Raw genomic sequence first — 113,322 nt, forward strand, 5'->3', positions numbered from 1 at the left:
GTCTCCTGATAATCGGCGAACTCCGGTGTCGGGCGCGCGATCATCGGCTCGGTCGCGTGCTCGAAGGCACGGAACACCGGGTCGGCGCCCTCGAAGTAGACGACCTCGAGTGGGTCCGGGTCGGGCACCTGCGGTCGATGCGGCCACTCCGCGATCAGCACAGAGGCCCGGCGCTCGCGATCGGTGTGCCGGACGTAGCTGAAGTCGACGTCGAAGTATTCGACGAGCTGTGCGAGTACCCGTTCGGTCGCCTCGGCCATGGTCGTGGCGTCGACACCCATCAGCTCGGAGGCGACCTGGGTCACCAATGAGTCGAGCGTCCGCCGAGGCACCTTGTCTCCGATCACGCTATCCACGGGTGTCCACGCCCGGCACCGGACGCCGCCTGCTCTTCGCCGGGGCTGCGGCCGGATCGCTCAGGCATTGCACCAACGCCATGGTCTCATGCTCAGGTACTTCGAGTAGATCCGAGAAACGAAGCGACGCCAGTGTATCCACGGTATAGGCGAAATTCGTGGCCGGTGCGCTGGGGAGTCGCGCTTTTCGGCTGCTGTGTGCACCCATCGGTCACCCCACCGTTCCCGGGTCGGCATCCCGCGCTGCGTGACCACGCTGCCCGACCCGCGTCGGCGAACCTTGCAATCCGTCGGCAACTGCCCGACCAGCTCGATTATCCCACCAGACCGGATCGACCCGAGGTCGATCTTGCCAATCGAGGCCCTGCGGGAAATGGCCTGCAATCGCCTCGCCGCTGCCACCAGCAACCCGGGTCCGCGCGTGCGCGGCGCTCGCCTCGACAGCCATACCGTTCCTACTCCGTTGCTCCGCATCCGCACGCGGTCATCGAACCGGGGTCGACATCTTCACCCGTAATGCTGCTTCTCGGACGAGTTTGCCTAGGGCAGTATCCGTCATCCGGCAAGAATTGACCAGATGTCTGGTTAATCTTCCGAAAACTGGGCGTCAGCCTGCAAATCACCCCTGGTCAGAACCCATACCACGATCGAGACGGATAGCGTGTCGACCGGTCGGTTCTAGCGTAGCTAATCTCTAGCTAGTTAGACCAGGATAGAGATGAACAACTCCACCGAATCGTGGCCCTGCCAGATCTCGATCTCTTCCCGGTAGGCGCGGGTGATCTCCGCCGAGGCCGTCGCGTCGTCGACCTGGGCCCACACATCCTCGACCGGGTCGTGGTAATCCCCGTTCGGCGCGAAGCGCGCGTATACCCCCTTCGGCACCCGGACCAGCACATCGCCGATCGGCACCGCCTCGGGTTCGCGGTAGTCGAAGCAGACCACGGCGTTGTAGTTGCCCGCCGGGTCCGGCACGTACACCGTGTACATCGGACGGTCGGCGCCCTTGCGGTCGCGCAGCCGGTCCTTGAGGAACTCGATCAGGTCGCTGTTGCTGACCTTGAAACTCGGGCGCACCCGCGGCACCACCAGGCCGCCATAGATCGCCTCGCCACGCACCGCGATCGCATAGGTCATGACCGCGCCTCACCTGAACACATAACCGCCTCGATCATCGCGCGTCGACCGCCAGGTACAGCTCGATCTTGTACGCGTGCGGGTAGCACTCGAAATCGCCGGTGTAGGTCCGTTTGATCTGGTTGTGTTCCTCGGCGTACGCGATCTGGGTCCACAGGTCGGTCATCACCTGCGGGAAGTTACCGACCGAGGAGAACCGTGCATAGGTGCCGCGCGGCAGCCTGGCCACCAGATGCCCACGGGTGACCTCGCCGAACGACGCGCACTGGTAGCCGACGATCTGGGTGTTGTAGGTGCCGAGCTCGCCGGTGTAATCGGTATAGGCGCTGGCCAGGGGCCCGCCGAGCTCTTGATGCAGCACGGCCGCCCAGGCGGCCTCGAGATCGTGGTCCCGCAGTTCTCCGAGCGCACGCTTGGGGCTGCGCACCGGCAATCCGGCAACCCACGTTTCGTCCCGCTCGACGATTTCAAACTGCATGGAAAGACTCTTTCGAGGTGAATCCGGGGGCGAGGCCCGCATCCGGTCGGTCAGAAAGGCCATGCTATCAACACAGACCGGGTGGTAACGATCACATGTCCGGGTCGTTATCCAGGCTCACCAGCCTGCTGAACTGGACAGATGACCTGACATGGTCGAATTCAGGACACGATTCGGCCTGGGCCGGTCGGCCGAAAAGCTACATCGCCGGCCTCGGTCAGGCGGGGACTCGGAACTCTTCGACAACTACGGTGGACGGTATGTCACGTGGCGAGCGCAAGTCTCGGTGCCGGTGCCCGGCGGTCATGCCCGCATGGCTGCGCGACGCCGCGACACGGCGGGTCCGATGAGCGAGACCTACCGCAGCATCGCCGAATTGGACGCCGCGGTCGCCGACTGTTTCGCCTGCCCGCGGCTGGTGGCCTGGCGCGAGCAGGTCGCGCGGACCAAACGCGCCGCATTCCGGGACGAAACCTATTGGGGCAGGCCCGTGCCCGGCTTCGGCCCGGACGATGCGCGGCTGCTGCTGGTCGGCCTCGCGCCCGCCGCGCACGGCGGCAACCGGACCGGGCGGATGTTCACCGGCGACCGCAGCGGCGACGTGCTGTTCGCGGCACTGCACGCGGTGGGCCTGGCCAGTCAGCCGACCGCGACCCACCGGGACGACGGCCTGCGCCTGTGCGGCGTCCGCGTCACCGCGCCCGTGCACTGCGCGCCGCCGGACAACAAGCCGACCCCGGACGAGCGCGACCGGTGCAGGCACTGGCTCGCCACCGAATTCGCTTTGCTCGCACCGACCGTCCGCGCCGTCGTCGTGCTCGGTGGGTTCGGCTGGCAAGCCCTGCTCCCCGTGCTGGCCGAGGCAGGCTGGGCCATCCCGCGCCCCCGCCCCAAATTCGGCCACGCCGCCCACTACCTCCTAACCCCCACCACCCCCACCCGCGCCCCCCTGCACCTCTTCGGCTGCTACCACGTCAGCCAGCAGAACACCTTCACCGGCCGCCTCACCCCCTCCATGCTCGAATCCGTCCTGACCACCGCCAAATCCGCCGCCAACCTCAAATAACCCCTCCGCGAAAGCCCATCGGCGATGCGGCGTGAACGGTGGGGCGGGGGTCTGTGGGGATGGGGTACGGTCCGGGAGTGACGGGTCGGGGTCTGGAAAACGTAGTAGCGCAGGGTGTGTCGGTGGGGCAGCGGGGTGCGGCGTTTGTCGATGTCGACGAGACGTTGGTGCGGGAGATCACCTTTTTGTCGCTGTTCGGTTTCGATGCCGAGCGGCGTGGTGAGCTCGACGGCCCTGCCACGCTTCGGGAGTTCTTCGCGCTGCGTGAGCGGGGCATGGGCCGCGCCGAATCGCATCGCTGGTTCTATCGGTTGTGGGCCGGACGTGCGGTCGCCGATGTCCAACGCGTCGGCCGAGAGTGGTTCGCCGCACGGCTCGCGACACCCGGGTTCTTCAATCCCGCGGTGCGGCAACGTCTTCAACAGCTCGCCGCCGCGGGCGCCCGAATCGTGCTGGTATCCGGCTCGTTCGACGCCGCCCTGCGCCCGATCGCGGACGAGATTCGCGCGGACGACATCCTGTGCACCGAGCTGGCGGTCGAGAACGGCTGCTACACCGGAGAAGTCAGCGCAACCATGGTTGGCGACGACAAGTCGGCCGCGCTGCGCGCCTATGCCGAGCGGACCGGGATCGACCTGTCCGCCTGCGCCGCCTTCGGCGACCACCATTCCGACACCGCGATGTTCGACCTGGTCGGCCACCCGGTCGTCGTCGGTGACCGGGACCGCGCGCTCGACGACTACCCCGCCGAACGACTGCCCGGCTGAACGGTTCTCGAAGGCGGGGGACTCGTTCCTGATGCGTGCTCCGCACGATCCGCGCGCCCGCAGCGGTGACCTCGACGAGGGTGGCCCGCCCGTCCGCCGGGTCCGGTGTGCGCCGCACCGGTCCGTCGCGCTCGAGCCGGTGCACGGGCTGGGTGATGGCGGGCTGGGTGATCTGCTCGGTCTCTTTCGACGCGGTCAGTCGCAGTGGCCCGTGGTGCGCCAGCGTGTGCAGCACCGACAGCGTGGTGAAGGTGTGCTTCTCCGCGGCGGGCAGCCGGATGGAGCGGCGGCCATATGCCGGAAGATAGCTGCGCTCTCCGCCCGCGTGGCAGAATTGACCGCACTATGACTGTCCTGACCAGCGCTGTTCCCGATCGACTACCGCGCGGCCCGCACCGGCTCAGCCGCGACGAGGTGACCACCTCGCAACGGGACCGGCTGTGCATCGCCGCACTGGAGGCGATCGCGGAGCAGGGCTACGGGCCGACGACGATCGCCGATATCGTGCGCCGCGCCAAGGTGGCCCGGCGCACGTTCTACGGACTGTTCGACAGCAAGGAGGAATGCTTCACCGCCGCATTCGATTTCGTGGTCGAGGTGGTGGAGCGCGAACTCGATCGGGTGGTCGCCGAGTCCGGCGCCCGCGGCTTCCGCGACCTGGTGCGCAGCACGCTGGCGGCCTACCTGGACTTCCTGGCGGCCGAGCCCGCGGCGGCTCGCGCGCTCCATGTCGAAACCCTCGCCGCGGGCCCGGGACTCACCGCACACCGGGCCCGCGTGCAACGGATGTTCGCCTACCGCATGCTCGCCGCGGCCCGGATCGGTGTGCGCGACGGCGAACTCGCGAAGGCACCCGACCCGCAGTTGGTCGATGTGCTGACCGGCGGCATCGACGACCGGGTGCGCGCCACCCTCATCGAGTCCGGCCCGCACGCACTGCCCGCACTGGCACCGGTCCTGAACCGAGCGGCCTCGGCACTGCTCGGCTCCGGCTGAGCCCGCTCACCAGCCGGTGTCACCCGCGACCGGAATGTTCACCCAGCTGGGCTGATTCGGGTCCAGCTCCAGATGCTGCGGCTTCAATTCGCTCTCGTTCAGCAAGGGGCGCAACGGAATACTGCTCGGGAAGTTGCCCGCGAACACGTCGACGCGCAGTCGATGGCCCGGCTGCAGCACACCGTCGGTGGCGAAGACACCGAGGTCGACCACGGTAGGCCGGCCGGGCACGAGCGGTTCGCGGCTGTCCAGGGTGAGGATCGGATACGGGTCGGTGTAGTCGCCGTTGGGCGCGCGCGTCGATTTGTCCTCGTCCACCGCGCGCAACGAGGCGGTGCGCTGGCCGGTGCTCCACACCGTCGAACGGCCGTCGGGCGCAACGTCGTTCACGGTCACCGTCCAGTAGCCGTCGGTGGCGTCGAGCACCGTGTTGAGGTGCACGGCGATCGGGCCGGAGATCTGCGTCGCCGCACGCACCGGCGCCGTCGTGAACGTGAGCGCGTTCGTCTCGCTGATCCTGGCGTCCTTCGTGCAGACGTCGAAGGCCGCGATGATGCCCGCCGTGCCGTGCGCCGCGTCGCGGGAGCACAGGGTGGACAGGCCAGGCGCGATGGTCACGCGCGCGGGTCCGCCGGGCGCGGCGGTGAGACTGCCGTCGTGGCCGCTGCCCGGCGCGGTGCCCGAGGGTGTCGCGTCCAGATACATACGGCGGTAGTCCATTCCGGGGCGCGGGAACGCCGGGGCCGTGGTCCAGCCGCCACCCTGTTGCCACAGGTGGACCTGCTCGTAACCGTCGATGCCGTTGTCGATCCCCTTGAGCCACTTGTCGAACCAGGCGCGCTGCAGCACGTCCAGCGCGGGCGGCGCGCCGGGAAGGCCGAGGCCTGCACCGGTGGTCACGTGATAGGTGTCCCCCATGACCAGCTTTTTCTGCTCGTCCGGCACGTTCACCGCGTTGAAGATGCGCGGCGAGGAGTAGGTGAAGATGTCGTGCCAGCCACCGTAGACGAAGGTCGGCACGGTGACCCGTTCCGGGTGCCCGACCCACGCGGTGCGCAGCGAACTGGTGTCGTCGAGGATCGCCTGCATCTCCGGCTTGATCTGATCGATGCTCGGCGTCCCCAGCGCCTCGATGATGATGTTGAAGAAGGTGAACGGGTCGCGCACGCGATCGGCCAGCCAGGTCCAGTCGAACTTGCCCCCGATGATGGACACCAGGTCGGGAATCAGCTTGGTGCCATCCACCGCGAGTAGCCATTCGGGGATGAACCCGATGCCGAGCGCGCCGCCCGGCGCCGCGACATCGCGGATCAGGTCGCTGCCAGGCACGATCGGGAAGATCGCCCGCAGGGCCGCGGGTTGCCGTTCGGCCGTGTGCAATTGGTTGATCGCGGAATACGAGATACCGCTCATGCCGACCTTGCCGTTGGACCACGGCTGCGCGGCCGCCCAGTCCACCACCTCGACGCCGTCCTGCTGCTCCCGCTCGCCGAAGACCTGCCACATGCCCTGGGAGAAGCCGGTGCCGCGCACGTCGACGACCACCTGGGCGTAGCCGCTCTGCACGAGCTTGCGATCGACGGCGAAGGTTCGCGCCGCGCCACCGGGCAGCGCCCGCATGAGATCGCTGATGCCGCTCATGCCGTAGGCCGAGAGGTCGAATCCCTGCAGAATGCGCAGCAGCGGTTCACCGAGCCCGGGCACCGCGAGGGCCGAATCCGCGATATTCGCAAGAAGTTTCGTATAGGGCGTGAGATTGACAATGGTCGGCATCGGTTCGGCGACCGGCTGCCCGGAGGCATCGGCGGGCCGGTACACATTGCCTTTCAACACCGTGCCGTCGCTCATGGTGATCGGCACGTCCCAGTCGATATAGACGTTCGGATATTGCTGCGGGCCTTGATGAGTCGCGGTGAATTGCGCGTCGAGCGAATCGTTGCCCGCGGCCGCCTGCCCGGAAGTGAGCGATACGGTCACGCCGGCGAGCACCGTGCCAGCGGTGACGATGGCGGCCAGCAACCTCATCGGACGTCGGCGTCTGATCATCCTTCGCGAACCCTCCCACAGTGGGGAACTACCTCGTTCCCCTCAACGAGGGGTTACAGTAACCTCCGTCACTGCGGCACACAATGGTGACCGGTAACACTTCTCGGCATGTGGACACCGAATCCTACGTTCAACCTGTCGGCGCCAATCCCGTACCCCGCGTCGGCTATTTCCGCATGCCGCCGCTCAGGGCGCCGGGAAATGGTCGGCGAGGAATGCGCCGAAGGTGTGCCTGGAAATCTGCGCGCCCCAGTCGCCCCAGGTGAAATCGAAGATGTGTTCGCCATAAGGCACTGCGATCAAACGATTCTCGACGCCGACCCGGCGCAACCGTTCGGCCAATTCGGCCGAACCCCGATACGGCGCAACATGATCCCTGGTGCCGTGCATGATCAGCGTCGGCGGCACGTTCGGCCGGACGTAGGTGGCGGGCGAGGCCGCCTTGTATCGCTGCGGGAACTGCTCGGGGCTGCCACCGAGGTAGTCCTCGAGGAAGGTGTGCATCCGCACGGGCAGCCCGCTGTCGCGCCACGCTTCCGCCAAATCGGGTATCGGATGGAAGACCGCGACCGCGGCGACCGACGTATCGGTCACCGCGCAACTCGGCGGCACCCGGTCGTCGGCGTAGGCGGCCATCAGCGCCAGGTTGCCGCCCGCCGAGCCGCCCGCGACCATGACGCGTCGCGGGTCGATCCCGTACGCCCGAGCCTGCTGCTTGACCCAGCCGACAGCGCACTTCACGTCCGCGGGCGCCTGGTTCCAGGTGGGCGGCGGCGCGAGCCGGTAGTCGATGGCGAAGACCGCATAGCCCTTGTCGTTCAGCCACTCGTGCCACTTGGGCGCCTCGCCGCGATCACCGTGCGCCCAGCCCCCGCCGTGCACCCAGACCACGGCGGGTCGCGGCCGCGACGGCGTCCCCGCGGGCAGCTTCACATCGAGCTTCAGTTCCTGGCCGTCGATGGTGTGGAAGACGGTGCTCAGCTCATCGACGGGCGCGCCGACATTCGACCCGCCGGTGAAGTACTCGCCGAACGACAGCCTCGCGTCGTGGCGCACGGCGGTGCCCCACGAGGCAGCCAGCGGGAATCCCGCGACGACCACGCCGAGCAGGCAGACCAGACCGGTCACCGCCGACGCCTGACGCACCCCGGTGCGCCCCTTCGGCGCGAAGGCGGCCAGCGACAGCACGAACCCGGCGACGCCCAGCGGAATCAGGTACAGCCCGTAATCGCTCACCACGTGCGTCAGTGCCACGAAGGGCGCGGGAATCCGCACGGCGAGGATCACGTACGCGAACAGCATCAGCACCGCGGCCACCACTGCGGCCAGCGCCGTCATGATCCACCGAATGACCATCCGATCATTAACCCACGACCGCCCGCACCAGCGGCGATGGCACGCCGACCATCGGATTACGGCAACCCCGGCTTACCGCGAAGAGCGGCCGAGCAAGCGCCGACCGCCCTGGCGAACGGCGCATCCACACCCGCGTCGGCGAGCCCGCGATTCCGTTGCCAAAATGCAGCCTTCCCCGTGTGGCGACGCGCCCGAGGTGCCGCAAGGATGTTGGTGTTCAACACGTTTCGCCCCACGAGGAGCTTTTTTCAGTGTCCCAGAGCAATCTCGAATTAGTCACCCAGGTGTACCACGCGTTCGGAGCGCGCGACTTTTCGGTCATCGAGCGACTTTTCGATCCGGATATCGAGATCAAGGAGGCCGCGCAACTGCCGTGGGGCGGCACGCATGTCGGTCACAACGGTGCCAATACCTATTTCGGGACGATGCTGGCGCACATCGACGCGAATGTCGTGCCGCAGAGCATCTTCGCCGCAGGTGACGACGTGGTCATGACAGGGCGCGGCATCGGGAAGACCACCGGGGGCGAGGTCGCGTTCGACGTGCCGAACATCCACGTGTGGCATCTGCGCGACGGTCGCGTCGTCGGCTTCGACAACTACGTCGACACCCCGGCCATGCTGGCCGCGCTCAACGGGGCGCCACACACCAACTAGATCGTGATCGACTCCGCCCGGGCCGTACCACCCGACGCGGCACCCGTGGCACGCTCCCGCCGATCCGGGGGCACCCACCGGCCGACGGTTCCTCGAGAAACCGTCGGCCGGTTCGCGTTTCACCGCAGGGAGCGGCGCTGGACAGGACTTAGGGCACAGGTAGCGGCGGCGCGGCCGGAAAGGTGACCGGCAGGGCCGTCACCGCCCGATGGAACGGACCGGGCCGCCAGACCAGATCGCCAGGACGCACCGCGAGACCGATCTCGGGCAAGGCGTCCAAGAGCTGGTCGATGGCATCCTGCGCGATCAGATAGGCCAGCGAACTGGCCGGGCACACGTGCGGTCCGGCGCCCCAGGCCAGATGGGATCGGTTGCCCGCGTATTGGTTCCCGGCGATCGCCGGATCGGTGTTGCACGCGGTCATGCTGATCACCACCGGCTGATGGGCGGGCAACCAGACGTCGTCGATCAGGATCGGCTGGCGCGGAAAGCTGATGCAGAAATTCGCCATCGGGGGATCGTTGAACAGCACCTCGTCCAACGCGTCCCGGGTGGACAGGCTGCCGCCGAGCACGCTGCCGCCGAAGCGCTCGTCGGTGAGAATCAGCAGCAGGGTGTTGACGATCAGATTCTGTTGCGGCTCGATGCCCGCGCCGTACAGCGTCGCCAGCTGGTGCACCATCTCGGTATCGGTCAGCTCGGCCGGATGGCGCAGCATTCGGGTGGTCACGTCGTCGCCGGGCGCCGTGCGTTTACGCTGCGCCAATTCCTGCAGCGCGGCGACGAGCATCTTGTTCCCCCGGTCGGCGTCGACCCCCTCGAAGATCGCCGCCATACCGGTCGCGGCCTGCTGCGCGATTTCGGCGGGACAGCCGAGCAGCGCGTTCAATACCGCGAACGCGAGCGGAAAAGCGTACTGGCGCACCAAGTCCGCCGACCCGTCCATGCAGAACTCGTTGATCAGCGGTATCGCGATCTCGGCCACCGTGTCGTGCAGGCCGTACTGATCAACCTTGTCCAGGCCCGCGAGATTCACCTGCCGATACCGCGCGTGTTCGGCGCCGGCGCTGCGCAGCGCGTTCGGCCGCCACTGCATCATCGGCAATACCGGGCAATCGGAGGCGACATTCTGCTGCCAGGCTCGCGGGTCGGCCGGAAAATGGTCCGGGTCGTTGAAGATCCGCACCGCGGTGTAATACCCGATCACCAAGGTGGCGGGTACCCCGGCGGCCAGCTCGACCGGCACCAGTGACCCGTACCGCTCGCGCATCCGCCGATAGGCGTCGTGCGGGTCGGCGGCGAACTCCGGTGAATACAACGACACCCGTGGGCCGTCGTGATCAATGGGGGAACCGTGCGGTGCGGGACCGGACCGGCTCTCTGCCGCGGGCGGGGGCAACGTCATTGCGCAGACTCCAGGCGTTCGTTCTACCAGCCTCGTGAGAGTAGGCAGCAAACTGTTCGGCTGTGTCGGAAACCGCCGACAAACGGCCGTGGGAAGCGTGAATCCGTTCCGGGCAGAAAGACATTGACGCACCGGCCGCCGGAGACATTTTCCGCCGCCACTCCGGCCGACATGTTTGCCACCGCCGCACCGCGATGGTTCTATTGGGCCGCGCCGAATGGTTGTGGCCCGACATCTGATGACGGACTTGGCATCGAGGCAGCCGATCTGCTGAGCAGACCTGTTGTGTCGGCGAAAGGAACCGTGCCTCGATGGCTACCCTTCGGTGTCGCTGGGGTGTTGCCGAACTCGCTGCGTGCCTCGCGGTGCTGCTCGCCGCCGCGCCGGCGGCCGCCGAAACCGACGCGGACTGGACCGTACCGCCCACCGGTGCGAACGACTGGTCCTGCGCGCCAGCGACGGCCTATCCGCAGCCCGTCCTGCTCGTGCACGGGACCTGGGACAACCAGAGCGCCTGGGACACCCTCGCCCCGCAGCTGAAAGCGCATGGCGTGTGCGTATTCTCGCTCAATTACGGGCACGCGCCGACCAGCATGCGCGGGTCGGTGCCCGGCGTGTTCGGCACCGCCGACATCCGGACCTCGGCCAAGGAGTTCGCCGCGTTCGTCGCCAAGGTGCGCGCCGCCACCGGCGCGGCGCGGGTGGATATCGTCGCCCACTCCCAGGGCGGCCCGCTGGTGCGGCAGTACCTTCGCTTCGACGGCGGCGCCGACCGCCTCGACCCGTCCCGCAACCTGGTCGACCACCTCGTCACCATCGCCGCCACCCACCACGGCACCACCGCGGACGGCCTCGGCTATCTCCTACCCACCGGCAGTGCCGCCGCGCTGTCGGACAGCATGATCGCCAGAGTGCTCGGCACCGCGGCGGCCCAGCAGCTGGCGACCAGCGAATTCCTGCGCACGCTCAACGCCGGGGGCGACACCGAACCGGGTATCCACTACACCGCGATCGCGACCCGGGTCGACCATGTGGTCACGCCGCCGGAAGCGACGTTTCTGCGCGCGGGGGTCGGCGCCACCGTCGACAATGTCTGGGTGCAGGACGTGTGCCCCACCGACACTTATCACCACGGCATTCTGCCGCACTCGCCCGCCGTCGCCTATTTGGTGCACAAAGCGCTCGGATTGCCGTTTTCCGCTGATCCGTGCCCGGTCGAACAATCGGAATAACGCCGTCCCGATCCCCCAATCCGAGGGGCGCAAACCAGACCGAGAACCCGGTTTGAACAGGCGAAACACCGTATGGACACGCCGAATGGGCGCGCGCATCATGATGCTACGTCCGGTGCCGTTTGTCGGGGGACCGTCAAAGGAAACCCGCACGGATTGGAAAGACCCATGTTCATCAGGACCCTGTCTATCAAGAAATTGGTGGCGACCGCGGTATTCGCCGTGGCGGCCACCGGAATCACCATGGCGACGGCACACGGCGAAGCCGAATTGGCCGATATCAGCGTCAGCGCCGTGGACGGCCCCATCGGCTACACGACCACCCTCGCGGCCGATCACTCCGCGGCCACGGTCACCCTGGCCTCCGGCCGGTTCGTCCTGACCCCGGACACGGTCCAGGTGGTCGCCGACGACGGCGCGGTGGTCGGCGCGATTCCGACCACATTGCGGGTGGATGTGGGTCGAACCCTTTCCGTCACACCGGCTTTGGCCAATGACACGACACTGACCCTGACTCCGGTCGGCGGACCGACGCCGGTCGCGGCCAGCTCGCATGACCTGCCGTTCATGCACACCGTCGGCGGCGGTGGCGCCATCCTGGCCGGCGCGGTCGTCGGCTGCGTGGTCGGCGTCCTGATCGGGATCTGGTTCTTCCTGGTCGGCGCGCTCTTCGGATGCGCCATCGGTGCCGCCATCGGCGGGTTCATCGGCGCGGTGTCGTAGCGGCCGTTCCCTGTCCCCGCTCAGCAGCCGGGTCCGGTACGCCGGACCCGGCTGCGCTACCCGCAGTACTCGCAGGCGCCGCTGGCCGGAAGCTGGATGAAGCACTGCGCGCAGACCGCGGGACGCGTCGGCTGCGGCTTGGCCTCGGCCTGCACGGCGGTGCTCACCGACCGCTTGCCCGCCACCTTCGGCGTCAGCGGCGGCACACCCATCTCCGCGGGCATGGCCGCGCCGTGGAATTCGTAGCACTGCCACCGGGCGTAGGCGGCGTGCGTCTCGAGATCGTTCGGGATCGGCAGACCCGCGAGTTCGAGCACGTACTTGTAGGTGTCGCCGACGGTGTGGTTGCGGCGCACGCACAGCGCGGTGAGCGGCGGCTCGCCCGCCTTGTGGCAGCGCCGGGCGATCTTGCGCAGGATCGCGTCCATCCACGTGCGGGTCGGCGCGGCGGTGTGCACACCCGAAGCCTCCTGCACCCGCTCGGCCAGCTCGTTCACCGTGATGAAATGCCCGTACCCCGTGGCGATTTCCGAAAGTTCCGCGTGCGCGGCCAAGGCCCACGCCACCGTCGCCTCACGCAACGACACCGCGGCGCCGTCACCCGCCCGCCATGCTCCCGCCGTCGTGGGTACCGAATTCCTGATCACCGGACCAAGTTATCGCGCCGCCCCCGGAACCGACGAATGGCCTGGCAGCGCGTCGCGCACGAGGTTGCGCGGGGATCGCCGGAGCGGTCTGGCTCACGCTCGGCGCCGATGTGTGATCACCGCCGTTTCCTGTGAGCCAGGCCGCTGCCGGCGGCTACGGCTCGGGCCGGTGCGCCCACTCCCGAATCGCGCCGTGCGGCCCGCATTGCCACCGCACCCGCGCCCGGTTGCTCGCCGCGCCGAATGCGCTTGTCCGCCATGGCAGAACGCACTACCGTGCCGATGTGGACCTCTTCTCCCACGCCTGGACGGCGTTGCGCTCGGCGGTCGCCGAGCTCCGAGACGAAGACTTCGCCGCACCATCCGGGTGCACCGGCTGGTTAGTGCGGGATCTGGTGTGCCACTTGATTATCGACGCGCAAGACGTCCTGATCACCCTGGTGACGCCCGCGGACGACGAGCCGACTCGCGACGCGGTGACCTACTGGGCCGTCGCCGAGACCCCACCGACCGGCGACGACCCGCTCGACGCGCTGATCGTCCGGTTGGCCGCCGCCTACGAGCAGCCCCAGCTGCTCTGGCTGCACCTCGACGACGTCGGCTCCGCCGCCGGTCGCGCCGCCGACCTCGCCGACCCGAACCAGCTGATCAGCACCCAGGGCCAGGTCCTGTCCACCGCCGACTACCTCGATGCCTACGTGCTCGAGTGGACCCTGCACCACCTCGACCTGGTCGCCCATCTCCCCGACGTCACACGGCCGCCCGAGGCGGGACTCGCCCGCACCCGCGCGCTGCTCGAGCAGATCGCGGGCGGTGCCTTCCCCGCCTCGTTCACCGATACCGACGCGCTGCTGATCGGGACCGGACGCCGCGCCGCGACCGAGGCCGAGCAGGCCGAACTCGGCGAGCTCGCCGCGAAGCTACCCCTCATCCTCGGGTAGCCGGCGCTCAGTACTGGTAACTCGGGAAGTCGATGTATCCCGCCGCAGAGTTCTGGTACCAGACGTCGCGATCGGCCACCCGCAACGGCACCCCGGTCCGGAAGCGTTCCACCAGATCGGGATTGGCGATGTAGGCGCGACCGTAGCCGATCAGGTCCGCGCCCTGCGCGAGCCAGTACTCCCCTGCGGCCTTATCGGAGGGCAGCGGCCCGATCTGCCCGCCGGGATTCAGGATGAACGCCGTCGGCCAGGCCTTGCGCAGCGCGACCAACACCTCCTCGTCGGCGGTGGCCAGCACATCGATGAAGGCGAGGTCGAGTCGGCCAGTTCGGCGAGCAACGCGCTGTACAGTCGCGGCACGTCGGCTTCGACGATGTCCCAGATCGTGCCACCCGGCGAGAGGCGGATGCCGACCCGATCGGCGCCGACCGCGTCCACCGTCGCCGCCACCGCCTCGACGGCGAATCGGATTCGGCCGCTGATGGATCCGCCGTAGGCGTCGGTGCGCTGGTTGACGTTGGTGGACAGGAACTGCTGGATCAGATATCCGTTCGCGCCGTGCAACTCGACACCGTCGAACCCAGCGTCGATCGCGCGCCGCGCGGCATCCGCGTAAACCTGTGCCTCACCGGCGATTTCGGTGAGCGAGAGCGCTCTGGGCGCCGCCGCGGGTTGCATACCGCTCGGGGCGAACACGTCGGCGCGCAACGGCACGGCCGAGGGGCCGACGGGCTGGAACCCCGCGATCTCCGGGTGCCCGACCCGGCCACCGTGCATGATCTGCGCGAAGATCCGACCGCCGTTGGCGTGCACGGCATCGGTCACCGGCCGCCACGACGCGGCCTGCGCATCGGCGACCAAGGTGGGGACACCGGGATTCGACTGGCCTTGCAGGCTCGGCGGAATCCCTTCCGAGACAATCAGTCCCGCCGTCGCCCGCTGCGCGTAGTAGGTCGCGTTGGCGGCGATCGCCATGCCGTCGGCCCCACCCCGCACCCGCGACATCGGCGCCATCACCATCCGATTCGGCAACCGCAGATTGCCGAGACGATAACTGTCGAACAAGCTGGTCACAGTGATTTCCTTTGCGGTAGTCGCGATTTCGAACCCCGCTGACTACGCTAAAAGCTGACGCTGACGTCAGAGGCAAGTCGACGTGAGCCAGATCACCGGGAGTGAACCATGCGGATAGGCCAACTCGCCGCCAGGACAGGGGTCAGCGTGCGGGCGCTGCGCTACTACGAGGAGCATCACCTACTCACCGCCGAGCGCACCCCCAGCGGACAGCGCGTCTACGGCGAGGCCGCGGTGCGCCGCGTCGAAATGATCCAGCGGCTCTACGGCGCCGGGCTGTCGAGCAAGTCGATCCGGTACATCATGCCGTGCATGGCTTCCGGGGACTCTTCCCCGGAACTCGTGGATTATCTTGTGGCCGAACGGGATCGGATCGACCGGCAGATCGTCGAGCTGCAACAGACCCGCGACGAACTCACCGTGTTCATCACCAACGCGGCCGAGTCGGCGGTCACCGGCATATCCTGCGCGCCCCAGTAGCGGTTTACCTGCCGTTCTCGAAGACCGTGCGATGGTGTCACGTCCGCGGGCGACCGACCCCGGAACGGACAAAAGCCCCGCACCCCAACGGGTGCGAGGCTTTCCTACCTGCGTAGATCAGATAGCGCGAACGTCCTGGGCCTGGGGGCCCTTCTGTCCCTGGCCGACCTCGAACTCCACGCGCTGTCCTTCTTCAAGGGACTTGAAGCCCGAGCCGGAAACAGCGGAGTAGTGCACGAACACGTCAGCGCCGCCACCGTCTTGCGCGATGAAGCCGAAGCCTTTTTCAGCGTTGAACCATTTCACAGTGCCTTGCGTCATTACTTTACTTCACACTTTTCTGTAGATGAGCCGAGCAAATCACTGCGATAAGCCTGGTCTCACCCGACAACCATCGCACGTCTTCCTGAGAAAATCCCAAATTGTGAGCCAGCCAACCCCCGGCCGCTGCCGGGCCCGAGGGCAAAACACCAGGTTGGAGTCGCGATCGAGGCCGTGATGCGGCAGGGTGATTCCACCATGACCGACTACGACGATCCCCCGCTGCCGAGCAGGTGGCGCCACGGCGCCCGGCTGGCACTGTGCGTCGCGTTCCTGCTCGGATTGTTCTATCTGGTCGCCATCGCCCGGGTCGTCGACGTCGCGGGCGTGCGCGACGCGATCGGTGCGACCGGCCCGGCCGCACCGCTGCTCTACGCCGCGGCGGCGGCACTGCTCGGCGCCGTCTTCGTGCCGGGACCCATTCTGGCCGCGGGTAGCGGGCTGCTGTTCGGTCCGGTGCTCGGCACCTTCGTCACGTTGGGCGCGGTGGTCGGCACGGCAACGACCGCGAGCTTTCTCGGCAGACGCGCGGGACGCGACAGCGCCCGCGCCCTGCTCGGTGCCGACCGCGCCGACCGCATCGACGCCGCCGTCGAGCGCGGTGGCCTCTGGGCGGTGGTCGGGCAGCGGTTCGTGCCGGGCATTTCGGATGCGCTGGCGTCGTATGTCTTCGGCGCGTTCGGAGTTCCGTTGTGGCAGATGGCCGTCGGCGCGTTCATCGGCTCGGCGCCGCGCGCCTTCGTCTACACCGCGCTCGGCGCGTCGATCGGCGATCTGTCGGCGCCCCTGGCCTACACCGCGATCGCGGTGTGGTGCGTGGTGGCCGTGCTCGGCGCCTTCGCCGCGCACCGCGGCTTGCGGACCTGGCGCGACCACAGCCGCGCCGGGGCGTCGGCGCGGGACGCGGCCGACGACACCGACCGGCCCGAGAGTCACTAACCGATCGGCAGCACGCTGAAGATGGGGTGATAGACCCAATCCAGGATGCGCTGCGCGTCGTCCTTCGCGGCGACGGCGCCGTAGGGCGAGCTGTGCAGAACCACGCCGATCAACGGTATTCCGGCCCGAACGGTGTGGAACAGCAAGCAGGTTCCCGCCGCGTTGGTGTATCCGGTCTTGATGCCCGAGGCCCCGGGATACTGCCCGAGCAGCAGGTTCGTGGTGTGCCAGACGTGCTCACGATTGCCCGGTCCCGCCGGGATGTGGTAGTCGGGCGTGCCGACGATGTCGCGCAGGACCGGCTGCCGGATCGTGCGCAGCCCGAGTGCGATCAGGTCCGCCGGAGTCGAGTAGGTGGCATCGTCCGTCGGCGTCGGCAAACCACTGGGGTCGGCGAAAAACGTTCCGGTCAAACCCATTTGCCGTGCGAGACCGTTCATCCGCGCCAGGAAGCCCGTTTGGCCGGGCCCGAAGGCCTCGGCGAGGGTGTAGGCAGCGTCGCAGCCCGACGGCAGCATCAGCGCGTAAAGCAGCTGACGCGCGGTGAGCACCTCGCCGGGGGCCAGGCCCGCGGTGCTGCCGTCGTGACGGATGCAGTAGGCGATGCTCTCCGCGGGCACGGCGACCGGCCGATCGAGGTCGCCGCTCTCGGCCACGACCAGCGCCGTCATCACCTTCGCGATACTGGCGATCGGGAGCGGGGTGTTCAGCCCGCGCGACCACAGCACCGTGCCGGTGAGCCCATCGGCCAGCGCGGCCCCGGACGCCTGCACACCGTCCGGCTCCGGCGTCGTCCAGGGCAACTGGCTTTGCGCGGGAGTGGCGGCGACTCCCTGCCCGACCGCGACGAGCAGCACACCGGCGAGAACCGCTTGCAACAGTCGGGCGAATATTCGCATGGGCTGCATTCTGCCGTTTCCCACCGACGACCAGCGGTATTTCCACGCGCGTCACCCGGGAGAAAGTTCGGCGACTCGGCCCCGCACGAAACAATTCGGCGATGAGCTATCCCTTGGCCGCCAAAGCGCCCGCGGTCACCTCCAAGGCCGACGCGGTGCATGCCACGACACCGATCGAGAGTTTGGCCTGCGGCGAGGTGCCCCGGGTGGTCAGCGCGCCGAAGGCATCCCATGCGTCGACGGCCGCGCTCGCCAACAGGCTTCTCGACAGCACGGAGGGGTCTGACCCGGCCGCCGACAATGTCACGGCGCCGATGAGGACCTCTCGGACGCCGAGCATCTTGTCGGTGACCCGCAATTCGGGAGTGTCACTTTTCGACCCGAAGGTGGTGGCATTGAGCAGTTTCGGAGTGAACATATATCCGACGCCCAGCAAAATTCGGGCTACGCTCAGCGCGGTGGACAATGGTCGAACCAACCTGTTCATATTCGCAATACTCCCCTTTCGGCGCATGTCGACGCCAGGACACGGGTATGACAATTCCGGCCAATCCACGTCCGGCACCAGGCCCAGGTCGGCCGTGAGGGCCGAGACCTGGTAGCCGTTCGAGCCGACCGCCGCGACTCGAGCGGGTGCTCGCCCAGACCGCGAGTGAAACCCACAGGCGGCACTGTCCTTACGCGCACCGGCTGACCTGCGGCGGCTACGGGGATCGGCGGTCGGCGCGGCACTTGTCGGTGCCGTCACATACCTTGAGCGCATCGTGATCGACCGGGAGGGAGAACGATGGCCTCGAATCCGAGTGCCACGCCGGCGCAGTCGGCTTGGGAAAACGCTTCTGTAGTGCGGGTTTTGCCCGCCGTGGCACCGCGCAAGCTGAACAAGGTGCCGTTCGTGGAGCTTGCCGACGGACGCCTGCAGGGCGTGGTGTCGAGCGGCTCCGACATCGCCCGCGTGTACGTGGCCTCGGTGACCGCGGTGACGCACGGGCTGAGCTGCAGCACCAACAACAACCGGCCGTGCGGCGGGCTGAACCAGGGGTGGACCTGCAAGCACCTGGATTCGCTCATCGATGAAGCGGTGCTCCAGTACGGACCGGATCGGGTGGCCCGATTCCTGCGCGTCGAGGTGCCTGATGGCGCTCGAATCACCAGCTGCCTCAACGGAACTCGCGATCCGGCTCCGGCCGCCGCGGTGTTCAGCCGGTTCCTGCGGCACCTGACCTACCTCGAGCTGCCGGGCAGCACGACGCCGATCCCGGAGCTGCACTGGTTCCCCGCGGGGGTGGGGCGCTGATGCAGCCGATCCAACTCGCCGCGCTGGCCGATGCGCCCACCGGCGTCACGGCGGCCATGGACGCGGTGCGCGGTTTCGACAACGCGCTGGTCAACGGCCTCGCGCGAGTCTCAGAGCCGCAGCACGCGGCACTGGCCGCACTCGCGACCGCGGTGGCGGGCTCCCCGCTGGCCGAGGCCGTCGCGACGGCAGTGACCAAGGTGAGCACGGGCGCACTCGGTTCCGAGGAACTCACCGCACTCGCCGCCGCCCGTGCCGCCCTGCTAGGCGCGGTGCACGACGCACTCGTCGAACAGGCCGATACGGCGCTGGGCCGCAACCGATTCGAGTGGACCGCCACGTCGGACGCCACGGCACCGAACCCGCTCGCGGTGGGCTCGCGCGCCTGGCTCGGCGAGCTGGCCATCGCGGGATGGCGCGGCGTGGACCACGATCTGGTGGCCGCCGCCGATCACACGGTGGCCGCGCTGCTGGCCGAGCCCGCGCTGCGCCGGCTCGCAATGCTGCTGGACGGCTTCGCCGCCGAACTCGGTGCCTGCGCCCCTGTCGCCACCATGGACCGGATACCCGCGCGCCGCTGGGCCGACCTGTGGACACGCGCACTGCTGCTCACCCGTCGCGTACCGGATTCCATTGCACCCGAGCAGATTTCGGGTCGCCTGCTACCCCTCGGCGTCGACGTGCACGAGCACGGCACCGCGGTGCAGGTCCAGCTGCACGGCGTCCTCGAACTCGCGGGCGCACCGTCACGCCGGGTCCGGGCATCGGTGGCGGCCGCCAAGGTGGACACCATTGTCGGACCGGCGGTGTGGCAGCTGCTGAGCTCCCACGCCCAGTTGTGCACCGCGCTCGCCGAGCAGCGCGCACTGGAGCTCACCGACATGCCCCTCACGGCTACCGGCGACCTGCTGTGGGACGACGACCGCGCGAAGGCCGGTGCGACGGCAGATCCGTTCGTCACCGCCACCGTTCAGTTGCCGCAGGCGCACGCGCCCGCGGTCGCACCGCTGGATCGCGACCCGGTGCACATCGCCGAGCCGGTCCTGCTCGAGGGCTACCGATTCCGCGATGACGCAATGGAATTGGGCGATCAGCTCATCCGGGTCGAGCTCGACGCGCTGCCTGCCGCGGGTCCGCTCACCGCGGCAGGCGTCACCGGCTCCGTCGCCACGATCGGCCTGCTGCGCTGGGATGCCGAGGGCTGGGCGGTACGACCGTTGGCGATTCGCCGCAAGGTCAAGAGCGCGCTCACCGCCCTGCACAACGGCGATTGGGCGCTCGGCCCGACCGACCCCAAAGTCGCCAAGGCACAGGCCAAGTCGGGCGACGCCGTCGCGGTGCTGCGGGAGCGGGCGGGACGGTTGCTGCGCCAATGACGACATCGCGAAGCGAACCGAATCATGAGACGCGGCGCCAGATCCTGTACTGGCGTCTGCTGGCCGGTGTCTTCAGCGCCGAGCAACAGCCGACCCTGGAGCAGGCGAGCGCGGGCATCGTCGACGACCTGGGACTGCCGCTCGCGGTGCTCGACCCGGGTATCTCCGTCGACAGTGTGGTGCAGCGCTATCCGGAGATGACGGCGGAGTTCGAGCGCCTCGACTTCACCGAGGACGCGGCGAGCACGAGCCCGGCCGACTCCGACGATCCACCGCCCATCGACGCGGCCGAAGTGCGGACCGCGGCACTGGTGTGCAAACTGCTGCTGAATGTGTTCGCCACCGGGTCCGGCCAGGTCAGCGCCACCCAGCTGGCGGGATGGCAGTCCGATGCCGACTGGCTGCGCCGCTGCCTGGGCGAAGAGCAGGCCGGTGCCGTGCACGGCGTGCTCACCGGCCTGGAGGGCGAACTGGTGTCTCGCATGCGATTGCGCGAGGTACTCGCCGACCCGCACCTGGCCGCCCAGCTCACGCCGAGCATGTCGCTCATCGAGCAACTGCTGCGCGACAAGCACAATCTGTCCGGTGTCGCGCTGGCCAATGCCAAGCGCCTCATCCGCCGCTACATCGACGAGGTCGCCGAGGTCCTGCGCACCCAGGTGCAGCAGACCAGCGTCGGCACCGTCGACCGCTCGATTCCGCCGAAGCGCATCCTGCGCAATCTCGACGTGGACCGGACCATCTGGAAGAACCTGCCCAACTGGAATCCCCAGGACGAGCGCCTCTACGTCGACCGGCTCTACTACCGCCAGACCGCCAAACGCACCGTCCCCGCCCGCATGATCGTGGTGGTGGACCAGTCCGGTTCCATGGTCGATTCCATGGTGAACTGCACCATCCTGGCGTCGATCTTCGCGGGGCTGCCGAAGGTGGACGTGCACCTCATCGCCTATGACACCCAGGCTTTGGACCTCACTCCGTGGGTGCACGATCCGTTCGAGGTGCTGTTGCGCACCAATCTCGGTGGCGGCAACGACGGACCGGTGGCCATGGCGATGGCCGAACCTAAGATCACCGATCCGAAAAACACCGTGCTGGTGTGGATTTCGGACTTCTACGAGTTCGACCGCTCGCAGCCGCTGTTCGAATCGATGGAGGCGGTACACCGCAGCGGGGTCAAACTCATCCCGGTCGGCTCGGTGAACAGCTCCGGCCACCAGAGCGTCAACCCGTGGTTCCGCGAACGGTTCAAAAAACTTGGTACCCCGGTGATTTCCGGACGCATCCAAAAGCTCGTACACGAACTCAAGAACTTTCTCGACTAGGAGACCCAGCATCATGAACGACGTTTTGCGCGCCCCCGCCGAGGTCAAGTACGCCGAGGAACTGGATTGGCTGGAGTCCATCGACGACGGTCCCAAGCCGTTCGCGTGGCGGCTGAGCCCGAAGATGGTGCGGCTGTTCATCCTCGGGTCCGAACGCGCCGACGGCCTGGATCGCGAGGTGGCCCAGAAGTGGTTCGGCGACCGCAGTTTCGTCGAGCGCAGCATCGTCACCCTGGCCTCGGACCGAGGGCTGCTGCTCATCGGCGATCCCGGCACCGGCAAGAGCTGGCTCGCCGAGTTGCTTGCCGCCGCCATCAGCCGCAATTCCACCCTCGTGGTGCAGGGCACCGCGGGCACCACCGAAGACCACATCAAATACTCGTGGAACATCTCCATGGTCATCGCCAAGGGGCAGTCGCGCGAGTCGATGATCCCGTCCCCGATCATGACCGCGATGGAACAGGGCGTGATCGGACGTTTCGAGGAGCTCACCCGCTCCACCAGCGACGTGCAGGACGCGTTGATCTCGATACTGTCGGAGAAATACGTCTCGATCCCCGAGCTCGACGACGACAACGTCGTGTTCGCACAGCCGGGCTTCTCCATCATCGCCACCGCCAACAGCCGCGATCGTGGCGTGAACGACCTGTCCTCCGCGCTCAAGCGCCGCTTCAACTTCGTCCGGATTCCGGTGGTGTCCAACAAGAAGAGCGAGGCGGAGATCGTGCGGTTCCGCACCACCGAGCTGCTGCGCCGCCACTCGATCGAGCTGGATCTGCCGCCGACGCTGCTCGACATCCTGTTGGAGAGCTTCGCCGATCTGCGCGCCGCCGCGGCCGCCGCCACCAGCGACGACGACAAACTCGAGTCCGCGCTGTCCACCGCCGAACAGATCGGCGTGCTCGAAGACGCCATCCTGCACAGCCAATTCTTCGGGGCGAAGGAACTGCGCGCGGAGACCCTCGCGGGCTCGCTCGTCGGCTCGCTGGCCCGGCGCACCCCCGAGGATCTGGCGATCCTCAACAAGTACCTGCACGGCGTGGTCGAGCCGCGCACCAAGGGCTCGAAGGGGAATGCCGCCTGGGGCGAATTCCTGGAAGGCGGCCGCGCGGCGATCGCGAGGCTGTCGTGACTGTCTCCGAAACCCATACCGCGACGAATACCTTTGCGGCACTGCGGGATCAATTGGCCGAGGCGGCCGTCGCCTTCGCGGGCGCGCCCGGGGCGGCGGGAGACATTCTGTCGGGCATGATCGACGATGTCGATCGCGCGCTGTCCGAGCGCTTGGAGATCTTCCCGGTCTGCCACCACTCGCCCGCCTCCGGACTGGCGATGGTGCGTCGGTTGCGCGAAAAGCAGCCACGCGTCATCTATCTGGAACTGTGCGAGGACATGCGGCCGCTGCTGGACGAGCTGCGCAACTGCCGACTCCCGGTTGCGTTGCAGGCCTTCGCCACCGACACCGCGGGGTTTCCGGCGCAATGGGCACCCCTGTCGGTGGTCGCGCCGATCACCGAGTCTTCGGCCGAATATCAGGCCATCGCTTACGCACTCGAAACTCCCGGCGTCGAATTGGTGTTGGTGGACCGTTCCACCGACCACGTGTTCCAGTGGGCGCCCGAGACCGAGCCCACACCGGCCGAGAGCGAACAGCCCGAAGAGGACGGCTTGCACGGCTCGGCGGTCGGCATCGAAATCGGTGATCTGCGACCACGTTTCGCCGAGCTGGAAGAGCACCTGCTGCACCACGGCAAGGTCCGGCACTGGTCCGAGTGGTGGGACCAGTACGTCGAACAGCCGCTCGCGGACGCCGACTACGACACCTACCGCCAGGTGATGGTCATGATCGGCAGCCTGTTCCGGCGGTTGCGCCGGGGCAGCACCGCCGAGGACGAGAACCGCGAACGGTACATGTGGACCCGCATGCGGGAGCACCTGGTCGCCAACGACATCGACCCGGCGCACGCGCTGCACGTGTGCGGTGCCGCCCATGCCGCCAGTCCGGTCGAGGAGTTCGGGCTCGCCGCACCGCGCACCGAATTCGAGATCCCCCCTCGCTCGGCCACCAAGTGGCACTACGGGCTGATCCCGTCCAGCCATTCGGCCATCGAGGCGCAGTTCGGGCTGGCCGGCGGCGCGGTATCGATCGCGGCGGCCACCTGGGCGAAGGGCCTGCGGCGTGGGGCATTGCAGTCGTTCCAGTTCGAAGGCCAACCCGGCACGAAGAAACGCGTCAAGAAGCCTTTGCTTCCAGCAACCTCCGAAACCGCGGTGGCGGACCAGCTTTCGGACTTCCTGTCGCGCCCGCCGGTCTTGGACCCGCTGGACGAGGCAGAACTGCTGGAATGGTCGGTGGATATCGTCCGGCTCGCTCGCCGCAACGGCTACCTGGCCAGCACCGCCGATGCCATCGCGGTGTTCGAGACCTCGATCCTGTTGGCGGGCTTGCGTAATCGGGCCAGGCCGACACCTTATGACTTCCAGGATGCGGCCGTCACCTGCATCGAGAAGGACCGGGTGCCGGGCCGCCGGGATGTGCGTCGGCTGTGCGAGATCCTGCTCGGCGGCGACCGCATCGGTCAGGTCGGTTACGCGGCGCTGCCGCCGCTGGCCCGCGACGTGCTCGACCGACTGGAACCCCTGGGCCTGGACCTGTCCAAGCGGACGCTGCAGCGCGCGCTGCTCGACCTGAAGTCGAGCCCGGACCTGCGGGCGTGCTCGGACCTGCTGTGGCTGCTGCGCAAGCTGCTTCCGCACGACGCCCTGCGCCCCATCATGGGCACACGCGAACTCGGCGCGACCTCGATCCAGGAGAGCTGGGACATCGGGCTCGGCAAGTACCAGCGCGCGCTGGTCGAGCTCGGCTACGAGGGCGTGAGCGTCGAGCAGGTGCTCGAACAGCGCCTGCGCCGCGCGGTCAGCGCCACGGACGCCACCGCCGCGGTCGCACTCGCCGCCGTCGAGGACGCGCTGGTCTATCTGGGCTCAGTGCGCCTCGCCGACGAACTCGGCCACCAGGCAGTCGAACTGCTCTCCGCCGAGCGCACAGTAGACGACGCACCTCACGTACTTCGCCATATCCGCCTGCTACTCAACTACTTCCGCTCCACCGAAGACGGCCTGCCCACCTGGTGCGAGCAGTTCGTCACCGCCGGATACGCCCACTACTGCACCCTGCTGCCCACCGCGTTCACCGCAGAAGAGACCGGCCCGGCCCAGGTGGCGGCCATGCTCGGCTTCCTGTTCGGCATGGAGAATCTGGCCCTGTCGCTGGGCTGTGACCACACCCAGCTGGAATTGGCCGTCCTGCAATCACATCCGGAGGCCCCCGCCAAGGTGGCTCTGCTGTGGGCGGCTCGCTTCCAACTCGGCCTGCTCACCATGGCCGAGCTGCGCTCCCGATGCGACGGCATGCTGGCCAATCCACTGCTGCTGCCGACGGTTCCGCAGTACGTCAGCGGTTTCGTCCAGGCCATCGATCCTGCTCCGGCTCTGAAGCCCTTTGTCGTCGAGCTGCTGTCGAAAGCCTTCGGCACCCTGCCCGACGCAGTCCTGCTGCCCTGGCTGCCGAAGCTCATCACCACGCTGAAAGATCAAGCAGGCGACCTGATCCCCGGCCTGATCAGCGAGGCAGGCCGCACCTTCCCCGGCTCCCTCCCCGCCGTCGACACCTTCGTCGCCCCGTGGTCACTCGAATCCCCTACCCCCACAACACCACTGGTGACAACGCCACAGGGCCCGATCAACGACCTACTCGCAACCCATCCCACAACCTGCGACGCGCTAGCCCATCTACTCGGCATAGCAGGCACTTGGCAGGACCTCCAACCTGCCGCCAGCCGCGAACTGACCGACCTGCTCAACCGTTTCCCCACCACGGCCGCCGCCCTGTCCACCCAACTGGGATAACCCCTTCCGTCCCTTTCCGCGGTCCCGCGCCCGCGGTAGCGCGGGAGGGGACGGGCCATACGCACCGGCATGCCGCGCTTCCCGTGCGCGATATGCGCGATCTCGTCGACTATCGGTCGGTTCTTGCTCTCTTGCCGTCAGGTCGTTGACCGCGGTCTTCACCGGCCGAAAGGATCGGGGTGGTGCGGCAAGCGGCACTCGTCCGCATCGCAACCACATGATCGGCCACCAGGAGGAGACCCATGACTGCCGCGCCCCACCCGGCCCGCGCCGCCGCCCAAGCCCTACACGCCGCCGTTCGAGCACGCGACAAGAACGCTTGGCTCGCTCTCTACGCCCCCGACGCCGTCATCGAAGACCCCGTCGGCCCCTCGCCTTTCGATCCGGAAGGCAATGGCCACCGCGGCCCCGCCGCCCGCTCCGCGTTCTGGGACAACGCCATCGCCCCCAACGACTCGATCGACTTCCTCTTCGAAGACTCCTTCGCCTGCGCCGACGAAGTCGCCTACACCGGCAGAGTCCGCAGCAGCAACAACGGCCAGATCCTCGACGCCGAAGGCGTCTTCATCTACAAGGTCGACGAGACCGGCAAGATCACCACCGTCCGCACCTTCTGGGAGTTCGACCGCACCATGCAAACGATGCGACCTGCCTGATCCCTCGTTCCTCACAGTCAGCCGAAGAAGTACCCCGCAGAGAGAAACTCCCCTGCCAGGGTGAAAGGCGGAGGTTGGCAGGGGAGTTCTGTTCAGTGGTGACGTGGAGCGGGCCCGACAGATACCAATTCCGGCATGTATCTCCGCCTGGACCCCGGTAGATGTCTGGTACTTGGAAGTGCGATCAGCTCAGTTGATGGCCCATTTGTATTCCTGGAGGGTGGGCTCACCGTTGGGTGGCTGCTGTAGCGAAACGGTGTTGACTATCGCGCACAACCACCATGTCGGATGCGGGCGAGGGTAGAGGGCGATCGAATTCAGTGGACCGCCGCCGCCCCAGTCCAGTTCCTGCCCGCCGCCGCAGGACCCGACACCTACCTGCGGATCGCGCGAAGGGTCGGCGATCAGACAGCGACCGGGGTGTGCGGCCAATTCGAATCGCGCCCAGCCGTCAGGTGTCATGATGGTGTTGAACACGCTCGAAAGGGCCGGGTCGCAGGTGGAATTCTCGAGCGCGTCAGCAAGCCACACCCGCGTCTCGTCGTAGTAGACGCAACGAGTACCGAACTGCACGCTCTGGTTCCGGAGCTGGATCTGCGACGGAAAGCCTGCCGCAAGCTTGTCGCCAGGAGCGGGCTGGGCAGCGGCCGTACCGGGAACTACGCACATCACGGCCAGCGCGAGCACCAGCCCGGCCAGGGATCTTCCCAGCGTGGCCACACCCTTGCGAAATGATTGATGCTTCATACGAAATACCTTCTTTCTCAATTAATCTGAATTACCCCGCCCCACCGGGCCAAATCTAGGTCGCCACCGTTCGCCCAGCAAGGAAGTCGTCGAGAGTTCGTGCATTCCGAGACGCATCGACGACAGCGAATTCTCCGGCACGGCGAGTGCATTCGGTTGTGCCACAACGGAAATGCCGAGCCGCCCCCCTCGCACGCACGACCCGCGCCACGCACTCACCAGAGGCGGTCACGTCACCACGTGAGGCCAGGACGAGTTGGCAGCCACCAGCGAGATAGATGTTTCGGGGGTCCACATGGTCGGCAGCGAGTTTGGGCGTCCGGGTGCTCGGCACCGCCCAGCAATGAGTAGAAAGTCGACTTCCCTAGAACGACTTCCAGCCATTCCACGGCCATCACCGCGGATGACACACCACGGGCCACCCTCAGGCAGCTCCGTTCATCGGCGCAGATTCCTCCCCACGATCGTGCGTCCAGCGTCAATTCCGCATTCTGGGACAAAGCCGTCGGCCCCACACAACTCGATCGAATTCCTCTTCGAAGACTCCTTCGCCTGCGCGAACGATGAGACCTGCCTGATGGAGGCGGGATCGGCTGCTCGACGAGACCGTGGGACAGCCCGCACGACCGAGGCCACTCGTTAGGTGGCAAAGCCCTACTTCGCAGTGTGGATACTCCCCACACTCGGCCGCAGAAGTTGGGGAAACCGGCTGATGCCGTTTCGCGCCTGACCGACAAGGCTCAGTGGGGCTGAGCGTTTCAGCCCCACTGGATTCGCCCGAGAGTCAGGAAGTGCATGCCGAAACCGACCACTGCGCGTTCCGTCCTTGTCACCGGCGGCAATCGCGGCATCGGCCTCGCCGTCGCGCGCCGACTGGCCGAGGATGGTCACCGGGTCGCGGTCACCCACCGAGGCACCGAAGCCCCCGAAGGCTTGCTCGGCGTGCGGTGCGACGTCACCGACACCGAGTCCGTCGACGCGGCCTTCACCGAAATCGCCGCGCACCACGGCGAAGTCGAGGTGGTGGTCGCCAACGCCGGCATCACCGACGACATGCTCTTCACCCTCATGACCGAGGACCAATTCGAACGCACCCTCGACACCAACCTCACCGGCGCATTCCGCGTCGCCAAACGCGCAAGCCGACCCATGCTCCGCGCCCGCTGGGGACGCCTGATCTTCCTCGGTTCCGTAGTCGGCATGCTCGGCACACCCGGGCAAGCCAACTACGCCGCGGCGAAAGCCGGACTCGTCGGCCTCGCCCGCTCCATCACCCGCGAACTCAGCTCCCGCTCCATCACCGCCAACGTCGTCGCCCCCGGCTTCATAGACACCGACATGACCCAAGCCCTCGACGACAAATACCGCCACCTCGCCCACCAAGCCATCCCCATGCAACGCATCGGCGCCCCCGACGAAGTAGCCGCCGTCATCAGCTTCCTCGCCTCCGACGAATCCAGCTACATCTCCGGCGCCATCATCCCCGTAGACGGAGGCCTCGGCATGGGCCACTGATGCCGGGAGCGGCCGGCGAACCGGTGCGGCGTGGGCGATGGAATATCCGTAATCTTCGTAGATTCCTCGGGGGCTGGCTCAGGCCTTCCGACGCTGGCGCCGCAGCGCTACCAAACCCGTCCATCGGGAGCACGTGCACCAGTACGAGCCCGGGGAGTGAGCGGCTCCGCCGCCATGGCCGCAACCACTCTCGATTCATCCACGCCGAAGCGACTACCGTTCGTGGCGCACGCCTGATCGAAGCAGACGGCAAACTTGTTGGGAGGCAAGGGATACGACGCCATTCAGCCGATTGATCGTGGTCGGCCCACGAACGAATGCGGGTGGGCATGTCGCCCGATGACAGCGTTTCGCCGCCGGTCCCGTGGCCACGCAGGGCCCGTACTTTGCTCGAACTAATTGCACCGCAGCGTATTCACTGCTGAGTGCGACAGCGCTGCTACTCCTGGGCACCGGGTTGGCGCTGGCGCAACCGCTGCTGGCCGGGCAGGTCATTCGAGAGGCGAGTGCGGGTGCGACCATCGCCTGGCCCCTTACGGCATTGGTGGCGGCGTACCTCCTGATGCGGTCACCGATACCGGCGGGCTCTATATTCTGGAGCGATCCAGCGAATCGGTGCTGCTCTCGGTGCGCAATCGCCTGACCGGGCATCTGCTGAGGTTGCGTATTCCCACGCTCGAATCGCTCAGGGTCGGCGACCTGTTTCCCAGGTGACGCTCGATTCGACGGTAGTGCGCAACGCCATCGGGTCCAGCCTCGTCCAGATCTTGACGGGGACAATCACTCTCGTCGGCACCGTCGCGGTGATGATCTTTCTCGACTGGATGCTGTTCTCGATCGTCTTCGTCACCATCGCCGTGGCCGCGGGAGCGATGTTGCTGGTGATGATACGCATCGAGACGGCTTCGACCCGGTTGCAGGAAAGCGTCGGAGCACTCTCCGCGGACATCGAACGCGCACTCACCGCGGTGCGCACGGTCAAGGTGAACAATGCCGAGGACCGCGAACACGAGCACCTGACCGAATTGGCAAGTGCGGCCTACGCCGTCGGCGTGCGTGCGGCCCGACTGAAAGCGCTCGGCAATCCGGCGACGCACTTGGCGGTAATGGGCTCGTTCGTTGTCTCGTTGCTGGTCGGCGGTGTCCGAGTGGCGAATCATCAGATGGAGTTGAGCAATCTGGTGACGATGATGCTGCTCGCGATGAACCTGCTGATTCCGGTCGGCGATCTCTTCAACGGCTCCGTCGGACTGCAGCAGGCCCTCGGTGCGCTCAACCGGATTCAGGCGACCCTCACACTGTCCGCCGAGGACGACATCGATGACGTCCCTGCGTGTGAAACCCCGTACCAGCACAACGAGCGACAGGGCTCCTCGACGAGCCGACGGCCATGCTGGACGCCGAAAACGAGAACGGCACGTGACCATCCAAGCCATCCGCAAAGAATGCGCCCTACTGGTAATCGCCCACCGACTCTCGACCATCCGCGAAGCCGAAACCGTCATCTTCCTCAAGGACGGACAGATAATCGACACCGGCCCCCACCACGAGCTACTCGCAAGAAGCCCGGGCTACCAACAGCTGGTGGGGTCGAAGGTGTGAACTGGCGCACCGTAGTCAGCAGTCCGCCGAATAATGCCTTTTCGACTCGCCGCTGGTGACGCTAGGAGCGCAAGCACAGCAGATCAGACACCCATTCCAGGTTTTATACGTAACATGCATTACGTGCCTGCGATTGACTGGTATATCCCGAACCTGCTAACAGGGAGGGCCTACCTTGTCTTACCCGCCGCCAATCGGACCGCCCGCATACGGCTCACCGCACGGATTTCCATGGCCGGGGCCTCCGGGCCCGCAACGCAAACGGGCAATTTGGCCGTGGATCGTCCTAGGTGCGGTGCTGCTGCTCTGCGGAGGACCAGGGCTGATCGGCGGCTTCATCCCACGCGATAGCTCGCTGTCGACATCCGGCAGTCACGATGCGGCGCCAGTCAGCGCCCACTCCGCCGAGGCCGGCGCGCTAGAAGACGGCATCGCCCCCGCAGGATCCGAGGTACGCGACGGGCAGTTCGCCTTCGTTGTCACCGGCGTCGAACCCGCGGTGGCGTCCGTCGGCTCCGGCTTCTCAGAGGTAAGAGCACGTGGCGAGTTCGTACTGATACGCGTGAACGTCACCAATGCAGGGCGTGAACCGCGTAGCTATTACGACGACAACCAGAAGCTGCTCGACAATCAAGGCCGAGAGTTCGCCAGCGATTCCAGCGCTGGACGTCGCGTCAATGACGATGTCGACGGCACACTAAATCCCGGCTTCACTATTTCCGTCGCGGTGGTATTCGATGTTCCGCCGGGAACAACACCGTTTGCGGTCGAGCTGCATGATTCGATGTGGTCGAACGGCGTCAAAGTCGCCCTTGAGTGATGGAAGCACTGGCGTCCCATACACTTCACAACACGGTCGAGGCGTCGGGACTGTTGAGCCCGACTACTGCTAGCGGCGATCCTCACCTAGCTCCGATGTTCGGATCGGTGCAGATATCAGCTACGACGCAGAGGTTCCCTCGTTGAGGCGACAGGTTCACCCGCGAATCCGAACTTGCCCAATGCCCAGCCTAACGCGACCGTCTGCCAACATCGGCGTTGGTCATGCCGTGTGGCCTTGCTGCCGAAGACTCGGTCCGGCACCGAGGGTTACGATCCTTGGCACAGTGGGATCTTCAACTGAGAAGGGGGCGGTGGAGCGTTCCCGGTTCGGTGGACACGGAGGAGATAGCCGCCTGGTAGCACGGGAGTTTGGTGTTGGGTTCGACGCGGCGTAGTTTCACCGAGGAGTACAAGGCCCAGGCGGTAGGTTTCGTCCTGGATCAGGGTCGGCCGGTGGCCGAGGTGGCGCGCAATATCGGCGTGCACGAGATGACGTTGAGGAAATGGGTGAAGAGGGCGAAGGAATCCGGGGTTTCCGGTGACCGGGAGAAGGGACTGACCGACTCGGAACAGGCCGAGTTGGAACGGTTGCGTGCGGAGAACGCGGAGTTGAAGATGCAGGTCGCGTTCGCAAAAAAAGTTGCGACCTGGTTCGCGAAAGACCAGCGGTGAAATTCGCCGCGATCGCGGACTGGGCTGCGTCGGGGGAATTCGACATCGAGTTCATGTGCCGGGAACTGGACGTGTCTCGGTCGGGCTACTACAAGTGGAAAGGCCGCGGTCGCAGCGACCGGGAGCGCGACGATCGCATGCTGACGCTGCTGATCGAGGCGATCCACGCGAAACTGCGTGGCAATCCGGGTGTTCGGCGTGTGCACGCGGCGCTGGCGGCGGCCGGGCGGCGGGTCTCGCGTAAGCGGGTGTGGCGGTTGATGCGGGCGGCCGGTCTGCAAGGCCGGTTTCCGAAACCGTTCCGGCGCACCACGATCCGGGGATCCAAGCCGGTGGACGCCGCGGATCGGATCGGGCGTGATTTCACTGCCGCGCAGCCGAACCAACGCTGGTGCGGTGACATCACCTACGTCAAGACCTGGACCGGGTGGGCGTATCTGGCCACCGTGATCGATCTGCACGATCGGGCCGTGGTCGGCTGGGCGATCGCTGATCACATGCGCACGTCGCTGGTCACCGACGCCCTCGATATGGCCATCGCGCGCCGACGCCCGGCGAAAGGTGTTGTTTTCCATAGCGATCGCGGAACCCAGTACACCTCGAAGGAATTCGCGAAATATTGTGCAAAGAATGGTGTCCTACGGTCCCTCGGCCGGACGGGATCGTGCTTCGACAACGCGGTCGCGGAATCGTTCTTCGCGACCTACAAAAAGGAGCTGGTACACGCTCGTCCGTGGCCGACGGTGAAGTCGCTGCAGAAGGAGACGTTCGACTGGATTGAGTTCTACTACAACACCGTTCGTCCGCATTCGGCGCTCGGCTATTTGACACCACGGCAATACGAGTTAGGGTACAGAGAAATCAGTCAGATCGCGGCTTGATCCCGAGTCCACAAAACCGGGAACACTCCACGGCGTGCTGAAGGCCGATATCGACCAGCTGAACAAACTCGCGGCGGTACTCGCTGGCGTCGGCAAGGACATCGATGACATCGACGTGCGTACCGGGGCAGGGCAGCTCGTCGACGCGTTGCCAGGTTGTGAGGTCACTCAGGCATGCATGCAGGCGGGTGAGTTCGTAGAAGGCGCCTACCTGCGGGTTGCCGCCCGGATGCGGCAGGTTTCCGCGATCACCACAGAGTGCGCCCAAAGCCTCGATACGACCGACGCCGAGTTCGCTCGCCGGATGAATGAGATCGACGTGACCCCGGTCGGGAGGCGCTGATGCCCACGCGCTCTCAAGTCGAGAAATGGAACATCGGCGCGCTTGGGAACTGGGCGTCTACAGTCGCCGCGAAAAACAGTGACTGTCTGACTCATCTGGACAAGGCAAAGACCCACTTCTCTAATGTGCACGCAGACTGGTCCGGCGCGGCCTACAACGCCGCCTACGACCGCGTCCTGGAAGACCACGACCAAGGGCGCAAGCTGACCGTAGAAGTCGGCGACTTGGCTACGGTGCTGACCGGTGCGGTCTCAACGCTTACCTCGTACCGAGACGCGTTGCTGAACAGGGTGGCCGACGCCGAACAGGCAACCCTCACCGTGGCCGATGACTGGCGTGTCTCCGGCGAGTCCGAGGAGACAGTCAACGCCCATCAGGGCCTGATCAACAGCGCGTACTTCGAACTCGACAATGCTGTCTCCGACACCGCCCGCAAAATCAGCGAGCAAGCTGACATCGTCCGCTCGGCAGGCGATCTCCTCGGCTCCGGCCTGGACGTGTCCGCCGCCGAGGACGAGGTCGGCCGCCTCGGACAACAAGACGGCAAGGCACTCGCCGACTGGGCCAACGCCCCGTCGGTCGACCGCGACCCCGCCGTTCTCGACCGGATCGCCAGCCAACTACCAGGGCACCCGCTGACCGACGCGGATCTGCAGGTTCTCGCCAACGGCGGCGAGGTCGACACCCTTCCCGCATCCGTGCAGGAGTACTACCGCGACTTCTACAACTCCGCAGGCAAAGAAGGTGTCCTCGCGCTGAGCGAACACCTGAAAACCCAGGAAGAGGCGGGCAACACCGTCGCCGCATCGCAACGAGACTCACTGGCCAACGGGCTCGCACTCATCAGCAACGAAGACGTCGGCACCGGCCGCAGCCCGGACGGCAAACTCACCGGCGCCGGCAGCTACCAGGACGTGCCCGCCGACATCCGAGAACTCATCGAAGCTCGGCGCACCGATCCGAACCCGATCAACGCCGACACCACACCAGGCGGGCCGACCGTCGCGCTGCAACAGCAGTGGAAAGACACCAACGCACTCGCCGACCTCATGGGTCAAACCAACCCTGGCTACGAGCCAGGAACCGAACTCGGTACCCAGCTGTACCTGAAATCCTCGGACATGGTCCAAGACCAGTTCAACCCGCCCGGCCGGGACGACGCCGCAGGCAGCTTCGCCCAATTCGCCGGACGCAACGACGATTCCGCCCACCAGATCTGGTCCGGCCAAGGCATGCCCGAAGGCTACGACCCCAAAGAAACTGTCCGCGCATTGACCGGCCACGACTGGTCCGACTCCGACAACGGCCGCGGCGCAGCCACTCTCATCGACCGCATCACCGAAGAATCCCAGCTTCCGGCCGACGACCCGCGCGGCATACGGGGACGAGAAGCATTGGCCGGACTGGGCACGATGCTCGCTCCTGAGAACGACAACAAAGTGTGGGACCAGCAGAAGGAAAGCTTCGCGAACAATCCCGAACTCGCCACCTCGGTAAGCAAAGCGATGTCAGCGAACCTGGACGCCGTGAGTACTCCTGGGCTTCCGACTGGATTTACCGAGAACAAAGTCTTCGCCGATGGGCGGGTGATCCTGAACGCCGAAGAAGCCAATCGGTTGCTCCAGTTGGGCTCCTACTCCGAAGAGGGCCGAGTCAACCTCACCACCTCCGTCGAACAGCACCGCATCGCTGAACTCACCAGGCTCATGCAGGAGCACCCTGGCAACCTGCCAGGCCAGCTCGCCCTCAGCGATGCAGGCACACTGTCCGGGCGCGTCGATAACGCGATGTGGGATGCGTTGATTGATCAGGACCAGAGGAAGGGCGAGGAAGCACTCAACCCCTCCGATGCCATGTATCAGGCGAAGATGATGGGAGCAACCCTCGCGGGCCAGATCGCCGACGACACGGTCGGCAAGCTGCCTCACGCCGATATCGCGACCGGTCTTACCGGAATCGAGGTCGGCGATACCGTGGAAAGCAAGGTACAAGAGTGGCTCGGTAAGCCTGAATACGAGTTCATGGAGCGCCCCAGCGAAGCGGTCCTGAAAGCCGAGGCCACCAACCACGCACACCAATCGATCCTGAACGCCGCCTACGCAGCTGGCCAGCTTCCACCAGGGCTGCAAACCACTGACGGGCCGGTGACGACTTCTGTGCTAGAACAGAATCCCGCCGCACGGCAAGTATTCAACGACTTCCTTGCAGAGCGGGGCCTCAGTCAGTACGTCGCCGATTACAACCAGTCGTATGCAATCGACCTCGGCCAGCAAGGAGGATCCTGATGCGCATCCAAAAGGCAAGCCTCGCTGGCGTTTTCATAGTCGCTGCGACGCTCACAGCGTGCAACGGCTCAGGTGGTGGAGAACCGACCACGTCGCCTACGACAACCGCCTTAGCGTTCCCCTACCCGCCGAAGCAGTACTACACCGGGGTCGCCGTGCCGTTGGAGGAGCCACTGCTCTCGGCCGCCAAATTCGCACTCGAGATGTTGGTTGACGATGAACGCGTATACGACCCGAGATACGCAGAAAGCATTCGACCCACGTTCCGTAGCAAAGCAGACCCCGAAGGCCATACCCGTGTTTATGCGAACCCGTATCAGCCGCCCGGCTTCGTCGACGACACCGGCGGGATGACCTTGCGGGCCGTCGGTGCCCAGAAGTTGACCGGTGACCTCGTCGAGGTGTCGATCTGCATCTACGACTCGCCTGGCGTGTACACACTGCAGAAGAGCGGTGAGATCCGCGGGCCGGTATCGTCCCAGCCGCCCTACGGACTGCGTCGAACGCAGGTGGAGTGGACCAACCGGCCTGCGGCCGATGGGTCCGTCCCACCGAGTCCGCGATGGTTGTGGGTGCACAGCGGGTTTGATTCGCCAGTGAATGCATCCACCACTGCCTCGGTGTGTGACCCATTCAAACCGGAGCCGTTCACCCAAAAGATGCCAGACCCAACAACGCCAACACCCACCCCTACGCGCTGATCACAGCCAGATAGGCCCAACCCCGTTCTAGACAAGGAAGCTCAGCGGTCGCCGGGGGCAAACGCAATGATTTCGGCATCTGGTCCCTGTTCCGGTTACCTCATTCGCTCGAGCATATCGTGCAACTTCGCTATTCGACTAAACCAGCACATGCCTACAAATAGCAGGCATTCATAATAGATTCCTTACACGGTCGACGAGGAATCGGTCGTGTACACCAATTTGATGCAGGACTCCCAACTCTGAAACCCGACCGGCGGCAAGACGCCCCCCTCAATCACAGGCTGCGCTTCACCTATACCATCGACATCGCCCACATGGAAATATGCCCGTTCGCCGGAAACGGATATCAAAGAGCTCGGCATGCAGGCAATCTCAATGCTGTACCCCATTGGAAAACTTACATGTGGAACTGATCCCACAATGGTGCTAACCTTCAGCCCGTGCGGTCTTTCAGTCAAAATTTTCAGGTCGAGAGCTTGTTCGATAACAAGCAGCCCAGTGTTTCCTTCGTCGATCTGAAGCGCGGTGCGTAGGTCCAGCAGCAGGCCGACAGACGCAATATGAGGCATGTAGCGAATGTCTAGAACGCATGCCTCCAGGAGTAGATCCTCCGTAACCAGCGGATTCCATTGAACTACTTCCGCAGCGCGGACATGGTCGCCAGAAAGCAACGATTCGAGTCGCACTGCCCGATCTTCGTTGTGACTTGTCAACTGAGCCTACCTCGGTGGGGAGTTCTATATGGACGTACGGATCGGCATTTGGAATCGTTCGACCCGTCAAGAAGTTCACGGTCTGGTCGTTTTGTTCATGTACACCACATAGCCGTTGGGATATTGATATCTTCCGGTAGTGATGGGCCCATCACCCGAATGGACGTTACCTTGGTAGCCCGGAGTCGGGCGCCGCGCGTGCCCGAACTCGGCGGAAACACACCGCCCGCCGCGCGATCCGGACGCCGACCATGACGAATGAGACACCCTCTGTCAACCTCAGGCAGCGGTGAGGGGCTGGAGTGCCCGTTGCCGGGTATCGTCTACATCCCGCCGGGCACGCCGTGGAACAACGGGTTCATCGAGTCGTTCAACCATCGACTGCGTTCGGAGTGTCTCAACCGCAATCACTGGACAAGTCTATCGAGGCCCGGGTCGTGATCGGCGACTTCAAGCTCGAACACAACCGGCGGCATCGGCATTCAGAGCTGGGCCATCTCACCGCCGGCCGATTACGCTGCCTGCTGCAGCCACACCCACCACCCCGTGGCCTGCGACATCAGCTAAAACTGGATCGAAAGCAACCCGGACTCAAAGACCGGGTGGTCCCGTCATCGGGGACCGGTCAATCCCAGTTGCGACTTAGCCGAACACAGCATGGATGCTCAGTCGGAATCTGCGTTGGACGAGACCAGTACACGGGTGGGGCCGTATCGGAGCTCTGTGCGGTCAGGCGCGCCGACGCATGCAGAAGGACGCGAGTGTGCCGAACAGTCCGGGGAGCCCGAGGATCAGAGCGAACATGAGCAGGAATCCGATACCAATATCGGCTGAGTCACGGCCGATGTTGAGGATCAGGAAGGCGCCGAATGTTACTAGACCGATTATGAGAAGTGTCGCAAACCAGATGCGTATCGTGGAATCGCTTCGTTTCTTCAGCAATTGCGCACTCGCCAAACCGGCAAATCCACCAAGCGTGCCAAGTATGCCGAAAAACGAGCATGGCACTGCCGAACCCGGCGCTGGAGGAGAGGACACTGCCCGCCAAAATGAGCGCCACCGACACCACGATCAGGTAAGTTTGCGACCGGGTCACGGCCTTGGGATAGCCCATCGTGCTCTCCACTTCGGTCTCCGCTCTTTTATCATAGGCTGTTGAGGTGACTGCTGGTCGCTGCGATCCAATACGCTTCCGCTGAGGTTTAACACGCCACCCGGCGAGGATCGTATGCGCGGTAAACGTCGCTGCATACCTTCTTCATGTCATCGTAGAGTGCGGTATTGCACGATCCGTAACCTCAGACCTGCTCAGCTCACGACTCACCGAACTACGCGACACCAGCAGACAACTCAGCGCACGCCGCGACGAACTCCTCGCCACCATCGACAAGGACCGTTCGTCCCCGCCCCGGCCATTCTGGCTGATGTCGCCGATCACATCACCGCAGTGATCGCTACAGGCAGCGACCAGACCCGCAAAGCGCTCATAGACATACTCATAGCCGAGATCAAGATCACTGGCCCCGACACCCTCATCCCGGTCTTCCGGATCCCCCAGCCCAGCACCGGCTATCAACCGGCCGCCACAAACGCCATTGGGGCCCCTACCGGCGGAAAACCGCTGGCGGGGGCCCCAATGGAACCGGTTCGGATTGATACCAATTTGGTGGAGCTAAGGGGAATCGAACCCCTGACCTTCTCGATGCGAACGAGACGCGCTACCAACTGCGCTATAGCCCCGTGCGGCTCCGGGGAACCGCGCTGTGCAACTGTAGCAAAGGATGCCGCGAGACTCCGAATCGGGGGGTTTAGCTGGGGTTATGTGTCGCCTGCCGCTACTCCCCCGCCGCTCGGCGCATGTCCCCGCTCGTGCGGTCCCTGAGGGCTCGGGCGGTGGCCGGGTCGAAGGGGTCGAGGTGGTCGAACATGGGGTCCTCGTCGTCCATCTCTAGTAGGGACGAGCGCCTGCGGAGGGCTCGGGCGGTGTCGCGGTCCATGCTGCCGCGGGGGGCGGGGGCGTGGCGGAGGTGGTCGGGTTCGCCTAGCTGGCGGTCGCGGCTCAGGCGGGCGGCGCGGCGGCGGCGGATGTCCTCTTCGATGCGGACCTGGCGGCGTAGGTAGGTGAGGTAGGCGACCAGGATCAGGCAGGACAGGCCGCAGCCCCACCAGAGCAGGGGGTTGAGGGCTACGGCGAGGCCGCCGCAGAGCAGCGCGGCGAGGACGAGGCCGAGCACGGCGCGCTGGCGGAAGGTGTAGCGGGCGGCGCGGGCGATGGCGTCGGCTTCGGGGTCGTAGCCGCCGCGGCCGCGGCGGGTGGGGACGTAGTCGAAGTCGTCGTCGTAGTCGGCGTCGGGGTAGTCGTCGAGTTCGATGCGGGCGGGCACGGTGGAGCGCGCGGGTGGGATCCGGGCGGTTGCCGGTTCGGGGCGTGCTTCACCCGACCGGTCTTCGGTCTGCACCTCGTCATCATCGACGGCGTCGTCCTGCGCCGCGGTGACTTCGGCTGTGTCCGTGTCGGATTCGGGGTCGTCGGGGATGGAATCGGTTTCCGGGTCCGTTGCCTCGGTGTCGAGATCGGCATCGGCGGTGTCGGTGTCGGTGTCGGTGAGTTCCGACGCGGTGAGCTCCGACGCGGCGGGCTCGGTGTCGGCGAGGTCCGATTCTGGGTGGGATGCCGCTGATTCGGCGATCGCGGGCAGGTCACCTTCGGTGACGGGGTCGTCGGCCGGTGTTGTCATCCGGTCCTCCGCATCATCGCTGTGGGCATACTTTCTCTGTGTGCGGCGTGGCCGCCAATTGGGATCGGTTTCGTGGCCGGCGGCCGGTCCACTCTTGGTGCGCCGCTTGGAATCTCCGCGGTGCAGCACGCGCGTGGCGAGCGCGGCATCGGTGGTCCGGCGGATCCGCGGGTGCCGGTCGGCGAGAATCGGGAACAGCACGAAGACCCAGAGCACGACCAGTCCGATCCACAGAATGGAATTCGGCATCGCGGTCAGCACCTCCGTCCCCGCCTGGATTCGGTCCATTCGGCCGGCGAGCGGTGCGCAGCACGCCCCGCGTACTTCCGGCCTCCGCGCGTCGCTACCGCACGGGCGCCGGTCGCCTCGCAGGCTCCCTGCCGGGGGCGCAGGACGCACCTCCGACGTCCGTAGGTTAATTCCGTGACGCGTCGACATCCGGCAGGCGCGCCGTGCACATCCGTCACACCTGTCACAAAGTAACCATTTCTGCCGCGCGTCGAGTGCTCCGGGAGTGTCCGGATAGTCAGAGCTGAGTAGCCCGGCCCTCCCGGATCAAACGGTCGACGACGGTGCCGGTCACCTCTTCGACGGTGATCCCGACGAGCAGGTGGTCGCGCCAGGCGCCGTCCACATCGAGGTAGCGGCGCAGCAGCCCCTCCTCACGGAAGCCGACGTTGCGCAGCACCGCCTGGCTGGCCAGATTCTCCGGGCGCACGGTGGCCTCGACACGGTGCAGGCCGACCTCGCCGAAACAGTGGTCGAGCCCGAGGGCCAGCGCGGCGGTGGCGACGCCCTTACCGCCGAGATCTTTGGCGACCCAGTAGCCGATCCAGCCGGAACGCAGCGCGCCGCGCACGATGTTGCCGACGGTGAGCTGGCCGCTGAAATGCCCGTCCACCTCGATCACCAGCGGGATCATCGCGCCGCGGCGCGCCTCGGCCTTGAGGCTCGACCACAGCGACGGCCAGTTGGAGGCGTGGTTGCGCGCCTCCCAGGCGCCGCGGCCGGTGGGCTCCCACGGCTCCAGGTGCTCCCTGTCGCGCAACCGGATTCGACTCCACGCCGCGGCGTCGCGCAACCGCACCGGACGCAACGTCACCTGCCCGGCGGCGACCCGGATCGGACCGAGCCGCGCGGGCCAGCCCGGGTGCTGGGTGACCCGGAATACGCTCATCGTCTCCACGTCTCAGCCGCGTTGCGCGAGGAAAGCGACCCTGACCTCGTCCCCGGTGCGGATCTCGGTGTCGTCGGGGTCGATCACGATCAAGCTGTTGGCCTCGGCCAGGGTGGCGAGCAGATGCGACGAGGCGCCCGCGCCGCCGCCGAGCGGTTGCACGAGGTAGTCGCCGGTGGCTTCGTCGCGCATGAGCTGCGCGCGCAGGTACCCCTTGCGGCCGGCCATGGAACTGATGGGGGTGATGGTCCTGGCCATGATGATCCGTCGCATGGGATGCCTGCGGCCCAGCGCGATCCGGATCAGCGGACGCACCATCACCTCGAACACGACCAGCGCGCCGACCGGGTTGGACGGCAGCAGGAAGGTGGGCACCTCGTCGCGGCCGAGCCGCCCGAAGCCCTGGACCGAGCCGGGATGCATGGCGACGCGGGCGATTTCGAGTTCGCCGAGCCCCTCCAGCGCCTCGCGCACCTGCTCGGAGGCCCAGCCGCCGACCGCGCCCGCGATGACGACGACCTCCGAGCGCACGAGCTGGCCCTCGACCACGTCGCGCAGCCGGCGCGGATCCGCGCTGACGATGCCGACCCGGTTCACGTCCGCACCGGCGTCTCTGGCGGCCGCGGCCAGCGCGTAGGAGTTCACGTCGTAGACCTGGCCGGGGCCGGGGGTGCGATCGATGTCGATGAGTTCGCCGCCGACCGAGATCACCGAGAGACGCGGCCTGGGGTGCACGAGCACCTTGTCCTGCCCGACCGCGGCCAGCAGGCCCACCTGGGCCGCGCCGATGATGGTGCCCGCGCGCACCGCGACGTCGCCGGGCTGGACGTCGTCGCCGATGCGCCGCACGTAGTCGCCGGAGCGGACCGGCTCGTAGATCTTGATCTTGGCGCGGCCGCCGTCGGTGAAGTCCACGGGCAGCACCGCATCGGCGAGGGTCGGCAGCGGTGCGCCGGTGTCGACCCGGACGGTCTGGCGGGGCTGTAATCGAATGGGTTGCCGGGAACCGGCGATGACCTCGCCGACGACGGGCAGTGTCAGGTCGACGAGATCGCCGTCCTCGTTGCGGATGTCCGAGCCGGCGGCGGACACGTCGACGCTGCGCACGGCGTAACCGTCGATCGCGGCCTGGTCGAATCCCGGCAACGGTCGTTCGGTGACGACGTCCTCGGCGCACAGCAGGCCCTGGGCCTCGGAAATCGCGACCCGGACCGGCCGAGGCGCGACCGCCGCGGCGGTCACCTTGATCTGCTGATCCTCAACCGAGCGCATCCAGCCCTTCCTGATCTCTTCGCACGCCACCGATTCCATCGCGCGATATCGCCTCGGCACAACCGATTCGACGCGAGATGTGAACCATCATTGGTACCCGACGGTCCACTATCGGCGAAACCCGACGCTGACCTCCGTCGGCTGCCGGCCCCTACTCGTAGGTCGTCAGCTGCGGATCCCAGTCGGGGCCGAGCCGATGTTGCAGCCACTCCCGCAGGGCAGGGCCGTATTCGTCGCGTTCCAAAGCGAAATCGACCGCAGCACGAAGATAGCCGCCCGGGTTCCCCAAATCGTGGCGCGACCCACGGTGTACCACGACATGAACCGGATGTCCCTCGGCGATCAGCAGCGCGATGGCGTCGGTGAGCTGCAATTCGCCGCCGGTCCCGGGCTCGATCCGGCGCAGCGCGTCGAAGATCGCGCGGTCCAGCAGGTAGCGCCCCGCCGCGGCGAAGGTGGACGGCGCGTCGGCGAGGGCTGGCTTCTCCACCATGCCCTTGACCCGCAGCACATTCGGATTCACCGCGTCCGGCACGGTCGCGACATCGAAGACGCCGTAGGCGCTGACCTCGTCCTTCGGCACATCGATGGCGCACAGCACGGTGCCGCCGCGCTTGCGCCGAACCCGGCACATCACGTCGAGCACGCCGGAGGGCAGCACCAGGTCGTCCGGGAGCAGCACGGCGATGGCGTCTTCGTCGTCGTCGAGCGCGGCCTCGGCCTGGGCGACCGCGTGGCCGAGGCCGAGCGGTTCCTCCTGCACCACCGAGGTGACGTCGAGCAGGCCGGGCGCCTTGCGCACCTTTTCCAGCAACTGGAACTTGCCGCGTTCGGCGAGGGTGCCCTCGAGCACCAGGTCCTCGACGAAGTGCGCGACGACGCCGTCCTTGCCCGGCGAGGTGACGATCACCAGCCGTTCGGCGCCGGAACCCGCCGCCTCGGCGGCCACCAGCTCGATGCCGGGGGTGTCGACCACCGGCAAGAGCTCCTTGGGCACCGTCTTCGTCGCGGGCAAGAACCGCGTTCCGAGCCCGGCCGCGGGCACCACGGCCGTGCGGAAGCACGATGCCGGCGCGGCATCGCCGGGTTGTCCGGCCTTTGCTGTCATGCGATTACCCTATCCATCCTCACAGCCTCTGACTCGCTGTCGAGCCGACCGGTAGTTCCGGCCAGCCTATGGTGATCGCCATGGAGATGCCCGGCGAGCGCGGGAAACATGCATGGCGCACCGAGATTCTTGCGAGACGTTCGGCACTGCCGCCCGAGGTGCACGCGGCAGAGGCGCGCGCCCTCGCCGCCGCGATCGATGGGCTCGACCTCGACAGTTGGGTCTGCGCGTATGTGCCGGTCCGCGGCGAACCCGGGACACTCGAGCTGCTCGACGCGCTGCGCACGGCGGGTGCCCGCGTACTGCTTCCGGTGACCGGACCGCCGGGCCCGCTGGACTGGGCGGAATACGCGGGCCGAGAGAGCTTGCGCCGGGCCAGGTTCGGCCTGCTCGAACCCACCGGCGCGGCGCTGACCAGCGCGGCGGTCGGCTGGGCCGAGCTGATCCTGGTGCCCGCGCTCGCCGTCGACCGGCGCGGGGTGCGGCTCGGGCGCGGAGCGGGTTATTACGACCGCACGCTGTCGGCGGCGCGGCCGGACGCCCGATTGGTGGCGGTGGTCCGCGACGACGAAGTGGTGTCCCGGCTGCCCGAGGAACCGCACGACCGCCGGATGGGCTGGGCGCTCACGCCCGGGGGCGGGCTGCAACAGCTTGGCGAAGATCACGCGACGGAATGAACGGCGGATTGGCAACGTTGGCACTGTCGGCTGTAGAGTGCCAGATGACGAAACTCGCGGAGGATGCTGTGCCAACTTACTCGTATGCGTGCACCCAGTGTGACAACCGCTTCGACATCGTTCAGTCCTTTTCCGACGAGTCGCTGACGGTCTGCCCGGAGTGCTCCGGAAAGCTGCGCAAGCTGTTCAATTCGGTCGGCATCGTGTTCAAGGGCAGCGGCTTCTACCGCACCGACAGCCGTGGTGGCGCGTCCACCGCGAGCGAGCCCGCCAAGTCCGACAACGGCAAGTCCGACAGCGGCTCGAGCTCGTCCAGCTCCTCGGATTCCAGCTCGTCCAACGGCAGCAGCACCACGGCGAGCACCGCCGTGGCCAGCTGATCCGCTGGCTGTCCCCAGGCTTTCGTTTATCCACAACCAGCCCTTTTCGGGGCCGATCGAGGGCGGTCGCGGGCATAAGCTCCGGCCATGACTCGACCCTTCGCCGATCTCGGCCGCGAACACTTCGCGACATGGCAGCGACCGCCGTGGGCCGACAGTCTGCTGGCGCGGCGCGTGCTTGCCACCGGATTGGTCGTGCTGGCCGCGGTCCTCTTTCTCCGCGGTGACCCGGACGCCGAACGCACGACGGTGGTCGTCGCGGGTCGCGACCTCGCGCCAGGACACGTCCTCACCGACGGTGACCTGCGGGCCGAGCCCCGCGAATCGGCCACCCTGCCCACCGGTGTGGTGCGCGATCCCACGACTGTGCTCGGCGCGACGCTGACGGGCGCCACGCGCGCCGGCGAGGTGTTCACCGATCTGCGCGTGGTCGGGCCCCGGCTGGCCGCCGTCGCGACCGGCGCGCGCGACGCCAGAATCGTGCCGATCCGGCTCGCCGACACCGCGGTCACCGAGATCCTGCGCGCCGGCGACCGGGTCGACGTGATCGGCGGTGCGGAACAGGGCAGCAGACCGGCCCGCACCCTGGCCACCGATGCCGCGGTGGTCCTGGTATCCGGGCCCGGCGACGGACGAGCGGTCAAGGAGCGGGTGGTGCTGGTCGCGATGGATGCTGAGCACGCCGCGGTCGTCGCGGCCGCGTCGCTGCACACCGCACTCGCCGTCGTCTTCCACTGAGCGCGACGAACGGGCCTGCCGGACGGCCCGCTCGGATGTTGTCCACCCATTTGCCATCAAGGTCAACTAGCATCGCCCGTACCGGATAGGTGTCGCCCGGCAGCTCGACTTGTCAGCTCCACAAGTAGAGGAGACATCGGCAATGCTCAAGGGTTTCAAGGATTTTCTGTTCCGCGGAAATGTCGTAGACCTGGCGGTTGCCGTGGTCATCGGCACCGCCTTCGTCGCGATCGTCACCGCGTTCACCAACGGCATCGTCAACCCGATCCTCGCCGTCTTCGGCGGCAGCAACGAGTTGGGCCTCGGCTTCCAACTGGTTGCCGACAAACCCGCGACCTTCGTTCAGGTCGGCCCGATCATCACCGCGGCGATCAACTTCGTGATCATCGCCGCCGTGCTGTACTTCGTGCTCGTGCTGCCCGCCACCCATGCGAAGAAAAAGTTCAGCAAGGAGGCGGTCGAGCTGAGCGACACCGAGCTGCTCATCCAGATCCGCGATCTGCTGGCCGAGGGTCAGCGCAGCGCGGGTGGCAAACACGAGTCCTGAAACCCGTTGCCCGGCAAAAGCACAAGCCCGTCGCGATCGCGACGGGCTTGTCTTTTCTTGTGCTGGTTGAGTTTTGGCCTCAATCAAGACTGAAAGGCTCGCCCCACAACGTGATCCACGTGACGAGCTGATCGGTTTCCACGCTGAGGCTGACGAACGCGCGCGCCTGCGCCGGTCCGCTGCACCCGTAGAGCGCGATGGTCTCGTTGGTCCAGCTGACCGAGCCGCTGCTGCCCTCGAACTGGTTGCGCGCGGTGTACACCTCGGTGCCGAGATCGCCCGCCTGCTCGAGGCCGCGCACGTAGAACGACTGCACCTGGCCAGGACCGAGCACCAGCGCCCCCTCGGTGACGGCACCGGCGCGCGGCTCGGCCGCGTCCAGGTCGCCGGTGATACCGCCGCTCACGTCGGCTTCGCAGCCGACGGTGTAGCCGGGGAAGATCGAGCCGGCCTTGCCTTCGGGCGGACCGGACAGCTCGACGCGCACCCGGCCGGAGACCGCGGCATTGCGGGGCAGCGGTAGCAGTCCCAGATACGGCTCGACCTCGACCGATTCACCGACCAGCGCGACCGTCACCACGGTGCCGTCGGCCAGCGTCTTGGTCAGCTCGCCGCCCGGCAGCGGGACGAACGTGCCCGCCTCGGCCACGCCGGTGGAACACAGACCCATCGCGACGGCGACGGCGGCACCGAGCCCGGCCCGGCGCAGCAGATTCTTGCGGTTGATCATCGTGATTTATCGACCCCTAGCGGAAACACCGAACGGGCCCGTCGCGGTGGCGACGGGCCCGCTCGTGATGTGCGAGTGCGCGAGCAGAGATCAGCCGAGGCTGAACGGCTGGCCCCACAGCGTCACGTAGGACATGACGTTGCTGGTCTCGACCTTGACCTTCACGAAGGCACGCGCCTGCGCGTAGCCGGCGCAGCCGTTGAGGCCGATGGTGGAGTCGGCCCAGGTGACCGAACCCTTGCCGTTCTTGAAGGTGATCTGGGTCGAGTGATCCTCGTTGCCGAAGTCATCGGCAACCTCACGGTCGAGCAGGTAGAACGAGGTCGCCTCGCCCGGGCCGAGAGTCAGGTTGCCGCCGCCGCTGCCGCCGACGTCGCCGCTGCTGCCGTCCCACTTGCCGCTGGCGTCAGCGCCACCGTTGGCACCGCCGCCGGCGATGTTGACCTGGCAGCCGACCACGTAGCCCGGACGGATCTTGCCCGTCGCGGTGCCATTGATCTCGACCTGCGCCGAACCGGACACCCACGCGTTGCGGTGCACCGGAGTCGAGCCCATGGACGGGTTGATGTTCGCCGACTCGTTGACGAGGCGGACCGTCACCACGGTGCCGTCGGACAGCGTCTTGGTGATCTCGCCGCCGGGCAGCGGCACGAAGGTGTCCGCATTCGCGGCACCGATGGAGAACAGGCCCATGGCGATGGTTGCGGCGGCACCGACACCGGCTGCCCGCACCAAGTTCTTACGGTTGATCATTTGTTAATTCCCTCAGGGGTTGAGTTCGTTTCAGCGAGAAAGGTGTTCAACAGTTCGACAGTCGTCAGCCAATGCTGAACGGCGCCCCGTAGAGGGTGGTCTTCGAGTAGTTGTCACCGATGATCTCGACCACGGTGTAAGAGCGCGCCTGGGCGTAGCCCGCGCAGCCCTGGATTTCCATCTCGACGTCCTGGTACTCGACCGAGTAGGTACCAGCCTTGGTGATGTCCTTCAGTTCGATCTGCACGAACTTGACGTCACCGGGGCCCAGCTTCACGCCGACGGAACCGCCGATGCCACCGCTGGTGAGGTTGACCTTGCCCGAGACGCCGACGGAGATCGCGTCGTCGGCGATGCTGACCTGGCAGCCGATGATGTAGCCCGTGTTGAGCTGGGACGCGCCGTGGGTCGAGGAGTTGTTGGTGCCGGGCTTGTTCGTCGCGCCGTTCCAGGGGCCGACCTTGCCCTCGGGCGTGTCGGTGACATCCGCGGAGGCGTTACCGGAGACCCAGACGACGCGGCCCGCGCCGTTGGCGGCGAGCGACGGCGAGACGATGGCGTGCTCTCCGGTACGGGTAATGGTCACGCCCGGTCCGAGCTTCTGGCCGTCCGGCAACGGCACAAAAACATCAGCGCTGGCGGCGCCGGTCGAAAGGAGGCCCATGGCCACGGCAGCGGCAGCGCCGACGCCCGCGACGCGGGCACCGCGGCGCAGACCGTTGGTGCGGTTCTCGCTCATACTTCCCCTCATCAGGTTTAAAACAGTCAGCCTCGACCATCGAGGCTGGACAGTGGTCCTCGCAGGCCCAGCCCAGTTTGTCGCCCTTTTGTTGCCAGTATGTAACCAGCAATTAAGGTCGCCGCGACGTGCCGGCTGGCAACGGAACCGAGCCAGGTTCCGCCGGGTCGACGCGTACGTGCCGCACCCGGGCCGATGAAGTCCAGTGTGGGTGGCTCGTGGCGAACATTAAACGCTAGGTAACGACGCTGCAACGCGAGCTTTCATAAAGATCAATGTGATGTAGATCACAGTTGATAACAGAAGAATGCTATTTGACGTGCGTGAATTGCGTGACGGAGACAGCCGGACCGACCGGACGGTGCCGACCGAGTCGCCAAAACGCCAAGCGCCGAATACGAGACAGGGCCGTATGAGAATGCGGGGCGAATCCCCGATGTGAAACATGAGCGAGTGAATCGCGAGGAATCCGACCGGACGTTACGTAGCAACTACGTAGATATCGGCAATCAGCCGTGATGCGGCGGAATCTGAGAACGCAGCCAATCATCGGTCGACGATGCGTTATCCGAATCGTGATCGCGTTCGTCGCGGGTAGTGTCTGGGAGGGTGTCGCCGAAGATAGCGGCCAGACGTGCCGCATCCCTCGCCCGGCGCGCTGCCGGACGAGGGATGTCGTCGGAAGAACTGGAAACCGTAATTATTCGACCAATCCGGAGAGCTCGCCGATCACTTTGCTGGCGAGCGGGCCGAGCGTGGCCATCCCGTCGCGCACCGCGGCCCGGGTGCCCGGCAGGTTCACTACCAGGGTGCTGCCGGAAACGCCCGCGACGCCACGGGACAGGCCGGCGTCGAGCGAACCCGCCACCCGGCCGGAGGAGCGCAGCGCCTCGCTGATGCCGGGCAATTCGCGATCGAGGACCTGCGAGGTGGCCTCCGGCGTGACATCGCGCGGCGACATGCCGGTGCCGCCGACCGAGATGACCAGGTCGACACCGCCGATCACCGCGGTGTTGAGCGCATTGCGGATCTCGACCTCGTCGGCCTGCACCGAAACCGAGGCGTCCACCAGGAAGCCCGCTTCGGTGAGCAGCTCGGTGACCAGCGGGCCGAGCGAGTCAACACCTCCATGCGCCGTTCGATCATCGACGACCACCACCAGTGCACGCCCCGCCACAGGAGCATCGATTTCCATGCTGCTCACCGTAGCGCCTGCGCCGAGAACCTCGGCGGCCGTGTCGAGCAGCGGAGTCCAACCGCCCTGCAGCACGCGCATCACCGTCCGCCGTCCGCGGGCGCACCGGTGAGGGTCACCTCGACGGTCTTCGGATTGTTGCCCTGTTCATCGGTATAAGTGACCTTCACCTTGTCTCCCGGTTGGTGCGAGCGGACCGCCGCGACGAGCGCGTCACCCGAATCGATGGTCCGGTCATTCAGTTTGGTGACGACCACGCCCGCCGGGATGCCTGCCTTGGCGGCGGGCCCGTCCGGGGTGGACTCCAGCACCCGCGCGCCGTTGGCGGTGTCCTGCTTCTGGATCTTGACGCCGATCTGCGCGTAGGTCGCGTGGCCGGTCTTGATGAGTTCGTCGGCGACGCGGCGCGCCTGGTCGACCGGGATGGCGAAGCCGAGGCCGATCGAGCCGCTCTGCTGACCGACACCCATCTCGCTGCCGCCGAGGCTGGCGATGGCGGTGTTGATGCCGATGAGCTTGCCGTTGCCGTCGACGAGGGCGCCACCGGAATTACCCGGGTTGATCGCGGCGTCGGTCTGGATCGCGTCGATCACCGGGTTCGCGGCGGCCGGATTCTGCGCGCCCTCACCGCTGGTCGACACCGGACGGTTCAGCGCGGAGACGATGCCGGTGGTGACGGTGCCTGCCAGGCCGAGCGGCGAGCCGATCGCCACGACCGGCTGGCCCACCTGCAGGTTCGACGAGGTGCCGAGCTCGATCGGGGTCAGGCCGTTCTTTCCGCTGACCTTGATGACGGCCAGGTCCGAGACGGGGTCCGCGCCGACGATGGTGGCGGGCGCGGTGCTGCCGTCGGAGAACATGACCTCCATCTTGGCGTTCGGACCGCCGCCCGCGGCCACGTGATTGTTGGTCAGGATGAGTCCGTCGGAGGACAGCACCACCCCGGAGCCCTCGCCTTCGGCCCGGCTGCTCGCGACCTTGATCATCACCACGCTGGGCAGCACCTTCTGCGCCACCGCCTGGGTCGAGCCGGCCGGTGCGTTGGAGACGTTGTTGACGTTCGGCTTCGGCTGGTCGAGCGCGTTGGTGACGACCGAGCTCCCCTTGTCGGAATGGCTGACCAGCGCGCCGACCGCGCCACCGACGCCGCCGCTGACCAGGGCGAGCGCGACCGCGCCCGCGACAAGGCCGGTGCGGATCGGCCTGCGGGGCTGCTTGGGCTCCTCGAACGGGCCGCCCTGCGCCGATTGCGCATCGAAGCCGGCGTTCGGGTCGTACGGCGGCGGCGCGCCGTAGTCGGGGCCGGGGAAGGACTGGGTGTGCTGAGGCGGCGGGTACTGACCCATCGGATGCTGCGCTTCGAACGCCCCGTACGCCTGCTGCGAATAGGCGGGGTCCGGTGCGTACGGCTGGCCCGCCGCCGCTGCCGGGATCTGTTCGGTCGGCTGCGGCCGGTGTGGCGTGGCGTTCGCCGCCTCGTCGCGCCGGTCCTGCGAATCCTCGGTCATGGACTCCTCGTTTCTCCTCAACGTCTGCCGACCAGCTTGACGACGACGACTGAGAGCGGACTGAGACCGTGCTTTCAATTGTCCGAGATGTCTACCCACTTCTCGCGGCCGCACGCGACCACCGCTACCGGGCCGAGCCTGCCCGCACCCAGGCAACAGCGTACGCATCGACCTGCGCATGTGGGAGACCTCGCGGCGCGGGTAGGGGTCGGCCGCCGAATCACTCGACCGTGGCCACGCCCGCCTCGCCGGGCAGCACGATGCGCACCAGGGTGCCGCCGCGCGGCGAGGTATCGATGGCGATGGTTCCGCCGTGCTTGGTCACCACCTGCTTGACGATCGAGAGACCGAGTCCGGAGCCGGGCATCGAGCGCGACGCCGTGGTCCGATAGAACCGTTCGAACACCAGCTCGCGCTCCGCGGGCGGAATGCCGGGTCCCGCGTCGTCGACCACCAATTCGAGCAGCCGAGAACCGGTTTCGCGCATGGTGACGTGCACCTGCGCACCGGCCGGACTCCACTTCGCCGCGTTGTCGAGCACGTTGAGGATGGCCCGCTCCAGGCCTGCCTCGTGGCCGTACACGAACCAGGGGCGCAGATCCGCGACGAACTCGATCCCGGAGCGCCGCCGCCGGACCCGCTCCAGCGCGCGCTCGCTGACCTCGCCGAGATCGACCCGGTCGTAGACCGCCTCGGGCGCGTCCTCCCGGGCCAGATCCACCAAATCGCCGACCAGCGTGGACAATTCCTCGATCTGGGCCATGACGTCGGCGCGCAGTTCGGCCATGTCCTCGTCGGGTAGCCGCGGCGCGCCCGGCCTGCTGGAGGCGATGAGCAGTTCCATGTTGGTCCGCAACGACGTGAGCGGCGTGCGCAATTCGTGTCCGGCGTCGGCCACCAATCGGCGCTGGCGGTCCCGTGATTCGGTCAACGCGCGCAGCATGGTGTTGAAACTCTCGGTGAGACGCGCCAATTCGTCGTCGCCGGTGACCGGAATGGGCGTCAGGTCGTCGGTGCGAGCGATGCGCTCGGTCGCCGCGGTGAGCCGCGCGATCGGGCGCAGCCCGGTGCGGCCGACCGCGGTGCCCGCCGCGGCGGCCAGGACCACGCCGCAGCCGCCGACCACGAACAGCAGCCAGGCGAGCCGGTCGAGCACCGCCCTGGTCGGGTCGAGCCGCTGCGAAATCACCAGCGTGACACCCGCATCCGTACGCCTGGCCAGCACGCGCTGGTTCTTGTAGGTGCGCAACGACGAGGACATCTCGTTGCGCGCCACCGCCATTTCCTGGGGGCCGATCGGCGGCTTGGCCGGTTGCGGCGGCACGTACCCGGTGGCGGCGCCTGGCGGCGCGCCCGCCGGAATCGGGTAGATGATCCCGACCCCGATGTCGTTGGAGAACAGCGTCGCCATGGTCAGCGACTGGAACGGAATGTTGTCGATGTCGCTGTTGATCATCGTCGCGGCGCGGGTCCGCAACTGTGCGTCGACATCGCCGTACAGCGAGCGGGCCACCATCGCGTAGGCCGCGATCGAGGTGACCGCGACCGCGATGGCCACCACCGACGCGGCCAGCAACGTGACGCGCCAGCGCAGCGAGACAGAACGGGTGAGCGGAATCGGCGGCCGCATCTCCGGCGGCTCCGGTTGACCGAGCCCCGCGACCACCGGCCGCTTGGGAACATTTCGTGCCATGGTCTGCCCCTACGGGGGCGTCTCCCTCAGGACGTAGCCGACACCGCGCACGGTGTGAATGAGTCGGGGTTCGCCGTCGGCCTCGGTCTTGCGCCGCAAATACCCGATGTACACCTCGAGCGCGTTGCCCGAGGTCGGGAAGTCATAGCCCCAGACCTCCTCGAGGATGCGGCTGCGAGTCAACACCCGGCGCGGATTGGCCATCAGCATTTCCAGCAACGAGAACTCGGTGCGGGTGAGGCTGATCGCCCGTTCGCCGCGGGAGACCTCCCTGGTCACCGGATCCAGCGACAAATCCGCGAACGTCATTGCCTCCGACGTCTCGCCGGGGTCGGCGGTCGTGCGGCGCAGCAGTGCCCGCAATCGAGCGAGTAATTCTTCCAAAGCGAAGGGTTTCGGCAAATAGTCGTCCGCGCCCGCATCGAGTCCGGCGACGCGCTCGGATACCGAATCCCGTGCTGTCAAAACCAGAATGGGAAGATCATCACCCGTACTGCGCAAGCGCCTGCAGACCTCGAGGCCGTCCATCCGCGGCATCATCACGTCCAACACCAACGCGTCCGGTCGCTGATCGGTTGCCTTTTCCAGGGCATCGACGCCGTCCACCGCGAGATCGACGGAGTAGCCGTTGAAGGTCAGCGACCGGCGCAGCGACTCGCGGACGGCGCGATCGTCGTCTACTACCAGAATGCGCATGCGACCAGTTTGACCGTATCGACTGAGAGGCGACTGAGAGGGGACCTCCGACACGCCGTGCCGGACCGGACGGCCCTCCGGCGACAGCAGCCCACCAGCAAACGGCGTACTCGAGCCAACTAGATCATCTGTCCAGTTAGTCTGTAGACTGTCGAACTAGTGCAACGCGAAACCTGTTACGTGTAGCCATATTCGGGCACCATCAGACCTTGTCCCCCGGATTGCCGACGGTCCGCCTGCGCGGTATGTTCCGTGCGGTAAAAAGAAGACCTTTAGTTGGTTCTCGGCGGGTAGATCCCATATACGTTGAACAGCACGTGCCGTCCCGAGGGCCCTGCGCGGAGTGGAGGCGACGGAAGCGGAATGGAAGCAAAACCGCGTTCCTGGTATTTCAGCCTGTCCAACTTGCCCGTCACGCGCAAGGTCGGCATCGTACTGCTGCTACCGGTGTTGCTCGCCTCGGCGTTCGCCGGGCTCCGCATCAAGGACGAGCTCGGCGTGATCTCCAAGCTCGACGCCGCGACGGAGCAGGCCCGCATCCTGCGCCCGATGCTCGCGTTCGGCGAGGCCACCGAGACGCTCGCGGTCGCGGCGATCACCGCCAAACCCGATGACCAGCTCGACCCCATCGCGGCCAAATTCGATCAGGCCGCGGCGGATCTGGAAACCGCGCTGCGGGTGAGCGAATCGAGCGACAGCTTCAACAAGGAACTCGGCGCCGCGATCGCGGTCGGCCGGACCATGCGCAACGGTCTGCGCACCGCCTCGCCGATGACCATCGGCGAGCAGGTCGGTGAGGTCGGCACCCGCATCGTGACCGCGACCTCGGTGTCCTCCTCGATCGAGGAGGTGATCATCCAGCGGTACTTCCTGCAGCTCGGTCTGATCGCCAACGCGAATCGCGTGCTCACCCAGGAACAGATCATGGTCGCCACCGCGGGTCCGGGCAACAACATGGCCGTGCTCGGCAACATGCTGACCACCCTCGGCGCGGAGCTCGTGATGGTGAACATCTACACCGAGCTGAGCCCCGAGTCGGCGATCAACGCGCCGACGCTGATCCAGGCGGTGCAGGCCCGCATCGGCGCGCTGAGCCAGAACCCGAACAATCCGAGCGGTAATCCCGTCATCGTCGATTCGCTCAAGACCAGCACCGACAGCTACCGCCAGGCCACGAGCACCCTGCTCGGCCTGGTCGACACCAAGCTCGCCGACCGGACCACCGAGTTGCGCAGCGCCGTGCTGCGTGACGTCGCGATCGTGGTCGGCACGCTGCTGGCCGGCCTCGCGCTGGCGCTCGCGGTCGCGCGCTCGCTGGTGCTGCCGATTCGCCGGCTGCGTCACGACGCGCTCCAGGTCGCGCACGTGGACCTGCCCAAGGAGATCGAGGTGGTGCGCGCGGGCGGCGCGACACCGGAGATCGCGCCGGTGGATGTGAGCACCACCGAGGAGATCGGTCAGCTGGCCCGCGCGGTCGACGACATCCACCAGGCGTCGCTGCACCTGGCCGCCGAGCAGGCCCGCTTGCGACTGCAGATCGGCAGCATGTTCGAGACTCTCTCGCGCCGCAGCCAGTCACTGGTCGAGCAGCAGCTGGCGCTGATCGAGGACCTCGAACACGACGAGGACAACACCGAGCGGCTGCAGAGCCTGTTCCGCCTCGACCACCTCGCCACCCGCATGCGCCGCAACGGCGACAACCTGCTGGTGCTCGCGGGTACAGCGCTGCGCCGCGGCCAGCTGCACCCGGTCCAGCTCTCGGACATGCTGTGGAGCGCGGTATCTCAGGTCGAGGACTACCAGCGCGTGGAGATCACCGCGGTGCCCGACGGCGTGGTCGCCGGTGAGCCCGCCATCGATATCGAGCACCTGCTCGCGGAGTTGATCGACAACGCGCTGCGCTACTCCCCGCCCACCACCCCGGTCACCGTCTCGGTGGCCAGGGCCGTGGACGGCGGGTATCTGATCGAGATCGTCGACCGCGGTCTCGGCATGTCGACCGAGGACCTGCGCGCCATCAACGACCGGCTGAGTTCCGGTGGTGAGGTCACCGTCGAGACCGCCCGCCGCATGGGTCTTTTCGTCGTCGGCAGGCTGGCCAAGCGGCATACGATCACCACGAACCTGCGCCGCACCTCCACCATGGCGCAGCAGCCCGGCATCACCGCGAGCGTGCACCTGCCGGGTGGGCTGGTCTCGCCGCCGCTGGATGCCACCGACCCGTCCGGCCATCCGCCGGTGCCGATGACCGGCGACTACGCGGTGTCCACCGGCACCCAGACGCGTAACACCCAGCCCCGCAACCTGGTCCCGGTGCCGAACCTGCCGCAGCAGAACTCGACGCGCTTCGACGTGACCAGCAACGGGCTCCCGCAACGCAGGCCCGCGATCCGGGTCGCCGAGGCACCGGGACAGCCGACGGTGTCGATGGCAACGCGCACCAATACCCCTGACAGCGACCCTGATTCACAGCCGCCGACCCAGCCGTGGTCGATCAACGCCCCGGCCGACGAGCGCTCGCCGTTCGGCCCGCCGACCGCCGACGAATCCGGCAACGGCGCGAAGAAGGCGGCCGACGCCGAGCCGGACCGTCCCGCGAGCCTGTGGACCGAACCGGAGCACGAGAGCTCGCTCGATCTCGACGAGCACAGCGGCGTCACCGAACCCACCGTCCGGGCGACCACGTCGCGGTCCGGCCTGCCCATCCGGCGGCCCGCCAACGCGTCACAGCCCGAACCGAGCGCGCCGGAACCGGAGCCGGAGCCCGCGCTGACCTCCTCCCGGTTGCAGCCGGTGGCCGGGGCCTCGCCGACCCCGATCTACCAGCGCATGGTGTCGGAATGGCTGGTCGAGCCCGCAAGTTCGCAAAGCGCGGAGACGACCTGGACTTCGCCCGCGGACGCGGGCTGGATGGCCGCCGAGGAAGCGACCCGACCCACCCCGACCGGGCGGACCACCGGTGGACTTCCCATCCGCACGCCGGGCGCCCAGCTCGTCCCCGGCGGTTTGGCCCAAGCAGACGAATCGGGAGCCCGTGACCCGGAGGAAATCCGGAACAACCTCACCAGGCATCTCAGTGGGGTCCGCAGTGGGCGGGCCAATGCGCAGTACAACGACGGAGGGCTTGCATGACCAACGCGAACAGCACCACGGATGAGAACCTGAATTGGCTGGTCGCCCGGTTCACCCGGGACGTGCCCGGCGTGTCCCATGCCGTGCTGGTGTCGGCAGACGGCCTGCTGCAGGCGACCAGCCCGCACCTACCCCCGGACCGGGCCGAACAGCTCGCCGCCGTCACGGCCGGCCTGGCCAGCCTCTCGATGGGCGCCGCGTCGCTGTTCGACGGCGGCAAGGTGATGCAGTCGATCGTGGAGATGCAGCGCGGCTACCTGCTGGTGATGAGCGTGGGCAACGGATCCCACATCGCCGTGCTGGCCAACAAGTCGCACGACATCGGCCGGATCGGCTACGAGATGGCGTTGCTGGTGGACCGGGTCGGCTCGGTGGTCACGGCCACCGCCCGTACCGCGGTTTGAGCGTGAGATGTCCAATCCATTCGGACCTGGACCTAAACCGACCACTCGCGTCCGACCCTATGCCCTGACCTCGGGGCGTACCGAGCCCGCCGTCGACCTGCCGATGGAGGCGGTCATCGAGACCCTGTCCTACACTGCGCATCTCGACTGGCCCACCGGTGACGTCCGCACGGATATCCTTCGGCTCGGCACGCACCGGTTGTCGGTCGCCGAGATCGCCGCGCATCTGGATCGGCCGCTGGGCATGGTCCGGGTGATGATCGGTGACCTCGTCGTCGACGGCATCCTGCGGGTGCATTCGACACTGACCGACGAAGCGAGTTTCGACGAGCGTCGTAGTTTGATGGAGAGGACTTTGCGTGGACTCCGTGCCCTATAGGAAGATCGGGCCCGACACCAACCCCGGCCAGGGCGAAACGGAAAATCGGATGGCCTCGACGAAGATCGTCGTGGCCGGCGGTTTCGGCGCGGGTAAGACGACGTTCGTCGGTGCGGTGTCGGAGATTGTTCCCCTGCGGACCGAGGCAATGGTCACCAGGTTCTCCGACGGCATCGACGACCTCGCCGATACGCCGGAGAAGGAAACCACCACGGTCGCCATGGATTTCGGCCGGATCATCCTGCCGGGCAACCTGGTGCTCTACCTGTTCGGCACGCCGGGACAGCGGCGTTTCTGGTTCATGTGGGACGACCTGATCCGCGGCGCGATCGGCGCCGTCGTGTTGATCGACACCCGCAGACTGGAGGACAGCTTCGCCGCCGTCGACTTCTTCGAGGCACGCAACCTGCCGTTCCTGGTCGCGGTCAACCGTTTTCCGAACGCGCCGCGATTCCCGATCGCCGAATTGCGTGAGGCGCTCGCCGTGCGCGAGGGCGTGCCGATCGTGGACATCGACGCACGCAACGCCAACGAGGTTCGCCAATCACTGGCCGCGGTGACCGAATACGCCATTCAGCGCCTGGCCGTGCAGGAACGCGAACAGGCGGTGCTTTGAGCTACTTCAACATGGGCTACTGGCTCATCGGGCTGTCCGCGGCGGTGTCGATGGTCGGCGCGCTGATCGGGTTCACCTGTATCCGGCAGTCGGCCAAGTCCTCGACCGGCCGGTTCCGCACCGTGTGGCAAGCGGCCGCGGCGGTCTCGATCGGCGGGATCGGGGTGTGGCTGCCGGTGTTCATCTCGATGCTCGGTTTCTCGGTGCACGGCAGTCTGGTTCGCTACGACGTCACGAATGTGATCTTGTCCGTGCTCGTTTCGGTGCTTGCGGTGTGGGCCGCGCTGACGATCAACGGCACCGTGGCGCGGGTACCGCGGCTGATCGCCGCCGGTGTGGTCATGGGCGCGGGCTTCGGCCTGATGCATTTCCTCGCGTTGGACGCGATCCGGATCCAGGGCTCGGCGAGCCTGCGGATGCCGCTGGTACTGGCCGCGGCCGGCGTCGCGATCGTGACCTCGCTCGCGGCGCTGTGGTTCACCCAGACCTGGCGTCCGCTGTCGGTTCTGGTCGGCGCCTCTTTGGTGTTCGCGGCCGGGATCGCCGGTATGCACTACACCGATCTCGCGGGTCTGCAGACCCATGTCTCCACCAGTGGGGTCACACCGCAGGGCGAGGACCTGTTCGGGTTCTTCGTTCCAGTGTTCGTGATCAGCATGATGTCACTGGCCATTCCGATCAGCGCGATCCTGGTCGCGCCGGAACGCCGCGCTCCGGTCGCGATCCGGCCGCTGCAGCCGAGTTCGAGCCGCTGAGTTCCGGCGGCCGGTGCGCGATCGCACCGGTTCGCCAATGGCCCGGAATTCCGCCGCGCGCCGATTTACAGTGAGAGCCATGCGTTTCGGTCTGGACTACGCCGCCGGTCGTCCGGGGGGCGCGGCGATCCGCGCGGCGGGGTTCGACTTCGTTGTCCGGTATCTGTCCGATGGCGGGCCGACCCTGCCCGGCAAGATGCTGACCCCGGCCGAGGCCGATGATCTGCGCGCACACGGCATTTCGATCGCGTCGAACTGGGAGACCACCGCGGCGCGCATGCTCGACGGCTACGGCGCGGGCATCGTCGATGCCCGCGCCGGCCTGGCGCAGGTGCTGCGCTGCGGCGGCCGGACGGATCGGCCGATCTACTTCTCCGCCGATTTCGATGCGACACCGCAGGACCAACAGCGCCTCAACGCCTACCTGGACGGCGCGGCGACGGTACTCGGGCGCGCGAATGTCGGGATCTACGGCGGCTATTGGTCGGTGCGCCGCGCGCTGGACGCGGGCAGCGCCACTTGGGCGTGGCAGACCGATGCCTGGTCGGGCGGCAATGTCGAGACGCGCCGCAATATCCATCAGACCTCGCGCCAGCAGATCGTCGGCGGCGTGCTCTGCGATGTGAACGTGGCCGAGACGACCGATTTCGGCCAGTGGGATTACTCGGTACAGGAGGACGGCGACGTGACGCCGGAGCAAGAGGCAGTGCTGCGCGATATCCAGATCCAGTTGCGCGGGCCGGGTTTGGCGGGCTGGCCGCAGTTGGGGACCGACGCGCAGGGCCGCAACCGCACCCTGGTGGACGGGCTGGCGGCCGCCATGGCACGGATCGACGAATTGACCGACGAGGTCGGCGAACTGCGCACCGAGATCAGCGAATTGGAGGCGACGACCGCCGATCTGGTCGAGCAGGTGGCGCGGCTGAACGGCAGGCATTGGCCATGGCCGTTCTCGTTGATCGAGGGGCCCGCGGCGGTGGTCGGCGAGCAGTTGGCCCGACTGGAGGCACTTTTGCCCGAATTGCCCGGCTTGCCGGGTAGTGTCGCGGACAAGCAGGACAGCGGCGCACCGGGAGCGCGTTCGACGCGATGATTTCTAGTGCCGCGATGGGGGGTTCGGCTGCTGTGGCGGCCCGAGCCGCGGCCGAGAACGCCTTGTAGCCAGGAAGTTTGGCGATGAGCGGGCTCTCCCGGGAACCGGGAGAACCCGCCCTCTCGCACGAGGGTACCGGCGTCGAGGCACGAACGCATCACTTCCCGAAGACTTTTCCGACACCCAATAACCAACTCACAGTACGTATTTCATTCAGCAGCTATTCTGCCGCAATTCCATTGTCCACGAGGTCACCCAGTCATCGGCAGCATGCCGATAGCTGTCCAATTGCGGACAACCCGGACAGGGGGCCGATCATCGCCATCAACCCGGCGTGACAAGTCCGACGATCGCCGTGTCCGATGGTCGGCGCGTTCGTCGCCCACGACGGCACGGCGCGCGTTATCGTCGGCTGGCACAAGGCGCTCGATCGGGCGCCGCACATTCAGGTTCGTTCGAAGGAGTTCGCATGGCCGTCAACGTGGTGCTCGACAAGGCTCTCGACAAGGCGTACGAGAACAAGTCGCTCAAGGAAATCCTCTCCGCTCCGCCCTCGGCCCTCGCCGGTCTCACCGAAGCGCACGACAAGCAGCTGCTGGAGGCGCTCAAGATCAAGTCGATCGCCGACCTCGCCAGCAACAAGTACTTCCGGCTCGCCGCGACGCTCGCGGACCTCGCCGAAAAAGAGGGATAGCAGACAAAGACGGCGTGCCCGCGCAACGTCTGCGCGGGCCCGCCGTCGTTTTCGGGTCAGATCCGGTCCAGATCGATCAATCCGCGCCGGACCGCGGCGACCAGACGACGCGGCACCTTGTGCACCACACCGCCGACGGTCACCGGCACCAGATCCGGCGGCGTCGCCTTCCACTGGGCCCGCCTGCTGCGCGTGTTCGAGCGCGACATCTTCCGCTTCGGCACCGCCATCTCAGGCCTCCCCGCGCCGGGTGCGCTTGCCGTACTTGCGCTCGAACTTCTCCACTCGACCCTGACTGTCCAGCACGCGGTGCGCGCCGGTCCAGAACGGGTGCGAGTCGGCGGTCACGTCGACCTTGATCAACGGATAGGTATTGCCGTCGGACCATTGCACGGTGTTCGCGCTGGTCGCGGTAGACCGGGTGAGGAACTGCTTGCCGGTGCCCGCGTCCTCGAACACCACCGGGTGGTAGTCCGGATGAATCCCTGTCTTCACTTCGCTTCTCCTCTCGGGCTGTTGCCCTCTTCGACCGGTATGGGCACGTCGCTGTCGCAGGGGTCGGCGTGCCAGCTGCCGAACGGGTCCTCCCATTCGGCGACCCGCTCCGGTGCGCGCTCGACCAGCCGCAGCTCGTCGTCCTCCACCAGTGCCCAGTGCAGCGCGGTACGGATCTCGGCGGGGTCGGCGTCGTGCACGAGGATCACCAGCGAGATGTCCCGGTCGCCGAACTGGTCGTCCCAGCGCAGCGCGGCCATCGCCCGCCGATCCGGATCCGCCTGCGCCAGCTCCGCTTCCGACATCGCGGCCAGCCAGCGCCCCGCGCTGCCGACGCGCAGCCCACCGCCCGCCGACTCCAGCCACGCCACCTCGTCGGGCTGGGTGGCCAGCCACATCCGGCCGCGCGCGGTGACAACGCCGTCGAAGAGCACGTCGAGCGCCTCGTGCAGCCGGGCCGGATGAAACGGCCGGCTCGCGGCGAATTCCATGAGGGTGACGCCGTAGTCGCTGCTGAGCGGCGGTTGCCCACGCAGCAGCGGCGCGTGCGCGTCGAACACCCGGCCGCGGCGCGCGTGCGCGGGGACCTTCGCGAGCAACGCCTCGACCTGATCGCTCCGCAGCGTCGCGGGGTCGTCGACCCAGGCCACGGGCGCGTCGGGCACCAGCCTTGTCAGCACTGCGGCCAGCCTGCCGCGATCGGCCGCACCACCGCCCTCGGCGGGCCCCAAAGCCAGCACGGCATCGGCGAATTCGACCTGACCGACGGCCAGTTGCGCCACCGTGCGTTCGTCGTCGGCGCGGGCGAGACCGCGTTCGGTCAGCGTCTCGTCGCCGGTCGCGTCGGCCAGCCACGTGCCGGCGTCCAGGCAGGTGAGCACCGCCTCGATGCGCACATCCCGGCTCGCCGGGGCGTCGACCCGGCCCAGGATGCCCTCGACCACCACGTGTTCGATCGCCTGACAGACGGCCTCGGCCTCGAAGGCCGGATCGAGGGCGAGCACGATGCGCTCGACGGAGTCCCGCGCGGCCAGGGTGCGCAGCAGCGGCAGCAGATCCCGGCGCAACGTGCAGGAGACACAGCCGTGCGCGAGCTCGAGCACGTCCGAGGATTCGTAGCTCGCGCTGCGCACCGTGCGATGTACAACGCCCTCGCGCAGCTGGCGCAGGTCGTGCTGCACGACGACGGTGCCCGCGCCGCCGGGAGCGTCGCACAGCGCGGTCGCGGCCTGGTGCACGCCGGTCTCGGCGAGCCCGGCGAAACCCGCGAGCACCACGACGGGCGTGCGTCGGTCGGCCTCAGGTGGGAGCACGAACAGCACCCCTTTCGATAACGATTTTCATTTGCCGTAGGTCGACGGTACATTGTCGAGCAGCCGTTGTCGAAAATGATTGTCATCTACCGGAGGGAGCCCGCATGTCGGCGCACTGCCAGGTCACCGGGCGTCAGCCCGGGTTCGGCAAGTCCGTCTCGCACTCACACAAGCGGACGAGCCGCCGCTGGAACCCCAACATCCAGCGCAAGACCTATTTCCTGCCCAGCGAGGGACGGCGGGTCACGCTGACCGTGTCGGCCAAGGGCATCAAGACCATCGACCGGGACGGGATCGAGGCCGTGGTGGCGCGCATCCGGGCCCGCGGCGACAAGATCTGATCAGGAGCAACCCATGGCATCGAAGTCGACCGAGATCAGGCCGATCGTCAAACTGAAATCCACCGCAGGCACCGGGTACACGTACGTGACCAGAAAGAATCGCCGCAACGATCCCGACCGGATGGTGCTGCGCAAATACGACCCAGTGGTCCGCAAGCACGTCGATTTTCGCGAGGAGCGCTGAGGTGGCGAAGAAGTCGAAGATCGCCCGCGACGCCCAACGCCGCGCCGTCGTGGAACGCTTCGCCACGCGGCGCGCCGAGCTGAAAGAACTGATCCGCAAGCCGGACACTTCGGACAGCGTGCGTGCCGCGGCCCAGGCTGAGCTGCGACGACAGCCGCGCGATGCCAGTCCGGTACGATTGCGCAATCGGGACGCCGCCGACGGGCGACCACGGGGTCACCTGCGGAAGTTCGGCCTTTCCCGTGTGCGTGTGCGCGAGATGGCCCATCGGGGCGAGTTGCCCGGTGTGCGCAAATCGAGCTGGTAGACAACCACTGTTCTCGTACGAAGGATCCCGTCATATGGCAGTCAAGCGAGCACCGTCGAAGAAGGTTCGCGCCGAGCAGGCCCGCCGCCCGAAGAAGAACCCCCTCATCGCCGCGGGCATCGAGAAGGTCGACTACAAAGACGTCAACCTGCTGCGCACGTTCATCTCCGATCGAGGCAAGATTCGCAGCCGCCGGGTCACCGGGCTCACCCCGCAGCAGCAGCGCCAGGTAGCCATCGCCGTGAAGAACGCCCGCGAGATGGCACTGTTGCCGTTCACCAGCCGCTAGATCGAACCACCCTCGGCGACGCCTCCCACGCGAGGCGTCGCCGATGCTTTGCATAGCGCACCCCCGGAAGCCACACCATCGCAACGAAGTTCGTCACGGTGAACACACGCTATGCAGGGAATTGCCGAAAAACCCTGTCCTGCCGGACACTTCATGCGCCCCCACTGTTCACCTATCCGACAGATAGCTCGAACACTTTGGCGCACAGCGGATTTGCAAGCAACCACTTCACTTGTGACATCGGTCACACCCGGGTGGAGTTCTGGTGTTATAGCCAGATGTACTCACACCCGGTCACCCACAGAATGTTAGATTACCTCACTGGTAACAGACCAGTAACGGACCTTCGCCGGGTGATTGAGAGGTCGTGACATGACTTTGCAGGCCGGCATTTCAATGATTGGCGTCTATCGACCCGACCGGGTCGTGTCCAACGCCGAATTGGCCCCCGGCCTCAACGTCGACAACGAGTGGATCGTCCGCCGGACCGGAGTCAGCGAACGACGCTTCGCGGGTGCACACGAGACAGTGGCCTCCATGGCCGCCGCCGCGGCCGACGCGGCACTCAGCGCTGCCGAAATGCGTGCGGCCCAGGTCGATGTCGTGTTGCTCGCCACCTCGACCGAACTCACCCAGACGCCGGCGGCCGCGCCGGCCGTCGCCGCGCAACTCGGCTGCGGCAGTCCCGCCGCATTCGATATCTCCGCAGGGTGTTCCGGATATTCGCACGGCATCGGCCAGGCCGCCGCACTGATCAATTCCGGTCAGGCCGACACGATTCTGGTGATCGGCTCGGAAAAACTCAGCACCAATATCGACCTGGCACAGGCGTCGGTCGGGCCGATCTTCGGCGACGGCGCGGGTGCGGCCCTGGTGACGCGCGTCGAGGCCGGGCATATCCGCCGGACGGTGTGGGGCAGCTCCGGCGCGTACGCCGGATTGATCCGCCAGGAGCCCACCTGGGACGAGTTCCGCGCCGACCCCACCCTCGTGCGTCCATCACTGCAGATGGACGGCACCTCCGTATTCCGTTGGGCCACCGCGACCGTCCCCGGCCTGGTGCGCGAGATCGCCGCGGCGGGCGAGGTCGCGCTGTCGGAGGTGGAAGTGTTCATTCCCCATCAGGCCAACCAGCGCATCATCGACAGCGTGGTCCGCGAGCTCGGCTGGGAGAACCAGTCGGTCGCGATCGCCGACGACGTCCGGCGCTCGGGCAACACCTCCGCCGCGGCCCTTCCCCTGGCCATCGACGACCTGGTGACCTCCGAGCGAGCCAAACCCGGACAGCTCGCGTTGCAGGTGTCGTTCGGGGCCGGATTGTCGTACGCGGGACAGGTATTCGGCCTTCCACCGGTCGCCTGATCCGCTTTGTGTCATCTGTTCGATCTGTGTTCGAAAGTGCGGTGCCAAATATGAAACAGTCATTCTCCAGTTACGACGAACCCCTTGGCCCGCACTCCAGTCGGTATTTCGGCGATGGCTACAAGAACGTGGGCCGCGAGTTCACCCGGTTGTCCCTGAGCCGGTCCAATCAGGAGGGCGCCGAGCATGCGGGCCGCGCCCGGCTGACCTATCCCAGCGGCTGGTCGTCGAAGGCGGGCGGCGAACTCGTGCCGCACGTGAGCAGCGTCGACACCGTCATGCTCGCCGCGGCGCTGTGTGACGCGGCGGTGGTGCGGTCGCGGCAACTGTCCCCGGCGGAGTCGGCGCGCTCGTGGGTGCGCCATGCCACCGTGCGGGCCGGCGCCGCGCCGCACGAGGATCTGGCCGATATTCCGGTCGTCGCGCAAGTCGTCGGCGCCTCCGACACCACCGAGTCCGAGATCGAGACCACGTTCAAGTTCCAGGTCGGCCCGCTGTCCGGCTCGCTGTCGATCGTGCACCCGCCCGGGGTCGGCGCACAGTCCGAACCCGGCTCGGACGAATTCGGCGGTCTCGCCGAGATCTTCGGTCCCGCACCGCACTACTACCTCAACGGCCTGGTGAATCACACTCTGACCGCGAGCGAACTCACGATCGACGAGACCGGCACCCGGATCACCGGACAGCACCGGATCACGCCGGGCCAGGTCGGCGGCTACTCCGGCGCGGAGTCCGCGTACTCCTACAGCTCCTCCCCCATCGACTCGGTGGTCGGCGCGGCGCAGTCGTCGCAAATCCTGCTCTACCACCTGGATTCGCTCACCCGCGCGAACAGCAACACGCTCTGGATGCGCAAGCTCGAGTTCATCACGGCCGGGCCGCACCGCCCGATCGAGGACACCTTCGAGGGCATCCTGGAGATCCGCCGCGCCTCGATCATCGATCGCGGTGGAAGCCGTTGGCGCAGCGCGGATATCCAGATCAAGGCGTTCAACGGCGTCACCGGTTCCTGCCTGCTCGCCCACCAGCTGCCGGAATGAGCACCGACACCATCCGCGGTCCGGCCGCGCTCGGTACCAGGACGCGGCTACCGGCCATCCGGCTGGCGATCACCGGTGCCCCCGGCACCGGCAAGACCACGCTGGCCACCGCGCTGTCACTGGCCAGCGGGTTGCCGCACGCCGGTCTCGCACCGGAGTCCTCGGTGGTCACGAGCGGGCGGCGGCTCGCCGAGACCGTCGAGTTGCCGGTGCGCATGTTCGAGCGGCGGGTCAGCGCCGAGGCGATCGCCGAATCCGGTTTCGTCTCCGACGGATCCGTGCTCAACGACTGGGCACGGGCCGAGTCCGTGCGGCGCGGCCGCAGCCTGCTCAGCTGGCTCACCAACCCGCGCGATATCCCGAATCGCATTTTCGAGCAGCGTTTTCTGGCCGCGCACGGGGCGATCGTCGCCCGCCGCGCGGCCGCGACCTACGACGCGTTCATCCACTTGCGACTGGATGCGGCGACCCTGGTTGGCGCGGACGCCGCGCAACGCACGCTGATCGACCGGATACTGCTCGAGACGTTGCACGCCTCGACCGTGCCCTATTTCGTGTTCGGCGGGTCACTCGAGGATGTGGTCACGCACCTGACCCGTCTGTATCGTCTTCCAGAGCTCGTACCAGCTGCCCAGGCGGTCGCCGCCGCATCGAAAGCACCTTGAGCAGAGGATAATTCGCTTATGCCCATCGGACCGACCGAGACCGCGTTCCGGCGATCGGACACGGCGACCTGGACGCTCGTCGGAGTTTCCGTCGCCACCTTCATGCTGATGCTCGACCTGACCGTCGTGAATGTGGCGCTGCCGGATATCCGTTCGGCGTTCGACTCCTCGTTCTCGTCGCTGCAGTGGATTCTGGACGCCTACGCCCTCGGGCTGGCCGCGATCCTGCTCGCCGCGGGCTCGCTGGCCGACCGCATCGGGCGCCGCAAGGTCTTCAACATCGGGATGATCGTTTTCGCGGTGTCCTCGCTGGTGTGCGGGATCGCACCGAACGTCGAGGTGCTCATCGTCGGCCGGTTCGTGCAGGGACTCGGCGGGGCAATACTTTTCGCGGTCGGCCCGGCGCTGCTCGGCCACGAGTTCCGCGGCAAGGACCGCGGCATGGCCTTCGGCGTCTTCGGCGCGGTGACCGGCCTCGCGATCGCTTTCGGCCCGCTGATCGGCGGCGGCCTCACCGAATCCGCGGGCTGGCGTTGGATTTTCCTCATCAACGTGCCGCTCACGGTGGGTGCGCTCGCCACGGGCGTGCTGAAGATGCGCGAATCACGCAGCCACGCAACGCCACCCGTGGACTGGCTAGGCATGGTCACCTTCTCGACCGGGTTGTTCTTCCTGGTGCTCGGCCTGCTGCGGGGCCAGGAGGACGGCTGGGCCAGTGCGCGGATCATCATCTGCTTCGTGATCGCGGCGCTGCTGCTCGCCGGGTTCGCGAAAGTCCAGCTCGCGCGCCGGGGCCAAGCGATGTTCGACCTCAACCTGTTCCGTAACAACACCTTCGGCGGGTTGTCGGTCGTCACCGCGCTCTGTGCCTTCACCGTGATGCCCGCGCTGTTCCTGCTCATCTCCTACGTGCAGAACCAGCTCGGCTACTCCGCACTGGCCAGCGGCATCCGCTTCCTGCCGCTGACCCTGTTGCTGTTCGTGGCCGCCGCCATCGCCGGCGGTCTGGTCACCAAGCTCGCGCCCGCGGTCCTGGTCGGCACCTCACAGCTGCTGATCGCCGCGGGCCTGGCGGCGGTGGCGCTCACCGACGTCGACTCCGGCTGGACCGCACTGATTCCGGCGATGATCCTCATCGGGCTCGGCATGGGCATGTTCAGCCCACCGCGCGCCGCGCTCTCGATCGCGGTGACCATCCCGGACAAGGCGGGCATGGCCTCCGGGGTCAACGAGACCTTCCAGCAGGCCGGCCTTGCCATCGGTATCGCGGCGGTGGGCGCGTTCTTCCAGAACCGGGTCGACGACGCGTTCACCGACTCCGATGCCGTCCGAACCGCCCTGGGCGACAAGGCCGCCGAGGTCTCCGACGTGATCGCCGCGGGCGGCGGTGCGCAGGTGATCCCGGACGGCCCGCTGCGGGCCCTCGCGGACTCCGCGTACCTGTCCGGACTGCACCAGGCCATGCTGCTGACCGCGGTGCTCGCCGCGATCTCCGGCGTGGTCGCCTTCGTCACGCTGCGCCGCGAGGACTTGAACGAGGCCGCGCTGGCCTCGCCCGGCATTCCTCCGGAGGACGACGCGACCCGCCCGCTGCCACTGCCCGAGCAGGCACGCCGAGCCGAGCCGCTGCGCGGCGAGCGCTGAACGGCCGGCGCGTGTATCTCGTAGCCGGACAGCGACGTCCGCACATCAGGCTGGCGATCTCCGGGACCTACTCGACCGGTAAGAGCACGACCACCGAGGCGCTCTCACTCGCCACCGGCATCCCGCGTACCCACGCGATGACCGCGCGCCAGCTGCTGATGGACATCGCGCCGGGCAAGACGCTCAACGAACTCAACTCGATCGAGCTGTTGCAGCTCGGACTGCGCCGCTTCGAGGAGCGGTTGCAGAACGAATCCGCAGGCGGCTCTTTCGTTTCCGACGGCTCGGTGGTGCACGAGTGGGTGTACGGCACGGCGCGCCTGCGGGTCGGTATCAATCCCGGCGCACCGTGGCCTGCCCGGGTGCTGAAGTCAGTCGGCAGCATCGGCCGCAAAGGGCCCGTGCGCGACTACACCCAGATCTTCGGCGAGATCGTCAAGGAGCGGGCCACCACGCTGTACGACGCGTATGTCCATCTGCCGGTGGAGTTTCCGATGCACGCCGACGGGCATCGCCCGGTCTCCGAGTCGTTCCGGAAGCTGTCCGATCAATCCCTGCTCGAGGTGATCCGAGGTCTCGGCATCCCGTACGAGGTGGTCGGCGGCAGCGTGCACGAACGGATCGACAAGATCATCGAGTTGTTCGATCTCGATATCGTCATGCCGATCGAGGAGGCCATCGCGGAGGCGCATCGCCGAGTCGGGGCCACCATCAAGGTGATCGAGAACGACGCGCGCTACCAGGCCGCCCAGCGCAAGAAGTCGATGGGCCAGCGGGTCAAGAACGCCATGCGGTACTGAACGCACCGCGACACAGCTGTGGGGCCCGGAGCGCATTCGCTCCGGGCCCCACATTTGCCTTACCCCGCAATGATTTACGGGATGGTCAGTACCTGGCCGGGGTTGATCAGATCCGGGTTGTCGATCCCGCTCGCGTTCGCGATCTCCTGGTAGCGGTTGCCGTCACCGTAGAAGCGCTCGGCGATCGCCCACAGGGTGTCGCCCGGCTCGACCGTGTAGGTGCGCACCTCGGGGGCAGGCGGCGGCACCTCCTCGGCGGCAGGCGCGGCCTCGGCGGCGGGCTCCGGGGCGGGCAGCGGGTTGTCGGTCTTGGTGTTCGACGCCCACAGCGCGCTGCCGTCCTTGCCGTACAGCACCACATTGCGGTCCGCCTGCACGACCAGGCGGTCCGCGTCACCCTTGCCATTGGTCTCGGTGGACCAGGCCGCACCCTCGCCCTTGTACAGGACGAAGTTGCCATCGGACTGCAGGGTGGCGCGCTCCACACCCTGGTTGTGAGTCAGTGTGGACCACACAACATTTCCGTCCGGCTCGGACAGCACAAGGTTGCCGTCGCTCTGCAGGGTGAGGCTGTACGCACCTCCCTGCAGGGACTGGCCCAGTCCGAGTTCTTCGCCAACGCGCAGCGTGTCGCCCACGGTTCTTCCTTTCGAAGGTTTTGAAGAGCATCCGACATCGACGCCCGCCGTCCACACCAAGCGCGCATCTAGGCCGAAGATACTGCTCGAGTGGGAGTTACGGAGGTATTACGCGCATGGTTCGCCGAAAGTTCACTGTGGGGTGCGTCCTATTGCAGTCTCTCGTGCGGTATGCGATGGTCGAGCGCGAGCGCGCCGACATCCGCACCCACCACTAGGGTTGTGCCATGACTCGGATGTCCGGCGGCCGCAGCGCCGCAACTGTCGCCATCGTGCTCGGCTGCCTGGTGGCCGCGGCGTGTGGCAATTCGGATGATGGTGCGGCACAACCGAAGACCAGCACGACGAGCAGCGCGGCGCCGAGCACGCCGACCGAGGACGCCGGCAGCGATCGCGGCCGCGAACTCACCGCCGATCCGACCATCGTCGGGGCGAGGCCGATCCCGTTCACCTCGTGGACGCGCCTGGCCGACGATCGGATCGCGGTCAACTTCCAGACCGGCTCGCCGGAGTGCTACGGCGTGGACGCCACTGTGCGCGAGACCGATTCGACCGTCACCGTCGAGCTGCGCTCGGGCTCCCGGGCCGATGCCACCGGCCGGATGTGCACGATGATCGCCGTGTTCGCCTCGCTCGACCTGCAACTGAAGTCACCACTGGGCAACCGGCAGGTACTCAGCGCGGTGTAGTGAGCGCCCGCGCTACGGGGCAGGTTCGCCGATCTCGGCGCCGAGCGCGGCGAACTCGGGATAGCTACCGGCTTGCGGGGCGCCCCAGGTCTGCTGAGCCATGACCCGCAACGGCTCGGTGATGGCGGCGGCGATCTCGTCGGGCGTACGCACCGTCGGGTCGTCGCACCACACGAACAGCCCCGAACCCAGGTGGTTCGCGCTCTGCTGTGGGTCCAGACGGCTGCCGTCGACGAACAGCGACGGATCCCACAGGTGATAGGTGGCGGGCGCGGGCACGTTGCCCGCCGCCACCGGCCCACCCGCGACGAAGTAGGCAGGGGTGATCGCGGCGTTGCGCACCTCGTGCCCGGCCGCGACGAGATCGGCTGGGCTGCGCGCGTTTCCGAAGTACGGCAGCGGCAGCTGCGGTATGCCCGCCCGGCTCCAGTAGTCGATCACGATGTCGGTACCGATGGCCAGGGTGCCCGCGCCGACGTGCAGTCCGTCGTTCCAGATGCGCGGCCGCTTGCCGTGCGCCCTGACGATATCCGCGCCCCAGTTGATCAGGCCGAGGAAGGCGTCCACCGGCTGGGCGGCGGGCCCGTATGTCGCGCGGGCGAACGCACCGATCTGCGGGTAGTCGTCGTAGCTCGCGAGCTGCGCGCCGTCGAGCAGGAACTCGTCGGCGCCGAGATGCCAGTAGCGGCCGGGGAACAGCGGAAGGAACTCTTCCAGGATGTCGCGCATCAGGTCATAGCCGCGCGGGTCGGTGATGTCGATCGCCGCCTCGGAGACCTTGCCCGCCGCGCTGCGCAGCTTCAGCTCGGGATGCGCGGCCAGTATGCCGTTCATATGACCGGGGAAGTCCACCTCGGGCACGATCTCGACCTGGTACCGGGCCGCGTACTCGACCAGATCGCGGATGTCCTGCTTCGAATAGTGTTGCGCGGCGGTGATTTCCGGATGCCGCGCACTCTCGAGCCGAAATCCGAAGGTGTCGGACAGGTGCAGGTGCAGCAGGTTGAGCTTCAGCTGGCCCATTCGCCGGATCTGCGCCCGCAACAGCGGCACCGGCATGAACTCGCGGCCGACGTCGAGCATGAGGCTGCGCTCGCGGTAGCGCGGCCAATCCGTCACGGTGCCACCGGGAATCGAGGTTTGCCCGCGCAGCATCTGCAGCACCGACCTGGTGGCGTAGAACGCACCGGCCGCGCCGGCGCCACGTAGCTCCAGCGTCGGACCGACCGTGATCCGGTATGCCTCAGGCGTTTCGGGGGCATCCGGGACCGGCCCGGTCGTCAGGACGATATCCCCCGCCCCGCCCGCCGTGCCGGGCTGCGCGACCACATCGCCGCCGGTGACGGCGCGCAGCGAGGTCGCGAAATCCGTTGCGGTATCGCGCAACGCGGCCTCGGCATACCACACCCGGGCCGGTGCGCCGGGGGTGAACGAGGTACCGCCGGGCCGCCAGGCCTGCACCGACGGCAATGTCCGCGGCGCGGCCGGTTCCGCCGCGGCCGGTGGCGCACCGCCGATCCCGAGCCCGGCCGCGACCAGCGCCGCGGCCACACCGGCAGCCATCATCCGCATCGACATGCCGCCCACTCTACGAAAGCGCACGCCCCGCGTGGGCGAATCACGAAGCGATTCGGCCGCACAGGCTGCGCGGGGCGTGCGATGGTCTCGGGTCAGTGCGCGAAGTGCCGCGAACCGGTCAGGTACAGCGTGACGCCCGCCTCCCGGGACAGGTCGATGGTCTCCTGATCGCGCACCGAACCGCCCGGCTGCACGATCGCCCGTACGCCCGCCTGGATGAGTTGCTGCGGCCCGTCCGGGAACGGAAAGAACGCGTCCGATGCCGCGACCGAGCCCTTGGCCCGATCACCCGCGCGCTGCACCGCCAACTGCACCGCGTCCACCCGGTTGACCTGCCCCATGCCGACGCCGACCGAGGCGCCGTCGTGTGCGAGCAGAATCGCGTTCGACTTCACCGCACGGCAGGCGCGCCAAGCGAATTCGAGATCGGCGAGGGTCTCGGCGTCGGCCGCCGGGCCCGCCACCAGGGTCCAGTTGGCCGGATCGTCGCCGGCGGCGTCGAGGATGTCGCGCTGCTGCAGCAGCGCGCCGCCGCTGATCGGACGCAGCTCGGCGCCCGCCCGGCGCGGCGGCTCGGCGACCAGGATGCGCACGTTCTTCTTGCGCTGCAACACCTCCACCGCGCCGTCGGCGTAGGCGGGGGCCACGATCACCTCGGTGAAGATCTCGGCGACCTGTTCGGCCAGCTCGACGGTGACCTCGCGGTTGACCGCGATCACCCCGCCGAACGCGCTGACCGGATCACAAGCGTGCGCCTTGCGGTGCGCCTCAGCGATATCGGCGCCGGTCGCGATGCCGCAGGGGTTGGCGTGCTTGATGATCGCCGCGGTCGGGGCAGTGTGGTCGTAGGCGGCGCGCCACGCGGCGTCGGCGTCGGTGTAGTTGTTGTACGACATCTCCTTGCCGTGCAGCTGCCGCGCCTGCGCGAGACCGGCACCCGCGCCTGCGTCGGTGTAGAGCGCCGCCGCCTGATGCGGGTTCTCGCCGTAGCGCAGCACCGCGGCGCGCTCCCAGGTGCCACCGAGCCAGCCGGGGAACTGCTCGCCCGCGTCGGCGGGCGCCTGCGCGACGCCGGGCACCAGCACCGAGGTCATCCAGCTCGCCACCGCGACGTCATAGCTCGCCGTATGCTGGAAAGCCTTGGCCGCCAAAGCGGTCCGCTCGGACAGGGTGAATCCGCCGGACTTCGCCGCGGCCAGCACCTGGTCGTAGTCGCCGGTGTCGACGACCACCGCGACGGAGGGATGATTCTTCGCCGCCGCACGCACCATCGAGGGCCCGCCGATGTCGATCTGCTCGACGCACTCGTCGGTGGTGGCACCGCTGGCGACGGTCGCGGTGAACGGATAGAGGTTCACCACCACCAGCTCGAACGCCGCGACGCCCAGCTCGGCCAGCTGATCGGCGTGCTCCTGCTTGCGCAGATCGGCGAGGATGCCCGCGTGCACCCGCGGATGCAGCGTCTTCACCCGCCCGTCGAGCGTCTCCGGGAAACCGGTGAGCTCCTCGACCTTGGTCACCGGGATGCCCGCGTCGGCGATCTTGCTCGCCGTCGAGCCGGTCGAGACCAGCTCAATGCCCGCGGCGTGCAAGCCGGTCGCGAGTTCGATGAGGCCGGTCTTGTCGTAGACACTCACCAAGGCCCGGCGGAGCGGCTTGCGCTCATGCTCGCTCATCAGGGATTACTGCCTTTCGTCCGTCGGAAACAATGCCCCGCGTCGCGACGGCGGCGACCACCTGCGCCAGCAACCGCCGCTCGACAACCTTGATGCGCTCGTGCAGGCTCGCCTCGTCGTCTTCGGGCAGCACCGACACGGCCTCCTGCGCGAGGATCGGGCCGGTGTCGACGCCCGCGTCGACCAGGTGCACGGTCGAGCCGGTGACCCGCACGCCGTAGGCGAGCGCGTCGCGCACCCCGTGCGCGCCGGCGAAGGCGGGCAGCAGCGCGGGATGGGTGTTGATGATCCGGCCGCCGAAGCGTCCGAGGAAGGCGGGGCCGAGGATCTTCATGAAGCCGGCGGAGACCACGAGGTCGGGGTGATACCCCGCGACCGCGTCGGTGAGCGCGGCGTCCCAGGCGGTGCGATCGGGAAAGGCCTTCAGCGCCACCTCGAAATGCGGAACGCCCGCCGCGTCGGCATGCGCGGTCGCCTGGCACGGCCGGTCGACACCGACCGCGACGATCCGGGCCGGGAAGTCGGCGGCGGCGGCCGCGTCGAGCAGCGCGCGCAGCAGCGATCCGGTGCCCGAGGCGAGCACGACTACGGTCGCCGGGGTCGCGGTGGGCGTCCACCGGACATGGGGCGATGCCAACGGGTCGGCGGCCGACGAAGGCGGCGGGACGGATGAGCTCAGGGCTCTACTCCTGCGGTCGATCGGACGGCGGTCGGAACGGCTCCGCCGGGTAGAGCCTAACGACCGTCTACCGGGTGACTTTCCGGCAGGTCCGCCTCGACCACCTCGGCGTCGACGATGTCCGGTGTGGTATTCGCGCCGGGGGCGCGGACCGTCTCGATGGCGGTCTGGTCTTCGACGAGTTCGCCGTCCAGCGCGTCGTCGTGGTCCTGGTAGTCGTCGTCGAGGTAGTCGCGGTCGTCGTCGGCGTAGTAGTCGTCTTCGTAGTAGTCGTCGGCGTAGTAGTAGTCGTTCTCGTCGTAGGGGTCGTCGTAGTCGGCGGGCGCGGTGCCCACCGGGACGAGAAACCAGCGCGCGAACGCCAAACCGGCGTAGCCGGGCACGGCCAGCCACGCGAAGGTGACGGCGGCGAAGATCGGCAGGTCGAGTCCGATCCGGCCGAAGGTGCCGAGTTCGCCGCCCGCCGCCGCGCCGAGCAGCACCAAGACCAGGGTGGCCGAGCCCGCGGAACACAGTGTCGCCCACGGCGCGCCGATCCGGTCGGTCGAGCGGCGCGCGAGATCGAGCCCGCCGAGCACCCCGATTCCCGCCGGGATCAACAGCAGCACCGGCCACCACGCGGGCGCCGGTCCGGTCGGCACCGCGACCATCAGCGGCAGCGCGGGAACCGGCCCACCGACCACCGCGAACAGACCGAACGATGCCGCGCCGATCTGCGCGGTGGCCCCGACCAGCACGCCGACGGCCTGCACCACCAGATTCGGCAGGTAGGCCAGCGAGAGCAGGGTCAGCCCGAGCACGCCCGCGAAGTTGCCCGCGGCCGCGTAGGTGTCCCCGACCCGGGAGACATGCAGCAGAAACGAGACGAGCGTGAGCACCGCGGCGCAGCCGAGCAGCCGCAGCACCGCGCGAAAAGCGCCGTACATACCGGAGATCGCCCATTCGGGCAGCCGCAGCAACGCGAAGACCTGCCGCCGGTTCGCGGCCGCGATGCCGCCGAGCGCCGCCATCAGATACAGCCCCGCGACCCAGGCGAACGCGGCGAGAGTGTTCGGCGGTTGCAGCGCGACGACACCGGAGGCATCCTCGGCGACCGCGAGACAGATGGCGGTGATCAGCAGGGGTCCGGCCATGGCGGCGCCGACGATCCAGCCGAGATCGGCTCGGGTGCTGCCCGGTTCGACCGCCCGCGCGCATTCGCGACCGGCCAGCCAGACCATGAGCGCGGTCGGCAGCAGCGGAAGCAGACCGAGCGAGGTCTTGCCGATCACCAGCGGAACCTGGTGCGCGCCAAGCCATCCCGCAGCGATCGCGCCCGAGGTACCGGCCAGATTGCTGCCCGAGGAGAGCAGGGCGGCCAGCATCAGCACGATGATCGTGGTGAGCGCGAACGTGGTGGGTCGCCCGGCGACCAGCACGAGGACTCTGGCCCGTTCCGGGGTCAGCGACAGAAACCCGGCACCTTCGGCGTCGGTGTGCTGTTGCGGCACACCGCGGGACTCAGCGGTCCTGCGCGCAAGGGAGTTCCTGGGGGCATTCATGACAATTCAGCGTGGCAGCTTCCCCGGCGCGAGCGGGTCAGGCGCGCCGCGAACTCGCGCCGGGAAGGACCGCTACCTGCTGTCTTGCTACTTGTTGTCTTCGGACGGCCGGAACGCCTGGGTAGCGTCGGCGGCCGGATCGCCGCTCTGCTCGCCGCCGAAGGGCTGCGCCTGCTGCGCGCCGGGCTGACTCGGCTGGCCGTAGTTCGACGCGCCGTACGGCGACTGCTGGGCAGGCTGCTGCGCCGCACCGAAGTGCTGGGTGGCGCCGTCCTCCTGGCGCGCCTGCGGCACGCTCGGCTGGCTCTGGCCATACGGCGAACCCTGCTGCGCCGCACCGTAACCCGCCTGCTGGCCGTACCCGGGCTGCTGGCCGTAGGCCTGGCCGGGCTGCTGGCCGTAGGCGGGCTGACTCGGCTGGCTCTGGCCATACGGCGAACCCTGCTGCGCCGCACCGTAACCCGTCTGCTGACCGTAAGGAGACTGCTGACCGTAGGGCTGCGCGGGCTGCTGCTGGCCGTAGCCCTGCTGCTGCCCATAACCGGGCTGGCTCTGCCCGAACGACGCGCCGGGCTGCTGCTGGCCGTACCCACCCTGGGCGTAGCCCTGCGTTGCGGGCGCGGCCGGACGCGGCGCGGGCGCCTTGACCACACCCGACTCGAACAGCACCGCGCCGATCGCCAGCGCGGCCTGCGCGAAGGCGAACACGAGCAGGATGTAGGCGCCCCACTTCAGCTCGACGCCGTCACTGAGCGTGAACGAGTGCAGCAGCAGCGCGAAGAAGCCCGCGGTCGATCCGGCCGCGGCCGCACCGGTCCAGTTCTGCTTGGGCAGCACCGACAGCGCGGCGAGCAGCCCGCCGAGCAGCAGGATGCCCAGCAGCGCGGCACCGGAGGCCTCGAACAGGCTGGCCGTCTCGCTCCCGGAGACCCGGGTGCCGCCGAAATCGACCGGCTTGGTGCCGACGAAGGGCACGAAGCCGAGCAGGAAGTTGATCACGCCGAGCGCGGCGACACCGACCACCAGGAAGAAGGGCAGACCCTTGGCCTCAGCACCGGACGCGCTCGCGCCCGCGGCGGCACCACCTGCCGTCGAACCGAGGCTTGCGGATGTGGATGGCGCGGGTGTGTTGTACCCGGAGCCCCCGGACGGGTATGACATGTCGTCGTCTCCTAGGTCGAGTCATACGTGGTCTGTGCTGGCTGGATCTTCTCTTGACGCTACTGCACTCGCCCGCCCGGGTCATCCTCACCTGACCGTCCGTCCGGCATGATTGATCGTTTCCGGACTGAACCGAACACGCGCCTGACTCGTATCCCCTACGCGGGCACCGCCCGCCACGCGACCCCCGATGCCGCACATGGTCGGTCAGGCCGCTCGGCTTCTGCCCAGGCCGAGCCCACCGCCATGCATGACGAAGGCCGCCCCCGAGCTCGGGAGGCGGCCTTCGTTCGTACTTCGCGTCGTCGATCAGACCTCGACGCTGGCCTTCTCCAGGATCTCGCGCGCCAGCGCGGCGGTCTCGGACGGCGTCTTGCCGACCTTCACGCCCGCGGCCTCCAGCGCGTCCTTCTTGGCCTGGGCGGTGCCCGCCGAGCCGGAGACGATGGCGCCCGCGTGACCCATGGTCTTGCCCTCGGGGGCGGTGAAGCCCGCGACGTAGCCGACGACCGGCTTGGTCACGTTGGCCTTGATGTAGGCCGCGGCCCGCTCCTCGGCGTCGCCGCCGATCTCGCCGATCATCACGATCAGCTTGGTCTCCGGGTCCTTCTCGAACGCCTCGATGGCGTCGATGTGGGTGGTGCCGATGACCGGGTCGCCGCCGATGCCGATGGCGGTGGAGAAGCCGAAATCACGCAGCTCGTACATCATCTGGTAGGTCAGGGTGCCCGACTTCGACACCAGGCCGACCGGGCCCTTGCCGGTGATGTTGGCCGGGGTGATGCCGACCAGCGCCTCGCCGGGGGTGATGATGCCGGGGCAGTTCGGGCCGATGATCCGGGTCTTGTTGCCCTTCTCCACGTTGTAGGCCCACGCGAACGCGGTGTCCTGCACCGGGATGCCCTCGGTGATGACCACGAGCAGCGGGATCTCCGCGTCGATGGCCTCGATGATGGCGTCTTTGGCGAACTTCGGCGGCACGAACGCGATGGAGACGTCGGCGCCGGTCTCCTTGATCGCCTCGGCGACGGTGCCGTACACCGGCAGCTCGACCGCGTTGCCGTCCTTATCGGTGTGCGCGACGGTGGTGCCCGCCTTGCGCGCGTTGACGCCGCCGACGACCTGAGTGCCCGCCTTGAGCATCAGCGCGGTGTGCTTGGTGCCCTCGCCGCCGGTGATGCCCTGGACGATGACCTTCGAATCCTTGTTGAGGAAGATAGACATTTCCGGGTTCCTTACTTGGCCGCTGCCAGTTCGGCGGCCTTGTCGGCGCCTTCGTCCATTGTCTGCGCGAGCGTGATCAGCGGATGCGCGGCATCGACGAGAATCTTGCGACCCTCGTCCACCTTGTTGCCGTCGAGCCGGACGACCAGCGGCTTGTTCGCCTCGGCGCCGAGGATCTCGAGCGCCTTGACAATGCCGTTGGCGACCGCGTCACAGGCGGTGATGCCACCGAAGACGTTCACGAACACGCTCTTGACCTGCGCGTCACCGAGGATGACGTCCAGACCCGCCGCCATCACCTCGGCCGAGGCGCCGCCACCGATGTCGAGGAAGTTGGCCGGCTTGACGCCGCCGTGGTTCTCACCCGCGTAGGCGACCACGTCGAGGGTGGACATGACCAGGCCCGCGCCGTTGCCGATGATGCCGACCTCGCCGTCGAGCTTGACGTAGTTGAGGTCGTTCTCCTTGGCCTTGAGCTCGAGCGGATCGGTCGCGTCCTTGTCCGCGAAGGCCTCGTGGTCGGCGTGGCGGAACTCGGCGTTCTCGTCCAGGGTGACCTTGCCGTCGAGCGCGAGGATCTCGTCCTGCGGGGTACGCACCAGCGGGTTGACCTCCACCAGAGTGGCGTCCTCCTTGACGAACACCTCCCACAGCTTCTGGATGGTCACGGCCGCGGCGTCGAGCACCTCGGCGGGCAGGTGGCCCTGCTCGGCGATCGAGCGGGCGAAGGCGAGATCGACGCCCTTGACGGCGTCGACGGGAACCTTGGCGAGGCGCTCGGGCTTGGTCGCGGCGACCTCTTCGATCTCCATGCCGCCTTCCACCGAGCACATGGCCAGGTAGGTGCGGTTGGACCGGTCCAGCAGGAAGGAGATGTAGTACTCCTCCGCGATGTCCTTGGCTTCGGCGACAAGGATCTTCTTGGTGATGTGGCCCTTGATATCCAGGCCGAGGATGTTCTGCGCGTGCGTGAACGCGTCGTCCGGGGTAGCGGCGTACTTGACGCCACCCGCCTTGCCGCGGCCACCGGCCTTGACCTGGGCCTTGACCATCACCGGCTTGCCGATTTCCGCCGCGATCGCGCGGGCGTCCTCGGCCGTGTCCGTGACGCGGCCCTCGGACGAAGGCACTCCGTGCTTAACGAAGAGCTCCTTCGCCTGATATTCGAAGAGATCCATGTACTCACCGTCTCGTCTGCGTTGTGATGACAACGTCTTTGTTGGCGGCCCGACGTCGGAAGCGGGTCGGGTCGGACTCTAATCAGTCACATGGACGGCCAATCGGCCACGTTCATCCTAAGTGGCGCAGGTCACGGGCCGATACGCGCGGCCGAAAAACCGCTGGCCAACGCTACTCACGAGTAGGTTGCTGACACCGCGCCAGGTAGACCCGCCGAACCCGCGCACACGGCCGGATCTACTACATGTCGTCGTCGAAAAGCCACGCCCGCGTGCCCAATGCACAGGTAGTTATTCCGTGCTGTTAGCGTGATCAATCTCACATGTTCGGACAGATGGGCCGCAGCGCTTGCGGACCCTGCAATCGTTTCGTTACCGTCAGTGCGGTCGATGTCACAGCACGGTCACGACTAGGAGGACGGCAAGCTTGATGCAGCACAGCGCTCCGCAGATGGAGAGCCGTTCCGCAGTTGACCCGTCGCAGCCGCTGATCAGCAGGCACCTCGGCCCCGCGAACATCTCCCGCTTCACGATGTGGCACAGCCGATGAACCATCGCTCCGCCTTTGCTTCCGAACATCGCGCCCGAACCGGTCATCGTTATCGCGACGACGAGCCCTCGGGTGCGCAGGCGACACCCAGTACGTCACGCGGTCCGTCGGTTGACCGGCAGCGCAACTCCCGTTTTGCCGCGCCCGCCGCGGCGCCGGTGGACTACAGCGCCCGCGAGAACTCCTGGTCGACCAACGATTCCTGGTCCCAGCAGGACGCGTGGACACCGCGGGACAGCTGGTCGCAGCAGGAGTCCTGGTCCGACGGTGCCGCCTGGAACTCGGGCGAATCCTGGAGTGCGGGTGCGGCCTGGAACTCCGGCGAGGCCTGGGCCGAGAAAGAGAACTGGGCACCCGAAGACGGCACCTGGGCACCGGAAGAATCCTGGGCGCCCGAGGCCGAGCCGCAGACCCCCGAGACTCCTGCCACGCCGACCGTGATCCCCGGCCGCCGCTCCGCCAAACGCGGTGGCGCACACCGGGTTCCCGCTCCGCCCGCCGCCCTCAAGGGTCGTGCCGCGGTGGCCGCGGTCGCCGCCGGTGCGGTGGTCGCCGCCGGACAGGCCGCGCTCGCCTCCCCGGACCAGCCGAGCCAGGCCGTCGACTACGAGGCCGCCGGGCAGATCCACGAGATCGCCGCCCAATCGGTCAGCGTCGCCGACCCCGCCGTCACCTCGCCGGTGTCCCCCCAGATCCTCAACCCCTCCGGGCCCAGCCACCTCGGCGACTTCAACGACATCCTGCAAAAGGGGCAGAAGTACGCCGAGGACATGGCCGCCGCGGAAGCCGCGAAGCTGCGCCCCCTGTTCACCAAGTTCGCCGCGGGTAACTTCACCTCCGGCTTCGGCGCCCGCTGGGGTGTCCAGCACCTCGGTATCGACGTCGCGGGCCCGATCGGCACCCCGATCGTCGCCGTCGCCGACGGCACCGTCATCGAGGCGGGCCCCGCGTCCGGCTTCGGCATGTGGGTGCGCCTGCTTCACGACGACGGCACCGTCACCATCTACGGCCACATCGACACCGCCACCGTCTCCCAGGGCCAGCGCGTCATGGCCGGCGACCAGATCGCCACCATCGGCAACCGCGGCTTCTCCACCGGCCCGCACTGCCACTTCGAGGTCTGGCTGAACGGCACCGACAAGATCGACCCGGTCCCGTGGCTCGCCACCCGCGGCATCAGCCTGGGCCCGCAGCGCGACTAGGGTTTACCGAGGTTGAGGCTCGCGGGATCCTCGCGAGGTTCTGAAGTGTTTGCAGGATCCAGCGTTTCCCGCAGGGCCTCGGGTCCTCGTCGAGCCGGGTAGCCCTCCCTTGTGCCCCGACAGTGTTAGGGCCTCCTGGCACGCCCGGCCACTCGCGGTGTCCCGCACCCCACCTCCCCCATAGCGACCGGGCTCCCTGCTACACCAGCCTGGGCCTGTGGTGAGATTCGGTTCTACTGCGGTCCGGCTCGCAGGATTCAGGAGTACTCACAGCATCCGAGCACACCCCCGCAACGCCCCAGAACCCTCGCAGAGCCCGGGTAGCCACGCCACATCCAGTGCGCCCAACAGCATTCAGACATCCAGCAGGTACCAGCCTGACCTGCAGTGAGATTCGATTCACCGCGGTCCGGACCCACAGGATTCAGGAATACTCACACCATCTCAACACACCCCCGCAACGCCCCAGAACCCCCGCAACGCCCGGGCAGTCACGCCACATCCAGTGCACCCGACAGCATTCAGACATCCAGCAGGTACCAGCCTGACCTGCAGTGAGATTCGATTCACCGCGGTCCGGACCCACAGGATTCAGGAATACTCACAGCATCCCAACACACCCCCGCAACGCCCCAGAACCCTCGTAGAGCCCGGGCAGCCACGCCACATCCAGTGCACCCAACAGCGTTCAGACATCTCAGCACATCCGGGCCTCGCGGTGTCCGGAACACTCCCACAGAGCCAGCGTCCAAAGCGACCAGACTCCCCTGCAGCGCCAGGGCCTGGCAACGTCCGGCGCGTATGGCCCGGTCGGGACAGCTTCAGACGACGGCTCGCGCGCCCGCGAGTTCACTGTGGTCAATACTCGTTGCTAGACAACGAGGTTCGCCAAGCTTCGCGCGGAGACACGGGATACCCCACACGCCCGGCACTCGCGCCGCACCACGGCCCTCCACCACATCCAGCACCCCGACAACCAAGCACTCCGACCACGCCACGCACCCGGCAACGTCCCACGCTCGACCACCAGCGACGACGGCCGGACTCGCATCGCGCCACTCCCGGTCACCACGGCGCGTCGCACGGCGAGTCGTATTGGTCGGCTGATCACCAGGTAATAGTGGCGGTGACCTCTCGGGCGATGCCGCCACCATTACCTGCTGATCAACCGACCAGCTATGCAACACCGAAGTTCGTTGCCGGGTAACGAGGTTCACCAAGCGCTTCTCGCGGAGACACGGGGTACTCCCACACGCCAGGCGCTCTCACGCCACTAGGCAGTGTTGCGAAGTGGAGTGAGGGCGGGCTGGTGCCCGCCTTCATTGGTTTGGGAGCCATTGGTTGATGGTGGCGATGTGGATCGTGGCCAGGTAGCGGACGGCGAGTTGTCGAATCGCGTTGCTACGGCCCGGTTCTGCTTGCGCCGGTTGATGCCGCGTCCGACGGCGTTGCGGTCGCGGTAGATAGTGGTGTCGAATGCGGGTGGCTTGCCGCCGGATGAGCCGCGGTTGTGGCGGTGGGCGAGCTGATCGGCGGGGATTGCGATGGCGGCAGCGATGCCGTGTTGGCGAAGCCAGGCGCGGTTGGCGCGCGAGGAGTAGGCCTTGTCTGCCGGCACCCGATCCGGGCGGACTCGTGGCCTGCCGAGTCCGAGCCGGGGCACCGAGATAGCGTCGAGGACCGCGATGAACTGTGGACTGTCGCCGGCCTGACCGACGGTGAGCAGTACCGACAGCGGTTTGAGGCCTTGTTCGCAGGCCAGATGCAGCTTTGTCGTCCACCCACCCCGCGATCGTCCCAACGCGTGATCGGCGGGCTCGTTATCGGTGCCGCCGCGGCGAGCTCCGGCGGCGTGATGATGGGCTCGCATGATCGTGGAGTCCACGCTCACCTGCCAGCGGATGCCGCCAGCCGCGTCGGCGTAGGCCTGCAGCATCTTCAGGATCAACACCCAGCACCCGCCGCGCCGCCAACGCCGGACAACCCGTAGACCGCCTGCCACGATCTCACAGCGTCAGGGGCCCTCCACAACATCCAGTACCCCCGGCGACCGAGCACTCCGACCAGCTATGCGATGCCGAAGTTCGTTGCCGGGTAGCGAGGTTCGCTTGGGCGCAGAGTCTCGACCCCGAAGGGGATTGGAGATGCTTCTGCACGTCCGGCACTTCTCGCGATGCCGATACTCCCCGCAGTGTCCAGTGGATTTCACGGCGTCGGGCGTATTGCTCATGGCTCCTCGTAGCGTCCGGCATTCGCCCCGGAGTCCAGCGCCCCGTGGCCACCGGGCACCCGGCCGTGTCGAAACCCCACAACCTCCGGCACACCGTCGAAAGCACCGGTGAGGCCGGCGTTGCGTAGCTTCGGGTCACCACGGCGTGTCGCGCGGCGGGTCGTGTTGGTCGGTTGATCACCAGGTAATGGTGGCGGCGGCTTCTCGGGCGATGCCGCCACTATTACCTGGTGATCGGCTGACCAGGTTTTACGGGCGGTGGGGTGATGATGCGCACGTACTGTTCGGGGGTGGGTGGGGCTAGCGTCGGGGTATGGCAAGTACAACGACGTACACCCAGTTCATCGCGTTGCCAACGGATGTCGTGTGGGAGGTGGTGGGGGATCCCGCGCGGTGGGCGGAGTGGAATCCGGCGGTGTCCTCGGTCCGGCTGCACGGGCCGGTCGCGGCGGGCACGACGGGTGACTATCTGCCCAGGGGGCGGGTGTTCGAAGCGATGCACGGGCGGACCGCGCCGCCGTTCGTGATCAGCACCTATGTGCCCGGTCGGGCGCTGGCGATCGAGCAACCGGAACCGGCGGGGCGGATGCGGATGGCGTGGACGCTGACGCCTCGAGAAGGCGGCACCGAGATCGAGCAGCAGCTCACCTTCACCGGACCTTCGGCGGGGATCGCCAGGGCGGTAATCGGCTCGCTGCTGGAAACCGATGTGCGTGTCTGCTTCGCGCGACTGGCCCGCCTGGCGGGGCTCACCCCTGCGGCGAACGCGCTGACCGCCGTAATCGCCGGTGGCACCGGCGCATTGGGCAAGCACATCGCCGCCGACCTGACCTGCCGCGGGCATCGGGTGACGATTCTCACCAGGCGGCGCGATCCGGGCCTGCCGTTCACCCAGGTGGAATGGGACGGCAGGACGGTCGGCGATTGGGTTGCGGGCCTGCGCAATCCGGGCCGGACCGCCATCGTCAACCTGGCGGGCAAACTAGTCGATTGCCGACCGACGCCGCGCAATGTCGACCAATTGCGGCGCAGCCGAGTGGATTCCACTCGCGCGCTGGTCGACGCGGCCGCCACCCTGGCGCGACCGATCGACTACTGGGTGCAGGCAAGCACCACCGCGATCTGGTCGGACGCGGGCGAAACCCGATGCACCGAAACAACTCCGCTGCCGATCGGCCTCCCGCAGATGACCGGGGTGGCCGAGCCGTGGGAGCGGGCCTTCGACGGCGCGAATGCCACCCGGTCGACGGTGTTGCGCACCTCGATCGTGCTGGACCCGCAGGCTCCCGCGCTGAAACGGTTGAGCCAGTTGACGAAGGCGGGTCTCGGCGGCCGGGTAGGGCCCGGCGACCAGTGGTTCAGCTGGATCCACGTGACGGACTGGCTCGCCATCGTCCGCGCGGCCCTCGGCCTGGACCCAGCCGTCACACTGCCGAACGGAGTCCTGGTGGCCGCCACCGACTTTCCGGTGCGCAACCGCGACCTGATGGCCGCCCTACGCAGCCACCTACACCGCCCACCCGCACCGCCAACCCCCACCGCGATCCTGAAAGTCGGCGCGATATTCCTGCGCACCGACCCGGCCCTCGGACTCACCGGCAGGCACGCCACCTCGGCAATACTCCGCCAACACGGATTCGTCTTCCGCTACCCCACCCTGGACGAAGCACTAACAGGCCTCCTCCCCCGCTGACTCCCGAGCTCGAAGGGAGGGAAGCACCCTAGGGTGTGGCGTTGATCGCGAGGCCGATCAGCGCGACCACCTTGATCGCTTCCAGAGCGATGTACCAGTAGTGGGCGTGCGAGCGGGGAAGGTCGGCGCCGGCCAGGACCTGGTCGGTGCGTTTGCTGAGCGGAGGACGGACCAGCAGGATCTGTGCGGCCAGCAGAAGGGTGGCGAGGACCAGCCAGATCCAGGTGGCGGTCGTCGGGGCGACGATCGCCGCAGCGATCAGCAGGAGGGCGGCCAGCACCGCCTCCACGCTGTTCAGCGCGCGGAACACCAGTCGGCCGATGCCCAGGCCGAGCGGAATGGTGACGCCGGGCGCGCGGAATTTCAGCGGTGCCTCCAGGAACGAGATGGCCAGCACCATGCCCAGCCACAGCATCGGAAACAACCACAGGAGGTGCTGTGCGACCGTGTCCATGATCGGGACCATACCGCCGCCGCCGGGCCGAAAGACAGGGTCGAACGGCCATGCCGATCGACCCTGTCGCTCAGAGCTTGACGAGTGTCCTGCTGTATTGCGGGATGAGCCGGATCTTGCCCGCGGTGCCGAAATCGATGGTCACCGTGGCCAACGGGCCGAAGCCCTCGGCGGCGACCACCTTGCCGAGACCGTATTTGTCGTCGCTGACCCGGTCGCCCACGGCGAGCACCAGGTTCGCGTTGTTCTTGCCGACGGCGCCGGGCGCGGGGCGGCGCGGGCCGCGATCGGGCCGCATGCCCGGCCGCTCGGACCAGCCGTCGCCGCGCGTCCAGTCGCGTTCCATGCCGTCGCTGTCGCCGCGCCTGCGGATACCACGGCTCGCCGGTGACCCGGCGGGCTCCAGTCGCCGCCAATCGATCAGATGTCCCGGAATCTCTTGCAGGAAGCGCGATTCCGGATTGGACACCGGCTGCCCCCAGCCGGAGCGCACGACCGCGCGACTCAGGTACAGCCGCTTCCTGGCCCTGGTGATGCCGACGTAGGCGAGGCGGCGTTCCTCGGCCAGTTCGGTCGGGTCGCCGAGTGCCCGCATGTGCGGGAACTGGCCGTCTTCCCAACCGGTCACGAACACCACGGGGAACTCCAGCCCCTTGGCCGTGTGCAGGGTCATCATGGTGACCACGCCGCTGCCTTCGTCCGGGATCTGGTCGGTGTCGGCCACCAGCGAGACCCGCTCGAGGAAGGCGGCCAGCGATCCGGGGTCGGGCTCGCCCTCGCCGACCTCGGGCAACAGTCCCTCTTCCCGGGCGGCCTCGGCGTTGTTGTGCGCCTCGGAACTGAATTCCCTGGCGACGCTGACGAGTTCGTTGAGGTTGTCCAGGCGGGCGCCGTCCTGTGGATCGTCCGAGGCCTCCAGCTCGCCGCGGTAGCCCGTGCGCTCGAGCACCGCGTCGACCACGTTCCCGACGTCGGGGAAGTCCAGGTCCTCCTGTACGCCCGCCGCCCGGATCTCCTCGAGCAGGTCGAGGAAACCGGCGATCGCGCGCTGGGCCCTGGTGTTGAGTAGCGCCACCTTTCCGTCCGCCGCGTCCCGCAGCGCCGCCGCGAAACCGATGCCGCGCTGTTCGGCGTGCACGGCGACGCAGGCTTCGGCTCGGTCGCCGATGCCGCGCCGCGGCGTGTTGAGGATCCGGCGCAGGCTCACCGCGTCGTCGGGGTTCTCCAGCACCCGCAGGTACGCGACGATGTCGCGCACCTCCTTGCGCTCGTAGAACCGGACACCGCCGACCACCTTGTACGGCAGGCCCATCCGGATGAAGATCTCCTCCAGCGCGCGGGAGTTGTTGTTGGTCCGGTAGAACACCGCGACGTCGGCGTAGTTCGCTTCGCCCTGGTCGACCAGCCGGTCGATCTCGCGCGCCACGAAGGACGCCTCGTCGTGCTCGTTGTCGGCGACGTAACCGGTGATCAGATCGCCCTCGCCGGAATCGGTCCACAGCTTCTTGTCGCGCCGGTTCTCGTTGCGCGAGATCACCGCGTTGGCGGCGGAGAGAATGTGCTGGGTGGAGCGATAGTTCTGTTCCAGCAGAATCGTTTCCGCGTCCGGGAAGTCGCGCTCGAACTCCTCGATATTGCGGATGGTGGCACCGCGGAAGGCGTAGATCGACTGGTCGGCATCGCCCACCACGCACAGCTCGCTCGGCGGCGCCTGATCCTCGTCGCGCTCGGCCCGGTGATGTCCGACCAGTTCTCGCACCAGGACGTACTGCGCGTGATTGGTGTCCTGGTACTCGTCGACCAGCACATGCCGGAAGCGCCGCCGGTAGTACTCGGCGACCTGCGGATGGTTCTGCAGCAGCGCCACCGTCTCGCCGATCAGATCGTCGAAATCGAGTGCGTTGGCCGCGCGCAGCCGTCGCTGGTATTCGACGTAGACCCGGGCGACCAGACCGGGCAGTTCGGTTTCATCCGACTCGGCGTCCGCGGTGGCCTGCTGCGGCCCGATGAGCTCATTCTTGAGATTCGAGATCGCGGTCGCCAACAGACGCGCGGTGTATTTCTTCGTATCGATTTCGAAGTCGCGACTGATCATGGTGAGCAGTCGCCGCGAATCATCGGCATCGTAGATGGAGAAATTCGAATTCATGCCCGGCAGCAAGGCGGCCTGCATGCGCAATATTCGGACACAACTGGAGTGGAACGTCGACACCCACATGTTGTTCGCGCGCGGGCCGACCAGTCCGATCACGCGCTCGCGCATCTCGGCCGCAGCCTTGTTGGTGAACGTGATCGCGAGCACCTGGCCCGGCGTCACGCCGCGCGCCGCGAGCAAGTAGGCGATCCGGCGGGTGAGCACGGCGGTCTTGCCCGACCCGGCGCCCGCCACGATGAGCAGCGGGGCGCCACTGTGCACAACCGCGGCACGCTGCTGCGGATTGAGCCCGTCGAGCAGGCGCTCAGCCTCTTCGGCACGCCGACGCTCCCGCTCGACACGCCGTTGCTCCTGTTCGGCCACCGACGGCGGCGGTTCCGGAACCGGTGCTCGCACCGCACGCACCTCCTCGACAGCCGACCGCGATTCCTCGGCGCTAGCACCGGTGACCTGCGGGTTGTCAATCGAATCCGGCCGTGGGGCGCGACCGGCCTTGGTCTGGGGAGCCACCGTGATGTCCATCGCCCATCCACGCTACCGGCGCACACCGACAGAGTTGAAGTCCCGGGTTGTCCAGCGCCGGTTCGGGGCCTTGACGGCGAACGGAGCGTGCATCGGACGGGCGAGCGCCGAGCCGAAACCGTGTCCGGCTTCTCAGCAGATTCACAAAACCAAACGTTTTGCACAACCACGGGGTCGTGGCAGACTGGCCAGATGATCAGTGGTCCTGCGATACCCCCGTTTCGGTTAACAACCGGATATCGTGATCGCGGCACTTGTATCTGAGCGCACATCCTGGGGGGACAATTCGAAGGCCCTACCAGGTCTGTTTCACGGTGAAAGAACCGATCGGTAACGAGCCCGGCGCACCAGCCGATCCACGTTCTGACACGAGGAGATGAATGATGAGCACCCCCGCAACGACGACTGGGTCCGATTCGGCACTGCCGCAGAGCGACGCGGAGATCGACAAGCTCCGTAAGGAGATCGATCGCCTCGACGCGGAGATCCTTGCCGCCATCAAGCGCCGCACGGAGATCTCTCGGATCATCGGCCGGACGCGGATGGCCTCCGGTGGGCCCCGGCTCGTGCACAACCGGGAAATGAAGGTGCTGGAGCGGTTCAGCGAACTCGGCCAGGAAGGCCACACCCTCGCCATGCTGCTGCTGCGCCTCGGGCGCGGCCGGCTCGGTCACTGAACCAGCCGACGCCGCGAACAAGTCCTCCTCAGCCGCCACCGGCGGCCCCACAACCATGCGGAATCGATAGGACGACAACCGCATTCCCAAGGCCGCCCCGGGTGTATCTCACCCCGGGGCGGTCGTTTCCACTCAGCTGCGGCCGATGCGCCTCAGGTGAGGGCGATGTACTTGGTGGACAGGTACTCCTCGATGCCCTCCGTGCCGCCCTCCCGGCCGAAGCCGGAGGCTTTGACGCCGCCGAAAGGTGCTGCGGGGTCAGAGATCACGCCCCGGTTGATGCCGACCATGCCGGACTCCAGCCCCTCGGCGACGCGCAGCGCGCGGTCGAGATCGCGGGTGTAGACGTAGCTGACGAGACCGAACTCGGTGTCGTTGGCGGCGGCGAGCCCCTCCTCCTCGGTGACGAAGCCCACGATCGGCGCGACCGGCCCGAAGACCTCCTCCCGCAGAATCCTGGCCTGCGCGGGCACCTCGCTGAGGATGGTCGCGGGGTAGAACCAGCCGGGTCCACCCGGCGCCTTGCCGCCGAGACGGACCTTGGCGCCCTTGGCCACGGCGTCCTCGACGAGCTCGCTGACCGTATCGAGTTGCTCCTCGTTGATCAGCGGGCCGAGGGTGGTATTCGGGTCGGTGCCGGGGCCAAGCACCACACCGGCGCCCATCGCCTCGACCAGTTTCTCGGTGAACTCCTCGAGCACGCCCTGCTGCACGTGGAAGCGGTTGGCCGCGGTGCACGCCTCGCCACCGTTGCGCAGCTTCGCCAGCATCGCGCCCTGTACCGCCGCGTCCACGTCGGCGTCGTCGAACACCACGAACGGCGCGTTGCCACCGAGCTCCATGGAGGTGCGCAGCAACCCGTTGGCCGAGCTCTGCACCAGCTTCTTGCCCACCTCGGTGGAACCGGTGAAGGTGAGCTTGCGCAGGCGCGGGTCGTCGATCAGCGGCTGGGTCACCGCACCGGAACGGCTTGCGGTGATCACCGAGAGCACCCCGTCTGGCAACCCGGCCTCGCTGCACAGTTGCGCCAGTAGGAGCATGGTCAGCGGGGTCGCCGAGGCGGGTTTAACGATCATCGTGCAGCCGGCGGCCAGCGCCGGGCCGATCTTGCGGGTGCCCATGGCCAGCGGGAAGTTCCACGGCGTGATCGCCAGGCACGGACCCACCGGCTGCTTGTGCACCATGATCCGGCCGGTGCCCGACGGCGCGTGCAGGTAGCGTCCGTGCACCCGCACGGCCTCCTCACTGAACCAGCGGAAGAACTCCGCGCCGTAGCGCACCTCGTTGCGGCTCTCCGGGAGCGCCTTGCCCATTTCCAGGGTCATCAGCAGCGCGAACTCCTCGGCCCTGGCGGTGATCCGCTCGAACACGGTCCGCAGGATCTCACCGCGCTCGCGGGCGGGCCGCGCCGCCCATTCGGCCTGCACGGCGACCGCCGCGTCCAGCGCGCGCATCGCGTCTTCCGGGGTCGCGTCGGCGACCTCGGCCAGCACCTCCCCCGTCGCCGGGTTGTGCACCGGGAAGGTGCCGCCGCCGGTGGCGGCCACGGGCCCACCGATCCACAGTCGCGTCGGGACGGATTCGAGAACTTCGCGTTCGGACACCATGAGCCCAGCGTAATCACCGCGCGCCGGAACAGCCCTCGCGATCAGGCCGGATATGGCCGATATGTCGGTCTGCCGGAGCGCCACGGCGAACTCTCCGGGGGAGATTGCCGTGCGCGGACGGTGGGCGGTGAGTAACCTCGGCGATCGTGAGCAGCGACATCACCGCGACGGCGGCCTGGCGGAAACTGCACGAGCATTTCGACACGATCGCGGAACGCCACCTGCGAGAGCTCTTCGCCGAGGACCCCGACCGCGGCCGCGAACTGACCGTCGACGTCGCCGACCTGCACATCGACTACAGCAAGCACCGCATCACGCGGGAAACCCTGCACCTGCTCGTCGAATTGGCGCGCGAGGCGAAGCTCACCGAGCGCAGGGACGCGATGTTCGCGGGCACGCACATCAACACCTCCGAAGACCGCGCGGTGGCGCACGTCGCGTTGCGGGTGCCCGCGGGCGAATCGATCGTCGTCGACGGCGCCGACGCGGGTGCCGAGGTGCACGAAGTGCTGCGGCGGATGGGCGAATTCACCGACGCGGTGCGGTCGGGACGGTGGCGCGGGGCCACCGGCGCCCGCATCGAGACCGTGGTCAACATCGGCATCGGCGGGTCGGATCTCGGGCCGGTGATGGTGTACCAGGCACTGCGGCACTACGTCGACGCCGGCGTCAGCGCGCGGTTCGTCTCCAATGTCGACCCGGCCGACCTGGTGGCGAAACTGGACGGACTCGACCCTGCCACAACGCTGTTCATCGTCGCCTCCAAGACCTTCTCCACGCTGGAGACCCTGACCAACGCCACCGCGGCACGCCGCTGGCTGGTGGCCGCCCTCGGCGAGGACGCGGTCGCCAAGCACTTCGTCGCGGTCTCGACCAACGCCGAGCGGGTGGCCGAGTTCGGCATCGACACCGCCAACATGTTCGGCTTCTGGGACTGGGTCGGCGGACGCTACTCGGTGGATTCCGCGATCGGTCTTGCCGTGATGGCGGCCATCGGCAAGCAGCGCTTCGCCGAGTTCCTCGCGGGCATGCACGCCGTGGACGAACACTTCGCGCAGGCGCCGCTGGAAGCGAACGCACCGGTGCTGCTCGGGCTCCTCGGCATCTGGTACTCGAACTTCTTCGGCGCGCAATCCCATGCGGTGCTGCCCTATTCGAATGATCTCGCGCGGTTCCCGGCGTATCTGCAACAGCTCACGATGGAGTCCAACGGCAAGTCGGTGCGGGCCGACGGCACCCCGGTCAGCACCAGCACCGGCGAAATCTTCTGGGGCGAACCGGGAACCAACGGCCAGCACGCGTTCTATCAACTGCTGCACCAGGGCACGCGGCTGGTACCGGCCGACTTCATCGGATTCGCCACGCCGACCGACGATCTGCCCACTCGCGACGGCACCGGCAGCATGCACGACATCCTGATGAGCAACCTGTTCGCACAGACCAAGGTGCTCGCGTTCGGCAAGACCGCCGAGGAGATCGCCGCCGCGGGGACCGACCCCAAGGTGGTGCCGCACAAGGTGATGCCGGGCAATCGGCCGAGCACCACGATCCTCGCCGCGCGGCTGACACCGGCGGTGGTGGGTCAGTTGATCGCACTGTACGAGCACCAGGTCTTCGTCGAGGGCGCCATCTGGGGCATCGACAGCTTCGACCAGTGGGGCGTCGAACTCGGCAAGCAGCAGGCGCTCGCGCTCGCCCCGCTGCTCACCGCACCGGAAGAGCCCGCGCCACAGGATGATTCGTCGACCGACGCGCTCATCCGGTGGTATCGCGACCAGAAGTAGCCGAGGCTGCGCGCCCGTCGCTGTCGTAGTGCGCGCCGCGCTGGCGCAGCACCAGGTCGGCGCGGGCCCGCGTGGCGGCGACGAGATCGGCATTGCGCAGGTCGCTCTCGCGCACCTTGATCCCGGCGGCGACCGGAGTGCGTCCGCCGGTGATGTGGCGGCGCAGCAACCGTTGCTCGAGCACCGCGCGCGGGGCGTCGAGGTACCAGCACGCGTCGAGCAGGCGGCGGACCCGCGACCACGGCCGATCCGCGACATCGTCGAGCAGTAGGTAGTTGCCCTCGACGATCGCGACGGTCTGCCGGTCGAACACCACGCCCGCCGGGATCGGCTCGTCCACGGCGCGGTCGAACACTGGCCACGGCACCGGTGCACCGACGCGGGTCTCGCGCAGCCGCCGCAGGTTCGCGAGAAAGCCCGCGGTATCGAAGGTGTCCGGTTCACCTTTGCGCGCAAGGCTTTCCGACGAACGCAAGACCTCGTTGGTCAGGTGGTAACCGTCCATCGGCGCGATCTCGGCGATCGCGGCCCCGGCCGCGCGGTTCAGCGCGTCCCGCAGCGCCACCGACAGGGTGGACTTCCCCGCACCCGGCGGGCCCGCGATGCCGAGCAGATACCTGCCGTCGCGACCAGCGGATTGTGCGCGCACCCATGCGGCGAGCGTCGACAGCGAGGTCTTCTCCATCGTCGCACCCTACCGGCACAAATGGACGTCTCACCGAGCCTGTGGCGCTCGGTGAGACGTCCGTTCAACCGGATTCGATGGTTAGGTGCGCGCCTGCTGCTGCGGCAGCTTGGTCGCCTTGGTGGCGTTGGCCACCTGGACGCAGTCGGCAGCCGTGGTGCCCGCCGTCTGGTTGCGCACGTTGGTGTTGCACGCGGTCTTCAACGCGGTGGACAGCGCCGCGTAGTTGGAGTTGGACGACAGGAGCGTCTGCGTCGTCCAGTACAGGGCCGCGGTCTTCGCCAGGCCGATCGCGGTGACGTTGACGCCGTTGAGGCTGCCGCCGTCCACCATCAGCTGCGCGGTCTTGTTGCCGACGCCGCTGTTGATGTGCACACCGCCGCTGTCACCGCTGCCGGTGTACCAGTACCGGCCGCGGTAGGTGTCGGGATCCTGGAAGGCGTTGGGGTTCTTCATGTCCCGGATCACGCCGATCGAGCTGCAGGCACCGAGCCGCCAGCGGTTGGCCGCGGTGTTGCACGGGTTGCTGGTGTTCACCAGGAAGGTGAGCTCGCCGAAGACATCGGACATGGACTCGTTGATCGCGCCCGGCTCGTTGCGGTAGACGAGACCGTTGGTGTGCTGGGTCACGCCGTGGGTGAGCTCGTGCGCGGTGATGTCCTCGGTGGTCAGACCCGAACCGTAGGCCATGTAGCTGCCGGACCAGAAGGCGTTCTGGTAGGGGCACGCGGTGGTGGTGCAGAGCCGGACGGTGGCGCGCAGCGCCTTGCCCTTGCCGTCACCGGTGTCGGAGCCGATCAGGTTGGTCAGGTTCGGCACCTTGGTGTACTGGGCGTAGAAGCGCTCGGTGTTGCCCAGGTACTCGTAGATCTTGTCGACATCCTGAATACCCGTGGGGCCCTGGCCCTCCGAGCGGGTGGAGCGCAGGCTGCCGGTGCCACAGCCGGCCCGGTTCGGGTCGATGCGCCGGTTCGCGTTGTCACACACCACCCGGTTGAGGTGCTTGGTCTCGCTCCAGCTGTCGAGGACCTTGCCGGTGTTGTTCGCGTCGACGAACACGACCCACGTCGCGGGCTCGCCCTTCTTCTCCGCGCTGACACCGGTGATGTCGACCTTGAACGCCGGGACGGACACGCTCTGCGCGTCATCCTTGGCGGCCAGCTTCGGGTCGTACCAGTACGCCTTGGTCTCGGTGACCGACAGCTGATCGAGGGCCGCCTTGCTCGCCGCGGCAACCTTCTTCAGCGCGGTCTGCTGGACCTGCGACGACGGTGTGGTCGAGGTGAACTTGCCCTCGGACTTCTTCGACAGCGAACCGGTCACCGAGATCAGCGCACCGCTTCCGGTCAGCGACTGCGCCGCCGACGCGCCGAACACCGGCACCTTGTCGATCTCCTGCCGCAGCCTGACGGTGGACCCCTCACCAACCGGGAACACCGACTCCACGACGAGATCGCCTGCGCTGTCACCGTTTCCGGACATCGCCTTCTCGACGCCCGGCGCATGCGCCTGCGCGGCGGCCGGGGCCTCCGCGGGCGTGCCCTGCGGTGCGGCGAGCGGTTCCTTGGGCACCACGAGCTGGACCGCGCCCTGCTGGTCCACGGTCACCTCTTTCGGCACCGCGGACAGGTCGGTGCTCGACGGCGCCGACGGACTCGAAGGGGGTTGCGCGTAAACGGCCGGACCGGACGCGAACACCATTGCCCCAGTAGCGATTAAAGCGAAGGCGGCATATCGCCCCGCTCTTTTTTGTGTGGGTTTCATGACCAAGTAGAACCACATTCGAGCGGTCAACTCGACTGGAGAGCAAACTGGGGAAACGGACAGCGGCACCGGAAATCGACCCGGCAACCGGCCAGCTCAGCCCGGCATATACGCGGTATCAAGATCTTTCGTCGACGCCATTGATCGAGCCGTCCGCGACCTTCCACCGATCGGCAAGATCGCCGAATTCGGTAGTGGAAAACATGTTTAGAACACCGACAGCCGAATTATGCAGCGGCGGAATTGTTTTCCGATACAAAGATCAGAGCAAAGCCCGCTCGATGATGGCGCCGGTGTCGACGCCGGTCGGCAGGGTGCCGTACGCGATGCCCCAGTCGTCGCCGAGCCTGGTGGCGCAGAAGGCGTCCGCAACCGCGGGGTGACCGTGCCGGACCAGCTGCGCGCCCTGCAGCACGAGCGCCATCAGCTCGACGATGCGCCTGGCGCGGTACTCGATATCGCTGAGGTCGGCCAGCTCCTTGCCGACGCGGCTGATCGCGTCGTCCAGCCGCGGGTTCTCGCCGCGCGCCAGGGAAACCTCGTTGAAGAACGCCTCCACCGTCTCCGGCTGACGACCCATGGCGCGCAACGCATCCAGCGCGGCGACATTGCCCGAGCCTTCCCAGATCGACATCAGCGGCGCCTCCCGGTACAGCCTCGGCATGCCCGACTCCTCGGCGTAACCGTTGCCGCCGAAGCATTCCAGCGCCTCCGCGGCATGCGCGGGCGCGCGCTTGCACACCCAGTACTTGGTGACCGCCAACGCGATTCGGCGCAGTGCCGCCTCGGCCGGGTCGCTCGTCGCTCGGTCGGTGGCGCCGGCCAGTCGCATCATCACCGTGGTCGCGGCGTCTGACTCGATCACCAAGTCGGCCAACACGTTTCGCATCGCCGGCTGGTCGATCAGCTTGGCGCCGAACGCCTCACGGTGCCTGGCGTGATGGGCGGCGAAGACCGCGCCGGTGCGCATGCCGGTGGCCGAGCCGATCACACAGTCCAACCTGGTCATGTTCACCATCTCGATGATGGTCTTGACCCCGGCGCCCTCCGCGCCGACCAACCAGCCGGTGGCGTTCTCGTATTCGATCTCCGAGGACGCGTTCGACTTGTTGCCCAGCTTGTCCTTGAGCCGTTGAATCCGAATGGGATTGCGGGTGCCGTCCGGCAGCACCCTGGTCAGCAGGAAGCACGACAGTCCGCCGGGCGCCTTGGCCAGCGTGAGGAACATGTCCGACATCGGGGCGGAGGTGAACCACTTGTGCCCGACGATCCGATAGGACCCGTCCGGTTGCGGTGTCGCCGTGGTGGTGTTGGCCCGCACGTCCGAGCCGCCCTGCTTCTCCGTCATCGACATGCCCGCGATGAGCCCGGTCTTGCTCGACGGTTCACGCAGGCCGAAATCGTAGCTGCGGGAACCGAGCAGCGGCTCGTACTTCGCCGACAGCTCCGGGTTGTGCCGCAGCGCGGGCACCACCGCGTAGGTCATCGAGATCGGGCACATGTGCCCGGCCTCGGCGGCGCCCCAGGTGTAGAACTTGGCCGCGCGGGCGACGTGCGCGCCGGGCCGCGCGTCCAGCCACGGTGCCCCGTGCAGGCCGTGTGCCACAGCGACATTCATCAGGTCGTGCCAGTGCGGATGGAACTCCACCTCGTCCACGCGATGGCCGTAGCGATCGTGGGTGCGCAGCACCGGCGGATACTCGTTGGCCAGCCGCCCCCACTCCTGCGCCGCCGAACCGCCTGCGAGCGCGCCGAGTTCGCGCACCTCGGCCTCGGCCCAGCCCGCACCCTCCCGGTGCAGGCCTTCGAGCAAGGCCGGATTCCGGGAGACATCGAACGGGGCGATGTCGGGGACCTGGTTGAAGACTTCATGCGTCTGCATCGGACACTCCTGATTCCTGCCGAGCGAGCGGTGCGCGCGATGCCGTAGGCACACCCAGTGCGCGCAAAGCGAAGACAATGAGTTCGGGGACAACCGATTCCGCGTGCGGCGCGGCGGCGAGCGGGCCGACCAGCACCTCGCCGATCGCGCCGACCAGCGCGGCCGCGCTCGTCCTGGCGTCCTGGGCGGGCAGCTCGCCGTTCGAAACCCCCTCCGCCACCGCGGATTCGAAGGCATCGGTGAACGCGCGCCGGAACCGCAACCGCTCGGCGTCGACCACGGTGTCCACCGGCTCGACGAGCAGCACATAGGCGAGTTTCGGATTCTTCAGCGCGCGCCCCGCGAAGGTCTCCACCGCCGCACTCACCCGCTGCACGGCGGTACCGCCCGCGCTCGCGGCGGTGACGGCGGCAACCTCCCAGGCAACTACCTTGTGGAAGACGGCGCTGACCAACTCCGCCTTGCCCGCGAAGTGTTTGTAGACGGTGCCGGTGGCCACCCCGGCCTCGGTCGCGACCGCGGCCATCGACAATCCGGCGTAGCCCGCGCGCGAGAGTACGGTCGTCGCGGCCTGCACGATCAGGCCCGCCTGCGCGTCGAGGCGGGCCTGCACAGCGGGGGTTCTGCGGTAGGCCACGCAAGAAGTGAACCATAAATTCATTTCTTGCCACAAGGGCGGATTCACGACGTATGGTCGAGGTCGTGAACGTACGAATCGAGCGCAACGGCCCGGTGACCACGGTGATCCTGCACCGCCCCGAGGCACGCAACGCGGTCGACGGCCCGACCGCGGCTGCCCTGGCCGACGCCTTCCGCGAGTTCGACGCCGACCCCGACGCCGCGGTGGCCGTGCTGTGGGGCGACGGCGGCACCTTCTGCGCGGGCGCCGATCTCAAGAGCCTCGGCACCGAGCGGTCCAATCAGGTCACCGAGGACGGCGACGGCCCGATGGGGCCGACCCGGATGCGGCTGTCCAAGCCGGTGATCGCCGCGGTCTCCGGCTACGCCGTGGCGGGCGGACTGGAGCTCGCGCTGTGGTGCGATCTGCGAGTCGCGGAGCAGGACAGCACCTTCGGCGTGTTCTGCCGCCGCTGGGGCGTGCCGTTGATCGACGGCGGCACCCTGCGCCTGCCGCGCATCATCGGCACCGGCCGCGCGATGGACCTGGTGCTCACCGGCCGAGCCGTCGACGCCGCGGAGGCGCTCCAGATCGGCCTGGTCAACCGCGTCGTCCCCACAGGTGAAGCCCGCAGTGCCGCAGAACAATTGGCCGCCGAACTCGCCGCGCTGCCGCAGGCCTGTCTGCGCTCGGACCGGCTTTCCCTGCTGGAGCAGGACGGCATGGACGAGCACACCGCGCTGCGCAACGAGCTGCGCCACGGCATGACCGCACTCGCCAACGGCGCGCTCGACGGGGCCCAGCGCTTCGCCTCCGGCGCGGGCAGGCACGGCGCGCGAGCGTGAGCGCCCCCGGCAGGCTGAGCGTCGTCGACGAGATCTTCCTGCGGACCCATCGCGGTCTCGGCACTCCCATTGCGCTGCAAGGGTTGTGGCGCACCGCCGAGCGGATCGATCCCGAGCTGCTCCGGCGGATCCACGCGTCGTTACGCACCGGACCGTTGGGGCGCAGGGTCGTTCGCCCGCGGGTGCCAGGGGCCCGTCGTGCCTGGCAGGTGAACACCCGCGCGCACCCGCTGGCCTGGAACCCGCGGCCGCTGTCCCCCGCCGCGCTGTTCGCCTGGGCCGACGCACAGGGCACCGGCCTCGATCCCGAGAACGGGCCCGGCTGGCGGCTGTCCGCCACGACACTGGCGGACGGGGGTTCGGTTGTCGCCCTGACCTGTTCGCACGCGCTCGCCGACGGCCGCGCGCTCGCGCTCGCCGTGGACTGCGCGCTGGGCGGCACCGCGTTGCCCGCCGAAGTACCGGCGCCGGGATCGGACTGGGCCGATGCCCGTGAGCAGTGGTCCACCGTCCTGCGCGGCACCGCACGCGCGTTGCGGCACGGCATTCCCGCGCGCCCGGTCGCCGCACCCGCGCGGACCGCCGCACCCATGGGGGGCGCCGCCTGCCACGGCGCGATCCTGCAGTGCGCGGCGGCCGATTGGGATCGCGCGGCGCTGGCGCACGGCGGCACCGCCAACAGTCTGTTCATCTGGTTGGTCGCGAACACACTGTGGGACAGTGGTTTTCCGGAGCCGAACCTGGAGGCGAGCTTGCCGGTCGACACCCGCGCCGAGCCACGGGTGGACAACGACCTGGCCATGACCGCGATCACCGTGCGGCGCGCGGACACGCCCGCATCGATCCGCGCGCACGCCCGCGCCGCCTACGAACACCGAATGTCCAGTCCGGGCGGCATGCCCGAGGAGCTGCTCCAGGTCGTCCCCGATCGCTGGGCGTACGCGCTGTCCAAGGGCGCCGGAGAGCGAGACATCTTGTGCTCCAACATCGGAACGCTGCCCGCCACGCTCCGTGCGCTCGGCACGCATCGCTGCGCCGGTGTCGCCGCACGCGCCATCCACCCCGGCCTCGACACCGCGCGGCTGCCGCGGACCCGCCTGTCCGGCTATCTGTGCCGCATCGCCGACGACTACGTCGTCGCGCTGGTCGGGCTCGACCCGGCGCTGATCGAATCCGACGGCGCCCTGGCCGATTCGGTGCTGCGGACCGCCGCGCACGTCGCGTTGCCCGTGCGGACGTGGTGATCGGCGCTCATTCCGTCGCGTCGATGTCGTGCGCGGTGAGCGCGGCGGCGAACAGCTGTGCGTGATCGGGCCGGTTGGGGTCGTAGCCGGTGACCGCGGCGATCCGGTTGAGCCGGTAGTTGAGCGTATTGCGGTGCACGACAAGGGCGGCCGCGGCCTGCTGGCGGTTGTAGTCGTTGTCGATCAGCGCGCGTAACGCGTCGAGCAGGTGGGCCTGGTCGCGCAGCGGGGCCAGCAGCGTGAGCAGCCAGGTCCGCGCGGGCCCCGGCCGGGCGAGCTGATACTGCAACGCCAGGTCGGCCATCCGGTACACCGCGCTCGGACGCCGCAGTTGGTAAGCGAGCCTGGCGATCTCACCGGCCTCCTCGACCGCCGCCGGAATCTCCGCGACATCGGCGGCGATCGCGAAGCCCGCCACCGTGCGCACGCCCGCACCCTGTGCGACCCGGCTGACGAAGGTGTCCAGCGCCGCCTCGGCCTCGCCGTCCAGGCCGGGCACCAGCAAGACCCCGCCGCCACGCTCGACGGTGCTCAGCGCCCGGTCGGACACCGCGTCGATCTCCGCTTGCACGATGCGCAGCACCGGCCGGTTCCCGCCCGCCGCATCGGACTCGGCCAGCCGGAAGACCAGCACGCGGAAGCCGCCGTCGAGCGAGATGCCGAACCGCTCGGCCAGCAGGTCGGCGGGTGTGCCGTGCACCAGCGCCTGCGCCACCGCGCGCTTGGCTTCCCGCTGCTCCCAGTGCAGGTCTTGGCGCTCGCGCAGGTACGCGCTAGCCACGCCCGGCGTGACGGCACCGAGATAGCCGAGCAGGTACGGCACCGCGGCCAGCAACTGATCACGCTGCGCGGGCGCGGTCGCCGCGGCGGCGACCGAGTTCCACGCCGCGATCGCGGCGTGGTGATACACCGAAAGCACCGTGTCCAAAGGGATCCCGGCCCTGGCCCGGCGCACCGCGATGTCGATCAGCTCGGAGAGCTCCTCCTTGTCCGGCGGACGGCGATCCGACAGCGACCGTAGGAACAGGCGCAGGTTGGCCTCCGCGGCCTGCGGCAGGTCGTCCATGGAGTCGGCGGGCAACGCCCGGTAGTAGGGCACCGCGTTGAGGACCTCGGTCAGGAGGTCACGAGTCACTTCGGGCAACGCCGACCGGATGTATCTCGACAGGTCGTCCAGCGCGGTGGCATCGGTGCGAGGAGTCACCTGCACATTGTTTGCACAGACAAACCCTTTCGCACAATAGCTGCAAGGTAACCAACTCAGTTAGTGCATGCGAACAAGGTGGCATCCCGTCCGATGCACAAATATCGCTCGGCTATCCCGTCGCCCGAACAATGACTCAGGTCATAGGACGACATTCGCGCGTATGGGCGTCAGCGGGCGGTCGGCCCGTTCGCGCACATCCGCGGGCACCTCGATGCCGGGATCCAGGTCGGCCGAGCCGATCGGGGTATCCCAGACCTGGCGCACCGGCAGCACGCCGGCCCACACACCGCCGGCTTCGACGTCGGCTGGATCGTCGTTGGGCCCGCCCGACCTGACCTTCACCGAGGCTTCGGTGAGATCGAGGGCGAGCACCATGGTGGCGGCCAGTTCCTTCTTGCTCGGCGGCCGCACGCGCGACCAGGCGCCCGGTGCGGCGTGCTCGGTGATCACCTCGAGCGCGCGCACCCGCCGCGCCGGATCGGTGATCTCCACCGCGCGGCCGTGCACCACCGCCGAGCGGTAGTTCATCGAGAAGTGCATCGCCGAACGGGCGTAGACGATCCCGTCGACCAGGGTGACGGCGACCGACACGGGCCCGGCCAAGGCCGCGCGCAAATTGCCCGCACCGGTGGAGCCGTGCAGGTAGAGGGTGTCGCCCGCGCGTCCGTAGATGGTGGGCAGCACCACCGGCGCGCCGCCGAGCAGCACGCCGAGATGGCAGACCAGACCGGCGTCGAGCACCGCGTCGAGTTCGGCCCGATCGCCGCGCGCCCGCTCCTTCGAGCGCGTCACGGTACTGCGCGGGGTGGGCGAGAGCGGGGTGCGAACATCGGCTGAGCGGGTCATATGATCAGGATCGGGCGCGCAGTGGCATTATCAAAGTGCCAATTCTACGAAATTTGCGCAGTCCACTTTGGAGTCACCCGTGCTCGACGATCTCCCCCTCGAACTCGACCGCGCGCGGCCCGCACCGCTGTCGGTCCAGGTCGCCGCCGGGTTGCGCGCCGCGGCGACCAACGGCCTGCTGCGCGGCGGCGACCGGCTGCCGTCCTCGCGATCGCTCGCGATCCGGCTCGGGGTGAGCCGCACCGTGGTGGCCGCCGCCTACGACCAACTGCACGCCGAGGGCTGGATCGACGGCAAGCGCGGTTCCGGCACCTACCTGACCACCACGCCCCCGGCCGCACCCGTACGCCCGCTCGCCGCGGGCACGGCCGACACCGACCCGGAACTGCTCGACCTGGAACCCGGCGCGCCGTGTGTGGAAACCATCGACCGTGCGGCGTGGCGGCGGGCCTGGCGCGGCGCGGCGGACCTGTCGCCGCTGACGCGCCGGGATCGCGGAGGTGAGCCGCAGTACCGCGCGGCGATCGTCGAACATCTGCTGCGCCACCGCGGTCTCGGCGCGGGCAGCGACACCACGTTGCTCGCCACGGCCGGAACCAGCGCCGCGGTGGGCGAACTCGCCGCCGCACTGCTGCGACCGGGTGACGCGGTGGCACTCGAGGATCCCGGGTATCACCGCGCCGCAGGCGCTTTCGCGGCGGCGGGGGTCACCGTGCTACCGGTTCCGGTCGATGCGCACGGGCTGCGGGTGGATTTGCTGCCACGACACATCAAGGCGGTGTATTGCACTCCGGCGCACCAGTTTCCGCTGGGTCCACGCATGCCTGCGGCCCGCCGCGTCGCGCTCGTCGAGCATGCCAGGCGGCACGGCCTGCTGATCATCGAAGACGACTACGACGGCGAATTGCGTTACGACACCGCACCTTTGCCACTGCTGGCGGCGATGGCGCCCGACGTCGTGGTGCACCTCGGCACCACGAGCAAGATCCTCGCGCCGAGCCTAGGCGTCGGCTGGCTGGTCGCCGCGCCCGCGATCGCCGCCGCGGTGCTCGCGCACCGCGATCGCACCGGGACCTGCCCGAGCCCGGCGGGCCAGCAGGTGTTCGTTTCGCTGGCCGCGCAGGGCGATCTGGCCAGGCACCTGCGCAGGCTGCGCCGCGAACTACCGCCGCGACGGGCGCTGGTGGTGGCCGAGCTGAGCAACCGCGGGCTCGACATCCTCGGCGACGCCGCGGGCACGCACGTGGTGGTGCCGCTGGCTTCGGCCGAGGCGGAGGAGCGCGGCGTCGCGCTGGCTCGCGCGCAGGGCGTCGCGCTGGACGGATTGGCCCGCTACCACCTCGGCCCGCGACGACACTTCGGTGTCGCGCTCGGCTACACCGCGCTGCCTATGCCCGAGCTGGCCGCGGGCGTCCGGATCGCCGCCGACTGCCTCGCGCGGTCGTAGCATGGTCGGCATGACCGAACAGGACGTTCTGGCACGGATCAAGGCGCTGGTCGAGCAGGAGCACAAGCTCCGCGCGCAGGCCACCAAGGGTGAGCTCGACCCCAAGACCGAACGCAGGCAGCTCGCCGAGCTCGAGGTGATGCTGGACCAGGCGTGGGACCTGTTGCGGCAGCGCAGGGCGCGGATCGACCAGGGCGTGTCCCCGGACGGCGCCGAACCGAGTTCCCCCGCACAGGTCGAGGGCTACCTGCAGTAGCCGCGACGATGTCGAGCGAAGCGAGCGAATACGACGTAATCGTGATCGGGGGCGGACCGGCGGGTGAGAACGCCGCCGCCTACGCGATCGCGGGCAGTGCGCGCACCGCCGCGATCGTGGAACGCGAACTCGTCGGCGGCGAATGTTCCTACTGGGCCTGCGTGCCCAGCAAGGCGCTGCTGCGGCCGGGCCACGTGCTCGACGCCGCGCGGGCGATGGACGGGATCACCGCCACCGGCCTCGACGTCGCGGCCGTGCTGCGCCGCCGCGATTCGTTCGCCGGGCACGACGACACCTCCCAGGTGAAGTGGGCCGAGGACAACCGGATCGACGTGGTGCGCGGCACCGGACGCCTCGCGGGCCAGCGCCGGGTCGAGGTCGACGGCCGAGTGCTGACCGCGCGGCACGCGGTGGTGCTCGCGACCGGTACCACCGCGCACGTGCCCGATGTCCCCGGCTTGCGCGAGGCACTGCCGTGGATCTCCCGCGACGCCACCAACCTGCACGAGGTCCCCGACCGGGTGGCCATCATCGGCGGCGGGGTCGTCGCCTGTGAGGCAGCGACCTGGCTCGCCGCGCTCGGCGCGCAGGTCAGCCTGATCGTGCGCGGCGGCGGCGTGCTGGCCTCGGCCGAACCCTTCGCGGGCGAACGCGTCGTCGCGGAGCTCACGAAGCGCGGCGTGCGCGTCCTACCGCACACGGTTCCGACGCACGTGCGGCGTCCCGACGAGAAGGACACCGGCGAGGGCCGGATCCACGGCGGTCCGGTCACTGTGGGACTACACGGGCCGCAAGGGGATGCCGAACTCGAGGTCGACGAGATCATCGTCGCCGCGGGACGCGCACCCGCCACGGCGGGGCTCGGGCTGGACTCGGTCGGCCTGCCGGACGGCTATGTCGAGGTCGACGACCAGCTGACCGCGCGCGGCGTGGACGGCAACTGGCTGTACTGCGTGGGCGACCTGAACCATCGCGCCGCGCTCACCCACATGGGCAAGTACCAGGCCAGGGTGTGTGGCGAGGTGATCGCGGCCAGGGCCGAGGGCCGCCCGCTCACCGCCGCGCGGTACACCGCGAGCGCCGATCACGCGCAGGTCCCCCAGGTGGTATTCACCGCGCCGGAGGTGGCCTCGGTGGGACTCACCGAGGCGGCCGCGCGCGCCGCGGGCCACGCGGTGGAAACGGTCGAACTGGATATCGCCGTGGCCGGATCCTCGTTGGCGCGCAACGACTTCGCGGGCCACGCCAAGCTGGTCCTCGACGCCGCCTCGGACACGCTGCTCGGCGCCACCTTCGTCGGACCGGAGATGGGCGAGCAGCTGCACGCGGCCACCATCGCGGTGGTCGGCAAGGTGCCCCTGGCAACCCTGTGGCACGCGGTACCCGCATTCCCCGCGGTGAGCGAGTTCTGGTTACGTCTGTTGGAGGCCCGCCGCTCGTAGCTAGCATCGGTGGATGGTGGCATCGACAGATATCCGGACCGCCGACGGAGTAGTCCGCGGTCGTCGTGGCCGCCGCGTTTTACGCTGGCGGTCCCTCCCCTACGCGGCCCCTCCGGTGGGCGAGTTGCGTTTTCGCGCCCCGCAACCGGTGACCCCGTGGACCGGGGTGCGCGAGTGCACCGAATTCGGGTTCGCCGCAATGCAGCACCGCGCAGGCGCGCGGATCGGACCACGGCACTTCCAGGCCACCGACGAGGACGCGCTGACGTTGAACGTCACGGTGCCCGCCACCGCGTCGACCACGCCGCGCCCGGTGCTCGTCTTCATCCACGGCGGCGGCTATCTCATCGGCACCTCGGCGCTCGGACTGTATTCCGGCGCCCGGCTGGCATTGCGCGGCGACGTGGTCATGGTGTCGTTGAACTATCGGCTCGGCGCGTTCGGCTACCTGGATTTCGGTGAATTCAGCACGCCGGAGCACACTTTCGAGTCGAACCTGGGCCTGCGCGATCAGGTCGCCGCGCTGCGCTGGGTACGAACCAACATCGCGGCCTTCGGCGGCGACCCGGACAACGTGACGATCTTCGGCGAATCCGCAGGCGCACACGCGGTCTTGAGCCTGCTCGCCACTCCGGCCGCGAAAGGGCTCTTCCACCAAGCTATTTCGCAGAGCCCGCCGGCGGATTGGGCGATGACCGCCGAGGCTGCCCGCGTCTTCGCGCGCCGGTGCGTCACCGAACTCGGCGCCACACCGCAGAACGCCGCAGAGACCCTGCGCACCGCGAGCGCCAACGCGATCCGGCGCGCTGTCGATCGCACCGGCGGCCGGGTAGTGCGCGAGCATCGCGGTCTGTTCCCGGTCGCGCCGGTGGTGGACGGCGAGTTCCTACCGCAGGCGCCGATCGAGGCGATCATCGACGGCAACGCGCACCGGGTGCCGCTGATCATCGGCACCAACCGGGACGAGGGCACCCTGTTCGCCAAGTTCGCCGACTCGCTGCCGACCACGCCGCGGCGACTACGGGCCGCGGTCGGCTCCGCCGCCGCCGAATCCCGCATCGCCGCCGCCTATCCCGGCTATCCGGGCGCGCGGGCCGCGGTGCGCGCGGGCGGTGATTTCGTCTTCTGGCGGCCGTCGGTCCGCGTGATGGCGGGGCACAGCAGGTACGCGCCCACCTACGCCTACCGCTACGACTTCGCCCCGCGCGCGCTGCGCCTCATCGGCCTCGGCGCCTCGCACGCCACCGATCTCGTCCCGGTCTTCGGTGGCGGCGACGCCTCATTCGGCTTCGCCTTCACCGCGGCGGGCGGGCGGCGCGGACTGCAGGCCGTGACGCGCCAGTTCCAGGACAACTGGCTGGCCTTCGCGCGCACCGGCGCACCGCTGCCGTCCTGGCCGCCCTACACCGAGGACCGCCGCACCACGCTGATCATCGACTGCCCCACACACCTGGAGCACGACCCAGACAAAGCCAAACGCCTTGCCTGGCAAGACATCCGAATTCCCACCCTGCACGAGCAGGCTACTTGAGCAGCCGCGACATCCTGCGGTCGGCCAGGATCTTGCCGCCGGTCTGGCAGGTCGGGCAATACTGGAAGGACCGCTCCGCGTAGGACACCTCGCGGACGGTGTCACCGCAGACCGGGCACGGCAGACCGGTTCTGGCGTGTACCCGCATGCCGGAACGCTTCTCGCCCTTGAGCCGGGCGGCGTCCTGGCCGACCGAGCGCTGCACCGCGTCGGTCAGCACGGCGCGCATCGCCGCGTACAGTTCGGCGACCTTGTCCGCCGCAAGGGTTTTGGTGTTGGCGAACGGCGAGATCCGCGCGGTGTGCAGGATCTCGTCGGAGTAGGCGTTGCCGATGCCCGCGATCAGGGTCTGGTCGACGATCGCGGTCTTGATCCGCTGCGCGGCGCCGCGCAAGATCTCGGCGAACTCCTGCTCGGTCACCTCGAGCGCGTCGGGTCCGAGCCGGGCGATGCCGGGGACCAGCTTCGGGTCGTCGACGAGGTACACCGCGAGGCGCTTCTTGGTGCCCGCCTCGGTGAGGTCGATCGCGGGCGTCGCGCCCTCCGGGGTGAAGAAGTGCACGCGCAACGCCAGCGGGCTCTTGCCACCCGGCTTCGGCGGCGTCTGGCTCGGTTCGTCGATCCAACGCAGCCAGCCGCCGCGGGACAGGTGCGTGATCAACCACAGCCCGCCGCAGTCCATGCCGAGGAACTTCCCCCAGCGCCCCGCACCGGTGACATCGCGGCCGGACAGTGCGGTCACCGGCGGATCGTAGGTCTTCACGGCGCTCAAGGCCGCGACATCAACACGCCCCACCACGGCGCCGACCGCATGTTCCCGCAGGAACTGCGCCAACGCCTCCACTTCAGGTAGTTCGGGCACATGCCAAGGCTACCGGCGGGCACCGACATCAGCAGGCCGGTCGAGCGCGCCGGTCAACCGCGACGCAACAGGTAGACGTCCATGATCCAACCCTTTTCCGCACGCAACCGGGCCCTGCGCTCGACGATCCGCTGTTCGACCTCCCGCAGCGGGCCCGCGATCAACGTCTCGTCCGGCATCCCGAGGTAGGCGCCCCACCAGATGTGCACATCGGTGCCGGGCACCTCGGTGAACGAGCAGTCGCCGTCGAGCATCACCACCGCGGCATCGGCCAGTCCCTCCTCACGCAGCCGCCTGCCCGTCGTGATGCGCACCGGCTCACCGATCCCGTGCAGCACCATGCGATGCCGCGCGGCCAGCGCCTGCACGCTGGTGACACCGGGAATCACCTCGTAGTCGAACCGCACGGCACCGCGGGCGAGCACCCGTTCGATCATCCGCAACGTGCTGTCGTAGAGCGACGGATCACCCCACACCAGGATGCCGCCGACCCCGTCGGCCACGACGAAGGCCGCCTCCAGCAGCGCGGCCCTGCGCTCGTGCCAGTCCTCGACCACGCCCCGATAGTCGGCGGGCGCGCGGTCGCGCGGCGGATCGGCGATCTCCACGATCCGGTACGGCCGTTCGGCGTGTTCGGCCAGAATCGCGGTGCGCACGTCGACCAGCTCCTGTTTCTCGGCGCCCTTGCCGATTACGAAGAACACGTCCACCTGCCGCAGCGCCTTGACCGCCTGCATCGTCACCTGGTCGGGATCGCCCGCACCGATGCCGATCACCGAGAGCTTCTGCATGCGCCGAGCTTGCCAAACACGACAAAGACTAGAGTCGGCAGGCGTGGCGACGACCGATACCCAGTACGAGGACCTGCTCCGACTGGTGCTCGCATCCGGCACGAACAAGGCCGACCGCACCGGCACCGGAACGCGCAGCATCTTCGGTCACCAGCTGCGCTATGACCTTTCGCAGGGCTTCCCGCTGATCACCACCAAAAAGGTGCATCTGAAGTCGATCGTCTACGAGTTGCTGTGGTTCCTGCGCGGCGATTCCAACGTGAGCTGGTTGCGGGAGCACGGCGTCACCATCTGGGACGAATGGGCCGACGCCCAGGGCGAACTGGGCCCGGTCTACGGCGTTCAGTGGCGGTCGTGGCCGACGCCGGACGGTACCCACGTCGATCAGCTCTCCGAGGTCCTGCGGACACTGCGGACCAACCCGGACTCCCGGCGCATGCTGGTGTCGGCCTGGAACGTCGCGGAGTTGGACAAGATGGCGCTGGCCCCCTGCCACGCCTTCTTCCAGTTCTACGTGGCCGACGGGCGGCTGTCCTGCCAGCTGTATCAGCGCAGTGCAGACCTGTTCCTCGGCGTGCCGTTCAATATCGCCAGCTACGCGCTGCTCACCCACATGGTGGCCCAGCAGAGCGAACTCGAGCCCGGCGACTTCATCTGGACTGGCGGCGACTGCCACATCTACGACAACCATCTCGACCAGGTCGGCGAGCAGCTGTCCAGGGAGCCGTACCCGTTCCCGACCCTGCGGCTGCGGCCCGCGCCGACGCTGTTCGACTACGCCTACGAGGACGTGGAAGTGGTCGGCTATCAGCATCATCCGGCGATCAAGGCGCCGGTCGCGGTGTGAACGAGCACGCGCGCCTGCGCAGGCACGGCAGCCGCGCCCGCACGATCGGGTTGATCTGGGCGCAGACACCCGATGGCGTGATCGGCGCCGAGAACACCATTCCCTGGCGAGTGCCCGAGGACATGGCGAACTTCAAGGCCGTCACCATGGGCCATCCGGTGATCATGGGCAGGCGGACCTGGGACTCGCTGCCGCCCCGCTTCCGGCCGCTGGTCGGGCGCCGCAACATCGTGGTGACCAGGCAGCCCGAGTGGAGCGCCGCGGGCGCCGAACGCGCGGGCTCGCTGCCCGAGGCGCTGGCGCTCAGCGGGCAGGACACCGTGTGGATCGCCGGTGGCGGCGAGATCTATCGCGCCGCCATGGCTTTCGCCACCGACCTGCTCGTCACCGAGGTCGACACCGCGGTCGCCGGCGATGCCTACGCGCCCACCATCGGCCCCGAGTGGAAGGACGCCGACACCTCGCCGTGGCAGCGCTCCACCTCGGGTGTCGACTATCGAATCCGCCGCTATATCCGCAGGTCCACAGACTGATCGGCAACGATCGGCAGCACCGGCGGCGGGCACACGACACCGTTCGATCACAGAACGCCGCCACCACGCAAACCAGGCACGAGACCCTGCGTGGTCGGGCATACTCCAGTTAAGTGGCGCCCGGGCCCAGTCCGCCCGAGCCCCCGAGCCGATGCGACCAGCCCTCGCACCGGCTGCTGTCATTGCGAAAGGCGGTCCATGGACAAGAAATCGCTGACTGCGGTTGCTCGACAACAACTCAAGTTGGCCAGCACCGCCACGAGCGGGCGCAGTTCGCAGACGATCTACGGCGGTCACGCGAACACACTGCGCCAGACCGTGGTCGGCCTCAGCGCGGGTCAGAGCCTGGCCGAGCACGACAACGCGGGCGAGGCCACCCTGCTCGTGCTCAGCGGCACCCTGACCCTGATCAGCGGTGCCAACGAATGGAAGGGCTCCACCGGTGACCTGCTGGTGGTGCCCAAGGCCAGGCACAGCGTCAAAGCCGTCGACGATGTCGCCTTCCTGCTGACGGTCGCCAAGTAGTTGCCCGGCAAGCCCGTGCCGCATGATCGGTGGTCACGGTACGGGCATTAGGCTCTTGGCTATGAGCGAGCCGCAGTCCATTCTTGAACCGCTCACACCGGCCGCGATCTTCCTCGTGGCCACCATCGACGAGGGTGGCGAGGCGGTCGTGCGGGACACGCTCGCCGATATCGCCGGACTGCGCCGCTCGGTCGGATTCCGCATTCCCGGAGCGGGACTCAGCTGCGTCACCGCGATCGGCTCCGCCGCATGGGATCGGCTCTTCGCCGGCCCCAAGCCCGCCGAACTGCACGAGTTCCCCGGGTTCGTCGGCGCCCACCACCAGGCCCCCGCGACGCCCGGTGATCTGCTGTTCCATATTCGGGCGCAGAATCAGGACGCCTGCTTCGAGCTCGCCATGGCGATCGGCGACCGGCTGGCGGGCGCGGCCACCATCGTGGACGAGACCATCGGCTTCCGCTATTTCGAGCAGCGCGACCTGCTCGGATTCGTGGACGGCACCGAGAATCCCGAGGGGCACTCGGCCTACACGGCCGCACTGGTCGGCGACGAGGACCCCGAATTCCGCGGCGGCAGTTACGTCATCGTGCAGAAGTATCTGCATCCGCTGGCGGACTGGCGGGCGTTGACGGTCGAGCAGCAGGAAAAGATCATCGGCCGCACCAAGCTGGACGACTTCGAACTCTCCGACGCCGACAAGCCCGCGGACTCGCACGTCGCGGTGAACACCATCGTGGACGCCGACGGCACCGAACGCGAGATCCTGCGCGCCAACATGCCTTTCGGCAGCGTCAAGGACGGCGAGTTCGGCACCTACTACATCGCCTACGCGGCAACGCCCAGCGTCACCGAGCTGATGCTGACGCGCATGTTCGTCGGCACCGAGGAGGCGGCCTACGACCGCATCCTCGATTTCTCCATCGCGGTCACCGGCACCTCGTTCTTCGCGCCGACCGCCGATTTCCTCGAAGAACTTCCCCCACCGCCGGACGACACCGCAGCAGCGGAACAGGTGCGGCCCAACGACATCGGCGCCGGCTCACTCGGTATCGGCACGTTGAAAAGGAGCAGGTCATGAACAACCTCCATCGCGAACTCGCGCCGATCACCGACGAGGCTTGGTCGGCGATCGAGGAAGAGGCGACGCGCACCTTCAAACGCCACATCGCGGGCCGCCGCGTCGTGGATGTGTCCGGCCCGCACGGCCTGGATTACGCGGCCGTCGGCACCGGGCACACCACCTCGATCGCGGCGCCCGCCGACGGCGTGCTCGCCCGCCAGCGCGTGGTCGCGCCGCTGGTCGAGCTGCGAGTGCCGTTCCGGTTGTCCCGCGAGGAACTCGACAACGTCGAACGCGGCGCCAAGGACACCGATCTGGACGCGGTGAAGGACGCCGCGCAGAAGATCGCGTTCGCCGAGGACCGGGCCATCTTCGAGGGGTACCCGGCCGCGAACATCACCGGCATCCGCGCCAGTTCGACCAACCAGGCCATCGCGCTGCCCAGCGATCCGCGGCAGGTGCCGGAGTCGGTGGCGCTCGCGTTGAGCGCGCTGCGCCTGGCCGGCGTCGACGGACCGTACTCGGTGCTGTTGAGTGCGGACCTGTTCACGGCGGTCAGCGAGACCTCCGACCACGGTCATCCGATCCGCACCCACATCGAGCGCCTCATCCCGGACGGCGAGATCATCTGGGCGCCCGCCATCGACGGCGCGTTCGTGCTCACCACCCGCGGCGGCGACTACGACCTGCGGCTCGGCCAGGATCTGTCCATCGGCTATCTGTCCCACGACGCCGAGTCGGTGCAGCTGTACTTCCAGCAGAGCCTGACCTTCCTGGTGTACACCGCGGAGGCCGCGGTCGCGCTCGAATCCTGAGCGGCCGGCTCGCGGGCGGGACGGTAGCGTGTGCCGCAGCAGGGCCGGACACAGGTAGGTGAGCGATGACGACGGTGCGGGCGGGCGTTGTGCCCACACAGCGGGTGGCGCTCTACAGCGCGCTCGGCCTCCTGGTGACCGCCGGACTCTGCGCGGCGGTGGTCGCGCTGTTCGGCCTCGACCGGGTGGTCACCGGGCTGCTGATCGGCGCGGTCGCCGGGGTCGCGCTGCTCGTCGTGCTGTTCACCAGGGACGCCGTCGTGCTCACCGAGCGCACGATCTATCTGCGCACGCCGTGGGCGTCGTCCAGCATCGACTGGGACCGGGTGGTCGCCGGTCGCTTCGCCCTCGACGACCACGCGCGGTGGTCGCTGGCGCTGGACCTGACCGACGGCGACGAGCGCCACGGCGAGTTGGTGCTGCTGGCGATGCCGCCGGTGCTCGGCCCGGTATCGGGCGCCTACGATCTGCGTAAACGGGAGCAGGTCAACGAGATTCGCGCCCTGCTGCGCAGCAAGAGCGTGCCTATCACCATCCTGCCGGAGATCGCCGGTGCGCTGCAGCGGCATTGGCGGATCGCGCCGCCCACCCACTGAACGCCTGCGAGCGGTGCAACACCCCGCGCTCGCGGGCTACCAGCCGAAAAGCTCTGCCAACTCGATCGATTCGTCGTCCCACCGGTGCTCGATCGCCACGCGTTCGCGCTCCGGCAGTTCGGGTGCCCATCCGCAGCGACGCCAGAAGTCCTCGCGATACTCCTGGCTCAGCGGTCTCGGTTTGTCCATGCCGTCCCTCACCGATGGTCCTGCTCCCACGATTGTGGGCCCGCCACGGCGGCGACATGCCGGAACAGGCCCACGGACTTCGGATTTCAGCGCAGGTCGCGGAAAAACTCCCGAATGTCGGTGGTGAGCAGCACGGGTTCCTCCAGCGCCGCGAAGTGCCCGCCGCGGTCGAGATCGTGCCAGCGGGTGATGTTGTGCTCGGTCTCGGCGTATTTCCGAATGCCGATGTCGTGGGCGAAGACCAGCGCCGCGGTCGGCACGCCGGAACTCTTCTTCGACGCGCCCCAACCGCCCTCCTGCGCGTAACCCACGTAGGCCGCCGAGCCCGCGGCGCCGTTGAGCCAGTACAGCATCACGTTGGTCAGCAACCGATCCCGATCGATGATCCGGTCCGGATCGATGTCGCGCGGATGCGTCCACTCACGGAACTTGTCCATGATCCAGGCCAGCTGGCCCACCGGCGAATCGACCAGCCCGTAGGCCAGCGTCTGCGGCCGGGTGGACTGCACCGCGATGTAACCGAACTCCTCCCGCATGAACGCCTCGATCCGGCGGACCCGATCCCGCTCGATCTCACTCAGGCTCGCCAGCTCCGCTGGGGCGAGCGGCAGCGGCAGCATCGGCCCCGGACCACCGTTGACGTGCACGCCCGCAACGTTTTCCGGTGCGACCCGGCCGACCTCGGGGCTCACCGCCGCGCCGATATCGCCGCCCTGCACGCCGTAGCGTTCGTAGCCGAGCCTGCGCATCAGCTCGGCCCACGCCCCGGCGATCCGTTCGACGGTCCAGCCCGCCGTGCTTACCGGACCCGAGAAGCCGAAGCCGGGCAGTGACGGAATCACCAGGTGGAACGCGTCTTTCGGGTCGCCACCGTGCGCACGCGGGTCCGACAGCGGCCCGATCACATCGAGGAATTCCACCACCGAGCCCGGCCAGCCGTGCGTCAGCAGCAGCGGCAGCGCGTGCGCCTCTGGCGAGCGCACGTGCAGGAAATGGATGGTCTGCCCGTCGATCTCGGTCAGGTACTGCGGATACGAGTTGAGCCGTGCCTCCGCCGCACGCCAGTCGTAACCGGTGCGCCAGTAGTCCACCAGTCCGCGCAGCCAGCCGGTCGGCACGCCGGTGTCCCAGCCGTCGCCGGGCAGCGGGGCGGGCAGGCGCGCGCTGTCGAGCCGAGCGCGCAGGTCGTCGAGCTGCTGCTGCGGGATATCGATGCGGAATTCGGTGATCTCGTTGCTCATGAACAGAGGGTATGACGCGGCTAGGACAGTTATGGCCCTAGGTTTCCCGCATACTTGTCTTCATGTTGGAAACCTCCGCCCGCCTGCTCCGGCTGCTCTCCCTGCTGCAGACGCCGCGCGACTGGACCGGCACCGAGCTGGCCGAACGCCTCGAGGTCGACGTGCGCACCGTCCGGCGCGACATCGACAAGCTGCGCCACCTGGGCTATCCCGTGAACGCCACGGCCGGGGTCGCCGGATATCGGCTCGGCGCGGGCGCGAAGCTGCCGCCGCTGCTGCTGGACGACGAGGAGGCGGTGGCCGTCGCGATCGGGTTGCGCACCGCGGCGGGCGGCACCATCACCGGCATCGAGGACAGCTCGTTGCGGGCGTTGACCAAGCTCGAAAAGGTGCTGCCGGCGCGGCTGCGGCATCGGGTGAGCCTGCTGCAATCGGTCACCGTCACGGTGGCCGCGGGCGGGCCGACCGTCGACCCGGACACGCTCACCGCGATCGCTGGCGCGATCAGGGACAACCACCGGCTCCGGTTCGACTATCGAAGCCACGACGGCGCGACATCGCTGCGCACCACCGAGCCACATCGCCTGGCGCACACCGGCCGTCGCTGGTATCTGATCGGCTGGGACGTCGACCGCGCCGACTGGCGCACCTACCGCGTCGACCGGCTCCAGCCCCGCATCCCGACCGGCCCGCGGTTCACCCCGCGCGAGGCGCCCGACGCGGATCTGTCCGGCTATCTGACGCAGGGCGTGACGAATTCGCCGTACCGCTATGCCGCGCGGGTCACCCTCGGGGTGTCCGCCGAGGTGGCGGCCGAGCGCATCGCCCCGACCGTCGGCCTGCTCGAAGCCGTCGACGCCGACTCGTGCACGCTGCGCGTCGGCGCCAACTCACTCGACGAAATGGCGATCTACCTGGCGAGTTTCGGCTTCCCCATGCGGGTGCACGAACCGCGGGAGTTGATCGACCACATCCACACCTTGGCTCAGCGCCTGCGGGAGTCCGTCGACTGAGCTCTCCGGCTCAG

Annotated in this window: 112 protein-coding genes, 1 tRNA gene and 2 pseudogenes (2 of these 115 only partly in view); 61 read left to right on the forward strand and 54 right to left on the reverse strand. The window is 67.8% G+C overall.

The window, feature by feature from the left end:
• From F5X71_RS31445 to F5X71_RS31455, 3 genes are all read right to left on the reverse strand, one after another.
• Positions 1-281 carry the 5' end (the start) of a putative bifunctional diguanylate cyclase/phosphodiesterase gene (locus tag F5X71_RS31445; RefSeq protein WP_167466890.1) on the reverse strand. Its footprint begins 1,537 nt before the window's first position, so only the first 281 of its 1,818 coding nucleotides appear in the window; it begins with the start codon at positions 279-281; the stop codon falls past the left edge of the window.
• 777 nt (positions 282-1,058) lie between these two features.
• Positions 1,059-1,493: an effector binding domain-containing protein gene (locus F5X71_RS31450; protein ID WP_042257773.1), complete on the reverse strand. Its 435-nt coding sequence runs from the start codon at positions 1,491-1,493 to the stop codon at positions 1,059-1,061.
• A gap of 34 nt (positions 1,494-1,527) precedes the next feature.
• Entirely contained in the window at positions 1,528-1,971 is a 444-nt protein-coding gene (locus tag F5X71_RS31455) for a GyrI-like domain-containing protein (protein ID WP_029900460.1), read from the reverse strand.
• Positions 1,972-2,317: 346 nt separating this feature from the next.
• On the opposite strand from F5X71_RS31455, the gene F5X71_RS31460 reads away from it, so the two are divergent.
• Complete coding sequence (locus F5X71_RS31460) at positions 2,318-3,037, forward strand: uracil-DNA glycosylase (protein WP_167465258.1); 720 nt, start codon at positions 2,318-2,320, stop codon at positions 3,035-3,037.
• A gap of 77 nt (positions 3,038-3,114) precedes the next feature.
• Positions 3,115-3,804, forward strand: coding sequence for an HAD family hydrolase (locus F5X71_RS31465; RefSeq protein ID WP_167465259.1), 690 nt, complete (start codon positions 3,115-3,117; stop codon positions 3,802-3,804).
• A gap of 94 nt (positions 3,805-3,898) precedes the next feature.
• Here F5X71_RS31465 and F5X71_RS37550 read toward each other — a convergent pair.
• A pseudogene (locus tag F5X71_RS37550) lies at positions 3,899-4,084 on the reverse strand (MarR family transcriptional regulator); the annotation flags it as partial.
• A 65-nt stretch (positions 4,085-4,149) separates the two neighbouring features.
• Here F5X71_RS37550 and F5X71_RS31475 point away from each other — a divergent pair.
• Positions 4,150-4,800, forward strand: a complete 651-nt coding sequence (locus F5X71_RS31475) for a TetR/AcrR family transcriptional regulator (protein WP_167465260.1) — start codon at positions 4,150-4,152, stop codon at positions 4,798-4,800.
• A 6-nt stretch (positions 4,801-4,806) separates the two neighbouring features.
• Here the strand turns inward: F5X71_RS31475 and F5X71_RS31480 are convergent, their stop codons facing one another.
• A complete protein-coding gene (locus F5X71_RS31480) occupies positions 4,807-6,825 on the reverse strand; it encodes a CocE/NonD family hydrolase (RefSeq protein WP_238815574.1) in 2,019 nt (672 codons plus the stop codon).
• 207 nt (positions 6,826-7,032) lie between these two features.
• Positions 7,033-8,202: an alpha/beta hydrolase gene (locus F5X71_RS31485; protein WP_167465262.1), complete on the reverse strand. Its 1,170-nt coding sequence runs from the start codon at positions 8,200-8,202 to the stop codon at positions 7,033-7,035.
• 251 nt (positions 8,203-8,453) lie between these two features.
• Between F5X71_RS31485 and F5X71_RS31490 the strand changes: the two genes are divergently transcribed.
• Positions 8,454-8,858, forward strand: a complete 405-nt coding sequence (locus F5X71_RS31490; protein WP_167465263.1) for a nuclear transport factor 2 family protein — start codon at positions 8,454-8,456, stop codon at positions 8,856-8,858.
• A 148-nt stretch (positions 8,859-9,006) separates the two neighbouring features.
• Here F5X71_RS31490 and F5X71_RS31495 read toward each other — a convergent pair whose 3' ends face one another.
• On the reverse strand, positions 9,007-10,263 hold the full coding sequence (locus F5X71_RS31495; protein WP_167465264.1) for a cytochrome P450: 1,257 nt from the start codon (positions 10,261-10,263) through the stop codon (positions 9,007-9,009).
• A 311-nt stretch (positions 10,264-10,574) separates the two neighbouring features.
• On the opposite strand from F5X71_RS31495, the gene F5X71_RS31500 reads away from it, so the two are divergent.
• Together F5X71_RS31500 and F5X71_RS31505 are read left to right on the forward strand one after the other, a co-directional pair.
• Positions 10,575-11,495: an esterase/lipase family protein gene (locus F5X71_RS31500; RefSeq protein ID WP_167465265.1), complete on the forward strand. Its 921-nt coding sequence runs from the start codon at positions 10,575-10,577 to the stop codon at positions 11,493-11,495.
• A 168-nt stretch (positions 11,496-11,663) separates the two neighbouring features.
• Positions 11,664-12,218: a hypothetical protein gene (locus tag F5X71_RS31505; RefSeq protein ID WP_238815575.1), complete on the forward strand. Its 555-nt coding sequence runs from the start codon at positions 11,664-11,666 to the stop codon at positions 12,216-12,218.
• Between the two features lie 56 nt (positions 12,219-12,274).
• Here F5X71_RS31505 and F5X71_RS31510 read toward each other — a convergent pair whose 3' ends face one another.
• Positions 12,275-12,865: a hypothetical protein gene (locus F5X71_RS31510; RefSeq protein WP_238815576.1), complete on the reverse strand. Its 591-nt coding sequence runs from the start codon at positions 12,863-12,865 to the stop codon at positions 12,275-12,277.
• Positions 12,866-13,149: 284 nt separating this feature from the next.
• Here F5X71_RS31510 and F5X71_RS31515 point away from each other — a divergent pair, with 284 nt between their 5' ends.
• Complete coding sequence (locus F5X71_RS31515; protein WP_167465266.1) at positions 13,150-13,806, forward strand: maleylpyruvate isomerase N-terminal domain-containing protein; 657 nt, start codon at positions 13,150-13,152, stop codon at positions 13,804-13,806.
• A 7-nt stretch (positions 13,807-13,813) separates the two neighbouring features.
• Here the strand turns inward: F5X71_RS31515 and F5X71_RS37310 are convergent, their stop codons facing one another.
• Together F5X71_RS37310 and F5X71_RS31520 are read right to left on the reverse strand one after the other, a co-directional pair.
• Positions 13,814-14,104, reverse strand: a complete 291-nt coding sequence (locus F5X71_RS37310) for a hypothetical protein (protein ID WP_238815577.1) — start codon at positions 14,102-14,104, stop codon at positions 13,814-13,816.
• Positions 14,035-14,880, reverse strand: a complete 846-nt coding sequence (locus tag F5X71_RS31520; protein WP_238815578.1) for an alkene reductase — start codon at positions 14,878-14,880, stop codon at positions 14,035-14,037. Before F5X71_RS31520 ends, F5X71_RS37310 begins: the two co-directional genes overlap by 70 nt.
• 108 nt (positions 14,881-14,988) lie before the next feature.
• Between F5X71_RS31520 and F5X71_RS31525 the strand changes: the two genes are divergently transcribed.
• Positions 14,989-15,360: a MerR family transcriptional regulator gene (locus F5X71_RS31525; RefSeq protein ID WP_167465267.1), complete on the forward strand. Its 372-nt coding sequence runs from the start codon at positions 14,989-14,991 to the stop codon at positions 15,358-15,360.
• A gap of 117 nt (positions 15,361-15,477) precedes the next feature.
• Here the strand turns inward: F5X71_RS31525 and F5X71_RS31530 are convergent, their stop codons facing one another.
• Positions 15,478-15,681, reverse strand: a complete 204-nt coding sequence (locus F5X71_RS31530; protein WP_014988265.1) for a cold-shock protein — start codon at positions 15,679-15,681, stop codon at positions 15,478-15,480.
• A 198-nt stretch (positions 15,682-15,879) separates the two neighbouring features.
• Here F5X71_RS31530 and F5X71_RS31535 point away from each other — a divergent pair, with 198 nt between their 5' ends.
• A complete protein-coding gene (locus F5X71_RS31535; RefSeq protein WP_167465268.1) occupies positions 15,880-16,620 on the forward strand; it encodes a TVP38/TMEM64 family protein in 741 nt (246 codons plus the stop codon).
• Here F5X71_RS31535 and F5X71_RS31540 read toward each other — a convergent pair.
• Together F5X71_RS31540 and F5X71_RS31545 are read right to left on the reverse strand one after the other, a co-directional pair.
• On the reverse strand, positions 16,617-17,519 hold the full coding sequence (locus tag F5X71_RS31540; RefSeq protein ID WP_238815579.1) for a D-alanyl-D-alanine carboxypeptidase family protein: 903 nt from the start codon (positions 17,517-17,519) through the stop codon (positions 16,617-16,619). The two genes, F5X71_RS31535 and F5X71_RS31540, sit on opposite strands and share 4 nt — an antisense overlap.
• 106 nt (positions 17,520-17,625) lie before the next feature.
• Positions 17,626-17,937, reverse strand: a complete 312-nt coding sequence (locus F5X71_RS31545; protein WP_167465269.1) for a hypothetical protein — start codon at positions 17,935-17,937, stop codon at positions 17,626-17,628.
• Positions 17,938-18,363: 426 nt separating this feature from the next.
• Between F5X71_RS31545 and F5X71_RS31550 the strand changes: the two genes are divergently transcribed.
• The 6 genes from F5X71_RS31550 to F5X71_RS31575 all read left to right on the forward strand — a co-directional run bounded on the left by F5X71_RS31550 (position 18,364) and on the right by F5X71_RS31575 (position 26,082).
• Positions 18,364-18,816 carry a hypothetical protein gene (locus tag F5X71_RS31550; RefSeq protein WP_238815580.1) on the forward strand — a complete coding sequence of 151 codons (453 nt, stop codon included), beginning with the start codon at positions 18,364-18,366 and terminating at the stop codon, positions 18,814-18,816.
• Complete coding sequence (locus F5X71_RS31555; protein ID WP_167465271.1) at positions 18,816-20,192, forward strand: hypothetical protein; 1,377 nt, start codon at positions 18,816-18,818, stop codon at positions 20,190-20,192. Before F5X71_RS31550 ends, F5X71_RS31555 begins: the two co-directional genes overlap by 1 nt.
• On the forward strand, positions 20,189-21,517 hold the full coding sequence (locus F5X71_RS31560) for a vWA domain-containing protein (RefSeq protein ID WP_167465272.1): 1,329 nt from the start codon (positions 20,189-20,191) through the stop codon (positions 21,515-21,517). The genes F5X71_RS31555 and F5X71_RS31560 overlap by 4 nt, the downstream gene beginning before the upstream one ends.
• Positions 21,518-21,530: 13 nt before the next feature.
• A complete protein-coding gene (locus F5X71_RS31565) occupies positions 21,531-22,649 on the forward strand; it encodes an ATP-binding protein (RefSeq protein ID WP_167465273.1) in 1,119 nt (372 codons plus the stop codon).
• Entirely contained in the window at positions 22,646-25,426 is a 2,781-nt protein-coding gene (locus F5X71_RS31570) for a DUF5682 family protein (protein WP_167465274.1), read from the forward strand. The genes F5X71_RS31565 and F5X71_RS31570 overlap by 4 nt, the downstream gene beginning before the upstream one ends.
• A gap of 242 nt (positions 25,427-25,668) precedes the next feature.
• Entirely contained in the window at positions 25,669-26,082 is a 414-nt protein-coding gene (locus F5X71_RS31575; RefSeq protein WP_167465275.1) for a nuclear transport factor 2 family protein, read from the forward strand.
• Between the two features lie 189 nt (positions 26,083-26,271).
• On the opposite strand, the gene F5X71_RS31580 is transcribed toward F5X71_RS31575, so the two are convergent.
• On the reverse strand, positions 26,272-26,829 hold the full coding sequence (locus tag F5X71_RS31580) for a hypothetical protein (protein ID WP_167465276.1): 558 nt from the start codon (positions 26,827-26,829) through the stop codon (positions 26,272-26,274).
• 795 nt (positions 26,830-27,624) lie between these two features.
• Here F5X71_RS31580 and fabG1 point away from each other — a divergent pair.
• The 7 genes from fabG1 to F5X71_RS31610 all read left to right on the forward strand — a co-directional run bounded on the left by fabG1 (position 27,625) and on the right by F5X71_RS31610 (position 34,949).
• The gene (gene fabG1 / locus F5X71_RS31585) at positions 27,625-28,344 is read left to right on the forward strand and encodes a 3-oxoacyl-ACP reductase FabG1 (RefSeq protein ID WP_167465277.1); all 720 of its coding nucleotides are present in this window, start codon (positions 27,625-27,627) and stop codon (positions 28,342-28,344) included.
• A gap of 710 nt (positions 28,345-29,054) precedes the next feature.
• Positions 29,055-30,005, forward strand: a complete 951-nt coding sequence (locus F5X71_RS31590) for an ABC transporter ATP-binding protein (protein WP_167465278.1) — start codon at positions 29,055-29,057, stop codon at positions 30,003-30,005.
• A gap of 236 nt (positions 30,006-30,241) precedes the next feature.
• A complete protein-coding gene (locus F5X71_RS31595) occupies positions 30,242-30,766 on the forward strand; it encodes a DUF4352 domain-containing protein (protein WP_167465279.1) in 525 nt (174 codons plus the stop codon).
• A 377-nt stretch (positions 30,767-31,143) separates the two neighbouring features.
• Positions 31,144-31,440: a transposase gene (locus F5X71_RS36720; protein ID WP_203218191.1), complete on the forward strand. Its 297-nt coding sequence runs from the start codon at positions 31,144-31,146 to the stop codon at positions 31,438-31,440.
• Positions 31,437-32,321, forward strand: coding sequence for an IS3 family transposase (locus F5X71_RS31600; RefSeq protein WP_203218192.1), 885 nt, complete (start codon positions 31,437-31,439; stop codon positions 32,319-32,321). The genes F5X71_RS36720 and F5X71_RS31600 overlap by 4 nt, the downstream gene beginning before the upstream one ends.
• A 34-nt stretch (positions 32,322-32,355) precedes the next feature.
• The gene (locus F5X71_RS31605; RefSeq protein WP_167465280.1) at positions 32,356-32,664 is read left to right on the forward strand and encodes a hypothetical protein; all 309 of its coding nucleotides are present in this window, start codon (positions 32,356-32,358) and stop codon (positions 32,662-32,664) included.
• The gene (locus tag F5X71_RS31610) at positions 32,664-34,949 is read left to right on the forward strand and encodes a hypothetical protein (protein ID WP_167465281.1); all 2,286 of its coding nucleotides are present in this window, start codon (positions 32,664-32,666) and stop codon (positions 34,947-34,949) included. Before F5X71_RS31605 ends, F5X71_RS31610 begins: the two co-directional genes overlap by 1 nt.
• An 886-nt stretch (positions 34,950-35,835) precedes the next feature.
• Here F5X71_RS31610 and F5X71_RS31615 read toward each other — a convergent pair.
• Positions 35,836-36,339: a hypothetical protein gene (locus F5X71_RS31615; RefSeq protein ID WP_167465282.1), complete on the reverse strand. Its 504-nt coding sequence runs from the start codon at positions 36,337-36,339 to the stop codon at positions 35,836-35,838.
• Between the two features lie 342 nt (positions 36,340-36,681).
• On the opposite strand from F5X71_RS31615, the pseudogene F5X71_RS37315 reads away from it, so the two are divergent.
• A pseudogene (locus tag F5X71_RS37315) lies at positions 36,682-36,933 on the forward strand (integrase core domain-containing protein); the annotation flags it as partial.
• 162 nt (positions 36,934-37,095) lie between these two features.
• On the opposite strand, the gene F5X71_RS31625 reads toward F5X71_RS37315, so the two are convergent.
• The 6 genes from F5X71_RS31625 to F5X71_RS31650 form a co-directional block, all read right to left on the reverse strand.
• The gene (locus F5X71_RS31625) at positions 37,096-37,404 is read right to left on the reverse strand and encodes a hypothetical protein (RefSeq protein ID WP_167465284.1); all 309 of its coding nucleotides are present in this window, start codon (positions 37,402-37,404) and stop codon (positions 37,096-37,098) included.
• Between the two features lie 626 nt (positions 37,405-38,030).
• Positions 38,031-38,106 (reverse strand) — tRNA-Ala (locus F5X71_RS31630).
• Between the two features lie 95 nt (positions 38,107-38,201).
• Complete coding sequence (gene sepX / locus F5X71_RS31635; RefSeq protein WP_174817171.1) at positions 38,202-39,353, reverse strand: divisome protein SepX/GlpR; 1,152 nt, start codon at positions 39,351-39,353, stop codon at positions 38,202-38,204.
• A 277-nt stretch (positions 39,354-39,630) separates the two neighbouring features.
• Positions 39,631-40,281 carry a GNAT family N-acetyltransferase gene (locus tag F5X71_RS31640; protein WP_167465286.1) on the reverse strand — a complete coding sequence of 217 codons (651 nt, stop codon included), beginning with the start codon at positions 40,279-40,281 and terminating at the stop codon, positions 39,631-39,633.
• A gap of 12 nt (positions 40,282-40,293) precedes the next feature.
• Positions 40,294-41,553 carry a molybdotransferase-like divisome protein Glp gene (gene glp, locus F5X71_RS31645; RefSeq protein WP_167465287.1) on the reverse strand — a complete coding sequence of 420 codons (1,260 nt, stop codon included), beginning with the start codon at positions 41,551-41,553 and terminating at the stop codon, positions 40,294-40,296.
• Positions 41,554-41,704: 151 nt separating this feature from the next.
• Positions 41,705-42,661: a UTP--glucose-1-phosphate uridylyltransferase gene (locus tag F5X71_RS31650; protein WP_167465288.1), complete on the reverse strand. Its 957-nt coding sequence runs from the start codon at positions 42,659-42,661 to the stop codon at positions 41,705-41,707.
• An 80-nt stretch (positions 42,662-42,741) separates the two neighbouring features.
• On the opposite strand from F5X71_RS31650, the gene F5X71_RS31655 reads away from it, so the two are divergent.
• The 4 genes from F5X71_RS31655 to mscL all read left to right on the forward strand — a co-directional run bounded on the left by F5X71_RS31655 (position 42,742) and on the right by mscL (position 45,003).
• Positions 42,742-43,338, forward strand: a complete 597-nt coding sequence (locus tag F5X71_RS31655) for a 5-formyltetrahydrofolate cyclo-ligase (RefSeq protein WP_428981421.1) — start codon at positions 42,742-42,744, stop codon at positions 43,336-43,338.
• Between the two features lie 68 nt (positions 43,339-43,406).
• The gene (locus tag F5X71_RS31660) at positions 43,407-43,718 is read left to right on the forward strand and encodes an FmdB family zinc ribbon protein (RefSeq protein ID WP_167465290.1); all 312 of its coding nucleotides are present in this window, start codon (positions 43,407-43,409) and stop codon (positions 43,716-43,718) included.
• An 87-nt stretch (positions 43,719-43,805) separates the two neighbouring features.
• Entirely contained in the window at positions 43,806-44,456 is a 651-nt protein-coding gene (locus tag F5X71_RS31665; RefSeq protein WP_167465291.1) for an SAF domain-containing protein, read from the forward strand.
• 142 nt (positions 44,457-44,598) lie between these two features.
• Complete coding sequence (mscL, locus tag F5X71_RS31670; RefSeq protein ID WP_167465292.1) at positions 44,599-45,003, forward strand: large conductance mechanosensitive channel protein MscL; 405 nt, start codon at positions 44,599-44,601, stop codon at positions 45,001-45,003.
• A gap of 79 nt (positions 45,004-45,082) precedes the next feature.
• Here mscL and F5X71_RS31675 read toward each other — a convergent pair whose 3' ends face one another.
• The 7 genes from F5X71_RS31675 to F5X71_RS31705 form a co-directional block, all read right to left on the reverse strand.
• Positions 45,083-45,733: an MspA family porin gene (locus F5X71_RS31675; protein WP_167465293.1), complete on the reverse strand. Its 651-nt coding sequence runs from the start codon at positions 45,731-45,733 to the stop codon at positions 45,083-45,085.
• Between the two features lie 90 nt (positions 45,734-45,823).
• Positions 45,824-46,486, reverse strand: a complete 663-nt coding sequence (locus tag F5X71_RS31680) for an MspA family porin (protein WP_167465294.1) — start codon at positions 46,484-46,486, stop codon at positions 45,824-45,826.
• A gap of 64 nt (positions 46,487-46,550) precedes the next feature.
• Positions 46,551-47,225 (reverse strand): MspA family porin, encoded by a 675-nt coding sequence (locus tag F5X71_RS31685; RefSeq protein WP_167465295.1) that lies wholly within the window; start codon positions 47,223-47,225, stop codon positions 46,551-46,553.
• Positions 47,226-47,925: 700 nt separating this feature from the next.
• On the reverse strand, positions 47,926-48,420 hold the full coding sequence (locus tag F5X71_RS31690) for a MogA/MoaB family molybdenum cofactor biosynthesis protein (protein ID WP_218471713.1): 495 nt from the start codon (positions 48,418-48,420) through the stop codon (positions 47,926-47,928).
• Positions 48,421-48,500: 80 nt separating this feature from the next.
• Positions 48,501-49,928: a trypsin-like peptidase domain-containing protein gene (locus F5X71_RS31695; RefSeq protein WP_167465296.1), complete on the reverse strand. Its 1,428-nt coding sequence runs from the start codon at positions 49,926-49,928 to the stop codon at positions 48,501-48,503.
• A 220-nt stretch (positions 49,929-50,148) separates the two neighbouring features.
• Positions 50,149-51,621, reverse strand: a complete 1,473-nt coding sequence (locus tag F5X71_RS31700) for a HAMP domain-containing sensor histidine kinase (protein WP_167465297.1) — start codon at positions 51,619-51,621, stop codon at positions 50,149-50,151.
• 9 nt (positions 51,622-51,630) lie between these two features.
• Positions 51,631-52,317 carry a response regulator transcription factor gene (locus tag F5X71_RS31705; RefSeq protein WP_014988300.1) on the reverse strand — a complete coding sequence of 229 codons (687 nt, stop codon included), beginning with the start codon at positions 52,315-52,317 and terminating at the stop codon, positions 51,631-51,633.
• A gap of 363 nt (positions 52,318-52,680) precedes the next feature.
• Between F5X71_RS31705 and F5X71_RS31710 the strand changes: the two genes are divergently transcribed.
• The 7 genes from F5X71_RS31710 (at position 52,681) to F5X71_RS31740 (ending at position 59,390) form a co-directional block, all read left to right on the forward strand.
• A complete protein-coding gene (locus F5X71_RS31710; protein ID WP_167465298.1) occupies positions 52,681-55,449 on the forward strand; it encodes a sensor histidine kinase in 2,769 nt (922 codons plus the stop codon).
• Positions 55,446-55,853, forward strand: coding sequence for a roadblock/LC7 domain-containing protein (locus F5X71_RS31715; RefSeq protein ID WP_167465299.1), 408 nt, complete (start codon positions 55,446-55,448; stop codon positions 55,851-55,853). Before F5X71_RS31710 ends, F5X71_RS31715 begins: the two co-directional genes overlap by 4 nt.
• Before the next feature lie 7 nt (positions 55,854-55,860).
• Positions 55,861-56,232: a DUF742 domain-containing protein gene (locus F5X71_RS31720; protein ID WP_029900002.1), complete on the forward strand. Its 372-nt coding sequence runs from the start codon at positions 55,861-55,863 to the stop codon at positions 56,230-56,232.
• A gap of 49 nt (positions 56,233-56,281) precedes the next feature.
• The gene (locus tag F5X71_RS31725) at positions 56,282-56,848 is read left to right on the forward strand and encodes a GTP-binding protein (RefSeq protein WP_029900001.1); all 567 of its coding nucleotides are present in this window, start codon (positions 56,282-56,284) and stop codon (positions 56,846-56,848) included.
• Complete coding sequence (locus tag F5X71_RS31730) at positions 56,845-57,603, forward strand: MHYT domain-containing protein (protein ID WP_167465300.1); 759 nt, start codon at positions 56,845-56,847, stop codon at positions 57,601-57,603. Before F5X71_RS31725 ends, F5X71_RS31730 begins: the two co-directional genes overlap by 4 nt.
• Before the next feature lie 79 nt (positions 57,604-57,682).
• Complete coding sequence (locus F5X71_RS31735; protein ID WP_167465301.1) at positions 57,683-58,696, forward strand: DUF1906 domain-containing protein; 1,014 nt, start codon at positions 57,683-57,685, stop codon at positions 58,694-58,696.
• 469 nt (positions 58,697-59,165) lie between these two features.
• Positions 59,166-59,390, forward strand: a complete 225-nt coding sequence (locus F5X71_RS31740) for a hypothetical protein (protein ID WP_043676421.1) — start codon at positions 59,166-59,168, stop codon at positions 59,388-59,390.
• Between the two features lie 56 nt (positions 59,391-59,446).
• On the opposite strand, the gene rpmF is transcribed toward F5X71_RS31740, so the two are convergent.
• Genes rpmF through mrf form a run of 3 tightly spaced genes read right to left on the reverse strand, consistent with a single transcriptional unit; the run spans position 59,447 to position 61,207 of the window.
• Positions 59,447-59,620 (reverse strand): 50S ribosomal protein L32, encoded by a 174-nt coding sequence (gene rpmF / locus F5X71_RS31745; protein WP_167465302.1) that lies wholly within the window; start codon positions 59,618-59,620, stop codon positions 59,447-59,449.
• 1 nt (position 59,621) lies between these two features.
• On the reverse strand, positions 59,622-59,885 hold the full coding sequence (locus tag F5X71_RS31750; protein ID WP_029899997.1) for a type B 50S ribosomal protein L31: 264 nt from the start codon (positions 59,883-59,885) through the stop codon (positions 59,622-59,624).
• Positions 59,882-61,207: a ribosome hibernation factor-recruiting GTPase MRF gene (gene mrf, locus F5X71_RS31755; protein ID WP_167465303.1), complete on the reverse strand. Its 1,326-nt coding sequence runs from the start codon at positions 61,205-61,207 to the stop codon at positions 59,882-59,884. The genes F5X71_RS31750 and mrf overlap by 4 nt, the downstream gene beginning before the upstream one ends.
• A gap of 95 nt (positions 61,208-61,302) precedes the next feature.
• Here mrf and rpmB point away from each other — a divergent pair, with 95 nt between their 5' ends.
• The 9 genes from rpmB (at position 61,303) to F5X71_RS31800 (ending at position 67,830) form a co-directional block, all read left to right on the forward strand.
• Positions 61,303-61,539 carry a 50S ribosomal protein L28 gene (gene rpmB / locus F5X71_RS31760; protein ID WP_167465304.1) on the forward strand — a complete coding sequence of 79 codons (237 nt, stop codon included), beginning with the start codon at positions 61,303-61,305 and terminating at the stop codon, positions 61,537-61,539.
• A gap of 13 nt (positions 61,540-61,552) precedes the next feature.
• Positions 61,553-61,723, forward strand: a complete 171-nt coding sequence (rpmG, locus tag F5X71_RS31765; RefSeq protein WP_167465305.1) for a 50S ribosomal protein L33 — start codon at positions 61,553-61,555, stop codon at positions 61,721-61,723.
• A 1-nt stretch (position 61,724) separates the two neighbouring features.
• Positions 61,725-62,030, forward strand: a complete 306-nt coding sequence (rpsN, locus tag F5X71_RS31770; protein WP_167465306.1) for a 30S ribosomal protein S14 — start codon at positions 61,725-61,727, stop codon at positions 62,028-62,030.
• A 34-nt stretch (positions 62,031-62,064) separates the two neighbouring features.
• Entirely contained in the window at positions 62,065-62,319 is a 255-nt protein-coding gene (rpsR, locus tag F5X71_RS31775) for a 30S ribosomal protein S18 (RefSeq protein WP_028477628.1), read from the forward strand.
• A gap of 372 nt (positions 62,320-62,691) precedes the next feature.
• Positions 62,692-63,681: a beta-ketoacyl-ACP synthase 3 gene (locus F5X71_RS31780; protein ID WP_167465307.1), complete on the forward strand. Its 990-nt coding sequence runs from the start codon at positions 62,692-62,694 to the stop codon at positions 63,679-63,681.
• Between the two features lie 50 nt (positions 63,682-63,731).
• Positions 63,732-64,721, forward strand: coding sequence for an AvrD family protein (locus F5X71_RS31785; protein ID WP_167465308.1), 990 nt, complete (start codon positions 63,732-63,734; stop codon positions 64,719-64,721).
• Positions 64,718-65,386, forward strand: a complete 669-nt coding sequence (locus F5X71_RS31790) for an AAA family ATPase (protein WP_167465309.1) — start codon at positions 64,718-64,720, stop codon at positions 65,384-65,386. Before F5X71_RS31785 ends, F5X71_RS31790 begins: the two co-directional genes overlap by 4 nt.
• An 18-nt stretch (positions 65,387-65,404) precedes the next feature.
• Positions 65,405-67,030: an MFS transporter gene (locus F5X71_RS31795; RefSeq protein WP_167465310.1), complete on the forward strand. Its 1,626-nt coding sequence runs from the start codon at positions 65,405-65,407 to the stop codon at positions 67,028-67,030.
• Positions 67,031-67,041: 11 nt separating this feature from the next.
• A complete protein-coding gene (locus F5X71_RS31800) occupies positions 67,042-67,830 on the forward strand; it encodes an AAA family ATPase (protein WP_167465311.1) in 789 nt (262 codons plus the stop codon).
• A 74-nt stretch (positions 67,831-67,904) separates the two neighbouring features.
• Here F5X71_RS31800 and F5X71_RS31805 read toward each other — a convergent pair whose 3' ends face one another.
• On the reverse strand, positions 67,905-68,468 hold the full coding sequence (locus F5X71_RS31805) for a LysM peptidoglycan-binding domain-containing protein (RefSeq protein WP_167465312.1): 564 nt from the start codon (positions 68,466-68,468) through the stop codon (positions 67,905-67,907).
• Positions 68,469-68,695: 227 nt separating this feature from the next.
• Here F5X71_RS31805 and F5X71_RS31810 point away from each other — a divergent pair, with 227 nt between their 5' ends.
• Positions 68,696-69,157, forward strand: coding sequence for a hypothetical protein (locus F5X71_RS31810; protein WP_238815581.1), 462 nt, complete (start codon positions 68,696-68,698; stop codon positions 69,155-69,157).
• 12 nt (positions 69,158-69,169) lie between these two features.
• On the opposite strand, the gene F5X71_RS31815 is transcribed toward F5X71_RS31810, so the two are convergent.
• The 7 genes from F5X71_RS31815 to sucC form a co-directional block, all read right to left on the reverse strand.
• The gene (locus tag F5X71_RS31815; RefSeq protein ID WP_167465313.1) at positions 69,170-70,735 is read right to left on the reverse strand and encodes a family 20 glycosylhydrolase; all 1,566 of its coding nucleotides are present in this window, start codon (positions 70,733-70,735) and stop codon (positions 69,170-69,172) included.
• A 92-nt stretch (positions 70,736-70,827) separates the two neighbouring features.
• Complete coding sequence (gene purH / locus F5X71_RS31820; protein WP_167465314.1) at positions 70,828-72,411, reverse strand: bifunctional phosphoribosylaminoimidazolecarboxamide formyltransferase/IMP cyclohydrolase; 1,584 nt, start codon at positions 72,409-72,411, stop codon at positions 70,828-70,830.
• The gene (gene purN / locus F5X71_RS31825; protein WP_167465315.1) at positions 72,398-73,048 is read right to left on the reverse strand and encodes a phosphoribosylglycinamide formyltransferase; all 651 of its coding nucleotides are present in this window, start codon (positions 73,046-73,048) and stop codon (positions 72,398-72,400) included. The genes purH and purN overlap by 14 nt, the downstream gene beginning before the upstream one ends.
• A 98-nt stretch (positions 73,049-73,146) precedes the next feature.
• Positions 73,147-74,631 carry a cell division protein PerM gene (locus F5X71_RS31830; RefSeq protein WP_167465316.1) on the reverse strand — a complete coding sequence of 495 codons (1,485 nt, stop codon included), beginning with the start codon at positions 74,629-74,631 and terminating at the stop codon, positions 73,147-73,149.
• Between the two features lie 87 nt (positions 74,632-74,718).
• Positions 74,719-75,792: a DUF5336 domain-containing protein gene (locus tag F5X71_RS31835; protein ID WP_167465317.1), complete on the reverse strand. Its 1,074-nt coding sequence runs from the start codon at positions 75,790-75,792 to the stop codon at positions 74,719-74,721.
• Positions 75,793-76,101: 309 nt separating this feature from the next.
• Positions 76,102-77,016, reverse strand: coding sequence for a succinate--CoA ligase subunit alpha (gene sucD, locus F5X71_RS31840; RefSeq protein ID WP_042257652.1), 915 nt, complete (start codon positions 77,014-77,016; stop codon positions 76,102-76,104).
• 11 nt (positions 77,017-77,027) lie between these two features.
• A complete protein-coding gene (sucC, locus tag F5X71_RS31845; RefSeq protein ID WP_167465318.1) occupies positions 77,028-78,194 on the reverse strand; it encodes an ADP-forming succinate--CoA ligase subunit beta in 1,167 nt (388 codons plus the stop codon).
• A 546-nt stretch (positions 78,195-78,740) separates the two neighbouring features.
• Here sucC and F5X71_RS31850 point away from each other — a divergent pair.
• Positions 78,741-79,946 (forward strand): M23 family metallopeptidase, encoded by a 1,206-nt coding sequence (locus F5X71_RS31850; protein ID WP_167465319.1) that lies wholly within the window; start codon positions 78,741-78,743, stop codon positions 79,944-79,946.
• Positions 79,947-81,219: 1,273 nt separating this feature from the next.
• Here the strand turns inward: F5X71_RS31850 and F5X71_RS31855 are convergent.
• Positions 81,220-81,897: an IS5 family transposase gene (locus tag F5X71_RS31855; RefSeq protein WP_238815582.1), complete on the reverse strand. Its 678-nt coding sequence runs from the start codon at positions 81,895-81,897 to the stop codon at positions 81,220-81,222.
• A gap of 592 nt (positions 81,898-82,489) precedes the next feature.
• Here F5X71_RS31855 and F5X71_RS31860 point away from each other — a divergent pair.
• Positions 82,490-83,869 carry a DUF1731 domain-containing protein gene (locus tag F5X71_RS31860; protein WP_167465320.1) on the forward strand — a complete coding sequence of 460 codons (1,380 nt, stop codon included), beginning with the start codon at positions 82,490-82,492 and terminating at the stop codon, positions 83,867-83,869.
• A gap of 28 nt (positions 83,870-83,897) precedes the next feature.
• Here F5X71_RS31860 and F5X71_RS31865 read toward each other — a convergent pair whose 3' ends face one another.
• On the reverse strand, positions 83,898-84,323 hold the full coding sequence (locus tag F5X71_RS31865; RefSeq protein WP_167465321.1) for a hypothetical protein: 426 nt from the start codon (positions 84,321-84,323) through the stop codon (positions 83,898-83,900).
• A 70-nt stretch (positions 84,324-84,393) separates the two neighbouring features.
• Positions 84,394-87,000, reverse strand: coding sequence for a UvrD-helicase domain-containing protein (locus tag F5X71_RS31870; RefSeq protein WP_167465322.1), 2,607 nt, complete (start codon positions 86,998-87,000; stop codon positions 84,394-84,396).
• A gap of 383 nt (positions 87,001-87,383) precedes the next feature.
• Here F5X71_RS31870 and F5X71_RS31875 point away from each other — a divergent pair, with 383 nt between their 5' ends.
• Positions 87,384-87,677 (forward strand): chorismate mutase, encoded by a 294-nt coding sequence (locus tag F5X71_RS31875; RefSeq protein WP_014988338.1) that lies wholly within the window; start codon positions 87,384-87,386, stop codon positions 87,675-87,677.
• Between the two features lie 152 nt (positions 87,678-87,829).
• Here F5X71_RS31875 and F5X71_RS31880 read toward each other — a convergent pair whose 3' ends face one another.
• The gene (locus tag F5X71_RS31880) at positions 87,830-89,284 is read right to left on the reverse strand and encodes an NAD-dependent succinate-semialdehyde dehydrogenase (protein ID WP_167465323.1); all 1,455 of its coding nucleotides are present in this window, start codon (positions 89,282-89,284) and stop codon (positions 87,830-87,832) included.
• Between the two features lie 146 nt (positions 89,285-89,430).
• Here F5X71_RS31880 and pgi point away from each other — a divergent pair, with 146 nt between their 5' ends.
• On the forward strand, positions 89,431-91,068 hold the full coding sequence (pgi, locus tag F5X71_RS31885) for a glucose-6-phosphate isomerase (protein WP_167465324.1): 1,638 nt from the start codon (positions 89,431-89,433) through the stop codon (positions 91,066-91,068).
• On the opposite strand, the gene F5X71_RS31890 is transcribed toward pgi, so the two are convergent.
• From F5X71_RS31890 to F5X71_RS31905, 4 genes are all read right to left on the reverse strand, one after another.
• A complete protein-coding gene (locus tag F5X71_RS31890) occupies positions 91,040-91,753 on the reverse strand; it encodes a nucleoside/nucleotide kinase family protein (protein ID WP_167465325.1) in 714 nt (237 codons plus the stop codon). The genes pgi and F5X71_RS31890 overlap by 29 nt on opposite strands.
• Positions 91,754-91,834: 81 nt before the next feature.
• The gene (locus F5X71_RS31895) at positions 91,835-93,454 is read right to left on the reverse strand and encodes a M4 family metallopeptidase (RefSeq protein ID WP_167465326.1); all 1,620 of its coding nucleotides are present in this window, start codon (positions 93,452-93,454) and stop codon (positions 91,835-91,837) included.
• A gap of 325 nt (positions 93,455-93,779) precedes the next feature.
• Positions 93,780-95,399: an acyl-CoA dehydrogenase family protein gene (locus F5X71_RS31900; RefSeq protein ID WP_167465327.1), complete on the reverse strand. Its 1,620-nt coding sequence runs from the start codon at positions 95,397-95,399 to the stop codon at positions 93,780-93,782.
• Positions 95,386-96,036 carry a TetR/AcrR family transcriptional regulator gene (locus tag F5X71_RS31905; protein WP_167465328.1) on the reverse strand — a complete coding sequence of 217 codons (651 nt, stop codon included), beginning with the start codon at positions 96,034-96,036 and terminating at the stop codon, positions 95,386-95,388. Before F5X71_RS31905 ends, F5X71_RS31900 begins: the two co-directional genes overlap by 14 nt.
• Positions 96,037-96,101: 65 nt before the next feature.
• On the opposite strand from F5X71_RS31905, the gene F5X71_RS31910 reads away from it, so the two are divergent.
• Together F5X71_RS31910 and F5X71_RS31915 are read left to right on the forward strand one after the other, a co-directional pair.
• Positions 96,102-96,863, forward strand: a complete 762-nt coding sequence (locus tag F5X71_RS31910; RefSeq protein WP_174817172.1) for a crotonase/enoyl-CoA hydratase family protein — start codon at positions 96,102-96,104, stop codon at positions 96,861-96,863.
• The gene (locus tag F5X71_RS31915) at positions 96,860-98,107 is read left to right on the forward strand and encodes a hypothetical protein (protein WP_167465330.1); all 1,248 of its coding nucleotides are present in this window, start codon (positions 96,860-96,862) and stop codon (positions 98,105-98,107) included. Before F5X71_RS31910 ends, F5X71_RS31915 begins: the two co-directional genes overlap by 4 nt.
• A gap of 7 nt (positions 98,108-98,114) precedes the next feature.
• Here the strand turns inward: F5X71_RS31915 and F5X71_RS31920 are convergent, their stop codons facing one another.
• Both F5X71_RS31920 and F5X71_RS31925 read right to left on the reverse strand, forming a co-directional pair.
• The gene (locus F5X71_RS31920; protein ID WP_167465331.1) at positions 98,115-99,311 is read right to left on the reverse strand and encodes a PucR family transcriptional regulator; all 1,197 of its coding nucleotides are present in this window, start codon (positions 99,309-99,311) and stop codon (positions 98,115-98,117) included.
• 141 nt (positions 99,312-99,452) lie between these two features.
• Positions 99,453-100,160, reverse strand: a complete 708-nt coding sequence (locus F5X71_RS31925; RefSeq protein WP_167465332.1) for a pyridoxamine 5'-phosphate oxidase family protein — start codon at positions 100,158-100,160, stop codon at positions 99,453-99,455.
• 79 nt (positions 100,161-100,239) lie between these two features.
• Here F5X71_RS31925 and F5X71_RS31930 point away from each other — a divergent pair, with 79 nt between their 5' ends.
• The 4 genes from F5X71_RS31930 to F5X71_RS31945 are packed head-to-tail and all read left to right on the forward strand — an operon-like array spanning position 100,240 to position 104,836.
• A complete protein-coding gene (locus tag F5X71_RS31930; RefSeq protein ID WP_167465333.1) occupies positions 100,240-101,607 on the forward strand; it encodes a PLP-dependent aminotransferase family protein in 1,368 nt (455 codons plus the stop codon).
• Positions 101,608-101,617: 10 nt separating this feature from the next.
• Complete coding sequence (locus tag F5X71_RS31935; RefSeq protein ID WP_167465334.1) at positions 101,618-101,863, forward strand: DUF2630 family protein; 246 nt, start codon at positions 101,618-101,620, stop codon at positions 101,861-101,863.
• 8 nt (positions 101,864-101,871) lie between these two features.
• The gene (locus F5X71_RS31940; RefSeq protein ID WP_167465335.1) at positions 101,872-103,305 is read left to right on the forward strand and encodes a dihydrolipoyl dehydrogenase family protein; all 1,434 of its coding nucleotides are present in this window, start codon (positions 101,872-101,874) and stop codon (positions 103,303-103,305) included.
• A gap of 13 nt (positions 103,306-103,318) precedes the next feature.
• Entirely contained in the window at positions 103,319-104,836 is a 1,518-nt protein-coding gene (locus tag F5X71_RS31945) for a carboxylesterase/lipase family protein (protein WP_167465336.1), read from the forward strand.
• Here the strand turns inward: F5X71_RS31945 and F5X71_RS31950 are convergent.
• Positions 104,829-105,698 carry an Fpg/Nei family DNA glycosylase gene (locus tag F5X71_RS31950; protein WP_167465337.1) on the reverse strand — a complete coding sequence of 290 codons (870 nt, stop codon included), beginning with the start codon at positions 105,696-105,698 and terminating at the stop codon, positions 104,829-104,831. The genes F5X71_RS31945 and F5X71_RS31950 overlap by 8 nt on opposite strands.
• Positions 105,699-105,751: 53 nt before the next feature.
• Positions 105,752-106,489, reverse strand: a complete 738-nt coding sequence (gene cobF / locus F5X71_RS31955) for a precorrin-6A synthase (deacetylating) (RefSeq protein ID WP_167465338.1) — start codon at positions 106,487-106,489, stop codon at positions 105,752-105,754.
• Here cobF and F5X71_RS31960 point away from each other — a divergent pair.
• From F5X71_RS31960 to F5X71_RS31985, 6 genes are all read left to right on the forward strand, one after another.
• The gene (locus F5X71_RS31960) at positions 106,488-107,336 is read left to right on the forward strand and encodes a thymidylate synthase (RefSeq protein ID WP_167466896.1); all 849 of its coding nucleotides are present in this window, start codon (positions 106,488-106,490) and stop codon (positions 107,334-107,336) included. The two genes, cobF and F5X71_RS31960, sit on opposite strands and share 2 nt — an antisense overlap.
• Positions 107,333-107,869 carry a dihydrofolate reductase gene (locus tag F5X71_RS31965; RefSeq protein WP_238815583.1) on the forward strand — a complete coding sequence of 179 codons (537 nt, stop codon included), beginning with the start codon at positions 107,333-107,335 and terminating at the stop codon, positions 107,867-107,869. Before F5X71_RS31960 ends, F5X71_RS31965 begins: the two co-directional genes overlap by 4 nt.
• A gap of 198 nt (positions 107,870-108,067) precedes the next feature.
• The gene (locus F5X71_RS31970) at positions 108,068-108,394 is read left to right on the forward strand and encodes a cupin domain-containing protein (protein ID WP_014988358.1); all 327 of its coding nucleotides are present in this window, start codon (positions 108,068-108,070) and stop codon (positions 108,392-108,394) included.
• 61 nt (positions 108,395-108,455) lie between these two features.
• On the forward strand, positions 108,456-109,472 hold the full coding sequence (locus tag F5X71_RS31975) for a Dyp-type peroxidase (protein WP_167465339.1): 1,017 nt from the start codon (positions 108,456-108,458) through the stop codon (positions 109,470-109,472).
• On the forward strand, positions 109,469-110,269 hold the full coding sequence (locus F5X71_RS31980) for a family 1 encapsulin nanocompartment shell protein (RefSeq protein ID WP_167465340.1): 801 nt from the start codon (positions 109,469-109,471) through the stop codon (positions 110,267-110,269). The genes F5X71_RS31975 and F5X71_RS31980 overlap by 4 nt, the downstream gene beginning before the upstream one ends.
• Before the next feature lie 65 nt (positions 110,270-110,334).
• Positions 110,335-110,865: a hypothetical protein gene (locus F5X71_RS31985; protein WP_167465341.1), complete on the forward strand. Its 531-nt coding sequence runs from the start codon at positions 110,335-110,337 to the stop codon at positions 110,863-110,865.
• Positions 110,866-110,901: 36 nt separating this feature from the next.
• Here the strand turns inward: F5X71_RS31985 and F5X71_RS31990 are convergent, their stop codons facing one another.
• Positions 110,902-111,054 carry a hypothetical protein gene (locus tag F5X71_RS31990; RefSeq protein WP_167465342.1) on the reverse strand — a complete coding sequence of 51 codons (153 nt, stop codon included), beginning with the start codon at positions 111,052-111,054 and terminating at the stop codon, positions 110,902-110,904.
• 86 nt (positions 111,055-111,140) lie between these two features.
• Positions 111,141-112,295, reverse strand: a complete 1,155-nt coding sequence (locus F5X71_RS31995) for an epoxide hydrolase family protein (protein ID WP_167465343.1) — start codon at positions 112,293-112,295, stop codon at positions 111,141-111,143.
• Positions 112,296-112,357: 62 nt separating this feature from the next.
• On the opposite strand from F5X71_RS31995, the gene F5X71_RS32000 reads away from it, so the two are divergent.
• Entirely contained in the window at positions 112,358-113,308 is a 951-nt protein-coding gene (locus F5X71_RS32000) for a helix-turn-helix transcriptional regulator (protein WP_167465344.1), read from the forward strand.
• A 10-nt stretch (positions 113,309-113,318) separates the two neighbouring features.
• On the opposite strand, the gene F5X71_RS32005 is transcribed toward F5X71_RS32000, so the two are convergent.
• Positions 113,319-113,322 carry the 3' end of an NAD(P)-dependent alcohol dehydrogenase gene (locus F5X71_RS32005; RefSeq protein ID WP_203218235.1) on the reverse strand. The gene runs 1,007 nt beyond the window's last position, so the window shows 4 of its 1,011 coding nt (coding positions 1,008-1,011); its start codon lies beyond the right edge, outside the window; the stop codon is at positions 113,319-113,321.

The organism is Nocardia brasiliensis (genome assembly GCF_011801125.1).
Taxonomy (GTDB): Bacteria; Actinomycetota; Actinomycetes; order Mycobacteriales; family Mycobacteriaceae; genus Nocardia; species Nocardia brasiliensis_C.

Bases quoted from the DNA above. Each gene is read 5' to 3' on its own strand.
- F5X71_RS31580 (WP_167465276.1), bottom strand. From the start codon at position 26,829: ATGAAGCATCAATCATTTCGCAAGGGTGTGGCCACGCTGGGAAGATCC.
- F5X71_RS31685 (WP_167465295.1), bottom strand. From the start codon at position 47,225: ATGAGCGAGAACCGCACCAACGGTCTGCGCCGCGGTGCCCGCGTCGCG.
- F5X71_RS31555 (WP_167465271.1), top strand. From the start codon at position 18,816: ATGCAGCCGATCCAACTCGCCGCGCTGGCCGATGCGCCCACCGGCGTC.
- F5X71_RS31545 (WP_167465269.1), bottom strand. From the start codon at position 17,937: ATGTTCACTCCGAAACTGCTCAATGCCACCACCTTCGGGTCGAAAAGT.
- F5X71_RS31970 (WP_014988358.1), top strand. From the start codon at position 108,068: ATGGACAAGAAATCGCTGACTGCGGTTGCTCGACAACAACTCAAGTTG.
- F5X71_RS31720 (WP_029900002.1), top strand. From the start codon at position 55,861: ATGTCCAATCCATTCGGACCTGGACCTAAACCGACCACTCGCGTCCGA.
- F5X71_RS31900 (WP_167465327.1), bottom strand. From the start codon at position 95,399: ATGCAGACGCATGAAGTCTTCAACCAGGTCCCCGACATCGCCCCGTTC.
- F5X71_RS31735 (WP_167465301.1), top strand. From the start codon at position 57,683: ATGCGTTTCGGTCTGGACTACGCCGCCGGTCGTCCGGGGGGCGCGGCG.
- F5X71_RS31935 (WP_167465334.1), top strand. From the start codon at position 101,618: ATGACCGAACAGGACGTTCTGGCACGGATCAAGGCGCTGGTCGAGCAG.
- F5X71_RS31850 (WP_167465319.1), top strand. From the start codon at position 78,741: ATGAACCATCGCTCCGCCTTTGCTTCCGAACATCGCGCCCGAACCGGT.
- F5X71_RS31450 (WP_042257773.1), bottom strand. From the start codon at position 1,493: ATGACCTATGCGATCGCGGTGCGTGGCGAGGCGATCTATGGCGGCCTG.
- F5X71_RS31710 (WP_167465298.1), top strand. From the start codon at position 52,681: ATGGAAGCAAAACCGCGTTCCTGGTATTTCAGCCTGTCCAACTTGCCC.
- F5X71_RS31525 (WP_167465267.1), top strand. From the start codon at position 14,989: ATGCGGATAGGCCAACTCGCCGCCAGGACAGGGGTCAGCGTGCGGGCG.
- F5X71_RS31565 (WP_167465273.1), top strand. From the start codon at position 21,531: ATGAACGACGTTTTGCGCGCCCCCGCCGAGGTCAAGTACGCCGAGGAA.
- F5X71_RS31495 (WP_167465264.1), bottom strand. From the start codon at position 10,263: ATGACGTTGCCCCCGCCCGCGGCAGAGAGCCGGTCCGGTCCCGCACCG.
- F5X71_RS31505 (WP_238815575.1), top strand. From the start codon at position 11,664: ATGTTCATCAGGACCCTGTCTATCAAGAAATTGGTGGCGACCGCGGTA.
- F5X71_RS31610 (WP_167465281.1), top strand. From the start codon at position 32,664: ATGCCCACGCGCTCTCAAGTCGAGAAATGGAACATCGGCGCGCTTGGG.
- F5X71_RS31460 (WP_167465258.1), top strand. From the start codon at position 2,318: ATGAGCGAGACCTACCGCAGCATCGCCGAATTGGACGCCGCGGTCGCC.
- F5X71_RS31655 (WP_428981421.1), top strand. From the start codon at position 42,742: ATGGAGATGCCCGGCGAGCGCGGGAAACATGCATGGCGCACCGAGATT.
- F5X71_RS31790 (WP_167465309.1), top strand. From the start codon at position 64,718: ATGAGCACCGACACCATCCGCGGTCCGGCCGCGCTCGGTACCAGGACG.
- F5X71_RS31540 (WP_238815579.1), bottom strand. From the start codon at position 17,519: ATGCGAATATTCGCCCGACTGTTGCAAGCGGTTCTCGCCGGTGTGCTG.
- cobF (WP_167465338.1), bottom strand. From the start codon at position 106,489: ATGCAGAAGCTCTCGGTGATCGGCATCGGTGCGGGCGATCCCGACCAG.
- F5X71_RS31575 (WP_167465275.1), top strand. From the start codon at position 25,669: ATGACTGCCGCGCCCCACCCGGCCCGCGCCGCCGCCCAAGCCCTACAC.
- F5X71_RS31795 (WP_167465310.1), top strand. From the start codon at position 65,405: ATGCCCATCGGACCGACCGAGACCGCGTTCCGGCGATCGGACACGGCG.
- F5X71_RS31480 (WP_238815574.1), bottom strand. From the start codon at position 6,825: ATGAGGTTGCTGGCCGCCATCGTCACCGCTGGCACGGTGCTCGCCGGC.
- F5X71_RS31695 (WP_167465296.1), bottom strand. From the start codon at position 49,928: ATGACCGAGGATTCGCAGGACCGGCGCGACGAGGCGGCGAACGCCACG.
- F5X71_RS31485 (WP_167465262.1), bottom strand. From the start codon at position 8,202: ATGGTCATTCGGTGGATCATGACGGCGCTGGCCGCAGTGGTGGCCGCG.
- F5X71_RS31560 (WP_167465272.1), top strand. From the start codon at position 20,189: ATGACGACATCGCGAAGCGAACCGAATCATGAGACGCGGCGCCAGATC.
- F5X71_RS31830 (WP_167465316.1), bottom strand. From the start codon at position 74,631: ATGAATGCCCCCAGGAACTCCCTTGCGCGCAGGACCGCTGAGTCCCGC.
- rpmB (WP_167465304.1), top strand. From the start codon at position 61,303: ATGTCGGCGCACTGCCAGGTCACCGGGCGTCAGCCCGGGTTCGGCAAG.
- F5X71_RS31675 (WP_167465293.1), bottom strand. From the start codon at position 45,733: ATGATCAACCGCAAGAATCTGCTGCGCCGGGCCGGGCTCGGTGCCGCC.
- rpmF (WP_167465302.1), bottom strand. From the start codon at position 59,620: ATGGCGGTGCCGAAGCGGAAGATGTCGCGCTCGAACACGCGCAGCAGG.
- sucD (WP_042257652.1), bottom strand. From the start codon at position 77,016: ATGTCTATCTTCCTCAACAAGGATTCGAAGGTCATCGTCCAGGGCATC.
- F5X71_RS31880 (WP_167465323.1), bottom strand. From the start codon at position 89,284: ATGGTGTCCGAACGCGAAGTTCTCGAATCCGTCCCGACGCGACTGTGG.
- mscL (WP_167465292.1), top strand. From the start codon at position 44,599: ATGCTCAAGGGTTTCAAGGATTTTCTGTTCCGCGGAAATGTCGTAGAC.
- F5X71_RS31815 (WP_167465313.1), bottom strand. From the start codon at position 70,735: ATGTCGATGCGGATGATGGCTGCCGGTGTGGCCGCGGCGCTGGTCGCG.
- F5X71_RS31860 (WP_167465320.1), top strand. From the start codon at position 82,490: ATGGCAAGTACAACGACGTACACCCAGTTCATCGCGTTGCCAACGGAT.
- F5X71_RS31940 (WP_167465335.1), top strand. From the start codon at position 101,872: ATGTCGAGCGAAGCGAGCGAATACGACGTAATCGTGATCGGGGGCGGA.
- sucC (WP_167465318.1), bottom strand. From the start codon at position 78,194: ATGGATCTCTTCGAATATCAGGCGAAGGAGCTCTTCGTTAAGCACGGA.
- F5X71_RS31810 (WP_238815581.1), top strand. From the start codon at position 68,696: ATGACTCGGATGTCCGGCGGCCGCAGCGCCGCAACTGTCGCCATCGTG.
- rpsR (WP_028477628.1), top strand. From the start codon at position 62,065: ATGGCAGTCAAGCGAGCACCGTCGAAGAAGGTTCGCGCCGAGCAGGCC.
- F5X71_RS31780 (WP_167465307.1), top strand. From the start codon at position 62,692: ATGACTTTGCAGGCCGGCATTTCAATGATTGGCGTCTATCGACCCGAC.
- F5X71_RS31530 (WP_014988265.1), bottom strand. From the start codon at position 15,681: ATGACGCAAGGCACTGTGAAATGGTTCAACGCTGAAAAAGGCTTCGGC.
- F5X71_RS31895 (WP_167465326.1), bottom strand. From the start codon at position 93,454: ATGGTGTTCGCGTCCGGTCCGGCCGTTTACGCGCAACCCCCTTCGAGT.
- F5X71_RS31715 (WP_167465299.1), top strand. From the start codon at position 55,446: ATGACCAACGCGAACAGCACCACGGATGAGAACCTGAATTGGCTGGTC.
- sepX (WP_174817171.1), bottom strand. From the start codon at position 39,353: ATGCCGAATTCCATTCTGTGGATCGGACTGGTCGTGCTCTGGGTCTTC.
- F5X71_RS31835 (WP_167465317.1), bottom strand. From the start codon at position 75,792: ATGTCATACCCGTCCGGGGGCTCCGGGTACAACACACCCGCGCCATCC.
- F5X71_RS31980 (WP_167465340.1), top strand. From the start codon at position 109,469: ATGAACAACCTCCATCGCGAACTCGCGCCGATCACCGACGAGGCTTGG.
- F5X71_RS31640 (WP_167465286.1), bottom strand. From the start codon at position 40,281: ATGAGCGTATTCCGGGTCACCCAGCACCCGGGCTGGCCCGCGCGGCTC.
- F5X71_RS31690 (WP_218471713.1), bottom strand. From the start codon at position 48,420: ATGGAAATCGATGCTCCTGTGGCGGGGCGTGCACTGGTGGTGGTCGTC.
- F5X71_RS31740 (WP_043676421.1), top strand. From the start codon at position 59,166: ATGGCCGTCAACGTGGTGCTCGACAAGGCTCTCGACAAGGCGTACGAG.
- F5X71_RS31985 (WP_167465341.1), top strand. From the start codon at position 110,335: ATGACGACGGTGCGGGCGGGCGTTGTGCCCACACAGCGGGTGGCGCTC.
- rpmG (WP_167465305.1), top strand. From the start codon at position 61,553: ATGGCATCGAAGTCGACCGAGATCAGGCCGATCGTCAAACTGAAATCC.
- F5X71_RS32000 (WP_167465344.1), top strand. From the start codon at position 112,358: ATGTTGGAAACCTCCGCCCGCCTGCTCCGGCTGCTCTCCCTGCTGCAG.
- F5X71_RS31455 (WP_029900460.1), bottom strand. From the start codon at position 1,971: ATGCAGTTTGAAATCGTCGAGCGGGACGAAACGTGGGTTGCCGGATTG.
- F5X71_RS31960 (WP_167466896.1), top strand. From the start codon at position 106,488: ATGCGCCGAGCTTGCCAAACACGACAAAGACTAGAGTCGGCAGGCGTG.
- F5X71_RS31995 (WP_167465343.1), bottom strand. From the start codon at position 112,295: ATGAGCAACGAGATCACCGAATTCCGCATCGATATCCCGCAGCAGCAG.
- F5X71_RS31865 (WP_167465321.1), bottom strand. From the start codon at position 84,323: ATGGACACGGTCGCACAGCACCTCCTGTGGTTGTTTCCGATGCTGTGG.
- F5X71_RS31875 (WP_014988338.1), top strand. From the start codon at position 87,384: ATGAGCACCCCCGCAACGACGACTGGGTCCGATTCGGCACTGCCGCAG.
- F5X71_RS31535 (WP_167465268.1), top strand. From the start codon at position 15,880: ATGACCGACTACGACGATCCCCCGCTGCCGAGCAGGTGGCGCCACGGC.
- F5X71_RS31975 (WP_167465339.1), top strand. From the start codon at position 108,456: ATGAGCGAGCCGCAGTCCATTCTTGAACCGCTCACACCGGCCGCGATC.
- F5X71_RS31870 (WP_167465322.1), bottom strand. From the start codon at position 87,000: ATGGACATCACGGTGGCTCCCCAGACCAAGGCCGGTCGCGCCCCACGG.
- F5X71_RS31925 (WP_167465332.1), bottom strand. From the start codon at position 100,160: ATGACCCGCTCAGCCGATGTTCGCACCCCGCTCTCGCCCACCCCGCGC.
- F5X71_RS31650 (WP_167465288.1), bottom strand. From the start codon at position 42,661: ATGACAGCAAAGGCCGGACAACCCGGCGATGCCGCGCCGGCATCGTGC.
- F5X71_RS31700 (WP_167465297.1), bottom strand. From the start codon at position 51,621: ATGGCACGAAATGTTCCCAAGCGGCCGGTGGTCGCGGGGCTCGGTCAA.
- fabG1 (WP_167465277.1), top strand. From the start codon at position 27,625: ATGCCGAAACCGACCACTGCGCGTTCCGTCCTTGTCACCGGCGGCAAT.
- F5X71_RS31890 (WP_167465325.1), bottom strand. From the start codon at position 91,753: ATGGAGAAGACCTCGCTGTCGACGCTCGCCGCATGGGTGCGCGCACAA.
- F5X71_RS31680 (WP_167465294.1), bottom strand. From the start codon at position 46,486: ATGATCAACCGTAAGAACTTGGTGCGGGCAGCCGGTGTCGGTGCCGCC.
- F5X71_RS31990 (WP_167465342.1), bottom strand. From the start codon at position 111,054: ATGGACAAACCGAGACCGCTGAGCCAGGAGTATCGCGAGGACTTCTGG.
- F5X71_RS31500 (WP_167465265.1), top strand. From the start codon at position 10,575: ATGGCTACCCTTCGGTGTCGCTGGGGTGTTGCCGAACTCGCTGCGTGC.
- F5X71_RS31945 (WP_167465336.1), top strand. From the start codon at position 103,319: ATGGTGGCATCGACAGATATCCGGACCGCCGACGGAGTAGTCCGCGGT.
- F5X71_RS31785 (WP_167465308.1), top strand. From the start codon at position 63,732: ATGAAACAGTCATTCTCCAGTTACGACGAACCCCTTGGCCCGCACTCC.
- purH (WP_167465314.1), bottom strand. From the start codon at position 72,411: ATGAGCGAGCATGAGCGCAAGCCGCTCCGCCGGGCCTTGGTGAGTGTC.
- F5X71_RS31475 (WP_167465260.1), top strand. From the start codon at position 4,150: ATGACTGTCCTGACCAGCGCTGTTCCCGATCGACTACCGCGCGGCCCG.
- F5X71_RS31665 (WP_167465291.1), top strand. From the start codon at position 43,806: ATGACTCGACCCTTCGCCGATCTCGGCCGCGAACACTTCGCGACATGG.
- F5X71_RS31705 (WP_014988300.1), bottom strand. From the start codon at position 52,317: ATGCGCATTCTGGTAGTAGACGACGATCGCGCCGTCCGCGAGTCGCTG.
- glp (WP_167465287.1), bottom strand. From the start codon at position 41,553: ATGCGCTCGGTTGAGGATCAGCAGATCAAGGTGACCGCCGCGGCGGTC.
- F5X71_RS31725 (WP_029900001.1), top strand. From the start codon at position 56,282: ATGGCCTCGACGAAGATCGTCGTGGCCGGCGGTTTCGGCGCGGGTAAG.